We start from the raw sequence: 115,319 nt of genomic DNA, 5'->3' as shown, positions 1-115,319 counted from the left end.
TCCGCTTCTGGCACAAAGCGGACTGACGCACAGGCCAATGTCCGCTAAGAGCGGGGAGCGGCCGTTTACTGAACTGCCTTAATCAAAGTTGAGTAAGGAATTGATGGATATCTTTGCGACTAGCTAGCTTTATTTTGTTCCCGGGACTGACTTTTGAAAAGACAGAAAGATGGCCCTCATAACTACTCGACCCGGTTCGGATTTCATATAATGAGGCCCATTCCAGCAAGGCCTCATAATCTTCAACAGTTCCATTGTTCCTTACTCCTCTAACTTTAATGTTTTCAACACATTCACCTGGCTTAGGCGTCAGCCATATAACATGAGAGGCGTATAAAGAGACTTGATCAGCAATCCAGCCATAAACGCCCTCAATAACCCAGCGTTGTTTATTTGCTATTGCAAGAACATCTTTAAGCACTTCAGCCTTTTCCCTGGCTCTGCCGTAACCATCTTGTTCCCAGTAAAGAGTATCTAAATCTGTAACAGGTAACTTTTTGAATTCAGAGATACGTGCAGCAAGCCAGCTTTTGCCTGAACCGCTGTTTCCCATGATTAGCATACGCTCTAACTCATTGCACATGTTTAAATTCCTGTCATGAATCATTTCTGAAAACGTATGATATATAGAACTAAAGGCAGTAAAACCCGTTTCTGCAGGGTTGGCATTCTATGTATGCAGATGTTGAATACGCAACAAATGGCTGGCCCAGGCGCATTTTCTGCTGCATTGGCTGCAATTCTTTGTAGTATTTCTTCACGGAGAAGCCGGGTAGCCACAGATGCATTTCCGCAAAATTCAGACAACAACCCTGATATCAAAAAACCTCATCCGGCAGCGTGCTGTGTGTAAGTCGATGACCTTAAAACCCGCCATCTCCGCATCCTCTTTTTCTTTGCCAGGATCTCTGGACATTCTCTCTTTGTGAAGTGGTCCTAAAATATACTCGATAAATGCAGATGCAGGCTCAGCCTGCTGTGTCAGATAGCTCCCTCCGGTTTAAGAACCCGATATATTTCTGGCCAATCCGGTGCTACCGGATGCCAGGGGCACCGCAGACTTAATCACATTTGATACAGTTCCATATTAACGGGCAGGTTTTCATTTATACGCCAGGCAGTCGGTTAACTTACAAAAATCGTTATATACTCACTGATATAGCGGTAAGTAATGATGCCTGCCCTATCGACAGCTCTCCGAAAATTTCATGTTGGTTAAACGGTGGATCCTGGTGAAGACAACGTTCACCTGCGCAATGTTATTGCGCTGCTATGCCGGTATATGCCGTAAATGAACAACCTGCGATGGGCGTTAATGCTTTGCCAGACGCACCTTTTGCAACCGACAGGAAAGCGACGTTATTTCCAGGCAACTCAGCTTCTGACAGGGATATTTACTAATGAAAAGCCTGCAATGGGCACTACCGCTTCTGGTCGTAAGCGCTCTGGCGTCGGCTCAGACAGTCACTGACGACAGCGGGAATAAGATTGAATTGAGCCAGCCGGTGCTGCACATAGCCGATGCCTGGTTTGCCCACCACTCTCTGCTTATGACGCTGGGCGCCGGCGATCGGATTGTGGCAACCGTAAACCATCCGGCGGACCGGCCGTGGATGTTTAAGGTACAGCCATCGTTAAATCAGGCGCTCCAGGCACACGGTAAAACCTTTAACAGTGAAGCGCTGGTGGCACGCAACGTTGATGCGATTTTTGTACCCGCTAACGATCCCGATGCAGAGTCTTATCGTCTGGCCGGTATTCCCGTACTGGCAATGAATTTTGATGATTTTGACTCGATGAAACGCTCACTCACTACCACGGCTCAGGTGGTCGGCACACCGGCAGCGGCCGCGCGAGCCCGGGCTTATAATCGCTATCTGGATACGCAAATCGCTGCTATTCAGACCAAAACGGCCGCGCTTGCGGAGAGTGAACGCCCGCGCGTGCTGCATATTCAGTCGCTGCATCCGCTGAAGGTAGATGGCCGGAATACCCTGATTGATACCTGGATCAGGCTTGCGGGTGGCCGGAACGTCGCCGCCTCCGTGGATGGCAATATGCGCCCTGTTTCACCGGAGGAGGTGATACGCTGGGATCCGGATGTGATTATTATCGGTGCCGGCGCGGGAACCCTGGCTGACTCTGACTACAAATCGCTGTTCGCCAGCGTAAAAGCCGTGAAGCAGCAGCAGGTGTGGCAGAATCCATCGGGTGTCTTTCCCTGGGATCGCTACGGCACTGAAGTCGCACTGCAAATCCAGTGGGCTGCCAGAAAACTGCATCCGGCGCTGTTTGCAACGCGCGATCTGGTTGACGCCACTCAGGAATTTTACCGGACATTTTACGATTACCCGCTGAGCAAACAGGATGCGCAGCGTATTCTGCAGGCACTGCCTCCAGGTTGAGGCAGGCAGGATTTTGCAATATTCGTTGATAAGCTGTGGTATCCAGACCAATTAAAGCGGCGTTATGGCTGCGCAACACTTTCCAGCAGACCGCCGAAGAGCAGAGTAAACGCCTGAATAGCTTTTGGTAATGCCTGTTGTGGATTACCGCTGGCAGCGACCCATAGCGCGGCATTCAGTGCCGCGCCATTTAACAGCCACGCAGCCGCATCCGCATCGACTGATTTGATTACGCGACGTTCAATCAGATCGGTAATACTCTCACGCGTAGCACTGAGGCAGTTATTCTGACTCGGCCATTTTGCAGGATCGCCAAGAAAAGCGGGACCATCAAGCAGCACAATGCGCCGGACCTCTTCATCCAGCGCCATCCTGATATAGGCTATCCCTTCAGCCAGGAGCGTTTGCTGGTCGTTATCGGAGTGAACCGCTTCACGTTTAGCGCGTTGCGCCATTTCAGAATCGATCTGCGTCACTACCGCGGCGAGCAAGCCTTTTTTATCCCCAAAGTTATGGTAAAGCGCCCCGCGCGTCAGACCGACACTGGCAGTCAAATCGTCCATTGATGCAGCTGCAAATCCCTTTTCAGCGAACGCTTTGCGCGCAGCTGCAATCAACTTTTTCCGGTTTTCTTCCATCGTTTCTGTGCGGCGTCTGGTAACCATATACTTCTCCTGCTGCTAACGCCGCGCATGCCATTTGACATACGCAGCGTATGTGTGATTAATTTTACATACGCCGCGTATATTAATTGTTTTATTTATGCTGCGCATCCCCTGTTGTTCTCCCACAAAGGAGTCCCTGTGACCCAGCCAACACCCGTTTTTCCTGCTCATCGCCATGCTCTTTATGAACAGCATGGTTATTCTGCAGCAATCCGCTCTGGCGATTTATTATTTGTTTCCGGGCAGGTGGGTAGCCGCGACGACGGCACCCCGGAGCCGGACTTTGCAACCCAGGTACAGCTTGCCTTTGAGAATCTCAGAGCCACGCTCGCTGTGGCAGGATGTACGTTCAAAGATATGATTGATGTGACTACTTTTCATACCGACCCGGAAAACCAGTTTTCAACCATCATGCAGGTGAAACAGACTCTTTTCCCGGCGCCGCCCTACCCCAACTGGACCGCCGTGGGCGTTAACTGGCTGGCAGGGTTTGATTTTGAGATAAAGGTTATCGCCCGCATTCCTGAGTCTCAGGCATAAAAACGTTGCAGAGCAATATCAGGGAGAGCCAGCTTACGGCTCTCCCTTTTTGATCCGCTCAGTCAGCATTGCATAGCTGTCTGTCGCCCCGGTGATAGCCTCCTGCTAAAAAAACGTTGACGAGGTAGAACGATCGTTCTACCTTAAAGCCATGAACAAAACATCAGGCAGTACCCGGGAAAAAATTCTCAAGAGCGCTGAGCAGCTGATTTATCAGAACGGTATCCACGCCATGGGAATGGATCTTCTGGTCAAAACCTCAGGCGTCGCCAGAAAAAGTATTTATCATCACTTCGCCAGTAAAGAGGAGGTGGCATCAGCCGCGCTGAGCGTGCGCGATGAGCAGTGGATGGCGTGGTTCAGAAGCGCGTCCGATCAAGGCAATACGCCGCAGGATCGCATTCTGAATATGTTTACCGCGCTGAAAAGCTGGTTTGAGTCAGAGGGTTTCCGCGGCTGCGCATTTATCAACACCGCCGGTGAGACAGGCAACCCTGACGATACCGTTCGCCAGATAGCGAAAACCCACAAGCAGAAGTTACTGGATTACGCCCTGGAGCTCAGCAAAGAGATGAATGTTGCACATCCCGAGGCGCTGGCCAGACAGCTGCTGATTCTGATAGAGGGCGCCATTACCGCGTCCTATGTTATGGGGAGCGGGAGCGCGGCCGACGACGCACGGGATATTGCGAAAATGCTGCTGGAGCAGGTTTCCTGAAGCCTGCGTACTCATCAAATTTGAATTAACAGGAGTTTTACCATGTCTGATTCATACCAACGCCCGCCGCTTCCTCCTTTCACCCGCGAAACGGCCATCGAAAAGGTGCGCCTGGCTGAAGATGGCTGGAACAGCCGCGATGCGGCTAAAGTCGCACTGGCTTACTCAGCGGACACACAATGGCGCAACCGCACCGAGTTTGCTCATAACCGTGAAGAAGCCGAAGCGTTTCTGGCCCGTAAATGGAAAAAAGAGCTTGAGTATCGTCTTATCAAGGAGCTCTGGGCGTTTGATGGCAACCGCATTGCTGTCCGCTACGCCTATGAATGGCGCGATGATTCAGGTAACTGGTTCCGCTCTTACGGCAATGAAAACTGGGAGTTTGAAGGCGATGGCCTGATGAAGCGCCGTTTTGCCTGTATCAACGATATGCCTATTAAAGAGAGCGAACGCAAATTTTTCTGGCCGCTGGGACGTCGTCCGGACGATCATCCGGGGCTGACTGCGCTGGGGTTGTAACGGCGGCAGGGCAGCTCGCGTGACTGCCCTGCTGCATGGGTTTATCAGCAGCTGGCTTTAGCGAGGTAGCGCTGCATTTCATCAGCAGGAACCATGCCGCCACCTGTCGCCCAGACAAGCTGCGTGGCCTGCTGCAGCTGCTGCGGAGTGATACCCTGCTGTGCCAGATAAGCGGGGCTTGCCGCGATGCGCTGCGGCCCCTGCATGCCCGCCAGCGCGGAAGGTTCCAGCTGAATACCTTCCGTTTCATCCAGCATGGCAAGCAGCGTAAACAGGGTGCGATCGCTGAGCGTATAGCAGCCGTCGATCAGCTGCGCCATCGCCCGGCCGACAAAGCCGGAGGCGCGGCCCACCGCCAGTCCATCCGCAGCGGTTTTATTGTCGATACCGATATCCTGCACCGCAATACCATCGTGCAGGCCGGTGCTCATTCCCAGCAGCATACAGGGTGAATGGGTTGGCTCCGCAAAAAAGCAGTGAACGTTATCGCCAAAAGCCAGCTTCAGGCCAAAGGCGACGCCTCCCGGGCCGCCACCCACGCCACAGGGCAGATACACAAAAAGCGGATGGGAGGCATCCACAGTAATGCCTTTCTCCTTCAGCTGCTCTGGCAGGCGCAGGCCGGCAACGGCATAGCCCAGAAACAGCGTGCGTGAATTTTCATCATCAATAAAGAAGCAGTCGGGATCGGACTCCGCCGCTTTGCGGCCCTGCTCCACGGCGACGCCGTAATCCTGCTCATACTCAATCACGTGCGCTCCACGCCTGCGCAGCAGCGCTTTCTTCCACTGACGCGCATCTGCCGACATATGAACGGTAACGTGAAACCCGAGGCGGGCACTCATTATGCCGATCGAAAGGCCCAGGTTGCCCGTTGAACCTACTGCTATTTTATGCTGGCTGAAAAACTGACGGTGCGCCGGAGAAAGCAGCTGGCTGTAGTCATCGGCTGGCGTGATAAGCCCCGCCTCCAGCGCCAGCTTCTCTGCGTGCGCGAGAACTTCGTAAATGCCGCCGCGCGCTTTGATGGAACCTGAAACGGGCAGATGGCTATCTTTTTTCAGCCAGAGTCTGCCTGGCAGCGGCGCACGCTGCGCCAGCCGCGCCTGCATCGCGGGTAGAGGTACCATATCTGACTCAATAATACCGCCGCTTTCAGCCGTTTCCGGAAAGGCGGCGGCGATCAGCGGAGCGAAACGGCGCAGGCGGGCTTCGGCATCTTCAGCCTCTTCACGCGTCAGTCCCGTATGCAGGAGCCCCCTCTCTGCCGTCGTCACCTGATCGTTAAACCAGATGGTTTCACGTAGCGCCCTCAGATCGCTTACCGCCGGTACAGACCGGAGTTTTTCAGTTAAATCAGTCATGGTTACTCTCATTCAGCCCGACGCATCAAAAGAAAACAGAGCGTTATTTATATGCACGCGGCTGCGCGGTGACAAACGATGGTTTTTCAACTTAACATGAGCTCAGCTAACTCAACAGGCGAGCACGCATTGTGCATTTTTATCTGCAACGTCCACGCCGGTTAAATAACTAATCGCTAAATCAGCAGCTTAAACAGTAAAGGTGAAAAATGTGTTCTCTGAGATGCGTGAAATAGAGGGTGGCCAGCTGGGACGTCTTTTCACCTTTGAAGCCGCTGCCCGCCACGGCTCGTTTGCCGGAGCGGCGGCGGCGCTGGCACTGACGCCCAGCGCTGTCAGCCACCGTATCAGCCAGCTGGAAAGAGAGCTCGGTATCTCGCTGTTCACCCGTTTACACCGCAGGGTGCTGCTGACCGAAGAGGGTGAGCGGATCTTCAATGCCATGAGTACCTCACTCGACTACCTCAACCGGGAAATTCAGGGCATCAGAAATCAGGGATCCAGCGGAAGGCTTACGGTTTACAGTCGCCCGTCGTTTGCGCACGCCTGGCTTGCACCGGCGGTGGCCTCTTTTCTGGAGCAAAACCCCGCTATCGATCTCGTTATTAATACCGGAAACGAACCGGTCGACCTGCATAAAATGGGTGCCGATCTGGCCATCTGTTTTGATGCTGACGTGCCGGACAGATTTCACCTGGACCCGCTGATGGATGAACATATTATTCCGGTTTGCAGCCCGCGCTACGCTGCACAATTCAGGCTGACGGACTGCCCGGAGAATCTCCGGAGCTGTCGCCTGCTGCACGATCGTCAGGCGTGGAGTATCGATTCCGGAGAAAATGAGTGGCGGTTGTGGGCAGCGCATTTTGACGTGGATATTACGGCAGCGCGCCGTGCCGAATTCGATCAGGCAGAGCTTGCGGTTGCTGCAGCGATAAACCATGCCGGCATCGCGATGGGACGTAAGGCGCTGGTGAAACAGCGTATCGCCTCTGGCGAACTGATAACGCCTTTCCCGCGCCTGGCGCTGCTGTGCAGCGAACGGTATTACATCGCTACCCGCGCCGACAGACGCTGGCCAAAAACAGAAACCTTTATCCGCTGGCTGCAGGAAACCGCGGCGAAAGAGAAATAATTACGCTCATAGTATCGTCACGCTGGCAGAGCAGGATCACGGCGTAAACCGCGCTATTTTTAAGCAGATCGGGTATAATAGCCGGACACTTGCCCACCCTTTTTATCCTCAGCGAAACAGGCATATGGCATTTCAGAATCCGGCTCAAAACTTTATCGAAGCGCGCCTGAACCTGGGTGATATCGTCTCGCTGTCGCCCTGGTCCACCTACCTGATGCGCAGTGATACAGCCAGCCCGGAGGCGGGTATCGTCAAAGGCTCAGTGCTGGCAGTTGATCGGGCACTGACGCCGCGGCACGGTCAGATTATTGTGGCGGAATTTGAGGGTGAACTGGTGCTGCGCAGGTTACTGCTGAAACCCGTTCCGGCGCTGCAGTCGCTGGAGAGGTCCGATGCTATCGTTCTGCTCGACGAGAACCAGCCGCTGCCGGTGTGGGGCGTGGTGGCTTATGCGCTCAATGATATCGCGGGCCAGGGTTTCACCGGGCCTGCAGGAGAATAGGTATGTTTGCGCTTGCTGATGCCAACAATTTTTACGCCTCCTGTGAAACCATTTTCAGGCCCGATCTGCGCGGCAAACCCGTTTGCGTGGTATCAAATAATGATGGCTGCGTGATTGCCCGTTCAGCTGAAGCAAAGCGCATGGGTATAAAGATGGCCGCCCCCTGGTTTAAGCATGAACGCTATTTTCGTGACAATGGCGTACACGTTTTCAGTTCTAACTATGAGCTTTATGGCGATATGTCGGCGCGGATGATGGCAATACTCGATGAGATGGCTGCCGGGCAGGAAGTCTACTCTATCGATGAAAGCTTTCTTGATGTCACGGGCATCAGCAGTTATATGCCGCTGGAGCGCTTTGGTCAGCAGATGCGCGAACGCGTTCGCCAGGAAACCGGCCTGACCATAGGCGTGGGCTTTGGCCCGACCAAAACGCTGGCCAAGCTGGCGAATCAGGCGGCCAAGCAGTGGACGAAAACAAACGGCGTGGTCGATCTCTCCGATCCCCTGCGCCAGCAAAAATTGCTGCAGCTGACGCGCATTGGCGATATCTGGGGTATTGGCTGGCGAATCGCCCAGCGTCTGGAAGAGATGGGGATCACCACCGGGCTGCATCTGGCAGAAAGTAATACCAGTACGATCCGCAAAAAATTTGATGTGATTGTTGAGCGCATTGCACGCGAGCTGCGCGGCGAATCCTGTCTGGCACTGGAGGATGCGCCGCCGCCAAAACAGCAGATCGTTAATTCACGCTCTTTCGGGCAGCGCATCACGACGCTGGATGATATGCAGCAGGCGGTTATGGCCTATGCGACCCGGGCTGCTGAAAAGCTGCGCCAGCAGGGCTCCCGCTGCCGTCATCTCACCGTCTCTGTGACGACCGGCCGCTATGGCGACGATCCCAGGTACTCTGCTACCGCGCCCGTCAGCTGGCAATATCCAACGGCGGACACGCGTGACATCGTCGCCTTTGCTTTGCAGGGGCTGAACGCTATCTGGCGCGACGGCTTTCGCTATGCCAAAGCGGGCGTAATGCTGAGCGACTTCTGGCAGTCAGGCAGCACGCAGTTTGATATGTTCAGCCAGCAGCAGCCGCGTGCCAATGCGGATGCGCTGATGACCGCTCTCGACGCCATAAACCGTTCAGGGAAAGGCAAAATCGGTTTCGCCAGCCAGACGACAGGAAACCAGGCGTGGCAGATGAAACGCAACATGCTCTCACCCCGCTATACCACTCGCCTGGCTGATATCCCTGTGATCCGATAGCAGGCTGTCGCGCCACCCGCTCCCGCTGCTGAGTGCTAAAAAGGTACTCACCGGATTTAAGCAGCAGAAAACCAGCTAAAGCCGGAGCGCCTCTGACAGTTGTCAGAGGCGCTTTATCTGGCGCAGAACGTTATGCGGAATACAGACCTTACCGACGGGCTGAGCGAGATAACAGAAAGCGTCAGCCCTGCTGCACTGCACGCTGTTCGCTCTCATTCATCGCGCGATGCAGGGTTGCAAGCAGCGGTTCAATGTCGAGCGGCTTGGTAAAAATATCAAACGCTCCCTCCTGAAACGTGCTGCGGCAGACGTCAAGCGTACCATACGCGGTCATAAGAATAACCGGCAGCAGCGGATGACGGGCGCGCTGTTCGGTCAGCCAGTTAAGCCCATCCATGCCGGGCAGCCGCACATCCACCAGCAGACAGCCGCGCAGCGGCAGCGCTTCTGCACTGGCAACGGCGTCGAACGTCGCCAGATCGCCGAAGTCAGCCACCTCGTAATCTACGGTTTTCAGCAGAAATCCCAGCGACTCCCTTACTGACAAATCATCATCCACTAACCACACTTTCGCGCTCATTCCATTACTCCGCCACCGGGAAAATTAACGTTATCTCTGCACCATATCTGGCGCGATTTATCAGCACCCGCTGACCGTTCAGGTACAGCGCCGGGCGCATTTGCAGAAAAACCTGGTACTGACTGGCGAAGACAGATTGCGGCTGCCAGCCTCTATTTCAGAAAAGTTCGTAGCCTGCCTCAGGGTTGTTCTTCCGTTATCGTGCAGCAGAAGCGACATGTTGCCGTAAGGCTGCAGTGCAATAAGAGAGGTCAGCCTGAACGATAAAAAGTGCCTGCAGCATGGCTGACAACAGCCTGCAGCACGGCTGCCGGAAACCTGTCGCGCGCAGCGCAATGCGCTGTTCCTGAGGCGGCAGCGGTGCTTCACTTAAAGATGCGCGATCTTTTCATATCCCTTCCCGGAACGCCATCGGCACAAGTCTGGATAACGCAGCCGCCAATACCACGATTAACTGGGGGATTCGCTTTAAAACATTCAGGCTTCTTTCTGTGGCAGGGGGTGATGCTCAGTCAGCCGTTACCCGCGTGCAGGGTGCTAAAACAGGTCGTATGGTTCGGCTGGCAGCAGCGTAAATGCCCGTTTCATTATGCGCGCCTCCTCTGCCGGACTGCGGCCAAACAGGCGTTTAAATTCGCGGCTGAACTGTGAGTCACTTTCGTAGCCTGTACGCGCAGCTGCCCCGGCTGCGGTCAGGTTCTGCTGGATCAGCATCAGTCGTGCACGATGTAAGCGCAGTGATTTAAGATACTGAATGGGTGAAGTTTGTGTAACGGTTTTAAAGTGCAGATGAAAACGCGGCACGCTCATGCCCGCCTCACGGGCAAGTTGCGTAACGTTTATAGGCTGCTGCCAGTTATCATGGATTTGCTGTAGCGCCCGGGCAATGCGGCCAAAATGGCCCTGATACGCCAGCGCGGCGCGTACAGCGGCACCCTGCTGCCCCATCAGAATGCGAAAGCAGATCTCTTCCACACGGGCCGGCCCCAGTATCCGCGCCTCAAGCGGATCCCGTAATGCCTGAAGCAGTGCCAGCGTACTCTGTAGCAGTGTGCTATCCAGCGGCGTGGAGATAATAGCGGCCGTCGCCCTCTCTTCACCCGCAGGCTTTGCCGGCACCTGCGCGATGAGTTTCGCCAGTACGTTAACGTCAAAACGGATCGCCAGGCCCAGCAGCGGCTCAGCGGACGTCGCTTCAGTCTCCGCTGAGAATGGCAGAGGCACAGATAATACCAGATAGTGTTGCGCGTCATAGCGGTAGACATTATCCGCCAGAAAGGCACGCTTAGCGCCCTGGCAGATAATGATGATGCCCGGCTCATAAAGTACCGGCGTGCGCGCCCACTGCTGATTAGCCCGCATAAATAACACGCTATCCAGCAGGGATTTTGTATATCCCTCCTGCGGTGCCAGCTGGTTAAGCAAAGTGCAAATCTGCTGTTGCACGTCATTCATCACACGTTCTCCCGGATAGTTGAATTCCTGCTTAGTCACAAGGCGCAGCGCGCGACTCGCTCTGCGAGAGGATCAGGCAAAGATGCGCAGTGAATAGGTCTGTTGACGTTTGCGGCATTTTTCAACAATAGCAGGGTACTTCACACGAGGAAAAAAAGATGACTGATGCAAAAGCGAAAGTAATTATTCTGACCGGCGCCAGCAGCGGTATCGGTGAAGCCATCGCCCGCTATCTGGCCAGGCAGGGTCACAGGCTGATCCTTGGTGCACGCCGGGCCACACGTCTGGCATCGTTGTGTGATGAGCTGCAGCAGCAGGGTGCCCGGATAGATTATCTGACGACAGATGTGACGCAGCGCGCTGATACACAGGCATTAGCCCGTCTGGCTATTGAAAAATATGGACGGATTGATGTGATGATTAACAATGCGGGCGTGATGCCGCTCTCTCCGATGGCTTCACTGAAAGTTGAAGAGTGGGACCAGATGCTGGATGTTAATGTGCGCGGCGTGCTTTACGGCATCGCTGCAGTACTGCCCGCAATGCAGCAGCAGCAGGCGGGGCACATTATCAATATCGCGTCAATCGGGGCGCTTACGGTCTCACCCACCGCGGCGGTTTACTGCGCCACTAAATTTGCCGTCCGCGCTATTTCTGAGGGATTACGGCAGGAGTCGTCCGCTCTGCGCGTTACCGTTATCAATCCAGGCGTAGTGGAATCTGAGCTGGCTGACAGCATCACTGACGATGTGGCCCAGGAGGCGATGCGCAGCTTTCGGGCTATCGCCCTTAAACCGGAATCGATAGCGCAGGCGGTCAGCTGGGCTATCGATCAGCCTGGCGAGGTTGACGTCAGTGAAATCACGCTGCGCCCTACTGCCAGCCCGTTTTAAGCCATAAAAATTCTGGCGATTTCAGGCTGAAATTTCAGGCATCGACGCGCGGGCGTCGTTATAACCAGCCCGCGCGCTTCAGCCGCCACCACATAATGCAGCAGATAAGCAGCGTTGATCCCAGCGCCACCGGATAACCAAAATGGCTGTGCAGCTCCGGCATGTCGGAAAAGTTCATGCCATACATACTGAATACAATTGTTGGCACAATCAAAATGGCGCCCCAGCCCGCCAGCTTCTTATTCACTTCACTTTGCTGTACAGAGACCAGTGCGAGGTTGACCTGCATAGCACTGGCCAGCGTTTCACGCATATCCTCTGCATCGATCATGACGTGATGCGCGTGATCCTGCACATCGCGCAGATAGGCGCGCAGATTTTTTGGGATAATATCTTCATGGAAACGAACCAGCTGCGGGCAGATTTCAGTGACCGGCATCGCGGCGTTGCGCAGCGCCAGCAGCTGGCGTCGCAGATGGTAGACCTGCTCCAGCGCGTGGTTATCAAAGCGCGTGGAAAACATCCCATCTTCGAGATTACCGATACGCTCGCTGAGCGTTTGTGTGATTTTACTGTAGTTGTCTACGATAAAATCGAGGATACAGTAGAGTGCATAGCCTGGCCCCTGGCACAGCATGGCGTGATTCTTTTCCGCTTTTTCCCGGATTGCGGCATAGCCTTCCCGCGATCCATGGCGTACCGTAATCAGGAAATTTTTGCCCAGAAAGAAGTGCGTTTCACCAAACGTGATGTGCTGCTGCGCCTGCATATACGCCGTTTTGACCACGATAAATACCGATTCGCCATACTGTTCAATCTTAGGACGCTGATGCGCCAGCAGAGCATCTTCGATCGCCAGCTCGTGCAGCCCGAATTCCTCCTGCAGCTTTTGCATAAAAGCGGGTTCGGGCTGGTATAACCCAAGCCAGACGAACGATTTATCTTCTTTCAGGATATCGCTGATCTCTGCAACATCGACATGCTCTTGCCGCTCGCCATGACGATAGACCACGCAGTTGACGATCTCATCTGCATGATTGTCGGTTCGTTCCTGCTTTTCCATTTTTGCCTCAATCCTGCTCTGGCTTACTCTGTCGCTCTCTGAAGGGATCCGGAAGCGACGCCTTATACTGTTAGGGTAGCAAAAGCCGTGGCAGGCGGATATTGCCAGCCTGAAAAGTCGTTACGGCACGCCCAGATAACGCAGTAATCCCGTCATCGCTGCGGCTCCTGCGATAACCAGAATCAACGGCGTCCGTCGCCATGCCAGAAAAACAGCAAACAGAACGCCTGCTACCCGTGCGATGCCGGCAAAGTGCGTTCCTTCAAACAGTGCGGTTGTGACCGCCACCGCCAGCAACAGGACCGTGGCAGCATCTGACAGCATATTGCGCGTTTTTTCTGACATCGGCAGCCGGCTGCCGAGACGGTATCCGGCAAAACGGATAGCGTACGTTCCGACGGCCAGCAGCGCGATACCGGCAATGACCAGACTATTGTCCATCTTTACGCTCCCGCCAGCTCAGCAACCCCAGCAGGGAAAAGAGCACCGGCATTCCTGCCGGTACAAAAGGCGTGACCGCGACAGAGAGTGCGGTCCCGGCCAGCGCCGGAATGCGTGTCCGCCGTTTGCGCAGCGCCGGAAAAATCAGCGCAATCAGGATCGCCGGGAAAACCGCATCCAGCCCGATGGCGGAAACGTCAGGAATAAAGCGGCCAATCATGGCGCCGCCGATAACGGTGAGTGGCCAGACCGCAAAAATACCGAGTCCGCACAGCCAGTAGGCAACCCGGCGCTGCTGCAGCCCCGGTTGCGAGATACCAAATACCACGCTCTCATCGTTCATGATATGGCAGCCAAGGAGGCTGCGGCCTCCCTGCCCCACCAGATCTTTTACCGCAATGCCAAACGGCAGATGGCGCGCATTGACCAGCAACCCGGCGGCGGCGGCAGTGAGCGGGCTTCCGCCACCAGCAACAATGCCGATAAACAGAAATTCCGAAGCGCCTGCCAGCACCAGCGTAGAGAGCGCTATCGGCACCCAGAGCGGAAAACCCTGTGCAGCGGCCAGCGAGCCATAGGAGAGGCCCACAATACCGTCTGCCAGACAAACCAGAACAATCGCTTTTATCACGCCGCGATCAAGCACGTTAATCCCTGCACGCATCACATATTGATCTCATACCGAACAGTAAAGACAGTATAATGAACGTTCAGAAATTGTTTTACAAGATGAACAAACGTTCGATAAAACGAACAGGAGCTACTGTGACACCACCGATTGATACTATTGCCGCCGGGCTGATCCGCGAGCGGCAGCGTGCCGGACTTTCACTGACTGAAGTGGCTCGCCGTGCGGGTGTGGCAAAATCAACGCTCTCACAACTGGAAGCGGGCAACGGCAATCCCAGTATCGAAACCCTCTGGGCGCTCTGTGTCGCGTTAAATATTCCTTTCGCCCGCCTGCTGGAACCAGAGGTAAAACGTCTGCAGGTTATTCGCAAAGGTGAAGGGATGATTGTGTCGGCTGAACTGGCTGATTATCAGGCGGCTCTGCTCGCCAGCTGCCCGCCAGGCGGGCGACGCGACCTCTATCTGGTGACCAGTCAGCCAGGCGCGCCGCGCGCTTCAAAGCCGCATCCGCCCGGTTCGGTTGAGCACGTTATCATTGCCCGCGGGCGGGCCAGGGTAGGACCCAGCGATGCGCCGGTGGAGCTGAATCCTGGCGATTACATCTGCTATCCCGCTGATGAACCCCACGTGTTTGAAGCACTGGAAGCCGATACCATGGCGGTGCAACTCTCTGAGCAGAACTGATATCGCCTGAGCCTGAATAAACGCGTCCTGCCTGACGTGTACGCAACGTTCACTGTAATCAGTAAAGCGCGCCCGTAACAGGCGCGCTTTATGGCGATCAGCGATTGACCAGTTTTGCCGGCAGTGCCAGCACCAGCAGGCAGCTGAGCAATAAACAGGCAGCAAACAGCCACAGCGCCCCGTCGCTGCTGCCGGTCATATCCAGCGCGATTCCCATAACAGAATTACTGACCAGGCCTGCAATATTGGCAATTGAGCAGGCGAGCGCAAAACCTGCGGCGGCGGCAGTACCGGTCAGAAAGGTTGCGGGCAGGCTGAAGAAAACCGGCACGGCACCAATAATCATCGCCTGCGCAATGGAAAATAGCAGCACGGTTACAGCCACATTACTGCTCCAGAAGGGCGCGCAGGCCATTGCGGCTGCACCGATGATAAAAGGAACAATAATATGCCAGCGGCGTTCGCGCAGCCTGTCTGAGCTGGCTCCAATCAGCAGCATGCCAGCCAGCGCGGCCAGACTTGGGACCGCCGTAAGATAACCAATCGTGGTGAGATCGGTGGAGCCTGCTTTTTTCAGCAGCGTCGGTAACCAGAAGCCCATTGCGTAAGCGCTAAGCAGTATGGAGAAATCGATTCCGCCCAGCATCACTACCCGCAAATTAAGCAGGCCATCCCGCAGCCGGTGTTTCGCCTCAGCAGCTTCGCCCGCATCGCTGCGGAGTTCATCAGCAATGACCTGTTTTTCCTGAACGCTCAGCCAGGATGCCTCTGCCGGGCCATCCGGCAGCATTCGCAGCGTCATCAGCCCCAGCAGAATACTCGGCAAGCCCTCCAGCAGAAACAGCCACTGCCAGCCATGCAGCCCGTGCAGTTTGTCGAAGTGCGTCATGATCCAGCCTGATAGAGGGCCGCCGATGATACTGGAAAGTGGCAAACCCAGCATAAACAGCGCAATAATGCGGCCGCGTCGCCATGAGGGAAACCAGCGGGTCAGATAAAACAGCACGCCCGGCAGAAACCCTGCTTCTGCCACGCCCAGTAAAAAGCGGATCGTATAGAACTGACCGGGAGTTTTTACCAGCAGGGTAAACGCCGAGAGCACTCCCCAGCTGATCATGATCCGCGCGATCCAGATCCGTGCGCCGGTGCGTTGCAGAAACAGGTTGCTTGGCACTTCAAACAGAATGTAACCCACAAAAAACAGACCCGCACCCAGACCAAACGCCGTTTCGCTTAGCGCTAAGTCGCTTGCCATCTGCAGCTTGGCAAAACCAATATTAATGCGATCCAGGTAGGCTGCCAGATAACACAGGCAGAGAAACGGGATCAGTTTTAACGTTATTTTTCGATAGATGGCGGCACTTTCCCGCCGCGACTGGATTACTGAAGGATCGGCTACTGCGCTCATCACTCTCTCCGCGTACCATGACTCTGAACAGGGACGGTCAACCGGGTAGTGTGTCACCCGTTCGCATAAATATGACCGCGCGAGAGTAGCGGTAATTATCACCCTGCGCCACTACTTCCTGCGGCGGGCGAGCGGCGTGGCGGTAACGGGGAGATCGGCGTCGCGGATCACGCCAGCGTGTCCCTGCAAACGCAGCAGGCGCGCGGTATCAAGCAGCGAGCGGGCGCCGCTGTCCCCTTTTAACTCACTAAGTGCCGGGCCATATTCTGCCGCAAAGCCTACCGGGTGGCCGGGTTTGTTCTGCCAGCAAAAACGGGCCTGGGAGGCCCCTTCGGAGAGTGCGCCGGCGATACGCTGATGATCTTCTGCAGTAACCCATGCCATATCGCCGGGCTGAATCAGCCAGCCAGACCAGTGCGGCACAGCGCGAACGGCAGCGGCAATCGTCTCGCCGCTGCCTGCACTGCTGACACACAGCACCGGTATCGCCTGCGCGGCAGCCAGCGCCCGTATCGCGGTATATTCAGGTCGCGTTACCAGCAGAAGCGGCAGCCCGCTGTGTTGTGCTGCATGCAGCGTCATACCGAGCACAGGATGGGGTGTTCCGGTGCTGTCAGGCAAGAGGGCAAGCAGCTTATTGCCTTTTCCGCCCGCCTGCTGAAAACGTGTTCCCTGCCCTGCTGCAAGGATGATAATGCCCGGACTTTTCATGTTGCTGGCTACCTGAAAATCGTGAGGCGCACAGTATTGCGCGCCTCAGGGCAGTTAGCGACGGTTTTTCCATACTGTCTGGATATTGCAGAACTCGTGTACGCCAAAACTGGAGAGCTCACGGCCATAGCCGCTCTTTTTAACGCCGCCAATCGCGACGCGCGGATCGGATGCGCCGTTGCCGTTGATAAATACCGCTCCTGTTTCCAGCCGCTCTGCCAGCCAGCTGGTCACCGACTCATCGCGGCTCCAGACGGTGGCACTCAGACCGAAATCGCTGTTGTTAGCCAGCGCAAGGGCGTGTTCTGCATTACGCGCCGTAGTGATTGCCGCGACCGGGCCAAATATTTCCTGCTGAAATGCTGTCATCTCCGGCGTCACATCAGCCAGAATGGTAGGGGCATAGTAATTTCCTTCCCCCTCAATTTTATGACCGCCCAGCACCAGACGTGCGCCCTCTTTGAGCGTTTGCTGCACCTGCCCATCCAGTTCATCACGCAGATCGTAGCGTGCCATCGGACCGATAAAGGTCTGCTCATCAAGCGGATCGCCAATTTTTAGTGCGGTTACGGCCTGGCTGAAACGCGCTTCAAACTCGGCGGCGATACTCTCTTCGATGATAAAGCGCTTCGCTGCCATGCAAACCTGTCCGGTATTCTGATAGCGCCCCACAACGGCTGAAGCGACAGCAGCGTCAAGATCTGCGTCGGCCAGTACGATGAAAGGATCGGCACCGCCCAGCTCCAGTACTGTTTTCTTCAGTACCGCACCGGCCTGTGTTGCGATAGCGGCGCCTGCGCGTACGCTCCCGGTGACTGCAACGGCTGCAACGCGTGAATCGCTGATTGCTGCTGAAACGCCGTCGTTATCCGTATTGATAACGGTAAAAGCACCGTGCGGCAGTTCTGTTGCCTCAAACAGTTCAGCCATCAGATAAGCCGATCCCATTACGCTGGGTGCATGTTTTAACAGATAGGTATTGCCGGCAAGCAGCATGCTGACAGCGCCACGCAGCACCTGCCAGTAAGGAAAATTCCACGGCATCACAGCCAGTATGACGCCCAGTGGTCTGAATGACTGCCACGCCTGCTGACCCTCTACCGGAGCTGGTTTATCAGCAATCATGGCCGGGCCATGTTCGGCATACCAGTCACATAAGCTGGCACATTTCAGGACTTCTGCACGTGCCTGGGCAACAGGTTTACCCATTTCCCGTGTTGCCATAGTGGCCAGTTCATCCTGACGCTGACGCAGCTGTTCACCCAGCTGACGCAGTACCTTCACACGCTTTTCAATCGTTGTATTACGCCACAGCTCAGCGGCTTCAGCGCTCTGTGCAAGGGAGCGATCAAGTTCCTCAGCGGTCTGGAGTGGATACGTTGCGAGAATGGCACCCGTTGCAGGATTACGTGAAATTACATGGTCAGTCATCAGAATTCCTCAGTACATGGCTGTTGATCATGCCTGTTACGATACGCCTGATTACTATTGATATAAAATGAATAATATTGATCAAGTTGTTCTCTTATTGAAAGCAATTAAGAGAGAGTGTCTGCCGTGGGATCCTGAGTTATCCACTTATACATAAACCAGATCCTAATAAGAGATCATAAAGAGATCAAAGATAGATCCTAAGAGATCCCCGATCGTCGCAGGCCGCACCACACAAGGCCTCAAAGGGTGATCATGTTCACTATAATCAGTAAAGCATTCACTGTAATCAGTGCTATATTCACTGTACTCTGTGGAATGTTCACTATAATCAGTGCTAATGTTCACTGTAATCAGAAAACGATCCCTTTCATCCACAAAATGAAGATCTCATGCCATGGCAGACAAAGAGAGTAAAAACAAGGCGTTACTGGAACCTTTTCTGTCGGTGACAAAAAACAGTGGCGAAGTTATCCAGCTCCATCCTAACAAGAATAATACTGTCCAGCCTGTGGCACTGATGCGTCTGGGATTGTTTGTTCCCACCCTTAAATCCACTGCTCGCGGCAAATCCGGGGCTATGGCCTCCACTGATGCGACCAAAGAGCTGAAAAACCTCTCGCTGGTAAAAGCGGAAGGGTATGAGAAGATCACCATAACCGGTGCCAGACTGGATATGGATAACGATTTCAAAACCTGGGCAGGGATTATTCAATCCTTCTCCCGTTATCCGACCAAAGGCGACACGGTTACGCTGCCTTTTATCGATTTCGTTAAGATGTGTGGTATTCCGTCAGCGAACTCTTCTGCGGCCCTGCGCAGGCGTCTGGATGCCTCATTACGGCGCATTGCAACCAATACGCTCTCCTTTGAAGGTAACGGCAAGGCTTATCATACTCACCTTGTACAATCTGCCTATTACGATCGGGAAAAAGATCTGGTGCGCATTCAGGCCGATCCGAAGCTGTTTGAGTTATATAACTTTGATCACAAGGTTCTGCTTCAGTTGCGGGCCATTTCGCGCCTGAAACGTAAAGAGTCTGCTCAGGCGCTCTATACCTATCTGGAAAGCCTTCCTGTTAATCCGGCCCCTATCTCGCTGGCGCGACTGCGTATGCGTCTTAACCTGGGATCGAAAACCACCACGCAGAACCATGTGGTGCGGCGTGCTATGGAGCAGCTGAAAGAGATAGGCTATCTCGACTATTCCGAGATTAAGCGTGGACGTTCCGTGTTTTTCATCATCCATAGCAGGACGCCCAAGCTGGATGGTATCGGAAATCTGGAGAGCATCGACGTGCTGGATGAGATCGAGTTTGACGACGAGTCGTGATGTTCACTGTAATCAGCAAAACATCTTTTCCCGCCGCTGTGCCGTATCAGCCGTGCAGCCCTACTCTGCTCCTTAATGTTCCCCATGCAGGCTGGCTGTTCACTGTAATCAGTAACGTTCACTGTAAACAGCAGGCTTCTTTAGCCAGGCTGGGAACAATCAGGCACGGTATGCACCAGACGTGGCATAAATTGATAGTAAGCACTAACATATCTTTTCAGGCAGCTTAATCCCGCTCTGTTTACTGATTACAGTGAACGCCTGCTAACCCTCTGCCCTGCCCCGCTGTGACCACTGTATAGAGTACACAGCTGCTGTTCACTGTAATCAGCAGAGGGCCAGATAGCGTTACGACAGCTGAAAGCAATACCTTTTACGGCCCGCTCTATTGCCCAGGCCGCCTGCGGACCTGTCTGCTGATTATAGTGAACGCTGCCAGCGATAAGACGGGCCGTTACTGACTACAGTGAATGTGGCCAGGCTTTACTGCAGTGAGAGCGGGCATCCGCTACTGATTACAGTGAACGTGCTGCGTATAGACGATCCAGGCGCCAGTGATACTAAACGACCGCGTTCTGTGGCTCTCCTGATTACAGTGAACGTTACAGCCAGAGAGAGGCTAATTTGCCGGAGAATGCTGACTACAGTGAATGCTGCCGAAGAGGGTCTCCTCTGTTTTTAACAGCTGACTATTGACTACAGTGAACGTGCAGAGAGATACCGGCCAGAGCCTGCTTCACACAGCGTGTTTGCAGCAGCCTGCAGTGAATCTTTTACTGATTACAGTGAACGCTGCGCCCTCATTTACTGATTACAGTGAATCTTTGGACTTCCGACTTATATCTGAACGCCTGCAACTTTACGTTTGCTGATTACAGTGAACGTTTAGCGGCTACTGATTACAGTGAATGCTGCGGGCAATACATTCTGCAGGCATAATTAAGCATTCCGGTTTACAGGATAAGTAATTGCCTTATGTGCAGGATTTAAGTATAAAGTCATAAATCCTACATGTGTGGAGCAGGTATGGCTAATGATGAGAAGCAGATTCTGAAGGTTGCTCAACGTTCAGAAAGAATGCTGATGAGTCTCACCGAGCAGATTCAGGCGCAAAAAGAAGAACTCAAAGAAAATACGTTTTATCAGGTCTATGCGAAAGCCGCGCTGGCTAAACTGCCAAAACTGACGCGCGCCAGCGTTGATTATGCGGTCAATGAGATGGAAGAAAATGGCTACGTGTTTGATAAACGCGCTGCCGGCAGCTCCACCAAATATGCGATGTCGATTGAAAACATTGTCGATATCTACCATCACCGGGGCGTACCTAAATATCGCGATCGCCACGCGGAAGCCTATACCCTCTTCGTTGGCAATCTGAAAGGTGGCGTCTCCAAAACGGTCTCAACCGTCTCGCTGGCACATGCGCTGCGGGCGCATCCGCATCTGCTGTTTGAAGATTTACGTATTCTGGTCATCGATCTGGATCCGCAATCTTCGGCCACCATGTTTCTGAATCATGAACGTTCAGTGGGTCTGGTAGAAGCCACTGCCGCCCAGGCGATGCTGCAGAATGTCAGCGGCGAAGAGCTGAAAAGCGACTTTATTGTGCCCTCAATCATCCCGGGCGTGGATGTACTGCCCGCTTCAATTGATGATGCGTTTATCGCTTCACGCTGGGAGGAGCTTTGTCATGAACACCTGCCAGGGCAGAACGTGCACGCTGTGCTGTATGAAAACGTTGTGGCAAAGCTCAAAAAAGATTACGACTTCATTTTTATTGATAGCGGCCCGCATCTGGATGCGTTTCTCAAAAATGCGATTGCTGCTTCTGATTTGCTGATGACGCCCGTTCCGCCTGCGCAGGTCGATTTTCATTCGACGCTCAAATACCTTACCCGACTGCCTGAGCTGGTAGAGATTATTGAAGCCTCAGGGGCTGAATGCCGGCTGCAGGGCAATATCGGCTTTATGTCGAAACTCTCCAACAAAGCCGATCATAAGATGTGCCATAGCCTGGCTAAAGAGATTTTCGGTGGCGATATGCTGGACGCGGCGCTGCCGCGGCTTGACGGATTTGAGCGCTGCGGTGAGTCGTTTGATACGGTGATTTCAGCTAACCCTTCTACCTATGTGGGCAGCAGTGAGGCACTGAAAAACGCGCGATCGGCTGCAGAGGATTTTGCCAAAGCCGTATTTGACCGTATTGAATTTATTCGTTTGAACTGAGGTTAAGATGAGCGCAAAACGCATTACTATTGGCCGTACTTTCAGCCAGTCACCTCTGCAAAATGAACACACTGCTGCAGAACATACGCAAACGTTTGTGCTGAATACCGGCAAACGCGCGCTGTTCTCACTTCAGCACGTCTCTGCCCGCGATGTGGAAGCAAAGACTTTTGTCGTGCAGGAGACCAACGGTCGCGATCAGTCTGGCCTGACGCCAGAATCGCTGCGTGACATCATTCGTACGATTAAACTGCAGCAGTTTTTTCCCGCCATCGGGGTAAAGCGCGGTGAGCGCATCGAAGTACTTGATGGCTCCCGCCGTCGCGCTGCCGCGCTGCTCTGCAAAACGGGTCTGAGCATACTGGTGACTGATGAGGATATCTCTGCCGAAGAAGCACGTCGCCTGGCTCAGGATATTCAGACTGCGCGTGAGCATAATTTGCGTGAAGTAGGTCTGCGCCTGCTGGCTCTAAAGCAGAGTGGCCTGTCGCAAAAAGAGATTGCTGAGCAACAGGGACTGTCACAGGCTAAAGTGACACGCGCCTTACAGGCCGCGAGTGTGCCGGCTGAACTGATCATGCTGTTTCCTAACCATGCTGAACTCGCTTATCCGGACTATAAGCTGCTGCTGCAGGCATGTGAAAGGCTTCAGGAGAAGCAACAGAGCATAACCACGCTGGTAGAGACTATCAGCGCGGATATTGATGAGATTGCCTCTGAAGATGGCCTGGCTGAAGATGAAGTGAAGAATGCCATTTTGCGTCTGGTGCGCAATGGCAGTAACGCACTGCTTGAGGCTCCGGGAAAAGAGAAAGTCGTGACGACGTCGCTCTGGGACTTTGCTGACAAAGATCGCTTTGCCCGGAAAAAATCCAAAGGGCGCACCTTTAGTTATGAATTTAATCGCCAGCCTAAAGAGCTACAGGATGAGCTGGATAAGGTCATCAGCAGCACGCTTGCTAAATATCTGGAGCAGTAAACATACCGCCTGCGGGCGGTTTATTTGCTTTCGCCACCCCTTTTTCACGCCTAAGTGATTGTCAGTTATAGATTTGAGCTAAAAATTTCAGCCTGAAATCGCCACTGTTTCAGGCTGTTTTACGTAACAAAAGAGAGCCTTTATCCGGCAGGATGACGCATTCCGTTACAACCGCACCCGCACGGACCCTGCTCCGGCTTTACCAGTTATGATAAATTAGATGATAATAATTACTATTCAGTAACGAACGGAGTTCAAATGAAAGTTATTTGCGGCGTGGCGCTGAGCCTGGGTGTGGCTTTATCAGCGTCAGCCACCACCTATCCACTGACCATCACCGATCTGGATGGACAGCAACATACGTTTTCTAAAGAGCCTCGCCATATTATTTTACAGGATGGGCGTGATGTACTGACGCTGGCTCTGCTCGATCGTGATAATCCTTTTGAACGCATTGTAGCCTGGAATAACCTGCCTAAAAAACAGGATACGCAAACCTGGGAAATGCTGAAAGCACGCTGGCCGCAGGCGGAAAAAATTGTTGATATGGGATTCAACGATCAGGGTCAGGTCAACCTTGAAAGCGTGCTGGCGCAGCAGCCGGATGTGATGATTGCACAGTTACGTGCAAAACCGGCGTTGATCCAGTCTGGTGTGGTCAGGACGCTTGAAAATCTGCACATCCCGGTTGTGTTTGTAGACTATGAACTGCACCCGGCGCAGAACACAGCTAAAAGTGTTTCTCTGCTTGGGCAGATCCTTAACCGCGAAGAGCAGGCCCGGGACTATACAACTTTCTATCAGCAAAAAATGTCCGCTATTACGAATAAAGTCAGCGGCATTGAAAAGAAACCCACAGTGTTTATCGAGCCTATTGCCGGCAACAGCGATAACTGCTGTTTTACGCACAGTCATAACGGCTGGGGCGGACTGGTCGAAGCGGTAGGAGGCAAAAATATCGGTTCTGCACTTTTACCGGGCAACTCAGGTTTTGTTTCGCTGGAAAAAATCATCGCGATGAAGCCTGATGTCTATATCATGACCGGTTCTAAACGGCCTAACAGCAACGTGTTACCGTTTGGCTATGGGGTTAAGCCTCAGGAGGTCACTGCAACCTTCCAGACCCTGACGCGCCGTACCGGCGTGGCACAGATTGAGCCGGTGAAGCAGAACCGGGCTTATGGTATCTATCACCATTTCTACAACCATCCGTGGAATATCATCGGCATGGAAATCCTGGCGAAAGATCTCTATCCGCAGCAGTTTGCCGCACTGAATCCGGTTGCCGATTATCACCAGCTGGTTAAAACCTTCACGCATCTGCCAGATGACGCTATTACCCTGAGCTATCCTGACAATAACTGATTGAGCCGGGCGGCCTTAATGCGCCGCCGGCAACCTTCTTTGCCTGGCATCTTCCGCTGTGCAACTCATCTTATTCACTGTAATCAGTAAACCATACAGATGCTCCGCGTCTGCCAGCGAGAAATCTCTGAAAGCAGTGAACATCGTCACTATTAACATTCTCATTAATCCACGTCGCGAGTAAGCTTATACTCTATAACAGGCCGGACGGGCTGACGGCAGATTCTATATGGGAGAGAGTAATGGCAGTTAAGATGATTGCAGTAGATATGGATGGCACCTTCCTTGATGATAACAAGCACTATAATCAGCAGCGTTTTGCCCGCCAGTACGCACTGCTCAAAGAGAAAGGGATCCGCTTTGTTGTTGCCAGCGGCAATCAGTATTATCAGCTGCAACACTATTTTCCTGATATCAAGGATGAGATCGCGTTTGTTGCTGAAAACGGCGCCTGGGTCTCAGACTGCAATGAGGAACTGTTTTGCGGAGAGCTGGCGCCTGAGCGGGTAGAGCAGATCCTGACTATCCTGGCGAAAGAGCCTGATATCAGCGTCGTGGTCTGCGGCCGCAACAGCGCCTATGTGCACAACTCTATGCCTGAACATGTGGTGAATAAACTCAGCAATCACTATCGCCGGCTGGAAAAGCGCGACGATCTGAGCAGCATCGACGACACCATTTTTAAATTCTCATTAAATCTTGAGCATGAAGGCGTTGAGGCGCTGATGGCGCGGCTGCATCATGAGCTGAGCGCAATTGAGAACATTATGCATCCGGTCTCCAGCGGATTCGGCTTTATTGACCTGATTATTCCTGGCTGTCATAAAGCGCACGGCATTGCCATGCTGCAGCAAAAATGGGGCATTGATGATTGTGAGGTGCTGGCGATTGGCGACAGCGCAAATGATATCGAGATGTTGCGACAGGCTTGCTACAGCTTTGCCATGGATAACGCTGCCCCGTCGGTTGCGGCAGTCGCCCGCTATCGTACGCAGAACAATAACGAAGAGGGCGCACTCAACGTCATTGCGCGCCTGCTGGCCCGGGAAACGCCGTTTAACTAAGTCTGACCTGACAGAGCCGCCCGCGGCGGCTCTGTTACTCCTCTGACTCAGCTTTAAGCCGGGCAGCGTGCAGATTAGCCTCCATACTATCCAGCGCGGCCTGGTTCTTAAGCCCCCACGTATACATCTCCTCCACCGGTCGGGCAAATGTCATTCCCAGCGGGGTGAGCCGGTAGTCGACTTTAGCAGGCGTAACGTCATATTCCCGCCGTTCAACCAGGCCGCGCTGTTCCAGCGCTTTTAGCGTCTGAAACAGCATTTTTTTTGATATGCCCTGCAGGCTGCGCTGCAGCTCGCCGGTTCTGGCACAGTGATCTGGCCAGTGATAAAGCGCATGCAGCACCATCGTGCTCCATTTGACAGAGAACAGCTCCAGCAGTCTGCGCGGAGGTGAATCCGCATAAAAGACCAGTTTACCCTCTTCCCAGGCTGGCATGCCTGACTCCTTATAAGGTCACCGTTTGGTGCCTACTGTTAATTCTTTTTCGCATTCACTATAGTCTGCCGCCTCTCAGCTTATTAAGCCATCTTTGCCGGAGGCACAATGAAAATCAATGCACTGGTTGCACATAATGCAACCGCACCCCTGACGTCCGATAGCGTCGCGCTGCGCCCGCTGCAAAAACAGGATGTCAAAATTGAGATCCTCTATTGCGGCGTCTGCCATTCTGATCTGCACATGGCGCGTAATGAATGGGGCGTCAGCCGCTATCCGCTGGTACCGGGACATGAGATTGTTGGCCGGGTAACGGAGGCGGGCAGTGAAGTCAGCAAATTCAGGCCAGGCGATCTGGTTGGCGTTGGCGTAATGGTGGATTCCTGCCGGACCTGCCATTTCTGTCAGCAGCATGAAGAGCAATATTGTGAAGCGGGTTTTACCGCGACCTATAACGGGACCGACAAGTACACCGGCGGCACCACCTGGGGAGGATACGCTGAGAGCGTAATTGTCGATGAGCACTTCGTGGTCGCCGTTCCGCAAAATCTGCCACCAGCCGGGGTAGCACCGCTTCTCTGTGCCGGGGTTACGGTCTGGTCGCCATTACGCCATTTCAATGTTAAAGCAGGCGACCGTGTGGGCGTGGTTGGACTGGGCGGACTTGGACACATGGCGGTTAAGCTGGCCAGCGCAATGGGGGCAGACGTCACTCTGTTTACCACTTCTGCCGCCAAGCGCGACGATGCACTGCGCCTGGGGGCCAGTCGGGTAGTGGTATCTCACAATGAGGAGGAGATGGCAGCCTGCCAGACTTCGCTGGATATCATCATCAATTGCGTGGCAGCTCCGCACGACCTTAATCCCTATCTTGCCACGCTGAAAACCAATGGACGTATGGTGCTGGTAGGTATTCCGGATCGGCCACATATTTCGCCGGATATCACCCCAATGGTTTTCCGCAGGCTGAGCATCACTGGCTCTTCAATCGGCAGCGTACAGGAAACGCAGGAGATGCTCGATTTCTGCGGCCAGCATAATATTGTGGCGGATATCGAGACTATTACCGGGGATGAGATAGAACAGGCATTTGAGCGTATGCTACGCGGCGATGTGCACTATCGCTTTGTCATCGATATGCAAGCGACTCAATGGTAAGTCTATGATTAACAGCGATTTCAGCCTGAAATCGCCAACAGAGGCTCTTCAGGTGACATGTTAAACGATGTAATCTGAAAAAATAATCTCTTAAGCCGGGCTTTACTGGCAGTCTGAATAGTGCAGCATTTATTTCAGGCTGTCAGATTTATCCAGCTTATCTGTTTGATAAGTATGATTATTTTATTAATGAAAGGATGATGGTAAAAACAGCCGTTGTGCGCCAGCGTAATTACATAAGCACGGTAACTTCAATCGATAAGGGGGAAGCGTCAAAATAATTCGCTGTTTGCGCCTTTTTCCCGATAAACTGCGGTTCCTGTTGATCAGATTTATCTTAGAATGAACTATTACACCCCTGATGATGATCATCTGAAAAAACGATCGAGACGTTTCGTCCGGCGCATGTTTTTTATGCGTCAGCTCGGTACTGTACTCTGTTTCTTTCCTATTCTTTCTGTGCTGCTCGATACGCAGCGCGAGCTGTTCTACAGCGCTTTACTGTTCATTAATGCCTTTGCCTGGCCGTGGCTTGCCTGCCAGCGTGCACTGCGCGCTGAAGATCCGACCAGCGCTGAACGTAACAACCTTACGCTCGATGCCGCTTTTGGCGGGATATGGGTGGCGCTGATGTCGCTCACTCCGGTGCCCTCGGTGATTATCATGGCCGTACTGGCCTCAGATCGCTATGCGGCGGGAGGCAGTACGCTTCTCATCTCCGCTATTAAAGCGTTTATAGTGGCTTTCCTGTCGGTGTGGATACTCGATGGTGCACGGATAGAGAGTGCCTTTACGACGCAGACGGTGTGGCTGACGCTGCCGCTCGCCAGCTGTTACATGCTGGCGCTGAGTATCGCTTCTTATAATCTGACCTGGCAGCTGCGCAAGCGTAATCGCGAACTGGAGCGCGTAGCTCTGATGGATCCGGGCCTGCAGATCCCTAACCGACGGCTATTTGAACGACGGCTGGAGAGTGAGTTTTTAAGTACGCGGCGTGGCGACAGTAACGGCTATCTGCTGCTGCTGGATCTGGACCATTTCAAGGCCGTCAATGACACCTGGGGGCATGAAGCCGGAGACTTTCTGCTGGCAGAAATTTCCGCTCTGCTGCGCAACTATGTCGGTATTCAGGATATACCCGCGCGTCTGGGAGGTGATGAGCTAAGCGTTATTGTTCACCATGCCAGTGATGAAACCGTGGTTGCTCTCGCCAGGCGACTGCGTGAAAAAATAGCGCAGGTTGCTTTGCCTGCCGCTCCTGATTTTCACTGCACGGTTAGCATCGGTATCGCTCCTGCGAGCAGCGCTGATTCTCTGCGCGACTGGCTGCGCCATGCGGATGAGGCCCTCTATCAGGTAAAGCGGGCAGGGCGTAACGACGTTCTGCTCTGGAGCTGAGTAACACAAGTCTGCGCCAGGCTAACGCAGCTGGCTGTCTTTACTGCCCCGGCGATTATAACCGCTACTGCTGGCTTCTTTCTTATCCAGTTCAGACTGACACTGGATACAGTAGCGTACGCCGGGCAGTGCCGCGCGACGTGCTTCGGGTATCGGTTCTCCACACTCATCACAGAAGCGTGCACTGTCACCCTGCTTAAGATGACTTCGCGCCCGGGCGATAGCATCATCAACCGTCGCATCAATCTGTTTCTGGACTGCGCCATCTTCCGACCAGCCACCTGCCATAAAGCCCCCTTATCGTTGCTGAATATTAACTATAGTCAGCGGTGATGCACGCGTCGCACTTTGCGTGCGGTTGCAGTCATCCCTCATTGCTGCCTCCTCAAACGAAATACCCGGCATTTGCGCAGGCAACGATAAGATGCATCATTAATGCAATTTTTCTTTATTAAATATAGAGTTAGGTCGTTTATTATTTAAAATGCGTTGTAGTATGGGTTTATATTTTTAATAAAAGTGTACAAAGGGTTGTGCGTTGTACAAATATATCCATTCATGTTGCTGGTTAATAAAAATGCCATTTGTAAGTCAGTCAGAAAATATAGAACGTTTTTTTGTTAATAAAGCGAAGCGGTAAAAAAGGGTATCGATCAAGTTTTAATCGAAAATTCTTCTCCGAATGAAAAAATAACTCTCCTGACAGGTCAATTCTTTCGCGTAAGCGAAGCGTAAACGATGTCAGGAGAGTGTCATTTTCAGAATTAAATGAAGTGCAGAGATATCGGGCTCTGTATAAGTTTACTTACGACGGCTGATCTTCCCTCCTTTTCTGCCCGCTTCAATAGCCCGTTCAGGATCGTTTCTGAAGTTGCCACCGCTGACCTGGCCGCCCTTGCGGCCTGCCTCGGCAGCACGTTCTTTGTTAGCAGCAAAGTTACCTGCACCACCGCGGCGTGGTTTGGTTTTTTCAGCTTCTTCCGGGTTATTGCTGGAATCCTGCATTTTTTCCTCTCTGTTCATGCTGACTTGTGGCAAAAATAAATGTAGCGCTGTTTTTACCATGTTCAAGACAGAATTTATCCTGACTTTTTAATTTACGACGGGTCGTTTGTTTAAGTAAGAATCGATCTTAAGCGATTCTGTTATCTTAATCTTACGCAGGTGAATAGTTAGCATTTTACTTTGATAAAGGAAAGCGTTCTTTGCGTCCTGAAAAGGTTTAATGAAAAGTTGTGACAATTAGCCGGGCACAGCATTACGTCATGCAATAAAAGGGTGCAGGTATTCATTTGCGCTTCGTTTATTTTTTTCGTGACAGAGTATTGAGGACCGGAACATAAGCCGGGACTAAAAATAGACAGAAAATGATAGATGATAACAGGCGTGTTTATCGGGGCAGGGGAGGCCAGGCTGCTGGCCGGGTCAGCAGCCAGCTGTTCAGAGATCGATTGTCAGGCTGACGGTATGGCTGCGGGAGCAGCAGAGTGCAATACACTGGGAGGGCGCCGCTTTTTCTTTGTCAGACTGAACCGTATCGCGATGGTCCGGCTGGCCTTCAGTAACAGGTGTCAGACAGGCTCCGCACATACCCATTTCACATGACAGCGCAACCTCCACACCCTGTTCAGTCAGCACTGCTGCAATGGAACGGTCCGGCGGAACCAGCCAGCTTCTGCCCGATCGCGCCAGGGTTATAGTGAACGCTGCGCCTTGCTCAGTTACCTGCTGCGGTGCAGCTGCTTTAAATGCCTCTGTATGAATCGCCTCAGGAGGCCAGCCGCAGGTTTCAGCCTGAAGCTGCAGATGGGACATAAAAGGCAGCGGACCACAGAGATAGATATGTGCGCCGGGCTGATAGCGAGCGATACTCTCAGGCTGATGAGTGCGGGCGCTGACACCCTCACTGCTGTACCAGATGTGACAAATGCCGTGCGCAAAATTCTGGTTCAGGAGTGCTGCAAACGCCTCATCGCCCCGCTCTCTGAGATAATAGTGCAGTTCAAACGCCTGGCCTGCTGCCTCCAGCGCCTGTGCCATCACAGAAAGCGGAGTAATGCCGATGCCTGCGGCCAGCAGGATAACCTTCCTGGCAGCGACCAGCGGAAAAAGATTACGTGGCGGAGAAATAGCAAGCTGCATGCCCGGGCGCAGCGTTTCATGTATGTAGCGCGACCCACCGCGCGACTCAGCCTCAAGCGCCACGCAAATTTCATAGCAGTCACGTCTGTTTTCCGCTCCGGTCAATGAATATTGCCGGATCATTCCCGGCTGCAGATGCACATCAATGTGCGCACCTGCCTGCCATGCGGGCAGCAATTGCCCGTCTGCCGTCATCAGCCTGACGCTCAGGTTACGGCGGCCCTGACGCCAGATGCCGTCTGTCACCACATTAATCAGTTCGTTCATTGCCGCCCCTCACACCAGAAAAAATTCACCAAATCCCATACGTTTTAGCCCACGCCGGTAGGCCACTGAACTGCGATCGGCCGGAATATGCGCCTCCAGCGTAAGATCCAGCGGCAGACGTTCAGGGCGCTGGGTCTCCACCATCAGCCGATCCTCCTCAAAAACGCGCAGGTTAAAGGCGTGCACCTCTTCCGGAGGAATGTGCAGATCAAAGTTGCGTGCGATAGGCGCAAACATGCGCGTCTGGCGGGCTGAAACCGGAGAGGCAGCATTCATGATTGTCAGGCGGGCGTCGCCAGGGAAGAAAATGGTCAGCGTGGCCGTAAAGGGCAGATGCATCTCAAAACGTCGCAGCCACTCAAAGCCGTCGGGCGCCTGCTGCGGGCTGCCGGCAGCAAAATTACTGACGGTACTCCAGTAGTCCACGCTAAAGCCGTAGTCGGTTTCAACCGGGTTATATGCCGGCACCAGCTGGTTAGCCGCATCGGCAAAGGTGTCCGTATGCACCCAGGCAAAATGCGCGACGTCCAGAAAGCCCTCTACCTGGCGGCCGGCAAAGCCTGCGACATCAAATCCAGGGCAGTTGATTTGCTGAAACCCGCTGTCATCCCAGTGCGGCATCGTCGGCAGTTTTGCCGGCTGTTCACTGTCGGGCGCCAGACAAACCCAGATCAGTCCAAAACGTTCCGTCACGGCATAAGAGGTAAGATGCAGTTTGGCAGGCACCGGCTGGTCCGGACTCGATGGAATACGGTTACACCGGCCATTTTCCCCAAAACGCAGGCCGTGATAGGGACAGATAATGCCCTCATCATCATGGAAACCCAGCGTCAGCGGTACGCCACGATGTGGACAGATATCACGTGCGGCCACAACGTCCCCCTTAATCCGATACAGCACCAGCTGTTCATCCAGCAGAGTCGCCTTCACCGGCGCGCTGCTGATATCGCCGCTGCGCGCAACAGGATGCCAGTGACGCGCAAGGCGCAGCCAGTCTTCGGGATCAAAAGTGCAGTGGGCGGGCGGTGTCGGACCGGACATAGTTATCTCCTGATAATCAGTTCACACAGCGTGATAAACATAATGTTTGTCAGGACATTGTTATTACGCTTCTGTGTTACGATCCATCGCTAAGATTACAGTCTGCTGTTGCAAAAAAGTGTACAGGTGCACGATGAGCCCATTCTCCCGCTTCGCTCTCTATTTTACCGAAGTCGCCCGCAGCGGCAGCCTGCGCAAAGCGGCAGAAAAGCTGCACGTGTCGGCCTCTGCGATCAACCGGCAAATTTTGCAGGCAGAGGCCGCCTTTAACACGCCGCTGTTTGAGCGTCTGCCTGAGGGTCTGCGTATGACCACTGCCGGAGAGTTGCTCTACAGCGATCTCACGCGCTGGCAGCGCGAATTTCGCGTTACGCGTCAGCGGTTCGATGAGATACAGGGGCTAAAACGTGGCAATGTCACTCTGGGAATGGTGCAGTCTCTGACCCGGGGCCGGATAGCTGAACGGATAGCGGCAATGGCGCAGACGCACCTCTGGCTGAATCTGACGCTTACCGTTGATAACAGCCAGCGCATCAGCCAGCTTATCCGGCAATCTGAAATCGATTTTGGTCTGATCCTCGACCCGGATGGGCAGAGCGGCCTTAATGTACTGGCTTTTGCCGAACTGGAAATGGGCGTGGTGATGAACAACCGGCATCCGCTCAGCACCCGTGACGCTGTCTCGCTCAGTGAACTGAGTCACGAGCGGCATATTCTGCCGGGCGACTCACTGGTTGTTCATGAGCGCGTCGCTGCGCTCTATCACCGGCAGGGATTCCAGCCTGAAAATGTAATCGGCTGTAATGATATACGGCTTATCCATACGCTGGTGGCGCAGAACAGCGGTATCTGTGTGCTGAGCCTGCTGGATGTCATGACTGAGGTTGAACAGGGTGAGTTAAGCTTCGTACCGCTCAGGCACAGCGTTATGCGCCCCCTGACGCTGGCCTTATGCACCGCACCGTCGCGACAGCTTTCGCGCGCGGCGCAGATGCTGATTCAGCAGATGACAGAGGTGATTGACGCGATGAGTGTCACTCAGCGCTAAACCGGAGAGTAGCTGCCGGTGCCATCCGGCCAGGGTGTAAGAAGATCAAAGCCGTTATCCGTAACCGCAACGGTATGCTCCCACTGCGCGGAGAGGGAACGATCTTTGGTCACTACCGTCCAGCCATCACTCAATACGCTGGTTGCCGCTTTGCCGGCGTTGATCATGGGCTCAATAGTAAAGATCATGCCGGGTTCCAGCGCCAGGCCTTTACCGGCCGTACCATAATGAAGCACCTGTGGTTCATCATGATAGATCCGTCCGGTGCCATGACCGCAATACTCGCGCACAACCGAGAACCCTGCGCCTTCAGCTACCCGCTGGATGGCTGCACCGATATCGCCCAGCGTGGCGCCGGGTTTAACCACGTGGATACCCGCTACCATGGCATCGTATGTGATATCCACCAGTCGTCTGGCACGAACTGAAGGCTGGCCCACAAAGTACATACGACTGGTATCGCCATACCAGCCCTCTTTGATGACCGCGACATCAATATTAATGATATCGCCCTCTTTCAGTCGTTTCGGGCCGGGGATACCGTGGCAGACTACATGATTAACTGACGTGCAGACCGTGCGGGTATAGCCGTGATAGCCGATATTTGCCGGCGTGATGTTTAAAACATCAACGATATAATCGTGACAGAGACGATCCAGTTCGTCGGTGCTGATACCCGGCTTCACATGAGGACCAATCATCGCCAGTACGGCAGCAGCGGCCTGGCCCGCGGCGCGCGCCTGTTCAATTTCAGCGGCATTATGGAGCGTAATATTCACGATGCTTTCTCCTGAGTCAGAAAGAGAGGATGGTTTAAGAGTGCGGCCAGGTCGCTGCCCCCGTCGCGCTCTATGCGCATGAGCAGCCGGACCAGCGCCTGATGATCTTTGTCAGGATAGAGTTCCGCCAGCATGCCCATTTTCATCCAGTGTTCCGCCTGTGCGTTGACTGAACGGCTCAATGCGCCGCTGGCGATACGCAGATTTTCGTGCATCAAATCGGAAATTTTCACAATGCCCATCGCTGTGCCTTATATGTTTTATATATGAAGCATATACTACCCGCAATAAAGAAAGAAACAAGGTGCCTGCAGCGAATACAACAAAGCCGCAGCCGTTAAGGCAGTGGTAAAACGCACATCAGGCCTGTTAATTGTTTACTCTTTATCCTGAAGCGAGCCTCTCAGACATGCAGTAAAAAATTTCAAGTATCGGTTTAACCTTTTATTATTCATGTGGTTAGAGAGAAGGGAAGGCTCTGGTCCGATGTTAGTGACGGATTGTTTCTGAATGGAAATAAATTTTGTAGTATCTTTTTAGCGGTATGAAAAGCCCTTTCTCCAGATGTAAACTGACCCGGCGACCGCAAATATGAACAAAGCAGATGATAGTGAATGGGTAGACATAGTAATAGGCGAGGCGGTAATGGCTCTGTTCAGTGAGGAGTTACCCGTCTCTTATGATGCTTTGCTCAGCAAATTGCAGGAGATGCTGGCAGCAGAGAAGAGCGCCGCAAAAACCCGTTCACTGTTTTTTGCCATCCGGGAAATTCAGGGAGCAGAGCACCCGGCGATCAACGTGGCATCAAATGAACAGACTTTGCACTAAACGTTGAGGCGTACCGCTCCGTCATGACTTATTGCTTTCTGGCTGTCAGGGCGCGCGCCGCGCTCGCGTAGATCTCTTTCATCCCATCCAGCGCCTCTTTTTCCTGCTGGCGCAGACGCGTCAGAATGTTATCCGTACTCAAAGGCTGCCCTGATTTACGTAAAAACGAAACGGCGCGCCCGATGACGGCATGAATAGCACTGTTGTTATCCAAAACGCTGAGTTTCACGCTTTATCCCTCTGCCTGGTTTTCTGATATTCATGGCTGCCACTACATACTCTGCACAGATCAATTCCTGAGCAGAGTGCTTCTTATTTGCGCTCAGGGCAGTGCCCGATGCAGCTTCTCCCGCAGGGCTGCCACTCTTACGGTAAGATCGTGCAACTCTTCATAGGGGGTATCCATTACCGATATCATATCGGCGGGCACGCCGGCGGCTTTGCTTTTAAGCTGCAGCCCTTCATGCGTCAGAAAAATGCGTACCCGGCGTTCGTCTCCTCCCGCATCACGTTTGCGCAAAATAAAACCGGCCGCTTCAAGTCTCTTCAGCAGCTGGCTGAGCGTGCCGGAGTCCAGCCGCACACGTGCGCCAACCTCCGATACTGTCACCTCATCTTTTTCCCACAGCGCCAGTAAAACCAGATACTGGGGATAGGTAAGCCCAAGCGGTTTTAGTCTGGACTGATAAAGCTTGGTCATCGCCAGCGATGCAGAGTAGAGCGCAAAACAGAGAAACTGGTCGACGGTGACCGGTGCATCAGAAAGCGCACCATCATGCTCACCGCTTTGATCATTTATATCAGTACACATTCACAATCCATTTTAGTGAGCTGGCCGGCAGGGAAAACGCACGCTGCGTCCGGGCAGCCACAAGTATTGAATCAAATTAAATTGATGTCAATGTAACCTGGCACAAACGCTGTCGCCGTCGCGGGTCTGGCAAACTGGCCTATGCTTACAGCCGGAGGCCGATATGTGTGGACGATTCGCGCAGTACAGCAGCAGAGATGACTATTTTATGGCGCTGGGTATTGCGCCGGACGAAATCCAGTACGATCCGTTGCCCATCGGGCGCTACAACGTTGCGCCTGGTACCCGGGTATTACTGCTCAGCGAACGCGAAGAGGCGCTGCAGCTGGATCCGGTCTACTGGGGATATGGACCAGAGTGGTGGCATAAGCAGCCTTTGATTAATGCCCGCAGCGAAACCGCGGCCAGCGGCCGGATGTTTAAGCCTCTCTGGGAACAGGGCCGGGCGATAGTGCCGGCTGATGGCTGGTTTGAGTGGAAAAAAGAGAAGGGGAGAAAGCAGCCGTTCTTTATTTATCACCAGCGTAAAACGCCGCTGTTTTTTGCTGCCATCGGTAAGGCGCCGTTTAATCACGTTCAGGGGCATGAAGGCTTTGTCATCGTGACCGCCGCCAGCAATAAAGGCATGGTCGATATCCACGATCGCCGCCCGCTGGTTCTGACCGCAGAAGGCGTTCATGAATGGCTGAGCAGCAGCACCTCTGCGCGTCGCGCGCAGGAGATTGCTCATGAAGCTGCTGAGCCGGAAGAGGCATTCTGCTGGCATGCGGTGACCACGCGGGTAGGCAGCGTACGTCAGCAGGATGCTGAGCTGATTGAAGAGATCGTGCCGGAAAAGTAGTGGCTGATACATTTTATCTATTGAAATGAAAACCGGTGTCCGGTTGCAGCCAGCGGTATGCCATTCAATAATCGAAGCATGACAACTTATCGCGTTAGAGTCGGGTATCATAACCCGTCAGCCCTGACTTTCAGGCAACTTGATGAACTGCTGGAGCCGCAGCGTTTCTGGCGTACTGCTACTCACACCAGTCGCTTCCGGTACTATATGGAGTATGAGTATGAATCTGACGTACGTGACCTGTGCGCAGTCTGCGCGCTGGCTTACTCTCAGGCCTGCCGCGTGCGGCGGTGTCCGCTGGTATTAGTTGAGGAAATGTCTGCCGCTGTGACGCAATAAGTTGTGCGTACCGATGTTCTCTACGGCGCAACAGGCGCAGCGGCATTCAGAATTGGCTCAATGAGCCAGGCCGTTTTTTCACCTACGCTTCTTTCTGTATTTATTCACAGAGGAAGCATAAATGACGAACGAACTCAGCAGGAAACCCGTTGCCGATCGTGCCGAGGCAGACGCATTTTTCCCCTCCGACTACTCGCGCGATCGGTTTACCTCTCCTCTATCCGATCTGGAGGGCGCAGACTATCCGGCGCCCGGCGACGGAAGCAAAAAAATTCTGGTCCTGTGTGCTGATGAACGCTATCTGCCGCTGGATAACGATACGCTGTTCTCAACCGGCAATCATCCGGTGGAAACGCTGCTGCCGATGTATCACCTGCATCAGGCGGGCTTCGGTATCGACATTGCAACGCTCTCTGGTCAGATGGCAAAGTTTGAACACTGGGCCATGCCCGGAGAGGATGAAGCGGTATTACAGTTCTATCAGCGCTACCAGTCAGCCTTCCGCTCTCCGCTCAGGCTGGCAGATGTGTTAGCGTCCCTCTCTCCTCATAGCGACTACGCGGCAGTGTTTATCCCGGGCGGGCATGGCGCGCTGATCGGCTTACCGGAGAGTAAAGAGGTGGCGACATTGCTTCGCTGGACGCTGGAAAACGACCGCTATCTGATCTCACTCTGTCACGGCCCGGCGGCGTTTCTTTCACTCGCCGGATCCGATAATCCGCTGGCTGGCTATGAAATCTGTGCTTTCCCTGATGCGATTGATAAGCAGACGCCGGACATAGGCTATATGCCAGGCCATCTTACCTGGTACTTCGGTGAGAAGCTGCGCGCAATGGGTCTTCATATTATCAATGAAGATATCAAAGGTACGGTACATCGCGATCGCAATGTTATAACGGGCGACAGCCCTTATGCTGCAAATGCGTTAGGCAAACTTGCTGCAGAAACGTTGCTGAAAGCTTACGGTTAAGGCGTCTGATTTCCCAGGCCCTGACAGGCATCTTTGTCAGGGCTGATATTTCTTCCTGATTAAAATTCAAATCGTAAACGTATTTATCTGTTTTATTTTTTATAAAAAATAAGCTATTTATCGGCGAGGTTAGCTAAAACTTTAGCACTTTATTATAATATAAGCTTTTCCGATATATAACGAGCCAGGGTGTTTTTGACATACCTGCTTTAATTTTTATCTTGTTGTTATTAAATGATTTATGTTTATTTGGCTTTGGCAGTTACGCAAGAATATATCGTCAATACACTTCCTGTAAAATAACCCTGAGCAATCTATAATTTTTCACTTCATCAGTGCCTGCAATAACCGGCAGGCCCGGATGCAGAGTGGCTATCTCATGGATGAGCAGATTGCACCGTTTAATAACAATAATTTTTATTCAGAATTGCTCACTTAAGGCTCACCCAGGAATATTGCATGAAAAAGATACTTAACACGATTAATTTGCCAGCGAAGTTTATTTTGCTGGGACTGTTTGCTCTCGGGCTGTTTATATTTCCAACCTGTCTATTTATTCAAAGCGGGAACCAGGCCATTGATGCAAAAAAGCTTGAGCTTACCGGCATACCGGTTGAAAAGAAGATGCTATCACTGATTAACCTGGTCCAGCGCCATCGGGCAGAAAGCGCTATTGCTATTGCGAGTGACGATCCAGCCCGAGCGTCACGCGTGGCGCTGGCAGAGGAGGCCGATGCGCTCTACAGCGGTGTAGTGACTGTACTGGGCGATAACGCGGAGGCTGCGCAACCGCTGGCGCGTTTGAATAAAGCTGACGGCGAGTGGAAAAAACTGCAGGCAGAGTTGGGCAATAAGCAGCTTTCGCTGGAAGCGAGCCTCAGCCAGCACGCCAGTCTGATTCAGACATTGTTAATAGCCAATCAGGACATCCTGGATTTTTACGGCTTGTCACTGGACAGCGACTTAAATACTTATCAGCTTATTGTCAGCATTTTCAACCGGTTGCCGCTATTAACAGAAACCCTCGGGCAGATCAGAGCAAGCGGCACATCGCTGATTGCGTCTGGCATGGGCGCATCAGAGGCAACGCTCAGCCAGATGGACTTCCGGCTGCAAAACGGCAACGTAGCGCTGGAGCAGTTCAGCAACAATATGGATAAAGTTTTTACTATTGAACCGGCGCTAAAAGCGCTGTTTGCCAGCGGAGAGACCACCGCCGTGCAGCAGGCGCAGGATGCACTGGCGCTGGCCAATACTGTTTTTGTATCCAAAACCAAAACCGTCACGCCGGCAGAATATGTCCGGGTATTCACTGAGGCGATCAATCAATTTGCCACACTGGGAACACAGAGCGCCGATCGGCTTTCGGTTATGCTTAGCCAGCAGATCGATGCGCGCCGTCATGCGCAATATAGCCTGCTGGGCGTACTGTTCGCGGTGGCGTTACTGGCTGTCTGGGTTGCCGTTATGATATCCCGCTCGATTACGCGCCCGGTGGAAGAAGCCGTTAATGCTGCCCGTCGCGTGGCAGAGGGCGACCTGACGTGTCCGGTTAACATTACCGGCAGCAATGAAATGGGGCAGCTGCTGCAATCATTGCAGTATATGCAGCAGCATCTTGCCGGGCTGGTCTCAGATATCAAGGAGAGCGCGCTGACGATCGCTTCATCCTCTGAAGAGATCGCAAACGGCAATGGAAATCTCTCAGCCCGGACTGAAGAGCAGGCCGCATCGCTGGCAGAGACCGCCGCCAGCATGGAGCAGATGGCATCCATTATCAGTCAGAATGCTGAAAATACCCATCACGCCACGACCATGGCAGAAGCGGCAACGCAGGCTTCATCGCTCAGCGGAGAGGCAATGTCGTCAGTGATGGACACCATGGGGCGTATCCGGGGCAGCTCGGCCAAAATTGAAGAGATCACCAGCGTTATCGACAGTATCGCTTTCCAGACAAACATTCTGGCCCTCAATGCGGCAGTAGAGGCAGCCAGAGCAGGGGAATCGGGTAAAGGCTTTGCCGTCGTCGCAGCAGAAGTGCGCTCGCTGGCGCAGCGTTCCGCTTCTGCTGCCAAAGAGATTAAAGAGCTGATTGCGCACTCGGTCAGCCACGCCGAAGAGGGAATGGTGATGGCCAGAAATGCCGGTGACAAAGTGAAACAGAGCGTAGATGCTATTGGACAGACGGCGCAGCTTATCCGCGATATATCTGCCTCCTCTCAGGAGCAGAGCAGCGGGATTTCGCAAATTAATATCGCAGTAAACCAGATGGATCAGGTGACACAGCAAAACGCAGCGCTGGTTGAAGAGTCTGCCTCTTCAGCAGGCGATCTCGCAGAACGCGCCTCGCGTCTGCGTCAGCTGGTGGCTGTTTTCCACACGGCGTAATCTTTGCGACGATGCGGGCGCGTCCCGCATCTGCTCGCGCAGTAAAAAAGCAGAGAATCGTTGCGAACCAACACGATTTGTCAAAAAACTTGTCTGCAGCGGATTACAATCCCACCCCGTTTCGCTTATTTACTGCGCTTCTGTATGATTCTGAAAAAATGCGATTTTGTGCACTTTTACTGGTTTTTACTGGAAACGTAGCTTTAATATTGACAGTAATTCAGCCAGATTATTTCAGACAGGATTATACGTAGCTGCCGCCGGCTGATAAAGTAGACAGGTACACTCACGTAAACTGGAGTATTTAATGCTAACCACAATCATTTACCGTAGCCACATCTCTGCGGATGTGCCTGTGAAAATTTTGCCGGGTATGGTTGAGAAGGCGAGTCTCCTGAATGAGTCACACCAGGTTACCGGTATTCTGCTCTTTAACGGTACACATTTCTTTCAGATCCTTGAGGGACCTGAAGAGGGTGTTATGACGATCTACAATCGCATCTGTGCTGACCGTCGTCATCACAATGTGGTTGAACTTATGCGTGACTACTCCCCTTATCGCCGTTTCGGTAATTCCGGGATGGAGCTGTTTGACCTGCGCGAACATGACCAGTCAACCGTACTTCAGGCGGTACTGGATCGCGGTACTTCACGCTTCCGGCTGACCTATGACGATCGGGGCCTGCAGTTCCTGCGCACGTTTGTTGAATCGCGGGAAAAAGAAAACTATTTCGAAGTGCTGCCTGCCGATCTGTGGGATTTTATTCCCGACATGACGGGATCGCTTCAGGAAGAGCACGGCATTCATTTCCGCCCGGTTGTGGATCCACTTGGCCGCGAGATCACCGCACTGGAGGCTATTTCTGATAGTCCGGAGAGCGCAGGTGAAGATGAAGATAAGTATATTGCTAATCTGAACGCCGTACGCATGGCGCTGATGAAGGCGGGCAAAGCCTGTCCGGATGGCATGACGCTCTATCTGACTATTCTGCCTATGACGCTGGTTGCGGTGCCTAACGCGGTTGACACTATCACGGACGCCATTAAAAACGCCGGACTGGTGCCGGAACAGATTATTCTGGGCGTCAGTGAAACGGAAGTTATCCCGGGCCTGAATGATTTTACCGAAGCGGTTAAGCAGCTGAAACAGGCAGGCATCAGCCTGTCGATTGATAACTTTGGTGACGGCTCTGCCGGGCTTTCACTGCTGACTCATGTGCAGCCCGATCGCGTGCGTATTGCTTCCGGAATTATTCGCGATGTTCATCGCAGTGGTCCAAAGCAGGCTGTCGTTCAGGCTATTATCAAATGCTGTTCAGCGCTCGAAATCAACGTCATCGCTTCTGGTATTGAACAGCCGGAAGAGTGGATGTGGCTTGAGGCTGCAGGTGTTATCGACTTCCAGGGCTCGCTCTTTACCCCGCAGGGCACATCCGTGTCATGGCCGGAATATCGCGCGGCGATGTAACGCTTACTCTTTCACTATCAGTATCAGTCTGACCGACCGGCACATCAAAAGCCGGTCGGTTGTTTTTTGTCATACCCTTTCCGGCTCTGCTCTTTTTTCAACCAGAAAAGATCTTTTCTGACAGCACTGCTGCGATAAATATGTGAAATTTATAAGAAACGCTCAGGCTCGCTGCGGTTCAGGGTTACACACTAAAATTCTGTGGTAAACTTTGCGCCCCCGAACCTGCAGGCGGACACATCATGAAAAAAGAATTTGAAGAAAAGATGACGGAAATTTTGATCGGTGAGGCGGTTACTGACTTACTTGATGCTAATGCAGCCATTTCATGGACCGCTTTACTTGATCGTCTGCGCGCTGGTCTTGATAAAGAGACCGATGAGCATCGCATCCGTGCCGGATTGCGTGCTATCGACGAAGTCAGACGTGAAATGCAGGTTAGGGCGTCTGAAAAAGCGATCGGGACTGAATCTGATATACGGCCTGCACGCGGAAAAATGCATTAAAATTGATTTAAATCAAAGACTCTCTAAGGTCTGACGCTAAATTGTTTCCCGGGAACAATTTCTGTTAGACTGTATGCTTATCCACCTACGGACGGAGGTCATGTGAAAAATGACGCAGCCGCCGAAGATATCTACGCCGTTATTGGAACGGTTGTGGCGCGCCTTCTTAAGCCGGACCAGCATCTGACTCTGCATGAGATTACTACTGCACTGCATCACATGGGTGAGACAGCGACAGGGCAGGATGTTCGTGAGGCCTGCCGTAAAGCTGTCATTTTGCTTGCTCGTCAGATGCACTAACTAAAGCTCACGCAGTATTAACGATCAAACAACAGTCCAATCAGTGCCTGATAATGCTGCTCTTCTTCGGCGCTGGTTGCTGCTTCAAGACGACCAAGCAGTTTTGTGCATAACGCCTTACGGTTAAGGTTTTTGCCTGAGGTCAGAATTTCAACTACCAACTGTCCCAGCGTTTCCTGCTGGCTCAGAGTAGAAGCTTTGTTGAAATAGTTAGCGATGTCACTAGCGGATGATGGATGCTGTACCATATTCTGACGCATAGTTAGCCTCGTTGTAATAAGTAAGTTGTACTGACAGAGGTAAAGTTATACAACTAACTTTTACTTGTACAGCTTTTTCTGCCACTAATTTATCGCCTGCGATCTTTTCATTCTTATTTTTCTTTTATATCAAATAGTTAAATGAAATTTTTTGAGTGAAAATTTTACTTCTTCTTTGTACAGCTTCTGCATTGAGACGTGTACAACGTGGTTGCGCTGATATTCTGCTAACTCTCTTCATCGTCACCTGAGGTAAAACGTATCGGTTTAGCCGATAACGCTGCCTGTTCATGACGTAGTGCCTGGGCCTGCCACTCTGTCTGAGTTTGGTGAATTCGCTCAGGCTGTACAAAATTTTTCAGCCAGCTTCTGGCATCGGCAATTTGTGCCAGACGCTCATCGTTCTCTTCTCTCTCTGCCATGCGACCCAGCTCTGCGATCAGGGCCTGAACGCTGATATCCCGATCGCCCAGTGCCAGATTGAGTGTCGCTTCGCCAATAATGACGTGACCTACTACCTTTTCATGAAATAACACTTCCGCTCTCCTCATCATAGTTTTGTAATGATTTTAAAGTGTAATGAGCAGCAATACTTCTACAATACGCTGTAAACGATCAGCTGAGTCCCGATGCAAAACGTATTTGATGATTCTGAGATACAGGTTTGTAACGTACTGATAGCGTGCAGCATCATCTATTCATGCAGTGTAAACCGGCTAAAGGCAGAATAATCTTAAAAAATTTGAACGTTATTCATCGCTGTCTGTTTCAGCTCTGGCGCTTTTTCAGACGTTGCATGCCACTTTTTATAGCCCGCTGATTGCTGATGATTACAGCCTGGTCATGGGAGACAAACCTGAACCCGGTTAACAAAAGCCACGCTTTAGGACAATTGCCCGCTCTATACTCAGGCCTGGGTCTGCATTTATTCTGATAACTGCAACCCTGGCTGGCGTGCTCTGCTTTTACTCTATACGTGTGTTAAGCATGGCACGCGCTTACCTTATTAGCTTTATATCAGCAGAGTAAATTTTGCGCATGCAGGAGGGTGAGAGGTTAATGCTCCGGATTATCAGGAGTGAGGGGAAGGGTACTGATGATCACTCTGCGCAGCAGATGGCTGTCAGGCTGGCTGCCCCAGCAAAAGGTGATCCAGTGTTCACAAAATGCGTGCCAGTCAGAAACCGGCACCAGCGGTTTGTCGCGACGTGTCCCGTCCCACACATAGACATAGTGATCGCGATCGCGCAGTGCCCAGGCAATCATACTCTCCCACATCACCTTTGCCGCATTGGTCTGAGCGCTATCGGTAACAATAATTGAACGCGTATGCAGGAAATAACAAAAAAAACGACGTGCCAGGCCATGCACCGCCTGTTCATGCTGCGGCTGACGCGTGCGCCAGACCATAATCTGAATGCAGGCGCGTAACGGCGAGGTAAAATCCTCTGTTTCTTCCAGCCTTACTGCATAGACCGTTTCAGGTTTCGGTTCCTGGGTAACCAGCCGGTATTGTTTATCCTCCGGACAGACATAGAGCGCATAGCCAAAGGGAATAATAAAGCCTGGCAGCTTAAATACGCGCGTCTTACCTGTAAGAAAAGCACAGGTATCGTCCCGGTTTGGCACTTCACGGCTCAGAATCTGATTAAAGTGCGTATCAGGTAAGGTGATGGGCATGTGGTTATCCGCTGTCGTACGTTCCAAAAGACCTCCCTGAAAACCGGAGTGGATTTGATCATCAGTTTGAATGAGTAATAAGCTGGTACAGCAGGAAAAAGTGTAGCCGGAGATAAGGTTATAAGCGTCTGCTCAGATACGCCGTAGCAGGGCGGAGGTGTCGTCCATGACAGTTTCTCCGGCCGGTAAACGCTTGCGCGTAACCGATAAGGTTATCTTTATCGTCGTCTTCCAGCCGGAGCCGGATTACGTCCATAGGCGTCAGTTCTTTTCGTCGTTCAGGCTTGTCAGTGTCTGCAAATAGGGCACGTGCGGAACAACGTGCTCGGGTTTATCGAAACTTTTCAGCCAGCTTCTGGCCTCTGAGATCTCAATAAGACGGGCATCGCTGCCACCCGCATTTGCCATTGATTCGAGCTCATTAATCAGTGAACGAACGCTGATCTTTTTTTCGCTCAGTGCAAGGCTGAGTGCCGCTTCGCCGATAATGACATGACCTATCTCGTCGTGTTGAATAGACAAACAAACCTCCTTTACGATTGCATGATAACCTCACCACTTACTGTAGGCGTAACGGCAGAATTTGCCGGATATATTTTGAAATTTCCCAAATCAGCTAGCAGAATTTTTTGATCGAACGCTTTTTAGCCAATGAAAATTCTGCGGGCTTTCGCCAGCGACCCTTCTGAAATTCTGCAAAAAAAAAGCCCGCGCAGGGCGGGCTAACAAAATGTTGAAGAGGATTTCTCTCGCTGAAAACGCATCCTGTGTGTTGTTTGCCAGAATAGGCTGGCTCATACACTATAGATGACAAATCATTTTAAATTGGGTTTTAGCTGTAAACCCGACGAAAATCTGCGTTGCTCATCGGACCAGCATAAAATAGGGCAATAAGCTAATCAGGCAGGCTATAAGCAGTTTACAGAAATGGATAACCGGGCCAGAGGTAAGTAGATAACAACAACCCGTGAAATTAACAAAAAAATGCCTCCGCGAGGAGGCAAGGTAGGAGTTACTCAGCTCAGTGCTTAGTTGGATTTCTCACTGAACACTTTAAGAATAGAGAAATTTGTCAGTTTTTCCGACTCGCTTAGGAAAAAATTATACATACAAAACTTATAGTTAGCATGATTACTGATTAACTATATGAATAATATGGCTTTAGTTTGTGATGAAATCGTTTTCTAAGAATTTACTTATATTTTCATTAACCTGCTCATATCACCCTTTCTAATCTTATTCTTCAGGTAGCGACTTTTCTGTGGATGGATTTTTAACCAGGCTCAGTACCGCACACCTTTTGATTTCATATCTGAAGTGCGCCACCGACTGCAAACCAATACAAATATGCGCCTTAAAAGAGGCGTGATTGTCACTTTTGACAAAAAGCACAGGGTGACGCGTGCTCCATTGAGAGTCATCCTAAAACTTACGTTTCGCTTGATGACTGGCGAGAGCTTGCCAGGCTTAGGAGTGTCATTTCCATCAGATAAGGAGAAATCATGTCACGGTTTGCAGATAAAGTTGTCGTTATTACTGGTGCAGGCTCAGGTATTGGCGCTGCATCAGCACAACGTTTTGCTGCTGAAGGGGCATCAGTGGTGCTGGTGGGAAGAACTGAAGAGAAGCTGCAGAAAGTCAAAGAGGCTTTACCTGCCGGAAAACATCTTGTTGTTCCCTGTGATGTTTCAGATGCCGGGCAGGTCAGGCAGCTTAGTGAAAAGGTGAACCAGCACTACGGGCGCGCGGATGTACTGGTCAACAATGCGGGCAGTATCGTTCAGGGCAAGATCCATGAAGTCTCTCCTGATGACTGGAAAAAGCTGATGGGCACCGATCTGGATGGCGTCTATTACTGCACGCACTACTTTATGCCAGCCCTGCTGAAAACCAAAGGTAACGTTGTCAACATCTCTTCCGTATCCGGACTTGGTGGCGACTGGGGAATGAGCGTATATAACGCGGCCAAAGGCGCTGTGACCAACTTCACGCGCGCACTGGCGATGGACTATGGCTCAGACGGCGTCAGAGTCAATGCTATCTGTCCGGGATTTACGTTTACTGATTTAACGGAAAACGCAAAACAGGATGAGGAGCTGCTGGCACGCTTTTACGACCGCATTCCGCTACGCCGTGCGGGAGAGGCTGATGACATTGCGGGCGCAATTGTCTTTATTGCCAGCGATGATGCGCGCTATATCACGGGCGCTAACCTGCCGGTTGATGGCGGTTTAACGGCATCGAACGGTCAGCCAAAACAGGCCTGATAGCAGCAAAAAAGCCCGCGCAACTGCGCGGGCTTATCTTTGACGTCACACAAACTATGAGCGTGGGATCTCAGACACTTCTTTGACATCAGCTTTATTAATCTGCTGTTTAACGCCGTTGGCATCAACATAACCCAGCAGTCCTGATTCCGCTTCTTTTGGCTTACCATCGCTGACAATAGTACGACCATCATTAGTATGAATCGCATAGGTGGTGCGGGTGCAGCCGGTAAGGGCGGACAGGGCAATAATCGCTGCTACTGGAAGTAAAATAACTTTCTTCATTGTACTCTCCTTGATAGATGGATCAGTTATTCAGTTCACTCATGTTCGTGATTTGATCACGATTGATCTGCTCAGTTTTGCCGGTTTGCGCGTTTTCATACGATACCAGCCCGGTATCGCTATCTACCTGTGGTTTACCACTGGTAATAATGGTGCGGCCATCAGTCGTTTTAATCGCCTGGTTAGACGAGCAGCCGGTTACGGCTAAAAGAGATGTCAGGACTGCGGCAGCAACAACCATTTTTTTCATCATATTTCCCTATTTTCTGGACACGTTATAAGAGGAGCATAGTCCATAATTTCCGGGGGTGGTCTGACCTTGATGATTTTTTTGTGCAATAGATGCGGTGAACAGCAGGGGAGTACGGCCGTAGCGGAGCATATATTTTGCTATCCTTCCGGTGATGCCTGAGAAACAGATAAAGGCAGGCGAACCATCAGAAAAGAGACAGGCTTGTTAAGAAAATTTTGGCTAAAGAGAGGGCACGCCACGGAGGCGCACTTTATAGCCCGCAGGAAAACGAGTATGCAGCGAGCTGACGCAGATAAAGTAAATAAATATTATCAGGCCGCTTCTGCACGCCCTAAAAGCAGATTGAAAAGATTCTCATAATGCATCTTCTCACTGGCATCTGTACATTTATCCAGCCGGGAAAGTAAAGCGATACAGAGCGCTTTGCGATTAAGAATTTTATCAGAACATAAAATATCTTTAACCATTTCACCCAGCAATTCAAATTCTGTGGACTGACGTATTCTGGCCTGCTCTTCAGCGCTGACTTTATCCATTACGGGAAGATAATGATTCTGGCACATAGTTCTCTCTTATTAATTTAACCGGCTGATGGATGGGCACTGAAGCACTATTAATTCATTTTCCTGGCCAGCAACCGAATAACTTTTTCGCACGCCTGCTGCATTTCAGGGCTGTCCGCTCGTAAGCCTGTTCGGTATAACGCGCCGATGATCTCCTGCAAAGAAAGCGTTTCACCCGGTTTTAAAATCTGTGTAATTACGTCACCCAGTAAAGCGTACATCGCTTCCGCATCTTCTGAATCGTCTTGCTGCACATAACCCCCGTCCATTTTTAAAATTGCTTGATGTTTGTAATATGTCAGGGACGCCTGTTACTGAAAATCGCGACGACAGCACAGTAGCTTAATTAGGAAATGCGTATTTCCTAATAGCGCAGCAGCGTTAATCCAGCAGGCGCAGCGCCATCTTAATAGTTTCTTCGCCATTAGTCACATCCTGAATTTTGCCCACTACGCGCATACCAAACGCAATACAGAGCAGTAAACCGGCAGTCGTATCGGCATCCAGATGACTTGCTATAGAACCATCAGCCTGGCCCTGCTGAATCAGCGACATCAGGAAAGCGCGGTTGCGCAGCACTGCCTGGCGTACCAGATGAGATAACTCTTCATCAAGCGTCTGCAGCTCCACGGTGCTGCCCACCACCAGACAGCCGCGCCGTCCCTCTATCTCGCTGGCGGAATCGAGATAGAACTGGAGTAGCTCAGCGACGCGTTCACGACCCGTAGAGAATGCGTTCAGACGTTCGCGCAGATCGGTATTGCGAATGGCAATGTAGCGCTCGAACACGCGCAGAAAAAGCGAGCGCTTGTCCTGAAAAGCTTTGTAGATACTCCCCGCAGTAAGCTGCATAGCATCACCAAGATCGGCAATAGAGGCAGCGTGAAACCCTTTCTGGCGGAAAATGATCATCGCATTATCAAGCGCAACATCAATATCAAAATTGCGCGGCCTGCCGCGTTCGCGGGGAGCTGTGGCAGAGGATTTTACTGGTGGCATTTTCAGCCCTTATGAAGCGATTATTTCCAAATTATCCCGGTTGCGTCCGGGCCGGTCAACGCCGGAGATTTGCGCTAGAGTTAAGTGGTTAAATTACATCGTATTGCGATAAATATTTCAGCCTTTGTGACAGGGAGATTAGCATGAAAGATGTCTTTATTGTGGGTGGTGCAGGAAAGATTGGTCGTGAGCTGGGTCAGCAGCTGACCCGTGCCGGCGTGACGGCACGGGCGTTGTGTCGTACCGCTGAGCAGGAAGCCAGCCTGCAGCAGCAGGGTATCCAGGCTGTCAGAGGAGACCTGGTTGCCCTCGATGAACAGCAACTCACCGAACTGATGCAGGGATGTGGAGTCGTGGTCTTCACCGCTGGTGCCGGCGGAAAAGGCGGAGAGGCGATGACAAATGCCGTTGATGGCGACGGGCTGGCTAAGTCAGTTGCAGCCGCACAGCGGGCCGGTATTAAACGCTTTATTCTGGTCTCCGCCTTTCCGGAAGCGGGGCGTGGCAGGCAGCTTTCTGACACTTTTGAAAACTATATGCGCGTAAAAAAACAGACCGACGTGGTTCTCGCCGCCAGCGCGCTTGAATGGGTTATTCTGCGTCCCGGCACGTTAACAGATGAGCCGGCAACCGGCAAAATCAGCGCCGGACCGGCAATTGCCTATGGCACGATTGCCCGTGCCGATGTTGCAGCCACCCTGGCGGCGCTGGTCCATCAGCCTGCCGTATCCCGCGTCATTATTGAGCTGACGGCGGGAGAGACACCCGTTGCAGAGGCGATAGACGCGCTGGTTTCACGCTAACCGGTTCAGCCGCGAGGAGACGTTATGGCACATTTACCGGATGCGCATCTGCAGGCAATCTGGCAAAAGCTGACTCATGCGGTCAGCGCGCGCTCACCCTTTACCCTGATGCAGCTGGCCAGCGTGGCAGAGAATGCACAGCCTAAGATCAGAACCATAGTGCTGCGCGATTTCAGCCTCGCGCCAGCTTCCTTACTGTTTACCACTGACGTGCGCAGCGCCAAAGTGCAGGAGATGAGAGATAATCCGCAAGTTTCGCTGCTGGGCTGGGATGCGGAGAACAGCTTTCAGCTGCGTCTTGAGGGTAAGGCAGGCTGCGTGGATGAAGGCGAACTGCGCCGTACCGTCTGGCAGAAGCTGCGGCCCGCTGCGCAGCAGTTATTTTACTCGCCTGATTCACCCGGTGAGATCCTTGATGATCCGGATGCGCTGCGTAGCGGACACGCCTCCGCTTCGTTAGCTGACCCCCCGGAAAATTTTACGCTGATACGCATCATGATAGAGCGTGTTGAGTCGCTTGATGTTAGTAGCGAACCTCATCAGCGCTGTGAGTTCTTACTGCAGGCGAACGGATGGACAGGACGGTGGCTGGTGCCTTAGCTCGCCTGACTCAAATATTTTCAGCTAAGTGAAAATGTGGATGTTGAGATTTATTCATCCTGATTAAACGGGGTGCAGATTAATCGCGCCTTAAAAAACATAAGGTTATGCGCCTTTCGGTTCACGCCTGCCTTCATTTCAATTTAGTTATGGGCTTAATGAAGCCGCTGCCCATCTGAACATGAAAAAGCTTCAGGTTCGGTGAAATTTAATCACTTTTTTTCAGCAGGGGAGTAAGGCATAAAAGAGTCAGCCCATTGAGGAAATGGTTATATCAAATCAGCATTCAGCGTCGGTTGTACAGGCAGACAGAGAAGCAGGTTTACATCAGAAATTGAGGTGAGAAATTACGATGAACAAAGAATTTACCTTTTCAATTAAAAGCCTTCGTTTTGACGAAAACTATAATCCTTCTGCAAACACGCGTATCACGACTAACTTCGCCAATCTGGCAAGGGGTGAAATGCGTGAGGAAAACCTGCGCAACGCACTGAAGATGATTGATAACCGCTTTAACTCGCTGGCGCACTGGGACAACCCGAAAGCTGACCGCTATGCCGTTGAGCTGGATATCATCTCTGTTGAGCTGAATATCGATCCGGCGGGAAATGAAAAGCCGTTTCCGGTCATCGAAGTCCTGAAGACAACCGTAGTTGATAAAACAAGCGGGCAGCGCTTTGAAGGCGTCGTCGGGAACAATTTCTCTTCCTGGGTGCGCGATTACGATTTCAGCGTTGTGTTATCTGAGCACAACAAAAACCAGGCCGGTTTCAGTACGCCGAAAAACTTCGGTGATCTGCACGGCAATATCTTCAAAGGCTTCGTCAGCTCAGATATCTATAAAGCCAGCTTCAGCAAGCGTCCGATTATCTGCCTGAGCGTCTCCAGTAAAAATACCTATTACCGTACCGGTAATCATCATCCGGTTCTGGGGATTGAATATCGGCAGGACGCGGATTCGCTGACCGATCACTACTTTGCCAAAATGGGCCTGCAGGCGCGCTATTTCATGCCGCAGGGCAGCGTTGCGCCGCTGGCTTTCTATTTTGCCGGCGATCTGCTGCGCGATTACAGCGATCTGGAGCTTATCAGCACCATCAGCACGATGGAGACGTTTCAGAAAATCTATCGTCCGGAGATCTACAACGCGAACTCAGCGGCCGGACAGGAGTATCAGCCGAGCCTGTCACACAAGGATTATTCACTGACACGCATCGTTTATGACCGTGAAGAGCGTACGCATCTGGCGGTTGAGCAGGGTAAATTCACCGAACAGCATTTTATCAAACCTTACCAGACTCGTCTGGAGCAATGGTCTGCTGAGTTTGCGCACTGATTAATGGAAAAAAGGTTATCTATAGTGAAAAAGTTATTACCGACATCGACGTCTGGCAGTTTACCGAAACCTTCATGGCTGGCGCAGCCGGAAACATTATGGTCCCCGTGGAAACCGGCGGGTGACGATCTGGCAGATGCCAAGCGCGATGCGCTACGTCTCTGCCTCGACGACCAGCTGCGGGCCGGTATTGATATCGTCAGCGATGGTGAGCAGACGCGTCAGCATTTTGTGACGACGTTTATTGAGCATCTCAACGGCGTGGATTTTGAAAAGCGCGAAACGGTGCGGATCCGCAACCGCTACGATGCGAGCGTACCGTCGGTGGTAGGTGAAGTTTCACGCACTAAACCTGTATTTGTTGATGATGCAAAATTCCTGCGTCAGCTGACCACTCAGCCGATCAAATGGGCGCTGCCTGGCCCGATGACCATGATCGACACGCTGTATGACGGTCACTATAAAAGTCGCGAAAAACTCGCCTGGGAGTTTGCCAAAATCCTCAATCAGGAAGCCAAAGAGCTGGAAGCCGCAGGCGTGGATATCATCCAGTTTGATGAGCCTGCCTTCAACGTCTTCTTTGATGAGGTTAATGACTGGGGTATTGCGGCGCTGGAGCGTGCCATTGAGGGATTACAGTGCGAAACCGCTGTACATATCTGCTATGGCTACGGCATTAAAGCCAATACTGACTGGAAGAAAACGCTGGGTTCTGAGTGGCGCCAGTATGAAGAAATTTTCCCGCGCCTGCAGCGCTCAAATATCGATATCGTCTCACTGGAGTGCCAGAACTCCCGCGTGCCGATGGAGCTGATTGAACTGATCCGCGGGAAAAAAGTGATGGTCGGTGCCATCGATGTGGCAACCAATACTGTCGAAACGCCGGAGCAGGTAGCGGAAACGCTGCGTAAAGCGCTGCAGTTTGTCGATGCGGATAAGCTCTATCCCTGCACCAACTGCGGTATGACGCCGCTGTCGCGTCAGGTTGCTCGCGGCAAGCTGGATGCGCTGAGCGCCGGTGCTGATATCGTGCGCCGCGAACTGCTGGGCCAGTAATACGCCTGAGGGTGTATCAGGGCTGACGTCTGACGTCGGCCCTTTTTTTTATCATTCTTAACCGCGCCGTACGCTTTTGCGGCTATCCCGGCCAGGCGGCTCGCCAAACAATCGGGTATATTCGCGCGTAAACTGCGTCAGGCTCTGGTAGCCCACCTCCAGGGCAACAGCAGCAATATTTCCCTGCCGGATAAGTAACTGCTTACGTGCGGCACACAACCGCAGACGCTTTTGATATTGCAGCGGTGAAAGCCCGGTGCTGGTTTTAAAGCGGCGGTGAAATGCGGAAACGCTCATGCCAGCCAGGGAAGCGAGCAGCGTGGCGCTGAAAGGGTCGCTGTAACAGGCCTGAAGATGGGTAATCGCCTTACGCACATTGGCAAAGTGCCCGCTGTGGTCCGCTATCTGTCGCAATACTCCTCCCTGCGTGCCGCTTAGCAGGCGATAAAGTACCTCCCGCTCCAGCAGCGGCACCATGATCGCTCTGTCGTCCGGTTTTGCTCCGGCACGCAGCAGACGCAGCCAGGCGTCAGTCAGCGCCTCTTCTGCCTCACCCACCGCAAAACCGCGCTGCGCAGCTGGCATAGCCGTCGCCGGCAGCTGGCACATCAGCTCGCTTACGGCTGCAATATCAATAGTCAGCCGGATAGCCAGATAGGGAGCGGTTTCGCTGGCAACGGTGACTTTGCCGGCTGCGGGCCTGTATCTGCGCGCTGTAACACTTCGAACGCCAGCGCACTCAGCGTCTTACTCATCATGGTATCGCGTTTACTCCTGCAGCGGTCATCCTGCATAAAAGCAGAATCGGGCAAAAATCGGGCAGATATGCTGGCGCGAGCACGCTCCGGACATATTACTCTCAGGATCGAACGGTCTGCGCAGCCTGCAGCATGGTGATGTTATGACAGAGAGAGGATAAGAATGGAACTGAATAACCGGGTAGTCATCATAACAGGAGCGTCGTCCGGCATCGGCGAGGCGACCGCGCGTGCAGCACTACAGGCGGGCGCGCGCGCGCGTCGCTATGCTGGCACGCAGGCGCGAACGCCTTGAAGCGCTGGCTGTTCCGGCCACACGGGCGCTGGCAATCGCCAGTGACCTTACCCAATCAGAAGCATGCGCGCGGGCCGTTCAGCAGGTTATCGCCAGCTGGGGCCGGGTCGATGTCGTGATAAATAATGCCGGGCAGGGGCTGTACGCGCCGGTGGAAGCGATCGACGTCAGCGACTTCAGAGAGGTGCTGGCGCTCAATCTTATTGCCCCGCTACAGATGATGCAGGCGGTGGTGCCCGTTATGCGTCAGCAGGGAGGCGGAAGTATAGTCAACGTCAGCTCGGGTGCCACACTCGGAACATACAGCGGCTCTGCTGCCTATACCAGTGCCAAAGCGGCGCTGAATATGCTTTCGGCGGTTGCGCGTCTGGAGCTGGCTTCAGCAGGTATCAGCGTGTCACTGCTTTATCCTTTCGTAACGGCAACGGCGTTTTATCATTCGGTAAAAGCGGGACAGGCCGGGGCCTGCGCTCAGGCGGCAGAAAGTGCTGCGCTTTTGCACGCGCCTGCGCTGGTGGCAGAGGCTATTCTGGATTTGGTACGCAGCGGTGCAGCAGAAGCCGATCTGGTTCCTGTCGCCTTTGGCGGCAGCTGGCAGCCTGAGAACGAGTGCAGATGAAAATAAGTGTGCGGCGGCGCAGCAATATGCCATTCGCGCGTTGCTTCCGGCGTAATGCATCCCTTACGTTAGCGGCAGGCCCGTTAAACACAGGATTCCGGCAATGGCGGATGGAAGCAATACGATTACCGATTTAAGAGCGCTTGCAGCGTGCTACGGCGCGGTGGCGAAACCGTCGCTGACCAAAGTCACCGATCATATTCACCCGGCGTATCGTCCCTTTATCGCCGCCTCACCCTTTGTCGCGCTGGCCACCAGCGGACCGGATGGGCTGGACGTTTCACCCAGAGGCGATCCGGCAGGTTTTGTGCATATTGAGGATGAGCGCACGCTCTTGCTGCCGGACAGACGCGGCAATAACCGTATCGATAGCCTGCGCAACATTTTGCATGATAATCGGGTAGCGCTGCTGTTTCTGATCCCGGGTATCGGGGAGACATTGCGCGTAAACGGAACCGCCACCATAAGCGTCGATCCCGCCTTACTTACCCGCTTCGCGATGAATAATCAGCTGCCAAAAACGGTGTTAACCATCACCGTTGAGAGCGTCTTTTTCCAGTGCAGCCGGGCCATCATTCGCTCCCGGCTCTGGGATCCGGCGACGCAAATTACGCGGGAGGCGCTGCCAAGCACCGGTTCCATACTGAACAGCATTTCGCAGGATATTGACGCCGGCGCCTACGATGCGGCACTCCCTGGTCGCCTGAAAGAGACACTCTATTAATCCGGCCTTATGCCGCACAGCAACCTGCACTCTACAGCCTGCCAGCAGGCTGTTTTCAGTTCCGCAGACTACCGGGTTCTCAGACGGTAAATATCAGCAAAGTAAAGATGGCCTTTACGGGCATACTGCGCCTGCAGGGTAGCTTTTTCGCTTTCGGTGAGTACATCTCCATTGAGCAGGTCATGAATAAAGGCTTCGCGAACGTAAACTTCCATGTACCAGTCGCCGGTATAGCAGTTCTTCCATGCGCCTTTATCGATATCTTTTACCCGGTAAGACGGGTTCACGTGAAAAAAGAAAAAGAAGTTACAGACGGCAAAAATGGCACAGCAGACGACATACTCAATTGTGCCGAAGGAGTCGGAGTAGAGTAAAAGTGCCATGGTCAGCACAAACAGGAAACACATCAGGCCATACAGGCCCGGGTACTGACGGATAAACGATACGTCGAAATAGGGTCGATCGTTGCGTTTTTCCGCGCGGTTGATGCTGTCCAGCTCCTGCTGCAGAAGCGCATTAAGTTGATTGCTCATGTTTTAAACCTTATCTGCCCATAATGATGGAGTTAACGTTTTACTGGCTGTTGTTAGCGTCACGCTGCTAAATCGCCATACCGGAAAAGTGGATGGGATCGGCCAGCATGGCGGCCAGAATTTTCAGGCCCTCTTCACACTGCTGCCGCGACTGAGAACCGCCCAGACAGATGCGCAGCGCGTCAGCAGGAAGATTACCAGTGCAAAACGCGGCACCGGAGACGGCGCTGATCCCTTTTTCACGCAGCTTTGCCGCGATGTCGGAGGCGTTGGCGTTGACCAGACCGGGCAGCGGCAGCCAGAGGTGATAGCCTGCGCTGTCAGCCTCAAACGGGTATCCGGTCAGGCAGGCCGCTGCAATCTGCTGGCGGATGCCCGCCTCCTGTCTGATAGCGATCAGCATGCGATCTGCCGTCCCGTCATTGATCCACTGCCGCGCCAGCGCATTAGTGAGCGGGCTGGACATCACCGTCAGCGCCCGCAGCACGCCGGAAAGCAGCTGCATCATCTGTCTGTCAGGGCCCTTCACAAACGCGATCCGCAATCCGGGGCCAAAGCACTTCGACAGGCCGGTAAGATACCAGGTCAGTTCCGGTATTAATCCGGCAAACGTTGGCACCGGCGCATCGCTGAGCGCCGCATAAGCGTCATCTTCAATGACCGTAATGTTATAGCGCTGACAGCACTCAGCCAGCGCCCGCCGGCGCGCTTCCGGGATCGTCATCGTGGTCGGATTTTGCAGCGTCGGGTTGATATAGAATGCGCCGATCTCGCCGCTGCGACACAGCGCCTCAAACGCCAGCGGATCGGGCCCCTGCGCGTCACAGAGCACCGGCTGCAGCCGCACGCCCAGATGACTGGCAATCGCCTTCATGCCAGGGTAAATCAGGCTGCTGACACAGACCGCACCTTTCCTGCGCTTCAGCAGCGTCATGATGCCCATCAGAGCGCTGTGAATGCCCGGACAAACCAGCACGTCGGCCTCGCTCTCTACGTGAAGTTTGCGCCCGATCCAGCGCATCGCTGCTGCTTTATCCTCTGCCGTCCCGCCAAAATCCTGATAGCGCAGCAGACTCAGCATGTCGGTCTGGTTAAAAAGGTTGATGGCTCCTGCGCGCAGCGCTTCCTCAACGGCGGCACCGGCAGGCTCTGTCGGCGCATTCATGGTCATTTCATAAGTGCTGGCAGGCAGAGCTGAAGAGGCTGATGCCCGTGCACGAATAAAGCTGCCGAGTCCGGGGCGTGAGTCAATTAATCCTCTGCGCCGCGCTTCCGCATAACCGCGCGTTACCGTGGTGTAATTCAGACCCAGCGTTTCAGCCAGTTCACGCAGCGGCGGCAGACGGTAGCGTGAAGGCAATTCGCCTGTACTGATGCCCTCTGCAATGAAATCCGCGATGCGCAGATAGGCCGGACGTTGCGTCTGCTGCTGAAGCAGGGCTGCCCAGCGCGTAAAAAGCGGCGTAATCATATTAAATCCTGTCTCAGGACGTTACGCAGACAGGTATATCACAGCCATAATCAAGGCGTAACTTGATTGCATGGTTGATTGCATCAGTTTTTCCATTTGACTCACTTTGCGTGTTATCTGTACAGCGACAGGACGGGGCAGATTGCCGTAAAAGGAGGCTCTCGCTGCCCGCCGCGGGGAATAACGCTTTACCGATTAAAGATTGCAGGCGGGTCAGCCGATAACGCTTCTGTGCTGCGTCAGTTTTTGTATCGGGTCAGAGAAACAGCGACGTTTTGCCAAATCAGGCAGGCGTAAAATGATTCTCTGACTATCATCGTTCTTTTACGCGCGTGCAGGATAGCAAGCCGGGCGATCGGGATATCTGCCACAATACGTTTTATGCTCTTTGAGTATCGTCAGAATAAACCAGGTCCAGCTATCATGAGCACAACGATCAAACCTATCTTATCCGCCGTTTGGTCCACCAACGCCCTGGGGATCTGCGTCACCAGCCAGGAGTGCCCTGCCGGCCTGATGCCTGCGCTCAAAGGCGTCACGCTACGGGAGTGGCTGAGCATCGCCCAGGCTGATGAGGATGCAAAAATTGCGCTGCTGCTGACTGCGGCCCTGGAGCGCGTACAGCCTTTTCATATTGAAGTGCCGATCAACTGCCTGGATGGCACCCTGCGCCATGTCATCGTGTCAGGATTGCCGGGCGAGCGGGCGGAAGCGCCACACCTGCGGTACAGCGGTTTCGTACTGGATGTCACCGGACAGCGTAAGGCGCTGGAGGAGGCGCTGCGCACGGCCGCTGAATATCGCCTGCTGATTGAAAACAGCACGGATCTTATCGCTCACTGCGATGCCGAAGGGCGGTATGTCTCAATTTCTCCCTCCTACAGCGAAATGATTGGCTGGTCAGCCGAAGAGATGCTGGGCCAGCGGGTGACGGACTTTCTGCACCCTGACGATCGCGCACCTGCAGCCGCGGTGCTGAGTGCTATTTTCGCCAGGGGGGAGCAGCCGGATGTGGTGGAGGTGCACAAACGTCATCGCAATGGCCACTATATTACGCTTGGCACAAAAGCCTGCGGCGTGACCGATCCCTCCACGGGAAAGAACATCGGTGCGGTACTGGTATCGCGCGATATCACCCGCGACAAAGAGAAAATGCTGCAGCTGGAGCAGCAGGCGATGCGTGACGCGCTGACCGGCCTGCCAAACCGCTCCTGGTTTTATAAGCAGGTTGACGCCCTGCTCGCACAGCAGCAGGAGCAGCGCCTTGTCACGGTGCTGTTTCTCGATCTGAACGGATTTAAAGCCGTTAACGATTCAATGGGCCATGCGGCAGGTGACACGCTGCTGTTACAGATAAGCGAGCGGCTGCAGAGCTGCCTGGCGCCGGATGAGTCGGTTGCCCGACTCGGCGGCGATGAGTTTGTGGTAGCAGCCCGATGCCGCGATCGCCGGGAGGCCTCTGCGCTTGCTGAACGTCTGATTGCCAGCTTCAATGCCCCTTTCAGCATCAACAGCAGGACGATAAGCATCGGGGCCGCCATCGGCATAAGCCAGGCGCGACCTGCGACATTATCCGCTAAATTACTGATTCAGCAGGCTGACACCGCCATGTACCAGGCAAAAGCCCGCCGTGACGTCGCATACCAGTTTTTCTGCTTGCCCTCGCATCTGTGACGGGCATCAGGCTGGCTATCAGGATTAAATCGCCATTCCCTCCTCTCTGACCGGGTGGCTGAAACAGGTTATGCGCACGATAAAGCAGCTCGCAGCTTTCGCTGGTTTATGCATTTGGCTAATCGGTGTGGCTGTGATTTTTCTGAGTGTCGGGTTAATAGTGTATGTTAATAAACGGTACTTTTATTCTTTTCATTATTTTTAATAACTAATTGGTTAATGAATTTTTTAGCTCCGCCGAAATAAATCTATGTGAAAGGCTTTTATCTTAATTTATGATTTATGCGCTAACGAAGCGTAAGCCAGGCTGGACAATGCATTAGTAACGTGATGTTATTGTCTGCGCATTGATTACTTTTATCTGACATTTCCAAAATAAATACGCTCTGCCGATGCCTGAAAGCCGTGTTCTGTTTTCAGGCTTTGCTTTTTTCTCAGCTGAGGAAAATATCGTGTTTAAATTAAATCCTGTACTTCTGGCCCTTATTGCAGCACAAGGTATGATGTTTCCGGTTTTAAATGCATCGGCGGAGATATTAAAGCCCTATACGCCTGAAAATAATGATTATAAAGCGGGTGCATTGTATTTGCGTGATGGTTCAGTGCGGACGCTGACCGGGCTGCCGCAGTTCACGCCGGGGGTGAGTGGCGTAACCCGCACAACGCTGGGTGAGCTGCAGCGTGAGGGCCGGATCGTTACCGATACGCTCACGGGGCAACCCCGTATTAACGTCGGGCAGCAAAATCTGAATATCGTTATTCCCGATCCCGAAAACAACAGCTATAAATCCTTTCATGTTTATGACAGCTTAGCCTTTACAGATTTACCAGAAATTAATACAGAGACACAGGCAGAGGACTTTTATGCTGTAAACGATCGTCAATATATAGATGCCCGCATCGCCTCAGTTACGCGCGGCACGCTTAATATTAATATCGGGCGACCTGAAAAAATCGCAGGTTCGGACACAAACCGCTGGTCAATGGCGGCCAGGCAAAGCCAGCTTTTTACCACGGCACAGCGCGGCCATCTGAACTGGAACAGTAATAATCGTGTTACTTTCACCGCCGTTGAGGCACCTCCCGCAAATAATCAACTGACGCTGAGCAGAGATAGCGTGGTGAGATATACCGGGACTTTTAGCGTAAATACGCGGGATGGCGAAGTCACCACGTTCACGGTAGCCTCCCTTGCGGAATTAAGAAATTATAATGACTGGTTAATCAATCAGCTGCTGAATGACAATATTACGCAGGAGGAGTATGGCAACGCGTTTAATAAAGCGTTTTCGCTTAATGAAGGCCGCGTGGTTTATCGCACCGGTGCCGGCAACCGCCGCGATGAAGTCAGGCTGCCGGCGGGCGACCGGATAGTGCTAAGTGCGAATGGTCGTGACGCCAGCGTGAAAATTTCTGCAGGGCGTACGCTTGAGGTCATCAACGCCAGCACGGCGATGCAGGCCAGCAACGGCGCGACCGCAATCATTGATGGCAAGCTCGCCGTGACCGCCACCGGGATTGCTGAGAGCAGGGCGCTGGCACTTCTCTCGGGCAGCACCGGAATCAACAATGGCACGCTGAACGCCGGCTTCCTGAATAACGCCAGCGGCACGGGTGTCGACAGAAGCACGCTGGGCTATATCGGTAAGGCCGTTGCGGTAAAAAACGGCAGCCGTTTTACCAATAATGGCGTGATTAATCTTGCCCCCGGCGATGCGCCTGAAGGCCAGGAAAGCAGCGCCATCTGGATTAATCAGGGCAGTGCGATTAACCGCGGCAGCATCAACGTCGGCGTCACGGATGTGGTTAATAACAGTTCAGCGGCAGGGGTTACGTTAGGCGCTGCAGGGCACTTTATTAACACGGCACAAGGCACCATCGCCATCGGGCGCTCGCCGCAAAACCGCAAAACGGACAGAACGCAGGATGTCGCGGTTACGCTGAGCGGCGGCGTCAGTGCTATTGAGCAACGCCACAACAGCAGCGCGATCAATAATGGCCGTATTGTCATCGGCTCCCGCGTGCAGAACGCCGTGGGTATGCGCGTGGAAAATGCACCCTCTGCGCTGACGCTGAATAACGGCGTTATCGATATCAACGGACGGGCACAGCCTCAGCCGCTGGAAAACATCGGCATGCTGGTGCTGAATGCCGGGCAGTACGGGCGGGTGGGCAACGCAGGAACAATCAATCTTAACGGTGATAACAGTACCGGCCTGCGCATCCTTGCCATGCAGAACCATCGCGCCAGCGCCTGGTCTACCGGCACCATCAATGTCAGGGGTCATGCTGACCTCCCTGGCGGCACGCAGAATACCGCCGTCTGGGTAACCGGCGAACAGGGCGCTCAGGCGCACGCCGCGCTGGGCGGACGGATCAATTTACAGGGCGATGCGGCTATCGGTGTGCGTGCAGATGGAAACGCCCGGGTGGAGGTGGCCGCCAGCGCGGTGCCGCGCGCCGGAGAGGGCCGTAATCAGATCAGTTTCTTTATCAGTGGTCCGGACGCACGTCTCCGGCTGCCCGCCAGCGGCCGCTACGCCACCTCCAGCCCCGACGGTACGCTATTTCGCTTCGCGGATGGCGCAGACTTCAGCGCCAGCGGTACTACGCTCTCGCTCAACGCACCGGGCGCCACCGGTATCGTGGGCAGCGGCAGGGGCAGCGATATTGTGACGCGTGATGCAACATTCAATGTAGGTGCTGGCGCCAGCGTCATGCGGATAGAAGGCGGTGCGCAGGGTACACTCAGTGCTGCCACCCGGCTGCGCCTGACGGGCAAAGGCGCCAGTGCCGCAACGGTTGACGGGTATAAATATGATCTGAGCGGCCGCAATATCAGCGCTGATTACCTGCCGGATAGCCGCACGCTGCTGACCAGCCATGCCGCTATCAGCGGGCTGGCGGATGCGCAGGTGGGACTGGCGGCAGTAAACCAGGCGCAGCTGGTGAATACCGGTCGCATCACTTCAGGAGGAGAAGGATCGGTGGGGATCCTCGCGCGCCTGGGGGCGAAAGTCATCAATCAGGGCGATATCAGCGTGACGCGCGGGGGAACCGGCTTATACGCCGGGGGATTCGCCACCCCCGGGGAGAACCTCCCGACCACAGAAATAACCACCCGCGGCGTGTTAAATGTGTATGGCGGATCGGGCAGCCAGCAGACAACGCTGGGCGCGATCGCCAGCGGCGAGCAGGCGGTGCTGAACCAGAACGGCATTATCAATCTGTACGGGGCCAATGTGATTGGTGCCCGCGCCGAAAAGAACGCCATTATCAACAGCGGGGCAACAAGTCGCGTGGTGTTTCATCATGCTAACCAGGTCGGCTATCAGGTGACGGACACGGACAGTATTATTTTCAGCAGCGGAGGCAGCACAGACGTCAGTACAGCCGGCTCAACGCTTTACCAGGCCAGCAACGGAGGCGATGTCTATGCGCGTGAGCCCGGTACGGTAACGCTGAGCGGGGCTGATACGACCGGCGTGTCGGTCTCCGGCAGTACGTCTTACGCCTACCGCACTGACAGGTATAACGTGAACGGCAGAGGGGCTGCGGCGCTGCGCGTCTATGAACGGGGTGAGGGGATTGTCACCAGTCCCATTGCACTTAACGGCAACAATACCAGCGGCGTAATAGCGTCGGGCGATCGGGCAACCGTCTATGCCGCTTCTGACATTACCGGTCGCGGCCGGCAGATCACCGCTTTCGACGCGGGTTATTATTCAGCGATCTTCAATCAGTATCAGGGCGTGGTGAATTTAACCGGCCCTGAAAGTACGGGCGCGCGCGTGCACGACAACGCGTCATTTCTTAACTTTGGCAGCGTGCGTATCGCCTCGGGCACCGGCATCGATGCCAGCAGTGGTTATGGTTACTACTATCCGCGCGAGAGCAGTCGTCTGCAGGTAGATGACGGGATCGCCGCGCTGCGGGTCGGCAACAGTGGCGGTCTGGCGGTTCAGGGTGATGGTCAGGGCTACAGTACCATTACCGCCAGCGGACGCGCCGATGGCGTGCTGCTGGATAACGGGGCGCAGTTTTTCCAGGCCAGCGATATCACGCTGGGCGCTTATGGTCGTGGCAGCGTCATCAATAACCGTGCCGGAATTACCGCTATTTCACTGCAAAATGTGCGGCTGGAAACCGGGCGCGGAGCCGGTATCCGTTCAGCCGTCTCTTTTGACGGCGAAGGGAGTGCGCAGATTGTCACAGGCGAAGGCGGAACCGGCTATCTGTTTGCGAATGAAGATGGTTCAGCAACGCGTAACGATCTGTTTATCGGGCAGGGCTATTCCATCACGGTGCCCGGTAAGGGCACCGCCATACGTGCCAATACAACCGGAGATGTTGTCACCGCAGGAACGATTGCCATTGAGTCCGCTAACGGCGGATCCGCCGTAGTGACGCGCACCGCCAGGCGGGTGATTAACCAGGGCAGTATCACGTCACAAAGCCTGGTGGCACCCATCATCGATTTGCGCGGCGGTGCGTCGGTCTTTATCAATGAAGGCACCGTGACGGCACCCAATCCGCAGACTGTGGTGGTGGCGGGTGGAGCGGCCCGGGATGTTGTTGCCCTGCTGGACGGCAGGGTAACCGGCGATGTGCATACCGGTAACGGAGAGGATACGCTGATTGTCACCGGCGGCACGCTGAAGGGCAGTCTGACAATGGGCAGCGGCGTAAATAACCGCGCCACCGTACAGAACATCAGCCTGGAAAATACCCGGCACATCACCACGGCTGGTGGCGCAGGCAGTACTCTCAATCTCCATGACATTACGGCGCGCGGCGGATCTTTTGCCAGTGACGATCCGGTAAAAGGCACCAATATTGGCGCCGGCTGGAGCACGCTGAATTTTTCCGGCACCCGCTGGACGCTGACGGATAACCTTCGGCTGGCGCACAGTACCATCAATATTGACGCGGATTCGACCCTGCTGGCAGGGGATGGTATTCAGCCGCTGCTGCAGGGCGGAAGCGCCACCTCGCTGCAGGTGAATAACGCCGGTACGCTGGATTTGACCAATGGCAGCAGCCAGGCCAGTAACTCGCTGACGCTTAACGGCGATCTGGCTTCGGCAAACGGCACGCTGCGGCTTAACTCTGCGGCCACCCGCAGCGATATATTGCGCGTTAACGGTAACGTCAGCGGCACGACGCTGATTGATGATGTTCTGCGCGGCGCGCCGCAGCTGGATCGCAACGGTGACGGAATCATCGGGCCGGCGGAGGGGGTTTCGCTTGCGCAGGTGTCGGGCAGAGCCGCTCCGCAGAGTTTTGTTCTGAAGCAGGGGTATGTTGCTTCAGGCCCGTGGCAATACAGCCTGTATAGTTTTGCCCCAGGCAGCAGCGCCGCCAGTGAACGTCAGCTTAGCGGCAGCGGTAATGATTTCCGCGACTACCGTCTGGCTAACACGTTTGTCTGCGCAGACGGCGAGCTTTGTCAGCCGCGGCCAGGCAATGGCAAAACCGGCCTGCGCAGGGCGGTAACGCCGCAGCTCCCGTCATATATCTCAGCGCCGGTTGGCCTGGCACTCTATACGCTGGCGATCACGGACGATCTGCACAAGCGGCTGGGCGAGCTGCGCCAGCAGCACGATCCCGATGCAGCGGGCGGTGAGATGTTTGTTCGCTACCTGGGAGCCAACCTGCACTATCAGAGCAACCGTGGTCTGAGTCACTACGGCTATGACGCTGATCTTGACTACAGCGCGGTACAGCTCGGCGGTAACGTCATCCGACTGGATGGCGCAGACGGTAGCCTGCGCGGCGGTATCGCCTGGACGCGCGGCAACACGCGTATTCGTCCGCACGCGGTGGATGGCTACAGCTCAACCGCTTTCGACAGCGACAGCGTGGCGCTGTATGGCACCTGGCAGCATAGCAGCGGCCTCTATGTTGACAGCTCGCTGTCATGGAACCGCTATCGTGGCGAAACTGACATCATGCGGCAAAAAGCGGTGGCTTCGCCAGAAGGCAGCGGCTGGGCGGCTTCACTGGAGTCAGGCTACGCCATTGAGCTGACGCAGGGATGGCGTATCGAACCCCAGGCGCAGCTGACCTGGCAGCGTCTCGATATGGACAGCCTGACCGATCGGGATCAGACGCGGGTTTCCTGGGATCGTTATGAGCAGACCGTTGGCCGGCTCGGGGCGCGGCTGGACCGCACGTGGCAGGATGAGAGCCTGCGGCAGTACACGCCTTATCTGCGCGCAAACTACTATCGCGGCTGGGGCGGAACGGCGAAAACCCGGGCCGGCTCTGCTGACGGCACGGAGAGTCAGCGTTTTGACAGCGGTAAGTTTGGTCAGATGTGGGATGTCGGCCTTGGCGGCACCGCGACGCTCACCCGGGATGTATCACTCTATGCCGAAACCGATTATCGCAAAGAGGTTAACGGGAACGGCGCGCACGGCTGGCACTACAATGCCGGTGTTCGCTGGTCGTTTTAAGCGGCGGCCATTGCCGGCCTGAGCAGCGTTTCAGGCCGGCTGCGGCAGGTTTACCGCAGCCGCGCTGTTCAGCGACGGCTCAGGGCCAGACGGGCAGCAAAGGCCAGAAAAATGGCGCCGGTGGTACGATCCATCCAGCGAATGACCTTCTCTTTTCGCAGTATCGTTGCCAGCGGGCGCGTGGCGCTTATCAGTGCCATCGACCAGCTCGTCCCGATCACAATATGGATACCGACCAGAATAAAGGTCCAGAGTACCGGTGAGTGACCCTGCGGAATAAACTGCGGTAAAAAGGAGACATAGAAAATGCCAATCTTAGGGTTGAGTGCATTGCCGAGCACGCCTTTCAAAAACCAGTTTGAGCCTTTTTTAGCGGTATTATCCGCCAGCGTCAGCTGCTTTCTCGGACGCAGCAGCATGTTAATGCCCAGCCAGCTCAGGTAGAGCGCGCCACAATACTTCAGGATGTCGTAAGCCAGTTCCGACACTGCGATGAGCGCCCCCAGCCCGAACGCCACGGCGGCTCCCCAGACCAGACAGCCGGTGCTGATACCCAGCGCCGCGTGAACCGCCTGTTTTCGTCCCTCAACCGTTGCCGTTCTCAATACCAGCGCGGTATCCAGGCCCGGCGTCAGAGTCAGTAACAGCGCGGCAAAGCTGAATGCCAGCAGCGCATCCATTATGGTCATCATATCTCTCCTTCAGGCAACAGGTTGTTCTGGTCGCAGGCATCCATCTGAGGCAAACCTTTACTCAGGCTAATCCGGGCTGCTGAGCAACGGACGAGTGCAGCAGCAGCTTTTCGGCCGACGGGCGAACGGCTTATACAGCATATAGCGTTTACGATAAACGCTCAATTATCGCCAAAGAGCAACACGCACCTGCTGCGTTACCCGACCCGGAAAAATAAATATCATCCTGGCAACGGCCGTCATACAGAAATAAATATCAGATGCAGCGATCTGCTGTGAAAAAGTAGAAATGCTGCCTGTGATAATAAAACCGGCGGGTGGTTTGAAGGCAGTATATATATATTTACGCGCGGCGACGCCTGCCGCTGGCTATAACGTGCGGCCGCTTCGCAGGAAGCGCTCGCGCTACCGTGAATCGCCCGGCAGGCCGTTGTATTCAGGAAGAAAGTGGCCGTTTCGACATCACGCACGTATCACCGGACCGGACAGCCGGCTGCGGGTAAAAGCTGTCTGCCCGCATAATTAAAAAATCTCCTGAAAGAACGTTGCTTTATTTTTATTCTGAACTATCTGTTTATAGGGATATCCGGTTATTTTTTATTTCACGAGGACTAATGTATGAAACGTAAAATAATGGTCGCTGCTGCTCTGTTTCTGGGAACACTTGCCTCTGGCTCTGTTTTAGCCGCGCAGGAGATCACTAAAGAACAGGCCAGCCAGTATCAGGAAGTGGGCAAGATAAGCTCGATGAAAGAGCAGACTGCGCCTTCAGATGCCAAAGCCGATCTCTCCAAAAAAGCAGATGAACTGGGCGGTAAATACTACGTCATCACCTCTGCAAAAGAGGGTTCAAAGATGTCAGCTACCGCTACCGTCTATAAATAACAGCGGGTCTGTTGTATGCAAACGGCAGGCTATGGATGGCCTGCCTGAATGGCACCGCGATCTCTCCCGTAATCATCGCTGATCACCTCCTGCACTCTGCCTTTCTCTGAATCGGTATAACCTAAACCACCGCTATTTCCGGGTTTTAACTCCCTATATCACTGAATATTATGATGTTTACATGAAGTTACATTTGCAATGGAATCTTTTAGAGAATTGCTAAAGCAAATGATTATCATTGTCTTTCTCATATGTTGCGGGCCTCTGCCTGCCTGCGCTGAACGGATAAATATAAAAACAGCGCATCACTGCTTAACCTAATACCAATGTTTAAGAGAGAGTTTATGGCTTTTTGTAGCAGGGAATCAGGGTTCAATAACCTCTTCAGCATCTCATTACTGGCACTGACCGTGCATTCCCTTCTCACTCCCGCCCGGGCGGCAGAGGAGGATGCGCAGGAGATGATCGTCAGCACTGATTCGGCCGATAACAGTGCGCTCAGTAACCAGAACTATGCGGTGCAGACCACCCGTGCGGGCACTAAGCTGATGCTGACACCGCGCGATGTACCGCAGTCTCTTAGCGTCGTGACACAGCAGCGCATGCAGGATCAGGATTTGCAGTCGGTTAATGATGTATTAACCAACGTTACCGGCATATCCACTAATCTTGTCGACAGTGAACGCTCTGAGTACTATTCGCGCGGCTTCAAAGTCAGCAATTTTACGTTTGATGGTATTCCGGCTTTAGTCAACGACGCATGGAATTATGGCGATGCGGCTTCCGACTCCGCTATTTATGACCGCCTTGAGATCGTGCGCGGTGCAACCGGCCTGATGACCGGCGCAGGCAGCCCGGCGGCTTCAATCAACATGGTGCGCAAACATGCCGACAGCAAAATCGCCACCGGAACGCTGAGTGCCAGCTATGGCAGCTGGAATAAGCAGCGTTATGTGGCCGATCTCTCTTCTCCGCTGAACGGGGATGGCAGCCTGCGTGGCCGCATTGTAAGTGGCTACACTGACCAGCAGAGCTGGCTGGATCGCTATCAGAAGACCAAAAAGTTTATCTACGGCGTCATTGATGCCGATCTCTCTGAAAGCACCACCGTGTCACTGGGATATGACTACGAAGATAACAACACCGGCAACCCAACCTGGGGCGGTTTGCCGATGTTTTACAGTAACAATGCCACCACCCATTACGATCGCAGCCTGAATTCAGCAGCCAACTGGGCGCGGTATAATACCAACTCCCGTAAAGTCTTTGCCGATATTGAACATAACTTTGATAACGGCTGGAATGTTCATGTTAACGGCACGCACGCTGAAAACACATTCAGCGATAAGCTGCTCTATGTGATGGGCAATCCCTATCGGGAGAGCGGTGAGGGTACGACCGGCTACGGCAGTATGGATCGCGGCAAACGTAAACTGGACTCTGTCGATGGCTTCGCCAGCGGCCCGTTTGAGCTGGCTGGTCGTCAGCATCTGTTAATGGCGGGTGCCAGTTACAGCCGGCAGCACAATGCAACGTATAGCCAGGATGGTTTCAGCGATGCAGAAGCGCGTGAGATCACGGCAGCCGATATGGGTATTTTTGATAACCACTGGAGCGGTAATGTAGCGGAGCCGGCGTGGCAGGGCTGGTATCGCAACGCTAATGACACGGTGCGGCAGAAATCCGTTTACAGCGCAGCACGTCTGTCGCTGGCCGATCCGCTGTCACTGATTGTTGGCGCGCGCTATACCCAGTGGAGCACCACCGGCAGCAGCGGAGAGGCGACTAAAAATAACACCACGCCTTATGCAGGGCTGGTGTATGACATCAACGATACCTGGTCCGCCTATGGCAGTTACACTGCTATTTTCCTGCCGCAGACTTATCGCGATACCCGAGGCGGCTACCTGTCACCCGTAACCGGAAAAAGCTACGAAACCGGGCTGAAATCTGCCTGGAACGATGGCCTGCTCACCGCCACCGTGGCGATATTCCGTATCGAAGAGGATGATGTCGGTCAGGCACTTGATGGTGTCTACCTGAATGGCAGCGAGCAGGCTTATGTCGCCGCTAAAGGTGCCGTGAGTAAAGGCGCCGAGTTTGAACTGAATGGTGCACTGACTGATAATCTGCAACTGACATTTGGTGCCACCCGCTATGTTGCGCGTGACAAAAGTGGCCGCTTTAACAGTTACCAGCCGCAGACCTCCTTTAAGCTATTCACCCGCTATCAGCTGGCCGCTATTCCTGACCTGACTATTGGCGGCGGCGTTAACTGGCAGAATCGGGTATTTAAGGATGTGACCAACGCCAGCGGTGAGAGCGTACGGGTATATCAGGGCAGCTATCCGCTGGCATCGCTGTTTGCGCGCTATCAGGTGAATAAACAGGTTGCGGTACAGGCCAACCTCGATAATCTCTTTGATCGCCACTACTACAGCTATATGAACAGTTACGTCTATGGTGAGCCACGAAATATGAACGTCAGCGTTTCCTGGCAGTTCTGACAGATCGAATAGTCGATATTCACATTCAGGCATGCAACACGCTGACATGCCTGAATGCTTCCACTATTACCCGCCCGCTTCTCTTCTTTCTGCACGCTCAAACCGCTCATCTATACTGATTATTCCAGCAGGCATGCTGCTGGCAGTATAGATCCCAACACTCAGATAATGTGACCATGTAAATGTGCTTGTTAAATAGCGCGTTCCTGCCTTATATCCCGGCGGAGCGTAAGAGCAAATAGATCTCTCACTATCCGGAAAACCAATAATGAAAATAACGCGTTTTGTTTATTCTGCCCTGATTGGCGTGGTCGCCAGTTGCCGTTCAATGACGCCGATGGCGGCTCTTGCTGCGGCACGTCTTGCGAAGCGCAATACGTCAGGCGCTCTGCTGCTGCTGGATCGGCCGCTCTTTAAATATGGGGCGTTAGCGATGGGAGCAGGGGAGCTGTATGGCGACAAAATGAAATCAGCACCGGACCGCACTGTGTTTCTTGGCCTCTCGGCGCGCGTGGCCAGTGCCGGGATTGCCGGTGCCGCGCTGGCACCTCGTGGCGAAGAGAAGACCGGGGCCGCGGTGGCTATTTCTGCCGCGGTGCCACTGGCTTATGCCACGCTTGCAGCCCGCAAAAAGGCGATAACAAAAATCGGACAGACCCGAAGCGGCCTGATTGAAGATACGCTGGTTGTCGCTCTTGGAGCCGCCGTGGTCTTCTTTGCCACGCGTTCTGACCGTCACTAAACGCCTTCCCCAGCCTGACAGAACAGGAAGTTTGTGATGGGGGTGGGGCAGGTTATTTATCTTTTGCCCGTTCTGATTGGTGTTGCCTGAGTTAACAACCGGGTGTCATCCCTGACAGTTTCTCCGGCCGGTACGCGTCGGACGCGCCCGTTATGAGGCTGGCTTATCTTCGTCGTCTTCCGGCCGGGGCCGGGCAACGGTTAGTGATGTTTTCCGTCGTCGTCCGGGTCTGCTTTCATCTTTAAGTGCAGCCCAGCCTTGTCGCGCATATCAGTTTGAGAGAAACCATTGAGCCAGTGTCTGGCTTTTCTGATTTTCTCCGCCCTGACCGCGTTAGTAGCGTTACCAGCCATCAAATCCAGCTCCGCCGTCAGGGTTCGCTGGTTAATGTCCTGTCCCGCCATTGCAAGGTTGAGTGCTGCCTCTCCGATGACAGGTTTCTCCTGATCGTCGTCGTGATCAAACACTGAATACACCTCCTGATACGAGTCAATGACAACCTCACCGGTAACTGTAGTCCCAAAATGAATACGATGCCTGCCCGAACACGCGACCGCTTAAGGCCGCAGGCTTCACGTCGCTTAAAAGCCGCACTGCTTAAGCGTTGTTTACTCTGCGGTAGTTTTGAACACTAAGAGAGGCGTATGACGTCCGCTATGAGCGAAAAGCGGGCCTTTAATTATGAAGCCTTATAAGCACCCTTGCCGATTGATGGATTCCGCCTGTTCTGTAAATAAAACTAGATCGATGAATTAAAGTAATCGTAGCTTTTAGCCAGGCTCATCGCTAATTTTCTGTTGTCATCAAAACTTAGGGTTGATTTGCACCTCAACCATAAGGACGAAGTATGTCAGATAAGAAACGTATAGCCATTACCGGTGCGTCAGGGAAAATTGGCAGGGTCACAGTAGAGTGGCTTGAAAAAGCAGGGTATGACTTGTTCCTCATTGATAAGAAAGAACCGTCAACCAGCAAACATCCGGCGATGATTGCGGATTTAGAGGATTTTGGTGCAACACTTGACGCCCTTTCCTCCGTCGGGGAAGACATCTATTCACGACCCGAACCTGCAGCTTTTGATGCTCTGGTTCACCTCGCCAGTATCCCCCATCCCCGGATGATCCCCGACTCTGACGAGTTCAGAAACAATATGCTGGCCACTTTCAACGTATTTGAAGCATCCAGGCGTCTGGGGATTAAAAATATCATCTGGTCATCGAGCGAGGTTCCTACCGGCGTGCCTTACGATCGGTGGGCGCCCCCATATGTGCCGATTGATGAACACTACCCGGCACGGGGGATTAGCATTTACGCGCTGACGAAAGTGCTGGGTGAGGAAATGGCCCGTCAGTTCTGCCTTAATAACGCTGATATGCGCATTACCTGTCTCCGGCTTTCTAATGTTATGGGGCCGGATGAATACGCCCGGTTTGAAAGCTGGCAGGACGATCCGGCCGTCAGGTTATGGAATATGTGGACCTACGTTGACGTTCGTGACGTTGCCCAGGCGATTGAAAAAGCTCTCGAATATGACGTCAGGGGCAAAGATGAGTTCTTTATTACCAGTGATGTCACCTGCATGCGAATCCCCACAAAGGAACTTCTCGACCATTACTACCCTGAAGTTGAGCAGCGTAAACAATTTGCAGGCAATGAATCGGTGCTGAGCAGCGAAAAGGCAATGCGCATCCTGGGTTATCATCCGGCTTACCGCTGGACCGACAGTATCTGATGATCCCTTTGTTACCGGCCTGTACAGGGCCGGGTAAACCGTCTCAACAGGAGAATGATATGAGTGAGAAAAAACTGGCTCTCATAACCGGCGCAAGTAACGGTATTGGCCTGGCGCTTGCGGAAGAATTTGCGGCTAACGGATACGATCTTGCCATCGTGGCCCGGGATGATAAAAAGCTATCAGCTACACGCGAACATCTGCAAAAACACTTTTCAGTTAGCGTACACTCATTCAGTGCTGACCTTAGTGAGTATGATCAGATAATCGGCCTGCAGACCAGAATAGATGCGGCCGGTTTAAACCCCAGCGCGCTGGTTATCAACGCCGGCCAAGGCCTCGGCGGCGCCTTTATTGATGGTACCGATCTTGAAAAAGAGCTCAGGTTAATCCGGCTTAACGTTGATGCTGTGGTTCATCTTTCTAAAATATTTATCCCGCGGCTCGTTGAAAAAGGCAACGGGCACGTTCTTATCACCTCCTCGCTCTCCGGCTCGGCACCGATACCTTTTGAAGCTGTTTACGGGGCGTCGAAGGCTTTCGTCAACTCCTTCTTTTACGCCATACGTAACGAGCTGATGGGAAGCGGTTTGTCGATGACGCTTCTGATGCCCGGGGCAACGGAGACAAACTTCTTCAAAAATGCAGGGCAGGCAAGTACGACGGTAGGATCCATGAAAAAGGACGATCCGAAAGAAGTAGCCAGACGCGCCTGGTATGCCCTGATGACAGGGCATGAATTTGTCTACGGCAGCGAGTATGCCGAGTACGAGGGCGAGGTGATGAACAGAATGATGAGTGAATCACACAAAGCTCAGCGTCATCGCATTATTTCTGAACCCAATTCTGCCACGAAAAAGTAAATTCACACGGCGCCGGGCACAAGCCTGGCGCCTCTTTCAACAGGGATAAGCGTCCAGAGATGAGTTACGCGAAGATCCCCCGCGAAATGATGACTTTTCGTCTGCCGTGGCGTCGGGTTGCAACGTTTTGTTGAATCACTCTACACTCAACATCCTTCTGGCGCGATTCCGTGCAATGTCCTTTGATATAGCATTGAATTTTAATCAACGGTTTAACTTCATGCCTACCAGACTTTCCACCAGGCTCACCCGAAGCGATCTGGCTGAGCTCAACGCGTTTCTTATTACTGAGAAAATGCGCAGTTTTACCAAAGCCGCCATAGAACTCGGGATCACGACATCTGCGCTGAGCCATACCATACGTAATCTCGAGACGCGCCTGGGCGTCAGGTTGTTAAACAGAACAAGCCGCACGGTCTCTCCAACCGAAGCAGGCGCAAGCCTGGCATTACGTCTTGAAACAGGGTTTAAAGAAATTGGCGACGCGCTTGAGGAAATTAACCGCATGCGCGATCGGCCTGTGGGAAGACTCAGGCTTAACGTGCTGAGTGACGGCGCCCGCCTCATCATGGCACGCCATCTTCCGCGCTTTATCAGCAAGTATCCGGAAGTGGAGATCGAAATCAGCGTTGATGACAGGATGGTCGATATCGTGCAGGAGGGATTTGATGCCGGAATTCGCTTTGGCGGCACCGTCCCTGAAGATCTGGTTGCAGTTCGGCTGGGCGAAAAGCTCAGGTGGGTGGCGGTAGCATCGCCACGCTATCTTTATCAACATACTCTTCCTGCCATACCTGAAGATCTTCGCTTCCACGACTGTATTCAGTTACGCACCGGGCAGGGCGTTATCTACAAATGGGAATTCCGGAAGGATGAAGACTATCGCGTAGTCGATGTCCGGGGACAGCTTTGCGTGAGCGAAACGGCGCTGGCAATTGAGCTGGCCCTGTCAGGCGCCGGCATTGCCTACTGCCTTGAAGACAGGGTTCGTGACCACATTCGTGACGGCAGCCTGAGGATTGTGCTCCCGGAATGGGCACCCGTTGAAGAGCCTATGTATCTTTACTATCCCGGTCACCGGCGGGTTCCACAAGGGCTGAAGGAGCTGATTGCGGTGCTGAGAGAAGAGATAAAAAATGAAAAGAGAGTAGCTGATAAATAATCTGATTTATTGCTATGGGTAAGTCCGCTCCTGGTACGAAGCGGTCATTAGTATCAAAAAACTGATGGCCCCCTCCGGCTCTTCGGCGTTGCCGGATCTTCAGCCTCACCCCCGCTAACCGGCTCTGCCCGATCCCTCCGGAGTTAGGGCCTGCGCCTGACTTTTTTGAGGGCTTTATTGGTTATCTGGCATCGAAAGCGCCGCGTTTACTGACTCACTGGATGCGTTCTCACTCTAAAGACTGGACGGGGGGATACCGGGAGTATTTTTCCATCAGCAACGGCGCCTGTTTTGTCGTGCCGGGATTTGAGGGCAAAAAACACTTTCAGATCCTGTCCAGGGGCTTTAGCGCGGAAAAGTCGGCCGGGGCTGCAGGGTCAGCACCATGTTGTTCGTACCGAAATGTCTGGACGTGGCCTGAATCATTGCGACGCGGGCAGCAAGTTGCCCGCTATATCCGCAGTCAAATGTGCATGTTGTTAATTATAAAGCGGCTTCATATGGTTATACCGGGATAACGCAAGAATACAGATATCAACATAAAGATGAGTTTTACTGACCAAAATTCTTTTCTGTCACCGTTGCTGTGGCGCAATTTGATTGTGGACTTAATGAGGCTAACATCCGCTTCTGCCACAAACCAGACATACAGACGGCGTGAGCGAATCTCAGATCGGGTCTTCAGCACCAGAGATCATAGCTGGCAGTTCGCTCACCAGTTTATCTACCGCCAGCCTGACCTTAAGAGGAAGATAAGGCATTTGCGGCCATACGGCATAGACCGGCTGTCTTTCAGAAGAGCAGTTTTTTAACACCTGTACCAGCTTGCCATTGATAAGCTGTTCCCGCACAAGCCAGTCAGGCAGCCAGGCGATCCCTCCTCCTGCAACGGCACTATCTCTTATACCCTGCATGTCATCCATTATCAGCCGGGCGGATGGCGTCATTTCATACATCCCTTTATCACCATTTTTTATACGCCATTTAAGAATGCGTCCTGCACTGAGGTAGGCAATCACGGCATGCTGCTGCAGATCCTCCGGTAAGACAGGTTCTCCCGCTTCACGCAAATATGCCGGTGATGCACATAAAACCATGGCGTGAGAGGTTAGCTGGCGGGCTATCAGGCTACTGCTGTCATCCAGCATGCCAATCCTGACAGCCATATCAAAACCCTCTGCTGGCAGGTCAACCTGGCGATCGCTGAAAGAAATTTCCAGTGCCAGCCCGGGATGCTCTTTTGCCAGCGCGGCTAATAGCGGTGCCACACAAAAATGTCCGAACAAAACCGGCACAGAGACTCTTAGTTTACCGCTTGCCTGCAGCTTGCCGCCTTCCAGCATCTCCTCTGCCATTCTGATTTCATCCAGCGCCCGACGGCAGAATTCATAATAGAGCGCGCCTTCATCCGTCAGGGTCTGACGACGGGTGGTGCGGCTGAAAAGCGTAACGCCCAGCCTGCCTTCCAGCCGGCCGATGGTTTTTGCTACGGCCGAACGCGTGAGGTGCAAGTTTTCGGCGGCCTGAGAAAAACTTGCTGACTCAGCAGCAGCCACAAAAACCGGAATGCCGCTCATTTCACTTTTCATATTGTCGCCTGACAGGAATCAATAGAGGGAAATATTATCGCCACTGTCAATGCACAGGCAATGTAATAATGAAGCTCTATCGTTCTAACCCAAAAGGAGTCGCAATGAAACGCTTAATGAAATGCTGGAGCCTGGACAAAACAGGGCGTCAGAACCTGAAGCTCACGCACACAGATATCCCTCAGCCAGGCCCGTATGAAGTGCTGGTGCGTGTAGAGGCCCTCTCTTTGAACTTCCGCGATAACGCCATTATCGAAGGAAAAATGGGTAATGAGATGACGATGCCGCTCACACCAGGGTCTGATATGGCGGGTGTAGTTGAAGCCGTGGGGACGGGGGCTACCCGTTTCAGCGCAGGCGATCGAGTTATTTCATCTTTCAATGCAGAGTGGATCGAGGGTCGCCCAGTCAATAATGCTAAAAACCCTGAATACAACTCGCTCGGCTATGCTCTTCAGGGCGTAATGGCTGAGTATGTGGTCATGAATGAGGAGTGGCTTGTTCGCGCGCCCCGGACGCTTACTGATGCTGAAGCCAGCACATTGGTTTGTGCAGGCCTGACGGCCTGGGTTGCCCTGGTTGAACGTGGCGGCCTGCGCGCCGGTGAAAGCGTGCTGGTTCAGGGGACGGGTGGCGTGTCGCTATTTGCACTGCAGATTGCAAAAGCCATGGGGGCGCAGGTGTTTGTCACCTCATCCAGCGATGAGAAGCTTGCAGCCGCAAAAATGCTGGGCGCAGATCGCGGGATTAACCGGAAGAAAGAGGACTGGGTGGAGGCCGTATACCGCCTGACCAGTGAAAGGGGAATAGATCACGTTATCGATACGGTCGGAGGGCGCAATGTTGCCGATTCAGTTCGCGCAGTGGCTTCGCACGGTCGTATCTCGCTGATTGGCATGATGGACACGCACGATGTTTCTGCATCCGGCGCTCTGCTTCTGCTGAAATCTCCGACGCTGCAGGGCATTGGGGTAGGGCATCGTCGGGCCCTTGAAAATTTTGTCAGGGCCGTTGATGAGATTAACTTAAAGCCGGTTATCGATAAGAGTTATTCATTCGACCAGCTGCCGGAGGCGCTGGAACACCTGGAACAGGGTGCATTCGGGAAAGTTGTGATTAACGTGATTTAAAAACCGGGCTTCAGTTAAAAATGTATTCAGGGCCTGCAATGCATCCTGCAGGCCTGTCGGGAACGAAACTTCTCTCGTCCGCTGCGCTCAGTGAGGACGTTTTCTGAGTGCGCGATAATCAACCTGCCACGCATTAAGCTTGTTATAAAGCGCTGTCCGGGAGATCCCCAGCTGTTGTGCAGACTGACGCAGGTTTCCCTTCTGTTCTTCTAACACCTGAATAATGTGCGCGCGTTCCAGATTCTGCAGCGAGGAAAGCGCCTCCCCACTCACATAAGCGGCGGTCATCTCCTGCAGCGAGTCGGGTAGATCTGCACAGGTAATCTCTAAGCCTTCACATAAGTTGACCAGGCGTTCGACGACATTTTCCAGCTCACGCACATTGCCTGGCCACTCCCGGGACTGCAGGTCCGTCATCGCGTCAGACATGACCACAGGAGGCGTGCGTTTCAGACGCGCGCACAGTGCCCGAATGAATGCGTTAACGAGCTCCGGAATGTCTTCGCGGCGCTCACGCAGCGGTGGAATATTTAATGAGATCACATTCAGGCGATAATAAAGATCGCGCCGGAAAGCGCCTTTCTCTGCGGCTTCGAGCAGATTGCAATGTGTTGCCGCAATAATCCGCACGTTGACTTTTACTGGCTGCGCCGCCCCGATACGCTGAACTTCGTTCTCCTGCAGCACGCGCAGCAGACTGGTTTGTGCCTCAAGCGGCATCTCGCCGATCTCATCCAGAAACAGAGTGCCACCGTCCGCCAGTTCAAACTTGCCTGCGGAACCACCACGACGTGAACCTGTGAAGGCGCCATCTGCGTAACCAAACAGTTCACTCTGTACCAGATCGCGCGGCAGGGCGCCGCAGTTGATAGCAATAAATGCCTCCTGCCGCCGCGGGCTGGCGTTATGAATGGCCTGAGCAAACAGCTCTTTGCCGGTCCCGCTTTCACCGCTGAGCAGCACCGTACTGTCAGTGCGGCTGCTGGTACGCGCTTTCTGAATTGCCTGCTGCAGGCAAGGGGCGTGCCCGCGGATCATCTCAAAGGTGTAACTGGCACTTACGCCCATCATCCGGCGGGTGATAGCACGGATGCGCTGATTTTCACGCAGAGATAACACGCGTCCGCCATCCGGTGCCGGCATCAGGGAAATCAGGCAGGAGAAGGCGGGAACGCCTTCCGGCATAAACTGCAGTTCACGGTCATTACAGAAAGGCATGGTCAGCAGCGATCCACCCTGCGGCTTTAGCAGAGCATCAATTGGTGTATCCTGCGGGTCAGGATCGCTGAAAATCTGGCGTGCATAACGGTTGAGTGTCTTAATACGGCCCTGTTTATCGCAGACAATCACCCCCTCATTCAGCGTTTCCAGGATGGACTGCTGTTCTGCCAGCAGACGGCGCAGCGTCAGCTGTTGCCCGACAGCGTCCGCTGCCGCCTGCACCGTGCCAAGCGTATGCGCGTTGAAGTTATCTGGCGTGGCGGTGAGAGTAAGCACACCGATCAGTTGCCCGCCGGCATCGCGGACGGGTGCTGCCGCACATTGTCGGCTGCGTCTGCGCAGATCGAGTTTCCAGTTCTCTCCGCTCAGCACGTAGACCAGTCGTTGTTCGATCAGGCATCGCGCAGTGCAGTTAGTCCCCAATACCTCTTCGCGCAGAATACTGCCGACCGGGGTCAGATCGGCGCCGCAATAATGCAGCGTGACGCCATGCGCATCAGTGAGGTTGATATGGCCGTCCGGATTATAAGCCAGCAGATTTTCCATAATACTGCGCGCGACCAGAATCAGTTCGGCATTATGTTCAAGAATGGCGTTCAGCTCACTCGCTGGCGGAGCAGTATAGATAAAGCTGCAGGGATCGATAGCCCGCTGTTGCGAACGCTGCCATGACTGCAGAATGCTACGCCGTACCGCTGGCGGTTGTTCACCCTGAATAAAACGCTGCCAGCTCTGCCATAACAATGCGTCCCAACTGTCAGCGTCTGCTCTGTCTGGCAGGCTGAAAATCGCATCGCTCTCATCTCTTAATAACCGCTGCTGTTTCACGAACATTCCCCCCGCTCTATGAAATGTCCATTTTATTGACATGTTAAGTTGACATGTAAATTTTGTTTCCACTTTGTGAGCTATAGCTGTGCGGATCCTCACAAAATCAGGCGGGTTTTTGTTGGCATTGGCTTTGCAACAGGAGATTCAACTTCATGATCCCGACTGCAGAAGGAAATTAAGCCGCTATGCGCAAACATAATTTACGCCTGATTTTGTATATCTGTTCCATTGCCTCGCTCAGCGGTGTGATTCTGGGTTATGACGCTTCGGTAATCTCCGGCGTGATCGATCCGCTGACCGAGCATCTGGCATTAACGCCGTGGGAAAGCGGCTGGGCGGTGTCAAATGTCATTATCGGGTGTATCGCTGGTGCGTGGGGTGTGGGTTTTATGTCCGATCGTATCGGGCGCAAACGCACGCTGATCGTGACCGCCATCCTCTTTGTGCTCTCAGCAATAGGTTCAGCGCTGGCCAGTTCTCTGACCGGGTTTGTTGTCTGGCGGCTGCTGGGCGGTCTGGCGGTAGGAATGGCGTCGGCCATTACGCCCTTATACATTGCAGAGGTATCACCCAAAGATTTACGCGGGCGCATGCTCGGCCTGCAGCAGATGCTGATGGTCGGCGGACAGGTAGCGGTCTATATCGTTAACTACCTGATTGCGCGCGGTATGCCGCATCAGTGGATTGTCAGTGAAGGCTGGCGCTGGATGCTGGCCTCTGGCGTGATACCCTGCGCCCTGTTCCTGCTGCTGGTGCCCTTTATGCCGGAGTCGCCGCGCTGGCTGGCGCTTAATGGCAAAACAGAGCACGCCCGTGAGGTGCTGACCCGCCTGTCAAATGCGCAGCATGCTGAACGACTGCTGCAGGAGATCCTGGCGGCCAGCCAGCACGACAATGCCTCCCCCGGCCAGCGCAGCATCCTGCGTGATGCACGCGTCCGCTACATTCTGCTGATTGGCTGCGCCATTGCCGTGTTGCAACAGATATCCGGTATCAACATCCTTCTCTATTACGCACCGTCGCTGCTGCAAAATATTACTGCCAGTACGCAGGCCTCCCTGTTTCAGAGTATTTTCCTTGGCCTGGCGCTTCTGGCAGGCGTGGCGATTTGCCTGAGCACCATTGACCGCACAGGACGGACGCCGCTGCTGCGCTGGGGAGCGCTCGGATGTGCATTCTGTCTGATGTTTACAGCCTGGGCATTTATCACTGAGGCGGGCGGGCTCCTGCCGATAGCGGGTCTTGTCGCTTTCATCCTTATTTTTGGCATGTCATGGAGCCTCGGCGCCTGGCTGCTTATCTCTGAAATCTTTCCAAACCGTATCCGTGCAGTGGCGATGGGCTTTGCGTTTGCCTCCATGTACCTCGCAAATTTTATCGTTACCCAGAGCTTCCCCATGATGAACCGCAGCCGGGTGCTGATGGATAACTTCCACGGCGCTTTCCCGCTGATGTTGTGCGCGGTGGGATGCCTGGTGGCGTTCTGGTTTGTTCGCCGGTTTTTACCGGAAACCCGGGGCGTTTCTCTTGAGCATATCGAGCCGCTGATGCTTTCCAAATCCCGTCGTTTCGCCGGACAGGCGCAGCGACACGATCAAAAACCCTCTTCGCCCGCGTGGGCAAAAGCGAAATAACAAGGAGTCTTTATGAACCAGCAAACAGTCCGTGTAGGGTTAATTGGCGCAGGGCGCATGGGCAGCTTCCATGCTGAAAACCTGGCGTATCGTGTACCCGGCGCCACTCTTGCGGCCGTTGCCGATCCCTTTCCGGGCGCCGCAGAAAAACTGGCAAGTCGTCTGGGCGTCAGCAAAGCGTACAGCGATTTGCATGCGCTTCTGCAGGATACAGAGATTGATGCCATCGCTATCGCCGCGCCGGCACGCACTCATGCCGAATGGGTGATTGCTGCGGCGAATGCCGGTAAGCATGTTTTTTGTGAAAAACCCATGGCCGTTACGCTGGAAGAGGCAGACCGCGCGATTGCCGCGGTGAAGCAGGCAGGCGTGGTGTTACAGGTGGGCTTCAACCGTCGCTTTGACTCCGGATTTGCGGCGGCAATTGCAGCCGTAAAAAACGGTGAGAACGGCACCACTCAACTCAGCCGCTCGGTCACACGTGACCCTGGTCTGAACGATCCGGCACCGATCCCGCAATGGACCATTTTCCTTGAAACGCTTATTCACGACTTCGACACGCTGCTGCATTTCAATCACGGCGCGAAGCCGGTTGAAGTGTACGCGCTGGCTGATGCGCTGGTGCGTCCGGATTTCAAAGATAAGGGGCTGCTGGATACCTCGGTGGTGACGATTCGCTTCGATAATGGCGCTATTGCCATCGCTGAGGCTAACTTTCAGGCGGTGTATGGCTATGACGTACGCGGTGAGGTGTTTGGCAGCAAAGGCATGCTGCAGGCGGGTCATATTAATGCCAATCACTGCGTACGCTACACCGCCAGCGGCATTGAAGTTGATACATCGCGTCTGGACTCAGACCTGCTGCGGGAAGCATACGTTGCGGAAATGAGCGAGTTTGCCCGCTGCATCCGCAGCGGTGAGACGCCCCGCGCCACCGGTGAAGATGCACGCAATGCGCTGGAGATCGCGCTGGCCTGTATTGAGTCAGTTCAGCGTAATCAGCCCGTCAGGCTGGGAGATTGCTGATGGCCGGTTATCAGCTTTCCGTCTGCGCTGAAATGGTATTTCCTGAGCTGCCATTTATTGAGCGCGTAAAACGTATTCACGAGCTCGGTTTTGGTGTCGAAATCTGGGGATGGGCGAATAAGGACATTGAGGCGCTGGCAGCGACCGGCGCGCGCTTTACCTCAATGACCGGCTATCTGAGCGGTAATTTAACTGATGAGGCAGAGATCCAGCAGCTGCTTCAGAGCGCTGAACTCTCGCTGGCAGTGGCTGAACGGCTCAACTGCCCGGTACTCAATCTGCACGGTACCGGCCTTGATGAGCGAGGTCTGCCGGTTAAACCTGTAACCACAGTGACCGGCGCAATGTGGCTGCAGGCCGCAGATACGCTGCGGCGCGTGGCGCAGCTCGGCGAGCGCGCCGGACGGGTATTCACACTCGAAAATCTCAATTTACCGGTTGACCATCCGGGCACGCCGTTTGCCCTTGCGGCCGATACGCTGGCGCTGGTGGAGGCGGTCAGCAGCCCGGCGCTGAAAATGAATCTGGATCTCTACCATGCACAAATCGGTGAAGGCAATCTGATCGCGCTGCTGCGGCGCTGTGGTCCGGCAATCGGCGAGATTCAGGTGGCTGATGTACCGGGTCGTCAGCAGCCCGGTACAGGTGAAATCAACTATCGCGCCATCGCTCGCACGCTGCAGGAGATGAACTATCACGGAACCGTTGCGCTGGAGGGCTGGGCAAGCGGTGACAGCACAACGGCGCTTCAGCAGTTCCGGGACCACTTTATGTTGTAAGCGTTGTCCGTCGGGTATTTGCCTGTTACCCGACGGTAACTATTTCCAAAAAAACGACCTTAACCCCTACAGGAATAGATTATGAATATCAGAAACTTTCTGCTTTGCCTGTTTTCGCTGGCGCTCAGCGTGGGCGTGAACGCCAAAACTTTCACCGTGGGTGTGGCGCTGGCTAACTTTGACCTTAATTTTGTCTCTATCCTGCGTACCCGGATGCAGCAGGAGCTTAAAGCAAACCAGCTCAACGGACAGTTTGTTGATGCAAAAGGGGATGTGGCGCTGCAGGTTCAGCAGGTGGATGATTTTATCAATCAGGGTGTGGACGCTATCATCCTGAATCCGGTCGATACCCAGGGTGTATTGCCGATGATAAACGCGGCAAAAAGCGCCGGTATTCCGCTGGTCTTCGTTAACCGCAAGCCTGAAGTGAAACTGCCTGCCGGTATGGCCTATGTTGGTTCAGATTCGGCGCTGGGCGGCGAAATGCAGATGGAGGCCCTGGCTAAAAAAATGAATTACAAAGGTAACGTAGCTATTCTGATGGGGGCGCTGTCAAATGAAGAAGCGCGCGAACGGACCCGTGCCGCAGAAGCAGTCATAGCCAAATATAAGGATATGAAAGTCATTGAAAAGCAGACGGCAAAATGGCAGCGCAATGAAGCCGTAGACGTTGTTTCAGGCTGGCTGCTGAACCAGCGTCCGATTGACGCTATCGCCGCCAATAATGATGAAATGGCCATAGGCGCCATCATGGCTCTGAGTCAGGCAAAGAACGAAAAAATTCTTGTTGCCGGCATTGACGGAACACCTGATGGTCAGCAGTTCATCAAAAACGGCAAAATGGCGCTGACTATATTTCAGGATGCCAGAGGGCAGGCCACCGGCTCAGTTCAGGTGGTAAAAGCATTGCTGAATAAGCAGAAAGCAGAGACGCTTAACTGGGTGCCTTACCAGCTTATTACACCTGAAAATTACCCCGCATTTTCTGCTGCTAACTGAAATTCTGATTTGTCAGGTACGTGCACAACACGGCCTGGCAAAATCCTTCACGCCTGTTAAGACAGCAGCTGCAACCACCTGAAACGATCTTTTCCGGCATTTTTTCATATCCTCTGCTCAGGCCGGGTAATAGCGGTCAGACTGGCAAAGTCAGATTTATCTTCAGCACGGCAGGCTCAGTAATATACTGTTCTGCAAGCGGGATAACCGGTGCTAAACACCCGTGCAGTGAAATGTGAGAGGGCTGTTGCTATTCCCTGAAGCACTCCTAATTCGTGACTTTATTACAAATTGGTCACTCGTTGTCAATCAGTGATGGTTAAGTTAAGCTAAAAAAATGAATAAACAAATGATCAATCACCCCGGCAGGGGACCTTCAGAGCATGCTATCCGCGATCAGGTGGTCGCAGCCGCGACAGAGCACTTCGGCCATTATGGTTATGAGAAAACAACCGTATCCGATCTGGCCAAAGCGATAGGATTTTCTAAAGCCTATATCTACAAATTTTTCGATTCTAAACAGGCTATTGGCGAGCAGATCTGCTCCAATCGCCTGAGTATGATCATGGATATCGTTAATGCAGCCATTGCCGATGCCGCAACGGCATCTGAAAAAATGAGGCAGATGCTCAAAGCGCTGACCCGGTCCGGCAGCGATCTGTTCTTTCACGATCGAAAGCTGTATGACATCGCCGCTGTGGCCGCCCGCGACAGATGGCCATCGGCGGCGCTGCATGAAGAACGCCTCCGGCAACTCATAGAAAATATCATTCTTGAAGGGCGTGCTGCCGGAGAGTTTGAACGGAAAACCCCTCTGGACGAAGCTACGCTGGCGGTGTTTATGGTGATGAGGCCCTATATCAGCCCGGTTCAGCTGCAGTACAACCTTGATACCGCGGAGTCTGCTGCGGTGCTGCTCTCATCGCTTATCCTGAGAAGCCTTTCACCCTGATTAGTGACCGTTGACATTTACGGTCACAAGAATAAGAATGCGGTTACTTTCTTTTCAATGTAACCAGGTAACGCATGTTCAGGATCACACCCGCTGGTCTTGCTGTCTGCCTGTTACCGCTGGCCTTGGCGGCTTGCGGTGACAACGCTGGCACAAACGATCCACGTACGCAGCCGCCTCTTGTAAGGGCTGTAAACGTGGCTGATGCTGATAATACTCTCCGTTCATTCACCGGCGTGGTTGTTGCGCGCACTCAGAGCGACTCTGGCTTTCGGGTACAGGGAAAAATCCTTGAGCGTCTGGTGGATACGGGCCAGACGGTGAAACGCGGGCAGCCGCTGATGCGCCTTGATCCTGCCGATCTCGGCCTCCTGGCACAGGCTCAGCAGCAGGCCGTTAACGCTGCCCGCGCCCGCGCCAGACAAACTTCTCTGGATGAAGCGCGTTACCGGGGGCTGGTGGCGACGGGTGCTGTTTCAGCGTCAGCTTACGATCAGATCAAGGCCGCGGCGGACTCCGCTAAAGCCGACCTCAGCGCGGCAAAGGCACAGGCTGACGTGGCGCAAAATGCTAAAAGCTATGCTGTTCTGCTGGCAGATTCGGATGGCGTCGTTGTGGAAACGCTCGCTGAGCCGGGTCAGGTTGTCAGCGCAGGTCAGCCGGTGGTCAGGCTTGCCCGGGCGGGACAACGTGAAGCGCTTGTTCATTTGCCCGAAACGCTCAGGCCAGCATCCGGAAGTCAGGCTGAAGCGACCTTGTACGGTGATGGAAATCAGTCTGTCAGCGCCCGGCTTCGCGTACTTTCCGATGCCGCCGATCCATTAAGCCGTACTTTTGAAGCGCGATATGTGCTGGAAGGGGCGCTGGCTGACGCACCGCTGGGCGCCACGGTCACGCTGCGTATTGCCGATGCAAAAGCTTCAGGTAAGGTCATGCAGGTACCCATAACTGCACTGTTTGATCAGGGTAAAGGCGCGAGCGTTTGGGTAATTGAAGAGCGATCTGCACGTGTAACCCGGCGGGCTGTGCAGGTAGAAGGTATCAGCGACGATAACGCCAGAGTGACCAGTGGGCTCAGTGCTGGCGAAGAAGTGGTTGCGCTTGGCGCTCACCTGCTGCATGACGGTGAAACCGTCCGCGTGGCACGTCAGGGTGATGGCAGCATTGCCGGAGGCCAGCCGCATGAGTAATTCCCGTTTCAATCTCTCTGCGCTTGCCGTCCGTGAACGCTCAATTACGCTGTTTCTGATCATTCTGATTACGGTCACAGGCATCCTCTCTTTTTTTGCGCTGGGGCGGGCAGAAGATCCGCCTTTTACCGTCAAACAGATGACGATTATTACCGCATGGCCGGGTGCGACGGCACAGGAAATGCAGGATCAGGTTGCTGAACCGCTGGAAAAGCGATTGCAGGAGCTAAAGTGGTACGACCGTACTGAAACGTATACCCGTCCGGGAATGGCATTCACCCTGCTATCGCTGCAGGACAGCACGCCACCCTCACAGGTGCAGGAAGCGTTCTATCAGGCCCGTAAAAAGCTGGGTGATGAGGCAAAAAATCTGCCTGCAGGCGTCATCGGACCGATGATCAATGACGAGTTTTCGGACGTCACTTTTTCCCTCTTCGCTTTAAAAGCGAAAGGAGAGCCTCAGCGTTTACTGGTACGCGATGCAGAATCACTGCGCCAGCGGCTTCTTCATGTGCCGGGTGTGAAAAAGGTCAATATCATTGGTGAGCAGACCGAACGCATCTTTGTTTCCTTCTCTCATGACCGGCTGGCCACGCTGGGCGTTTCTCCCCAGGAGATATTCGCAGCGCTCAATAACCAGAATGCCCTGACGCCGGCAGGCTCCATTGACACCCAGGGCCCACAGGTATTTATTCGCCTTGACGGGGCGTTCAGCAAACTTGAGCAGATTCGTAAAACGCCGATTGTGATCGGTGGCAGAACGCTGCTGCTGTCGGACATTGCCACCGTTGAACGAGGCTATGAGGATCCCGCTACGTTTCTCATCCGTAATCAGGGTGAACCCGCTCTGCTGCTGGGAATTATCATGCGTGAGGGATGGAACGGCCTTGAGCTGGGGAAATCGCTGGATGCGGAAGCGGCCAGTATCAACGCATCCATGCCGCTGGGTATGACGCTGACGAAAGTCACCGACCAGTCGGTTAACATCAGCTCAGCCGTCGATGAATTTATGCTTAAGTTCTTCGTTGCGCTGCTTGTGGTCATGGTGGTCTGCTTTATCAGCATGGGCTGGCGGGTGGGCGTGGTGGTGGCTGCTGCGGTGCCGCTGACGCTGGCGGTGGTTTTCATGGTCATGGAGGCATCAGGTAAAAACTTTGACCGTATCACTCTGGGGTCACTGATCCTGGCTCTGGGGCTTCTGGTGGATGATGCCATCATTGCGATTGAGATGATGGTGGTAAAAATGGAGGAGGGCTACGATCGCATCAAAGCTTCCGCCTATGCATGGAGTCATACTGCCGCCCCGATGCTGGCTGGAACACTGGTGACGGTGGTGGGGTTTATGCCTAACGGCTTTGCACAGTCTACCGCCGGTGAGTATACCAGTAACATGTTCTGGATTGTCGGTATCGCCCTGATAGCGTCGTGGGTAGTAGCCGTAGTGTTCACGCCCTATCTTGGCGTAAAAATTCTGCCAGAAATCAAAACCGTATCAGGTGGCCACACCACAATTTACGATACCCCGCGCTACAATCGTTTTCGCCGGTTAATTGCGCACGTTATTGCACGAAAATGGTTAGTCGCCGCGACGGTCATCATCATCTTCACCGTGGCTATTCTCGGCATGGGGCTGGTAAAGAAACAGTTCTTTCCGACATCAGATCGTCCGGAGGTTTTGATTGAGGTTCAGATGCCTTACGGCACCTCAATTGAGCAGACCAGCAAAACCACGGCGAAAATCGAGGAGTGGCTGAAAAAGCAGAAAGAGGCAAAAATCGTCACCTCTTACATTGGACAGGGCTCACCCCGTTTCTATCTGGCAATGGCGCCTGAGCTTCCCGATCCCTCTTTTGCAAAGATTGTTGTTCTGACAGAGAGTCAGGATGCCCGGGATGTTCTCAAGCACCGGCTGCGTGAGGCTGCAGCCAGCGGACTCGCTCCTGAAGCACGCGTCCGCGTAACACAGCTGGTTTTTGGCCCCTATTCACCTTATCCGGTTGCCTGGCGGGTCATGGGACCTGATCCGGATAAACTGCGTGAAATAGCGGGCGAAGTAGAGGCGGTTATGCTGGCCAGTCCTGATATGAGGACCGTCAATACCGACTGGGGGCAACGCGTGCCGACGCTGCACTTCTCGCTGAATCAGGATCGTCTCCAGGCTGTAGGACTGACGTCTAATGTCGTTGCGCAGCAGCTCCGGTTTCTGCTCTCTGGCGTACCTGTGACATCCGTTCGCGAAGATATCCGTTCTGTAGAGGTGATGGGGCGTGCAGCCGGCGATATCAGGCTCGATCCTGCAAGGATAGCTGGATTTACCCTGGTGGGATCATCAGGCCAGCGCATTCCGCTGTCTCAGACAGGCGACGTTGAGATAAGAATGGAAGATCCCGTACTGCGGCGTCGCGATCGAACCCCGACGATTACCGTACGGGGCGATATTTCAGACAGCATGCAGCCACCCGATGTTTCCACGACAATCCTGAAAAAATTACAGCCTGTTATCGCTAAGCTTCCGGCCGGATACCGCATTGAGCAGGGGGGGCCAATTGAGGAGTCGGGTAAAGCGACTAAGGCGATGGCGCCGCTGTTCCCGATCATGATTGCCATTACGCTTCTGATTATCATTCTGCAGGTGCGGTCAATGTCAGCGATGGTGATGGTGTTTCTGACGGCGCCGCTGGGGCTGATTGGTGTGGTACCGACGCTGCTGCTGTTCAATCAGCCGTTCGGGATAAATGCGCTGGTCGGGCTGATCGCCCTGTCGGGGATTCTGATGCGCAACACATTAATCCTGATAGGGCAGATCCATCACAATGAGCATGAAGGGCTGACGCCTTTTGAGTCCGTTGTCGAAGCCACTATTCAGCGTGCCCGTCCCGTTGTACTAACGGCGATGGCCGCCATCCTGGCCTTTATACCGCTCACGCACTCGGTTTTCTGGGGAACGCTCGCCTGCACGCTGATTGGCGGAACCTTTGCCGGAACCATTATTACGCTGGTTTTCCTGCCTGCTATGTATGCCATCTGGTTCAGGATACATCCGGAAAATAAAAAATACGCGGAAGTAAAAGCCGCAGAATAACGGTTATCCGCAGGGGGACCCCCGCGCATTGGCTCAAGTCTGACATTACAGGTGCTAAAAAGACGGTGCCCGGGGGAACGGGCCCGTTGCAGCAAGGTCCCGGCGCTGAATCGGTCGGGACTTCTGCCAGCACAGGAGGCGGTCAGGCCCGCTTCTGATCGGTTTCTTTTCCTCAACGGTTTGGTGTAACTTCGTCGCTGGGATACTCGATAAAACCGCATGAAAATAGCAGGATGATAATGATTAAGCTGACGGGTCGTTTGGTGTGTAAAAGTGCAGAAGAAGCGGATCTTGTTCGCCAGTACCTTCCTGAACACAAGCAACTAACCAGGAAAGAAACCGGATGCGTATCATTTGAGGTTACTGAAACAGCAGACCCCCTGGTCTGGACCGTCGAAGAGCTTTTTACAAACCAGGCTACTTTTGACGCCCATCAGAAAAGAACCAGGGCTTCGGTCTGGGGAAGAGAAACCAGCGCGATCGCCAGAGAGTATGAAATCTCAGAGAGTGAGTAACTTTACCGAAACCGAATCACGATACGTTTATAAAAGGCCGCTACCCAGCGGCTTTCTTACATCTGCAGATAGAGCCGCATCAAACATAACATCGCTGTTGCGAATCAAAGAGCTCTCAAAGTATAACAACGCATCAGGTTTAGAATTCTTACGCGGTCAACAGGTAAAAACCAATGATTTCTAAGGCTAATGCTGAGCATTATGTATGGGGTGATAAGTGCGATGGCTGGTATCTGGTAAACCGGCAAGACATGCTGATTATTCACGAAAAGATGCCGCCGGAAACATGTGAAAAGCGACACTACCATTCGGTATCCAGACAGTTTTTTTTCGTTCTGGATGGTGTGTTGACCATGGAGCTGGAAGGAAAAGCGCATCGAATTGTCGCTCAGCAGGGCATCGAGATCCCCCCTGGGTCAAAGCATCAGGCCAGAAATGACACGGATTCCGCAATCGAATTTATCGTCATTTCACATCCAACACCGCGCGGAGATCGAACAGACCTTACCTGACTGTGTCTTAAAAAACGTTTCTGGTTGCGCTACTCAAAACGCCCCGGAGCCTTTTAAAGGCGTAAAGGGCATTTCCGGCACCTTTGCCATCCGATGAAAAACAGCCTGAAGATTCCGATGGAGTACATGGCTATGCACTGTCAACGGCTCGCCATTGATGAGTGCATTCAGGTTTAGTCATCTCCGCTTTGAGTGAGAAGCGGACATTAGGACAATAAATAAGAAGTTCTGTATGGAAATTATTTTAATGCGTCATGGAAAGCCCGCTTTTACAGCTTCTGCGAAAGTAACGAGCCGTGAAATGTGCAACTGGATTGCAGAATATGACCGTTCTGATACAGGAGAAGATACACCGCCCGATTCCAGCAAATCATTAGCGGTCAGCGCATCGCGAATCATAAGTAGCCCTCTTCCCAGAGCACTTTCTTCCCTGAAAGCATTAGGGCTTGAACCGGAGGTTATTGATGAGGTGTTCAGGGAAGCAGATTTGCCGGTATTTCACCTGCCCGGTTTCAGGTTATCTCCAGCCGTGTGGGCTGCTTTTTTTCGCGTTATGTGGCTAAGCGGCCTGTCCCGTAATGTGGAGCGTGTGGGAAAAGCTAAGCAACGTGCTGCTCAGGCTGCGAATAGCCTCGTCGGGTTGGCAAAAGCATCCGACGGGCCTGTGCTTCTTATGGGACATGGGGTGATGAATCGGCTAATTGCAGGGGAACTGAGGTCTTTGGGTTTTAAAGAATATTGTAGTCAGGGTAATGGTTACTGGAACGCGAGCATCTACAGACTTCAGTAATTAAAGATATCGGGTTGGGGGCACGTCCGGAGTCTCCAGACATTGAAAATTAGTAGTTTCGCTTTCGGCACAAAGCGGACAGCCAAAGCCTTAACCTAAATAGAATTTCATATTATCAATGATCTGTTTTGCCAGGATAGCGTGGTCCATTTCCCAGCGTGCCGGGCTGAATAATTCTGCTGACCACACGCCATCAAAACCGGTGGCTTTAACTGCATTGCTCCATGCCTGAATATCAATATCTCCTTCGCCGGGCATATAAGCGCGCAGCACCGTTTCGTTCCATTCTTCACCAGGGCGGGGCTTACGGCCATCACAAAAGTGCACGCCGTAGATAAGGGCAGGATCGAGCTGTTGAATATCTTCCGGCGTAGTATGCCCGGTCGCAAAGAGGTGCCAGAAGTCGATGACTAAACCGATATTAGGTGCATTTATACGCTGAATCACCTTCAGTGCCTGATTGAGCGTGTTGAATCGCGTATGCGCGATAACCTCAATCTGATAGCGCACCCCATATTGCTGGCCAATAGTGGCAATCTCAGCAATATTTTCGGTAATAATATCGAGAATTTGCCTCTCTGGCAGATGATCAATGCCGTGCTGCGCCAGAATCTGAATGGTTGGGCAGGCCAAATCCGCCGCAATCTGCGTCAGTCGCCTGGCTTCAGCCAGCATTTGCTGCTTTTCTGCGCCCTGATAGCGTTCAATATTTATCAGGGCATTAAGACACAAGGTCTGTAATCCATGACCCCGCACCAGCGTGTTAAGTTGTGCAGTACTGCCGCCGTGATCGAGATAACGCAGCAATTTATCATGCAAAAACTCCAGACCATCATAGCCCGCTTCCGCAGCTATACGTGCTTCAGTAACCACATTGCAGTAATGGGTTGTAATACCGTGAAGAGCTTTGAGCATAATTTCCTCTGAATCAGAATTTAATATAGCGGGAATCAACAGGAGATAGAAAGCCTGCATACGGTCACGCAATATTACCGGATGCGTCTTAAACTGTATGAGAAAAAGAAAACCGGAAGCATCTCAGAACAGATCAGGGGCAGGGTGATCGTGCCGCACACAAAGTATCCATGTAACTTATCTTTTTATCTGCCCGGTTATCCAGAATTTTTTATAACGGGCAGGCGGAATGCCGACAAGATTATGAAAGATTCGGTGGAAATTGTTTACGTTATCGTAGCCTACAGCACTTGCTACATCTATGACTCCCAGGTCAGTGCTTAATAATAAGTTTTGTGCCTCGCCGATACGGCGGCGGGTCTGATACTGTTTTGGGGAATAACCCGAATAGGCTTTGAAGACATGTGCCAGATAGAACTGATTCATATTCATCGCTGCAGTAATCGAACTCAGGGAGATATCTTCTTTATAATGGTTGTCGATATAGTCCTTCACGCGCTGCCCTAATAATACGCTGGTGCTTTCCTGTTGCGGTTTGCTTTCTATCCAGATATTCCGGCACAATAATAACAGCACGCTGAGTAAGCTATCGCCAATTTCTGTGCTGTACAGACGCTTATTACTGACATGCGACCACATCTGTTCAAACGACTGGCAAATTTCATGATAATAATTGCCGGCTGGCATGACCGCGGTTTGCGAGCGAGGCGTAAGGACGTTCAGTGGCAAACCATCGACCTTCAGTTGCTCAACGCCACAGCTGAATATCAGCAGGTCATCTGAGGCTTCCGGGCATTCATCATGAAGCACGCTGGCATTGAACAGTAATATATCGCCAGATTTAACGACATAGCTACGGCCGTCGATATTATAAATACCCTTGCCTGAGCGGATAAACATCAATTCAAAGCGTTCATCATGTTTGTGCATTACGCGAGGAATCGCTTCCTCTTTGCCTTCAGCTTTGCAGATGAAGCTCAGGCGCGGTCGCAGGCCACTGTCGAAGCCGCGTGCGGAAGGATGCTCGTTAAGACTGAAGGTGATCATAATGTCTCCTGTCGTGATGGCGCTATTCTGACACGACTTTACGCGCTGGTAATCATCAACTTTGCTTTTTCTTCCTGACTAACCCACTGATATATAATGCCAGAATGAAATTCCTTTATCCTTAACTCTCTTTAATTGTTATGACCGCTCTGGTCACGCAAGGAGACATGATTGTCATCACGTTCTTTAAAAAGCAGCCGGATGCACTCATTCAGATAAAGACAGTAACAAGCTAACTCTGTTAAGAGGGGTATTTTCATTAAACGGTCAATAATCATCAAAATTGCTATTTTATTTCTTACAAGTAAGCCACCACAGTGGTGGTAAAAATTGACTTTTCAAACTCTCTTCAATCTTGCTATGTCAATGTTCATATTTGACGGCGTGATGATTATCACTGCTTTTCACGAATGTAATTAAAAATATTTGATCGCCAGCACGCTGGTAAATAGTACGGAGAGACGTGTCTGGCTTTTGATTTTCACTTTGATATAACGTTGTCGTAACGTTTGAGGGTCACAGCAGCCTCTTCACGCTGAAATTAAAATCATACTTACACAGCCAGTAAGTTAACTGCTCTTTTTAACGTTTTAAAACAACATAGCTTTATTCTGACTATAAACGGCTTGCAACGGTATTACCTTACAACCAGATGGAAAAACTATGTATAACAAAACTCACCTGCAAAATCCTAAGCGCATGCGTTTGATTACGCTTGTATCAACCATTGGCGGCTTATGTTTCGGTTATGACACCGGCGTTATCTCCGGCGCATTAATATTCATGAAATATGATATGAATCTGACACCGGCTCAGGAAGGATTTATCACTTCATTTCTGCTGTTTGGTGCCGCGCTGGGCTCGCTATTTGGTGGATATTTATCAGATAAGCAAGGACGTCGTAAAAATTTGCTTTGGGTGGCAGCTGTTTTTATGTTCGGCGCGTTAGGCACGGCGTTTGCGTGGGATGTGCCATCAATGATTGTTGCGCGTTTTATCCTGGGCTTAGCGGTGGGCTGCGCTTCTGTAACCGTACCCATTTATATTTCCGAACTGGCACGAGCCGATCAGCGCGAGCGGTTAGTCACCGTCAATGAGCTAATGATTGTTACCGGCCAGTTCCTCGCGTATTCCGTTAATGCAACGCTTGTGAATGTCTATCCCGAGTTGCAGCACAACTGGCGCATTATGCTGGCTATTCCGGCACTGCCTGGCGCGCTATTGTGGATCGGTATGCTTATGATGCCGGAATCACCGCGTTTCTTTATTCGTCGCGGTGAAACTGAAAAGGCCATAAGCGTATTGAAAACGCTTCGCCTGCCGGAAGAAGTTGACCGCGAAGTGAAAGATATCCAGCAAATCGTCAAAGCCGATCAGATGAAATTAAACCTGTTTGACGAACTGAAAAAACGCTGGGTGATTCAACTGGTGTTAACGGGCTTAATGATCGTACTCGCAACTCGCGTTACCGGGGTCAATACCATCATGTACTACGCGCCAACGGTATTGAAAGCCACGGGCCTGGGCGATGCGGCAGCTGTCACTGGCGCAGTAGCCAATGGCATTATCTCTGTACTGGCTACCCTCCTTGGCATGGCGTTAATTGGCAAACACTCACGCCGGAAAATGTTTTTTACCGGACAGGCCGGCGTCACGCTGAGCCTGCTACTGATTGGTTTAGCGTTTAAGTTCCTGTTTCACACTGAAGTTGTGGATGGTGCAGAAATTCTGCATGCGAATTTTGCCAGCGCACCCTATGTGATCCTTGGCTTGATGCTGGTTTTTCTGGTGTTCATGCAGGGCTGGATAGCACCGGTGTTCTGGCTGATGCTGGCAGAAATCTATCCTCTCAGAATGCGCGGTATCGGTATGGGCTTTGCGGTATTCGGTTTGTGGATATTCGATTTCATAATCCAGTCTATTTTCCCTTTCCTGCTGAACCATTACGGAGGCGGCCTGACCTTTGGCTTCTTCGGGGCAACTAACATCATTATGTTGATTCTGCTGGTGAAATATCTGCCGGAAACACGCGGTCTGACATTAGAACAAATCGAAAAGAAATTTCGTTTCTAACGCTTTAGTAACTGAGGGTAAATAAATGACTGTCAAAATTGGCCTGATTGGTCTGGGCATGATTGGCCAGGATCACCTGAAACGTTTTCAAAATACAATTACTGGCGCGCAGGTTACTGCTGTTTGCGATATAAACCATACGGCAGCCGATGCGGCGGCCAGAGAATTTAACGCTACGGCATTTTATGATGCTGAAGAGATGATTAATTCGGAGCTGGTCGATGCAGTGTTTATTTGCTCAATAGGCCCGGTTCATAAAACGCAAATCCTTGCGGCATTTAATGCCGGCAAACCGGTATTTTGCGAAAAGCCGTTAACGCCCACTGCTGATGAATCAGCAGAAATTATTGATGCTGAAGTCAGAACCGGTAAGCGTCTGCTTCAGCTTGGCTTTATGCGCCGTTTTGACCCGGGTTATCAGGCGCTGAAAAAGACAATTGATGACGGCAAACCGGGCGATATCCTGCTGATCCATTGCGCGCACAGAAATCCCTCTGTGCCGGAAAGCTATACGCTGGAAATGGCGGTGAATGATTCCGCCACGCACGAAATCGACATTATTCGCTATTTGCTTAATGAGAACATTATTTCGGTGCGCGTGGATAAACCGCGTAAGAAAACCCGGCGTGCGCTGCCGCATTTACAGGATCCTTTAATCATAATTTTCGAAACCGAATCGGGTGTGCGCATCGATGATGAGCTGTTTGTGAACTGCCATTACGGCTATGACATTCGCTGTGAAGTGATTGGCGAAAACGCGATTGTCGCGCTGACTGAACAGCAGCTGATTAGCACGCGTTCGCTGAATGGTAACGCACAGCATATTGCACAATCCTGTATGGAACGTTTCGCCACGGCATACGATCGGGAGGTGCAGCATTTTGTTGATAACGTGCGTAACGGGCGCGAGATGAGCGGCCCCTCCTCATGGGATGGTTACGTAGTGGCGCTGGTTTGTGATGCCGGTTTAGCCTCGCTAAAAGATGGCGAAAAACACGATGTCATTATTCCACCGCAGCCCGCCCTTTATCGTTGATTAATGCACTCTTGCGCCACCAGTGAGGAATAAGTGATGTTGAATTTAACGGAAGACGCGCTGCATTTGCAGTGCCGGGCAACGCATAAAAATGAGGCAATACACATTGCCGCCAGCGCCCTGGAAAAAGCGGGTTATGTCAAACCCGGCTTTGAACAGGCAATGCTCTTACGGGAAAAGAGTGTTTCAACCTATATTGGAGCAGGTATTGCGCTTCCCCATTGCGCAAAGGAAAACCTCGATCTGGTTATTCAATCTGGCTTTTAGGTGTTTCAGTTTCCCGATGGCGTAAGCTGGGGTAAAGGGAAAATTGTTTTCATTGTTGTCGCTGTAGCTGCAACGAAAAATGAGCATATTCAGATTCTGGCGGATATTGCAGATTTGCTGGGTGATGAAGTTAAGACCACCTTATTAGCGAATGCCAGAACTAAATCCGGGTTTATCGATCAATTCGAAAGAGCGTAACGCACGCAAAATATTGGGGATAATAGAATGGAACTTGCATTGTGTACTGATGTTCTGGCGGATTTACCTTTTCCGGCAATGCTGGACAAAGTTAAAAGTTATGGGATCAGTGGTGTTGAAATGACCGCAGGCGGCTGGTCACCCTGTCCACATGTTAAAACTGAAGCGTTATTAAATTCGCCTGAAAAGCTTGAGCAATTCAAACAGGAACTGGCTGAGCGGGAGATGCGTATTGTCGCGCTGAACTGTTCTGGCAACCCGTTAGCGCCTGGTGAACTGGGCGAAACCCATACTAAAAGCAGCTACAGGACAGTAGAGTTAGCAGGCAAGCTGGGTGTTAAAAAAATTGTGATGATGAGCGGTTTGCCAGGCGGCGGGCCAGAAGATCGCGTGCCGAACTGGATAACATCAACGGTTTCATGGCCGGATTACATGCCGGGTGTAATTGACTATCAATGGAACGATGTCGCCATTCCATGGTGGAAAAAGTTTGTGCAGCACGCAAAGCACCATGGCGTAGAGCAAATTGCTATCGAAGAGTTCCCCAGTCAGCTGGTTTATAACCCATCCACCTTACTGCGTCTGCGTCACGCCGTAGATGACATGATTGGCATCAACCTGGATCCCTCTCATCTGATCGCTATGGGTGCCGACCCCATCGCAGCAGCGCGTAAGCTGGAAGGTGCGGTTTTTCATGTTCATGGTAAAGATGCGCGAATCGAGCGCGGTCTGGCCGACATTGATGGACTGATGGAGTACCAGCCCGTTACCGATACCAGAACCCGTACCTGGAACTATGTTGCTGTAGGTTGCGGGCAGGATCTGAAATGGTGGAAAGAGTTTTTTTCAGTATTGCGTATGACTGGTTATAACGGTGATGTGTCACTTGAAATGGAAGATCTGACGATGAGTGTTGAAGCTGGTCTGCAGACGTCCATTGATGCCTTACTCGCCACCCTGAGTCGCTAGAAGCGCAGTGCCTGTCAGTAAAGGCAGGCACGTCACCGGACGCCGCAAAGTGATTCTGTTCAGAAGGAATAGCCTCCTGTAAGGTTTCGCTCAGCGCAGGCAGACTCATGGAAGTTCAAAAATTAACCAGGGTGGCAACCTCACAGGGGGCGCGTCAGGCGCGTCAGCGCGCATTCGACAAAACCGGTGGCGTTTAACTCTTCATTAGAATGTTCAGCCGCACAGGAAGCGCTCGCTCAATCTGTTTACGATGATAAGGAGAAAGCTTGCGCCATTCTTTTGCCTCTTTTAGCGTGCGGCCACATCCTTTACACCAGCCTTTCGACTGATCAAAGATGCAAACGTCGGTGCAGGGAGATTTAATGGCCATACCGGTTCCTCAAAAGTTTCTTGCCTGTCTTCAGTACACTTTCATAAGTAAGCAGTGGAAAGAGAGCCAGGTCGTTTATAAATAGAGTGGTTAAACATATTGTATGTTTATGGCACCGTTTCCCCGTCGGTTAACCAGTGCGTGAACTTTCCATGTGGAATGAATAAGCGCTGGCGTCAGAACGCTCTCCGGAGAGCCTGTTGCAATAACTTTGCCCTGCTGCAGAACGACCAGATGCTGACAATACCTGGCGGCCAGATTCAGATCGTGCAGCGCAATAACCACCGTTACAGGCAACGCAGTAATAAGCCGCATTAATTCGAGCTGAAACTGAATATCCAGATGATTTACCGGCTCATCAAGCAGGAGGATATTGGGCTTTTGCGCCAGCGCGCGTGCAATCTGACAGCGCTGTCGTTCACCGCCTGATAAGCGCTGCCACGGCCGGCTGACCAGACTGTTTAACTGCATCTGTGTAAGCGCTTCCTGCACCGCATGATTATCCGCATCCCGCCATCGACTGAATGCGCTGCGATGTGGCGTGCGCCCCAGACGCACAATATCAATGACGCTCAGTTCGTTATCAGCTTCTGCATGCTGTGGCACAAAGGCCAGCTTCCGTGCAAGGTGGCGGCGTGGAAACTGGCAGAGCGACGTACCGGCGATTTGAATACGATTGCCGGAAGCGGGAAACAAACCCGCCAGCGACCTGATCAGCGTTGATTTACCGGAGCCGTTCGGCCCAAGCAGCCCAACAGTCTGCGCAGGTCCGGCGCTAAAACAGATGTCTGACAGGATAGTGTTGTTTTGCAATTCAACATCAAGATGAGTGACCACAATACTCATATCGACTTCCCCCGGTTGCTGTAGAGAATAACGGCAAAAACAGGTGCACCGACCAGAGCAGTCACCACGCCGACAGGTAAGACCTGATGCGTTATCAACGTTCTGGATAGGAGATCGGCGAGGATCATAAAATGACTGCCAGCAATAAACGTTACGGGAATGCTAACCAGATGCCGGTGGCCCACCAGCATCCGCGTTATATGAGGAATGACCAGGCCGATAAATCCGACAGCGCCAATCGAACTGACGATAACGGCCGTGACCAGAGCGGTAACCAGCAGTAGCATTATGCGGACAAAAAGCACACGCGTGCCCAGTGTGGCCGATATCTCAACGCCAAAAGTAAATGTATCCAGCGATCGTGCATGGCCAATAACCAGCATTAAACCGGCAAGTGAAACAAGAGAACAGAGTATGGCATCAGGCCAGCGCACGCCGCTGAGGCTACCCAGTAGCCAGAACATCACACCGCGCGACTGCTCGGCATTCGCGGCGGTACTGACAATATAAGAGGTCAGTGCATTAAACAGCTGAGTGCCCGCCACGCCAGCGAGGATGATTCTTCCGGTGTGATTCTGTATGCCGCCAGATAACAGCAAAATCAGCCCAAACGCCAGGCATGCACCGGTAAACGCGCCGGCGCCGACAGTGACAATCCCACCGCCAACGCCTAACAGCATAATACAGACGGCACCGGTTGAAGCACCGGCTGAAATCCCCAGCAGATAAGGTTCAGCAAGCGGATTACGCAAAACGGACTGTAGCACCAGCCCGCACAGCGCCAGTCCGCCACCGCTGCTGGCCGCCATTAACGCTCTGCTCATTCGATACTGCCAGACGATGCCCGCCTCAACCGGCGGGAGGTCATAATGTGACAGGCCCAGCCCGTTGGCGATCGCCTGAGCGGTAACGGTAAAAGAAACGGGCATGTCGCCTGTTGAAGCGGCTAACACCATCGTCACAGGCAGGCTGAGTAAGCCTGCCAGAATGACTATCGCTGTCTGCGCTGGCGAAGAGATCTTATTTGCCATGTTCGTTTCTGTATGCGGACAGTTGTTTGCCAATTAGCTCTACTGCATCCACGTTGCGCAGTGAGGGATTGAGCGACATTGCCGGTACGACGATGATGTGGCCTTGCCTGACCGCATTGATTTCGCGCGTGACAGGGTCATTCTGGAGAAAGGCCTTTTTTACCGAGGCGTCATCAGCGGGATAAAGCCGTCTGTCCATACTGGCGATAACGATCACGTCGGGCTGAGAGTGAGCAATATGCTCCCACGTCACCGCAGGCCACTCCTCTGAAGAGTGAATGATATTCTGCAGGCCAAGGGTCTTGCTTATCCAGCCCGGCGCGCCGTCATTACCCGCCACCCACGGATCGCCTTTCAGCCGGCTGCTGGAAAACCAGAAAACGACGTTAAGCGGAGGTCCTGTCTGCGCGTCTGCCTGCTGCTGCGCGTGAGCGATCCGATCCGCCAGATTCTTTTTGAGCGCCTCTCCGCGATCGGCGACATCGAAAATTTGTGACAGTTGAGTGATCTCATTCATGACGGAGTTCAGCGTATAAGGCGTAGTACGCGCGCCGTCGCCGTTCGACATCTCTGTGACGGTTTTGCCCGTGCAGTCAGCAGGGGATATCCATGTTCTGATGCCCAGTTGCTCAAATTGTTCACGCGTGGCCACTTCACCCTGTGGACCGACATGCCAGCTGTACTGCGCCAGTACCAGCTCTGGCTTTTGCGCCACAACCGTTTCAAACCCGGGCGAATTATCAGCAAGGCGCTTCAGGCCTGCGGCCCTGCTTTCAAGCTCGGGCGGAAGCTTGCCGAACCAGACCGAGGTGCCGGCAATCGTTTTTTCCAGCCCCAGCGCCAGCAGAAGTTCAGTTTCGTGCTGTCCAATCGTAACGACGCGAGCGGGCGGCTGCCTGAATGTTTCAGAAACGCCGCAGTTCTCAACGGTCAGTGGCCAGGTGCTGGCGAATGCGGTTGTGCACGAGAAAGCCATGAACGCCGGAGCGAGCATTTTAAAAGGAAATTTCATCATCATCTGCCAATGTAACGTTATAACATAACATTATCAGATTTTTATCTGGCTTTTGTCAATCACCGGCGAGCTTTGTAGCCTGCTGCAGTATCTGTTTTCCCGGCAGGTAGCGCGTGTAAAAAACGCTCTGAAATACCTGGCGTTAACTCAATACGCATTTGAGTCAATGACAAGCGCGAAGGTTATGTTATAACATAACAATAAATAAATCTGTCGTCCGGCTTGTTTGTCAGCTCGCTGGCGACCACGAACTCAGCAGTTCATTTCAGGAGAGCATGTCATGTCTGATTGCACGCCACACGCTGGCCAGTTTAAAAAGTTACCTGTTACCGTTCTGTCCGGATTTCTGGGCGCAGGGAAAACGACGTTACTGAATCACATTCTGAATAATCGCGAAGGCCGTCGCGTGGCCGTTATCGTCAATGACATGTCAGAGGTCAATATTGACGCAGCGCTGCTCAGAGAGGGCGGCGCAGAACTGTCGCGCACAGATGAAAAGCTGGTAGAGATGAGTAACGGCTGTATCTGCTGCACGCTGCGCGAAGATCTGCTGCTGGAAGTTAACCGGCTGGCGCAGGAAGGGCGCTTCGATAATCTGGTGATTGAATCCACCGGTATTTCTGAACCGCTGCCGGTGGCGGAAACCTTCACATTCGCCGATGACAGCGGCCAGAGCCTCTCCGAAGTTGCCTTGCTTGACACCATGGTAACGGTTGTTGATGGCTACAATTTCCTTCGCGACTATGAGTCTGATGAAAGCATCCAGGCTCGCGGCGAGTCGCTGGGTGAGGAAGATGAGCGCACGGTCGTGGATCTGCTTGTCGACCAGATCGAATTTTGCGATGTGTTGATCCTGAACAAGATAGATTTGATCAGCGAAGCAGATAAAACGCGTCTGATGGCGATTCTGCACTCTCTTAATCCCCGAGCCAAAATCGTTAACGCCGAATTTGGCAGGGTCGCACTGGATAACGTACTAAATACCGGATTATTTGATTTTGACGCGGCGGCTCAGGCGCCGGGCTGGCTCAGGGAGCTACGGGGCGAACACACGCCTGAAACAGAAGAGTATGGCATTCATAACTTCGTCTTTCGCGCCCGTCGTCCGTTTCATCCGGACCGTTTCCTGAACGTGATTGAAAACGATATGAAAGGCATTGTGCGATCGAAAGGCTTTTTCTGGCTTGCCAGCCGGCCCGGATATGCCGGCTCCTGGTCTCAGGCGGGAGGCGTGAGTCGTCAGGGGCTGGCAGGCATGTGGTGGGCCAACGTGCCGCAACAGCACTGGCCGGAAGATAGAGAGTCACGTGATTACATCATACAAAACTGGGCTGAGGATACCGGTGATGCGCGACAGGAGCTGGTCTTCATTGGCATCGGTATGGATGAACCTCAGCTTCGGCTGAAACTGAACAGCGCGCTGTTAACCGACGAAGAGATGCAGGCCGGGTCTGACAGCTGGGCAACGCTTCACGATCCTTTCCAGCCCTGGTTCAACTGATTACAGAAAGCTGGCTCAGGGCCAGCTCTTCTGATTTGCTGCTGCCCTAAGGGGATATGGTTTTTGGTCTGTAATTTGATCGCGATTGAGTGCTACTGGTTTGATCCAGTGCGAAGGATGGTCAGGAAAATTTGCGCCTGTCAGACAAGTTTTGACTATTTTGAATAACAACGTGTTTGCCTCAGGCGCTGCGTCAGAAACTCAGCATCTTAACGAATCGGGTCAGAAAGTAATTAAATGTAATGTGTGATCAGGTAGACGGAAACTCCATTTGTAATCGATTACTTTATGCATATTCAAAAATGTAATCGATTACTTTAAATTGTGAGGAGAGTATGACTACTACAGCAACAGGCAGGGAGGAGGCAATGGCACAACAGCGTTTACTGATCCCTCGCCTCTCATTGATGATGTTCATGCAGTTTTTTATCTGGGGAAGCTGGTCCGTTACGCTCGGGCTGGTGATGGCGCAGCATAATATGTCGTTGTTGATTGGTGATGCTTTTTCAGCAGGGCCGATAGCCTCGATCCTGTCTCCTTTTGTGCTGGGCATGCTCGTAGACCGGTTCTTTCCTTCGCAAAAAGTCATGGCGGTAATGAATCTTGCCGGCGCGGTGATCCTGTGGTTTATTCCGTCTGCGTTGGTGGCCGGGAACGGTGCGCTGCTCATCGCCCTGTTATTTGGTTATACGCTGTGCTTTATGCCCACCCTGGCGCTTGCCAATAACATTGCCTTTCACAGCCTGGCCCGCAGCGACAAAAGTTTTCCGGTGGTGCGCGTGTTCGGGACGATTGGCTGGATTGTGGCCGGCATCTTTATTGGGTTTGCCGGCATTTCTGCCAGCACGTCGATCTTCACCGTTGCATCGGTCTGCTCTGTGGCACTCGCGATCTATAGCCTGACGCTACCCCATACCCCGGCACCCGCCAAAGGGTTACCGCTAAAGGTCCGCGATCTGTTCTGCGCGGATGCGTTTGCACTGCTTAAAATCCGGCACTTTTTTGTGTTCGCGCTGTGCGCCACCCTGATCTCTATTCCACTGGGCACCTACTATGCCTATACCGCCTCATGGCTGGCAGACGCCGGCGTGTCAAATGTCAGCACCGCGATGTCCTTCGGTCAGATGTCTGAAATTTTCTTCATGCTGGTGATCCCATTACTGTTCCGCCGCCTCGGCGTGAAATACATGCTGCTGGTCGGGATGCTGGCATGGTTCGTGCGCTATGCGCTGTTTGCGATGGGTATGAACGATGAGGGCCGCGCGCTGATCTACCTGGGCATTCTGCTGCATGGTGTCTGCTACGACTTCTTTTTCGTGGTGGGGTTCATCTACACCGACAGGATCGCTGGCGAAAAGGTCAAGGGGCAGGCGCAGAGCATGGTAGTGATGTTCACCTACGGCATTGGCATGCTGCTGGGCTCACAGATTTCTGGCGCACTTTACAACAACCTGGTTGCCGGCCAGGGCACGGCAGAAAACTGGGCAACGTTCTGGTGGGTCCCGGCTATTGCAGCAGCGGCGATCGCCATTCTTTTCCTCTTCTCCTTTAAATACCGGGATGAAGCGGTTTGATTAACCGGAGGTGTACGTGAAAACGTTAAAAGGACCTGGCATTTTTCTTTCGCAGTTTATCGGACAACAGGCCCCGTTTAATTCGCTGGAGGGGCTGGCGAAATGGGCTGCAGACCTGGGATATCGGGCATTGCAGATCCCCTGTAATCATCCGGCCATTTTTGACCTTGAGCGTGCTGCAGCCAGCCAGTCCTATTGCGATGAGGTCACGACATTACTGGCAGGATACGGTCTGGAAATCAGCGAGCTTTCAACGCATCTGGAAGGACAGCTGATTGCGGTTCATCCTGCGCATGATGCGGCATTTGATGGCTTTGCGCCGGAACACGTACGCGGAGATAACGCAAAGCGCACGGCCTGGGCTATTGAGACGGTAAAAAAGGCTGCGGCGGCTTCGGCAAAGCTGGGGCTGCGCGCGCATGCAACCTTTTCCGGTTCGCTGGCGTGGCCCTATGTCTATCCCTGGCCGCCGCATAATCCGGCTCTGCTGGAAGAGGCGTTCGCCGAACTGGCGCGCCGCTGGCTGCCGGTTCTGGAAGAGTTTGATCGTCACGGCGTTGATCTCTGTTACGAGCTTCATCCGGGTGAAGACCTGCACGATGGCGTGACGTTTGACCGTTTTCTGGCGGCGGTGAATTATCATCCACGCTGCAACATCCTGTTCGATCCCAGCCATCTGTTGCTGCAGCATATCGACTATCTGCAGTTCATTGATATTTACCATCAGCGCATCAAAGCGTTTCACGTGAAAGACGCCGAGTATCTGCCTAACGGTCGCAGCGGCGTGTACGGCGGCTATCAGCGCTGGATCGATCGTGCCGGGCGTTTCCGCTCACCGGGCGACGGTCAGGTTGATTTCAAAGGGATCTTCAGCAAGCTGGCGCAGTACGACTACGACGGCTGGGCGGTGCTCGAGTGGGAGTGCTGCCTGAAAGAGAGCGACACCGGCGCACTTGAGGGAGCCGAATTTATTCAGCGCCACATTATTCCGGTTGCCGATCGCGCATTTGACGACTTCGCCGCACGACAACAGGATACCGCCGGGGTACGCGCCCAGCTGGGTCTGAAATAAGAGGGGATTTAAGTGATTAACACAGGGATTATCGGCACCGGTTTTATCGGACCGGCGCATATTGAGGCGTTACGCCGTCTCGGCAACATTAACGTGGTGGCCATCTGTGATACCAGCCAGAGCGCGGCCGAGGCGCGTGCAGCAGAGCTGAACGTGCCGCACGCCTACAGCGACGTCGCGGCGTTTTTACAGCATGAAGGGCTGCACGCTGTGCATAACTGTACGCCAAATCATCTCCATGCAGCAATAAACCGGCAAATCATCAGCGCCGGCAAACATGTTTTCTCTGAAAAGCCTCTGTGCATGACCATGGATGAAGCGCGTGAGCTGGTTGAGCTGGCTGAAAAGGCGGGCGTGGTAAACGGGGTCAGCTTTGTCTATCGCCAGTTTGCCATGGTACAGCAGGCAGCCAGTATGGTGCGCTACCAGCAGCTGGGGCGTTTGTTTTCGGCTCAGGGTAGCTACCTGCAGGACTGGATGCTGGAAGAGACCGACTATAACTGGCGCGTGGATGCAGAAAAGGGCGGCGCCTCGCGGGCCGTAGCGGATATCGGTTCGCACTGGTGCGATACCATTCAGTTTGTCACCGGACGTAAAATCGTGGAGGTGATGGCCGATTTATCGATAGTCTGGCCCACGCGCAAAGCCAGCCTGGCTGCCGCCGGCACTTTTGGCACGCAGAACGAGGAGGCACAATATGAGTTCCGCGAGGTCACCACAGAAGACATGGGCTTTGTGCTGTTCCGCTTTGATGACGGCAGTAAAGGGAGCTTTAGCGTCTCGCAGGTTTCAGCCGGTCGCAAAAATCGCCTCAGCCTGGAAGTGAATGGCAGCCAGGCGTCGCTGGCCTGGGATCAGGAAACGCCCCAGCAGCTGTGGCTGGGATACCGGCATAAGGCTAACCAGCTTTTGTCAGACGATCCTGCCCTGATGAATCCTGACGTGGCCCGCCGCGCACGTTTTCCCGGGGGACACATCGAAGGCTGGCCGGATGCGTTCCGCGCCATGATGCAGCAGTTTTATCAGGCAGTGGAGCAGGGAAGAGCGCCTGCTCCGCAGGATACCACCTATGCCACCTTTCGCGATGGTGCTCAGGTGATGGCGATCGTTGAAGCCATCGTGCAGAGTCACAGGGAACAACGCTGGGTCAGCGTTAATTGCTGATACACAACCCGGTCCGTCCTGCACAGACCGGGTTAACTTATTGTTCGCGCGGTTTTATGGTAGCCTGTGTGCTATATGTTTCGGTCCGGATCCTTCCATGTCCATTCAAAAAATCGCCCGTCTGGCGGGTGTTTCCGTTGCAACGGTGTCACGCGTATTAAACAACAGCGATACGGTTAAAGACGCCAACCGCGAAAAAGTGCTTCAGGCCATCAAAGCGAGTAATTATCAGCCTAACCTGCTGGCACGCCAGTTGCGCACCGCGCGCAGCTCAATGATTCTGGTTATGGTGTCCGACATTTCGAATCCGTTTTGTGCCGAGGTGGTCAAAGGCATCGAAGAAGAGGCAGAGAAGAACGGTTACCGCATTCTTCTGTGCAATTCCGGTTCGGACATTGAGCGCTCCCGTTCCAGCCTGCAGCTGCTGTCGGGGAAAATGGTTGACGGTATCATTACCATGGACGCTTTTAGCAAGCTGCCGGAGCTGAGCCATCTGATTGCTGATACGCCCTGGGTTCAGTGCGCAGAGTATGCTGATGCCGGTGACATATCCTGCGTCGGCATTAACGACAGCGAGGCATCACAGCAGGTGGTGGGTTATCTGGCGGATCAGGGTCGCAGACGTATAGCCCTGATAAATCACGATCTCAGCTATAAATATGCGCGCCTGCGCCAGCAGGGATATCTGTCTCAACTGGACGAGCACAATCTGGACTGGCAGGGCATCAGCTATGCCAGTGAACTGAGTTTCAGTGCAGGCAGGCAGGCAATGATGACTCTGCTTGCCGCTGATGAGATCCCTGATGCGGTATTTGCGGTATCAGACACGCTGGCAGCGGGTGCAATGGCGGCAATACAGGCCTCTGGTTATAGCGTGCCCGGTGACATAGCGGTAGCCGGGTTTGACGGCACTGAGCTGGCGGAGATGATCTCGCCGCCGCTGACCACGCTGGCACAGCCCTCGAGGGATATTGGCCGTGAAGCTTTCAGGCTGATTCAGCAGAAGATAGACCAGCCTGACTCCGCGGCGCAACGCGTCATTCTGCAGGGCCACCTGATTAAGCGAGCCAGCGCATAAACAATCTTAATGCGGCTGTTTTTGCAGTGCGGCCCGGAGGTTACGCAGTGACGTGCTGATAATGCTCCACGCGTCTTTTGGTTTGTCATGCTCAATGATAAACCACTTTACGCCGCTGTTTTTGGCTGCAGGCAGAATGGCTGACCAGTCCAGTAATCCCTCACCCAAGGGCGCAAAGTTCATTTCATCGTCCCGGATGCCGATTGAGGCATTGTCTTTAGCGTGAATGGCATAAACCCGTCCCGGATAGGCTTTGAGAAAACGAAGCGGATCCTGACCACCGCGCGATACCCAGGCTGCGTCCATCTCAAGTTTGAGATTATCCGGTGAAGAGTGATTCAGGATAATTTCCAGTGCCGTTACACCCCCATATTTTTTCATTTCAAAGTTATGATTGTGGTAAGCAAGTTGCAGGCGATCATGGCGCAGTTTTGCTCCCATCGCATCCAGACGTCTGGCAAAGTCGATCCAGCCCTGAGAACTGTCAGGACGATCCTGCGGCTCAATCCATGGGACAACGATAGTGCTATTGCCAACTGATTTATTAAAGGCGACCGTTTCGGCGTAATTTGTTTCCAGTGCTGAAAGCTGCACGTGCGCTGAGGTAACGGTAAGATCGTTCTTTTTCAGCAGGGAGCTTAACTGTTTAGCGCTGAGGTCGTGCGTTCCGACTATTTCTACGTGCTTAAACCCGGCATCATGCGCCATGGCAAATTGTTTTTCTGCCGGACCGGCATTGCGCAGGGTATACATCTGCAGAGCGATACTGTCATCCACATTCACTGCCAAAGCAGCAGTGGAAGTCATTGCTGTTGAAGCCAGAAGGCAGGTGCTAAAGACTAAGTGACGAAGCATAATTTTTCCCGTTTCCAAAAAGTAATCGATTACAAAAGTAACGCAAAAAGTAATCGATTACTTTTGGAGTGCGCAACGGATACAAAAATTTGTGACTGAACTCATATCTTAAAGCAGGGTGGTTCTGGAAATTTGCGGCAGCGTGATTTTCCGGTATTTAAAATTGCGCGTCATCACATCATTCTTATCCAGATTTTTCGGAGAATGGCAGGCCTTCCATCCATGTTCCTGAATCCACAGAATCTGAACAGGCCTTTCGGGGCCTGGTTATCTGGCAGAGCATTGCGTCTGCCTGCTCAGAAATAGTTCGATAGTGTGCCGCTGTACACCTGTATAACAGGCTCTATTTTACCTTCAGGCACTCTTTCGCCGCTAATCCTGTTAGCTTCAGGATGATAACCCGCTCAGTGAAACTTTTAATGCTTCAAGAAAAAGAGTTACGCGGCAGGGAAGATAGCGTTTAGTTGGCAATAGTGCCCAAATTGCCAGCATGTGTGGCTCTGCATCTTTCAGCGGTATTTCGATAAGCTCGCCTTTCGCCAGCTCCTGCTCAACATCAACTTTTGTCAGCTGAGCAATTCCGGCCCCTGCTTTACACATTGATCGTACACCCTCAACGCTATTACAGGTGAATCGTGGGTCAAAAACATAATTTATGGTTGCGGTATTCTGTATAAACGTCCATTGCGCCACCATTGCCGTTTTGAGACACCAGTGATCAGAAAGGTCTGCCAGAATTACAGGCTGGCCATATTACGAAATATATTCTGGTGATGCACAAAGGATACGCGGGTTATTACTGAGTTTATGTGCAATCAGATTGGAATCTTTGAGTGGTGCCACTCTTATCGCTACGTCATAACCTTGCCCTACAATATCAACCACGTCATCGCTAAGGTTGAGATCGATTTTCAATTTTGGATTTTTTTTCATCAATTCCGGAAGCAGGGGCAGAATGTTGCGCCGGCCAATACCTGACGGAGCCGACATCTTTAGCAAGCCTGATGCCCCGGCAATTTCATTATTGAACATGACCCGGGCGCTTTGTTCCGCCTCGGTGATAGTTCTGGCGTAGGGAAGAAACTCTTCACCTTCACTGGTTAGCGACACAGCACGGGTTGTGCGCTGAAACAGCCGTACGCCCAGATCCTTTTCAAGCTGAGCAAGGTGCCGGGAAACGGTCATTGCGCTCATGCCCAGTCTTCGCGCAGCCCGGCTCAGGTTACAGGTTTCAGCAAGAACGATGAATAATTCAATATGCTTTACATTCATTATATCTGATTCCGTTATACAGTGATGCTTTAAGTCGCGTTTATATTCTCCTTCAGTCTCTATTATAATGGCATTCATTATAATTAACTGAGAGTATTTTCCATGCCACATACTTCACTGTTCGATACTGCTTCTATTGGAAATGTCATATTTAAAAACCGGATTATGGTCGCTCCCATGACGCGTATTTCCGCTTCGGAAAGCGGTGTGCCGGGAGAAAAGATGCTGAATTACTACACCCGGTTTGCGCGCGGTGGATTTGGCGCCCTGATTACTGAGGGTATCTATATCGATACGGCATGGTCGCAGACCTATGCGTTTCAGCCGGGCATAGTTAATGATGAGCAGATATCAGGCTGGAAACAGATTGTCAGGCATTCTCATAACGCCGGTGCGCGCATTATTGCTCAGCTGATCCATGCTGGCGCGCTGTCTCAGCACAATATTTATCGCCCTGGTACCGCGGCGCCTTCAGCCATAAAACCTAAAGGTCAGCAGCTGGAGTTCTATCATGGTTCTGGTGAGTACGGCATACCTGAGGCACTGGGTGAACAGCAGATTCAGGCAATTATCACCAGTTTTGCTGATAGCGCCGGGCGGGCCGTGAGCAAGGCCGGATTCGATGGAGTGGAGATTCATGCGGCTAATGGTTATCTGCTTGACCAGTTCCTGACAGATTATACCAATGCGCGCAGCGATGAATGGGGTGGGACACTCGAAAATCGTCTGGCTATTACGCTAAGCGTTATCCGCGCGGTGCGCAAAGAAATCGGTACGGATAGCGTGCTGGGCGTCAGAATTTCGCAGGGAAAAGTAAATGATTTTCATCATAAATGGAAAGAGGGTGAGAGCGGAGCCAGAACAATTTTTACTCTGCTTGCCGCAGCCGGCGTCGATTACATTCATATAACTGAATACAAATCGTGGTTGCCTGCGTTTGAAGATGGTCAGAGAAGTCTTGTTGAAATTGCGCGGGAAGCGGCTCCGGATACTGTGATTATCGCTAATGGCGGCCTTGATGATGGTAAGCTGGCAGAACAACTGCTCGGTATGGGCGCTGATTTTGTTGCTATCGGTAAGGCTGCGCTGGCTAATCCTGACTGGCCTCACAAAGTTGAGAGCAATTTACCGCTTGAGAGTCTGCCTGAGGATATTCTTTCGCCAGTTGCGGACATAAAGGTAAAAGAACAGATCTGATATTCAATCTGCGCAGGTGATATCAGAAGATAAATAGTGGATGACGGAACAAAGAAAACTATCGGTTTTTTTGAGATGCATGGCATCTTTACGCGTCCGTGAGCAGGTTGCCCCTGCTGAATGAGTAAACGTTCTGTCTGAAAAGTCCGGGTCTTATTACCAGGGAGGCCCGGACTGATATAAAACCTGCCTGTTCAGTTGATTAATATAAAATATCTTCATTGTATTTTTTAACACGAGCTGGTTTTTTTGCGGCTCGCTTTAAATGATCTTATCGTGACCTGTCTCCAATAGATTGCGCGGAATTTAGCGCGGTAAAATCCCCTCTCTTTATCACTGTCTATACTGATTAATGCACTTCTGATTTCCCTGCATGGCTGCGTGCGGTTAATAGCCAGACGTCAGCTACCTCATCGATATTCCGGAGAACAATATGCATAAGAATAAAACGTTGAAAACAGTACTGGTTCTGTCAGCAGTTGTCGCCATGTTCAGCACAGCTGGCGTATATGCTCAGACGCCAGCCAGCACCGTGCAGGATGGTGCTGCAGGCCAGAGCGCAGCGGGCGGCAAACTGAGCGCCAGCGATGAAAAAGCGCTGAAGGATATGGCGCAGGCCAATATCAATGAAGTCGCTGCCGGCAAAATTGCGCTGACGAAAGCGGAAAGCAGCGAAGTGAAGGCCTATGCACAAAAAATGGTAGACGATCACAGCGCTGCGCTGACCAAAGTTCAGACGGTCGCCGGGCAAAAAGGCGTAACGCTGCCGACTGAACCGGATGCGAAGCACAAAACGATGGCCGCTCAGCTGGAAAAACAGAGCGGTGCCGCATTTGACAAGATGTATATGACTAACGCCGGCACGAAAGATCACAAGATGGTGCTGTCGACCCTGCAGAGTGACGCCAAAATGATTAAGGATCCCGATGTCAAAGCACTGGCTGACGCACACACGCCGGTTGTTGAAGAGCATCTGAAGTCTGCCGAACAGATGTCACAAGCCGGTAAATAACTATCTTGCGCGCTCCCGCAACCTGCGTTGATGGCGTTGCGGAAAAAAGCGCTGATGAGTGTCAGTTATGAAGAGCAGGCGCGGCGCTTATTCGTTAAGTCGCCGCCTGATATCCGCCTGGCTGCAGTCCCATGCTGACACTCACCTGCAGGCTATTGTGTTCACCATCTTTATTGGCCTGATTCTCTCATCGGCTTTCTCTGCGCTGGTGGTTTACGCTCAGGAAATTGAACCGGGTCGTGCAGGGAGGGTCACCGGGCTCATGTTTGGCGTCAACGGGCTCGCCGCCGCCGGTCCTGGCAAGATGGCAGATATATACGGCATTGAGTGGGTTTATGGCCTGTGTGCTTTCCTGCCGCTGCTGGGCTGTTTATGCCGGATAAAAAGCGCAGCCGATAATACCCTATAAGCGAGATTGCTGAAAAAGGGACAAACCGGGCTATTACCCGGTTTTATCGTTGGTATAACCGCTCGCACGCGGCATATCTACTGGCGGGTATGGCTGACGGACCAGATGAGATAAAACAATTAACGTCCTGTTCACACATCCTGTTCGCGCAACGTTTTACCAACATTGCCACCCGGATGAACGTTCAGCAGCCGCTTCTGATCGAAGCCGTTACGCAGCATAATGTTGCCGCACAGCGCATCAAACACCGCCAGCACCAGCACAATAGAGGTAGTGGCTAACATATTAAGCGGGTCGATTTCACGCTGGATATGTGTTTTAACCACCAGCGTGGCGGCGCGGGCAATGGCTGAGTCCGGGTTCTCCGTCACGCTAATAATCGTCACGCCTTTGGTTTTAAGCGTCGGTAGCAGGCGCGTCAGTTCTTCAGAGTTGCCGCCTCGCGATATCAGGATCATCAGGTCGTTGCTGCGCATGAAGCCCAGATCGCCATGGGCCGCATCGGTAGCGCTGAGATACACTGCCGGCTGCTCGACGCATGCCAGCATGTGGGCGATTTTTCGGGCGGCGATGCCCGAGGTGCCAACGCCCGTCACGGCAATTTTTCCCTTGCAGCCGGTGATCAGCATCAGCAGCTGCTGCCAGGTCGCGGCATTGAGATGAAGCTGCAGCGCCAGTAACTCCTGACTGTAGGTCTGCCAGCCCTGACACGCCAGGGCAAATTCTTCATCCGCATTCATTGCGTTTCCCCCTGCATCAGATGCCGGTATTTCATACTGTCATGATACATCTCATGGAAGACGCGATACTTACGATCGTAATACTCTTTGATTTTGTTTGTCTGTGGCGTGATGGTCTTACCAATGCGGCTCATGGCAGCCATCGCTTCTGGCAACGATTCATAAGCGCCCGCCGCGACGGTGCCCATCATTGCGCTGCCAAGCAGCATCGCTTCACTCTCTTCCGGCAACAGCATCGCGCAGCCCGTCGCATTGGAATGCTCCTGCACAAAGATTGGGTTTTTGATGCCGCCACCACACGCCATCATAGTATCAATGCAGTAACCATTCTGGTTCATGGTTTCAATAATGTGGCGAGTGCCGAGCGCCAGCGCCTGAATGGTGGCGAGGTAATGCAGCGCCATGTCTTCCGGCGTACGTGATAATTTCAGGCCCGTCAGCGTGCCAGTCAGCGTCGGGTTGGCGCGCGGTGAGCGATTGCCGTGAAAATAGGGCAGCATATGAATGTCTTTAGTCAGAAACGCAATATTCTCTGATTCGCCCGCCATGCTGCGCAGAATGCCGTTGAGAACCTCATAGATGTTTTTACCGCTGTCTTTACCCTGTTTAAGCAGATCCTGATAGCAGGGATGCGACTGAATCACATGATCAATCAACGCGCCGGTAGTGGATTGTCCGCCTTCATTCAACCAGTAATCCGGCAGAATTGCCGAATAATACGGCCCCCAGATGCCGCCGATATAGCGCGCGCTACGCGACATCGCCATATGCGCCGTAGATGTGCCGCCAATGAGTGCGATGCGGTTGTCAAAATCCGCTGATTCGCCGGATACACCAATGGCGCCAAGAATGCCAAGACTGCCTGCGTGAGCATCAATAATCGAGACGCTGACTGCGGTACCCGCTATCAGTCCCATCTCTGCGGCAGCGCGCTGTGTCAGCCCATGCCCCAGCGGCTCACCCATAGCTTTCACTTCGCTGCCGATTTTTGATGCGTTGTTTTCCAGCAAATCGTCCAGACCGATCTGACGAAAATAGCCGGGATCCCAGCGGTCTTCGTGACCGATATATGTCCATTTGCAGACGGTGGAACATAACGAGCGCGTGGGGTCCTGCGTGGCGCGCCAGGTAAGAAAATCAGGCAGGTCGAACAGATGTCCGACGTTGCTCCAGGTGGTCGGCATGTGCTGTTTTAGCCAGAGCAGTTTGGGTGTCTGCATCTCCGGAGAGATAATCCCGCCGACAAACTCCAGTACGCGATGGCCGGTGGCATTGATGCGTTCTGCCTGAGTGATGGCGCGATGATCCATCCATACAATAATATTTTGTTCACTGCGTCCTGATGGGCTGACAGTCAGGGGATTGCCCTCTTTATCCAGCACCACCAGCGAGCAGGTCGCGTCAAAACCGATGCCTTTCACCTGAATCGGGTTAATATCCGCCTGACTGACTACGTCTCTTACCGCGTTACAAACGGCCTGCCAGATCTCGTCGGAAGATTGCTCAACAAAATCGGCTTTCGGGCGGTATAATGTGATCTCACGGCTGGCCTGACCGAGCATACGACCACTCATATCGAAAACCCCTGCGCGGGCGCTGCCGGTTCCTACGTCTACGCCGATAAAATAACTCGCCATGTTCTTTCCTTTTTTTAGAAAGCTTTCGCTTATGATTTTCTGTTTTGCAGAGCGATAAACAGGATCAGAACGCATCCCCACAGCGCCATGGTCAGGTAACTGCTGACGCCCATCAGATTCAGGCCGCTCTCCAGCATTTGCAGAACGATTAGCGCCAGCATCAGCCCGAGGACCCGGCCAAAACCGCCGTCAGGGTTAATTCCGCCGAGCACAGAGGCCAGAATGGTCACCAGTAAATAGGCATCGCCGTAACCCGCTTTCGCCGAGTTAAATTTGGACATCATCAGCAGTGCTGCACCCCATCCGAGCAGCGCCGAAAGCACGTACACTGCGATGGTGACTTTGTGCGTATTAACACCGCTAAAGCGCGTAGCCTGTTCATTGGAGCCCATCAGATACAGGCTGCGACCCAGCGTGGTATGTTCCAGCAGGACCCACAGCAGCAGTGCTACCAGCAGGAATAACAGCAGCGCAACCGGAATGCCCATCAGGCTACCGTTACTGAGATACTGAATGGCCGCTGGAAAACCGGAAAGCACTGTGCCGTTGGTCAGCAGAATATTCAGCCCGGCGATAAGTGTCATAGTACCGAGCGTCGCCAGAATTGGCGAAACGCCGATATATGCGATCAGCGCACCATTGAGCACGCCAATGACTACCGCTACGGCCAGTCCGGCGAGCATCGCCAGTGCGAAATAGTGCGGCTGGTCAGGGTGGGCCACCAGAATGGCCGCCATCACCAGCGAACAGGCATTGGCACCGGCAATGATCGAAAGGTTGATACCGCCGGTAAGCATGGTAATGCCCATCCCCAGCGCCAGCATGCCCAGAATCGGTAACTGTGAAGCGATTGACTGGAAATTGCCGACGCTGTAGAAGCTGCCGCCCAGCGTAAACGAAAACAGTACGGCAACGGCTACGATAATCAGTAACTGCAAACGAATGATGCGGTCGCCGGGGAAGAGTCGGTTTATGGTTGTCATGTCACATTCCCTTTGCCAGTTTGCGTTTTTCATTCCAGGCGGTGCTGCTGATGCTGACCAGAATGATTACGCCGCTGAATACCTGATGCCAGTAAGCTGAAATGCTGAGTAAGGTCAAACCATTCTGCAGGAAGGCCAGCAGCATCACGCCCAGAATGGTGCCGGTCAGCGAACCACGCCCGCCGGTCATGCTGGTACCGCCTAAAACTACAGCGGCAAGGACCGTCAGCTCATAACCGAGCAGGGAGTTAGGCGCGACTGACTGAGTGATTTGCGCCTGCACCACGGCAGCAATTCCCGCCAGCAAACCCATAAAACCGTAGACGTAGAAATGCAGCCGCAAAATATTCAGACCAAGACGCGAAGCAGCATCACGATTGCTGCCCATAGCGTAAATCTGGCGACCCACGCGGGTCCGGTTCATCAGTACCCCGGTGGCGATGATCACCCCCAGCAGGCTGAGAAGCGGCAGAGTGAGGCCATAGTCGTAGCCGTCGGCGGCGGTAAAGGAGAACCAGTTAATGCCGTTCATAAACCAGTCGGGGAAACCGTACAGCCAGGTGCCGTTAGTGAGATACACCAGCAAACCGTAGAACAGGTTCAGTGTGGCGATGGTGATGATGATGGCCGGCACGCGCAGCCAGTAAACCAGAAAACCGTTGACCAGCCCAAGTAGCAAACCGGTACCCATCGACAGAGCAAATGCCAGTGGGAAGCTGCCACCGTGATGGATGATGTAACTCGCCATAACGTATTGGCCGATGGAGGTTACGGCCGGGAAGGAGATGTCGATACCTCCGGCGATCAGCACCACAAACAGACCGCAGGCCAGAATGCCGAGAATGGCGTAGCTGGTGGCAACGTCCGTCAGGTTCCCCAGCGTCATAAATTCGCTGGTGCGGACGCTCAGACCAATCACCAACAGCAGAACCAGTAATCCCAGCCAGAATTCGTGCTGTGAAAACAGTTTCGAGAGCGATTTATTACCCATTAATCACCTCCGCAATCTGCGCTTCGCTGCTCTGATACGGCGCAAATTCCGCTACCAGTTTACCTTTGCGCATTACCAGCACGCGATGGCTGTTGTAATACGCTTCCGGGATCTCATCGCAAATCATCAGCACCGCCATGCCGGACTCCGCCAGATCGCGTGCGATGCGGTAAATTCCCTCTTTATTGGCAATATCCACACCGACCGTCGGCGAATCGAGGATCAGGATACGTGGCCGCGTCGCCACCCATTTGGCGATGGCGATACGCTGTGCATTACCGCCGGAAAGCGTCTTCACGGGCAAACTGCTGTCCGAAACTTTAATGTTCAGATCGCGGATCAGCTCTTTTACTACCAGGGCGGCTTTGTGATGATCCATCAATCCTGCGCGGGTATGCAGCTTGTCGAAAATGGATACCAGCGTGTTATCGTAAATGGATTGCTCCATTATCAGCCCCTGCGTCAAACGGTCTTCTGACACATAGGCAATACCGTGCCGGATAG

At 53.0% G+C, this 115,319-nt stretch carries 108 protein-coding genes and 4 pseudogenes (1 of these 112 only partly in view); 63 read left to right on the top strand and 49 right to left on the bottom strand.

The genetic code is table 11. The features are described from left to right. Window positions 1-82: 82 nt before the first annotated feature. Window positions 83-583, bottom strand: a complete 501-nt coding sequence (locus B4M48_RS05255) for a hypothetical protein (RefSeq protein ID WP_288656170.1) — start codon at window positions 581-583, stop codon at window positions 83-85. Between the two features lie 817 nt (window positions 584-1,400). Between B4M48_RS05255 and B4M48_RS05250 the strand changes: the two genes are divergently transcribed. Next, window positions 1,401-2,405 (top strand): ABC transporter substrate-binding protein, encoded by a 1,005-nt coding sequence (locus B4M48_RS05250; RefSeq protein ID WP_250341393.1) that lies wholly within the window; start codon window positions 1,401-1,403, stop codon window positions 2,403-2,405. Between the two features lie 62 nt (window positions 2,406-2,467). Here B4M48_RS05250 and B4M48_RS05245 read toward each other — a convergent pair whose 3' ends face one another. Continuing rightward, window positions 2,468-3,070, bottom strand: coding sequence for a TetR/AcrR family transcriptional regulator (locus B4M48_RS05245; protein ID WP_040113711.1), 603 nt, complete (start codon window positions 3,068-3,070; stop codon window positions 2,468-2,470). A gap of 138 nt (window positions 3,071-3,208) precedes the next feature. Between B4M48_RS05245 and B4M48_RS05240 the strand changes: the two genes are divergently transcribed. From B4M48_RS05240 to B4M48_RS05230, 3 genes are all read left to right on the top strand, one after another. Next, window positions 3,209-3,610, top strand: coding sequence for a RidA family protein (locus tag B4M48_RS05240; protein ID WP_071668105.1), 402 nt, complete (start codon window positions 3,209-3,211; stop codon window positions 3,608-3,610). Window positions 3,611-3,761: 151 nt separating this feature from the next. Beyond that, on the top strand, window positions 3,762-4,328 hold the full coding sequence (locus tag B4M48_RS05235) for a TetR/AcrR family transcriptional regulator (protein ID WP_040113714.1): 567 nt from the start codon (window positions 3,762-3,764) through the stop codon (window positions 4,326-4,328). Between the two features lie 42 nt (window positions 4,329-4,370). Then, the gene (locus B4M48_RS05230) at window positions 4,371-4,847 is read left to right on the top strand and encodes a DUF1348 family protein (protein ID WP_040113716.1); all 477 of its coding nucleotides are present in this window, start codon (window positions 4,371-4,373) and stop codon (window positions 4,845-4,847) included. 44 nt (window positions 4,848-4,891) lie between these two features. On the opposite strand, the gene B4M48_RS05225 is transcribed toward B4M48_RS05230, so the two are convergent. After that, a complete protein-coding gene (locus B4M48_RS05225; RefSeq protein ID WP_071668107.1) occupies window positions 4,892-6,211 on the bottom strand; it encodes a D-serine ammonia-lyase in 1,320 nt (439 codons plus the stop codon). A gap of 211 nt (window positions 6,212-6,422) precedes the next feature. On the opposite strand from B4M48_RS05225, the gene dsdC reads away from it, so the two are divergent. From dsdC to umuC, 3 genes are all read left to right on the top strand, one after another. Next, on the top strand, window positions 6,423-7,346 hold the full coding sequence (gene dsdC, locus B4M48_RS05220) for a DNA-binding transcriptional regulator DsdC (RefSeq protein WP_224144879.1): 924 nt from the start codon (window positions 6,423-6,425) through the stop codon (window positions 7,344-7,346). Between the two features lie 124 nt (window positions 7,347-7,470). Next, window positions 7,471-7,848 (top strand): S24 family peptidase, encoded by a 378-nt coding sequence (locus B4M48_RS05215; RefSeq protein ID WP_150034856.1) that lies wholly within the window; start codon window positions 7,471-7,473, stop codon window positions 7,846-7,848. Window positions 7,849-7,850: 2 nt separating this feature from the next. Then, window positions 7,851-9,113, top strand: coding sequence for a translesion error-prone DNA polymerase V subunit UmuC (gene umuC, locus B4M48_RS05210; RefSeq protein WP_094110791.1), 1,263 nt, complete (start codon window positions 7,851-7,853; stop codon window positions 9,111-9,113). Between the two features lie 181 nt (window positions 9,114-9,294). On the opposite strand, the gene B4M48_RS05205 is transcribed toward umuC, so the two are convergent. Further along, window positions 9,295-9,693 (bottom strand): response regulator transcription factor, encoded by a 399-nt coding sequence (locus B4M48_RS05205; protein ID WP_052246555.1) that lies wholly within the window; start codon window positions 9,691-9,693, stop codon window positions 9,295-9,297. 537 nt (window positions 9,694-10,230) lie between these two features. After that, on the bottom strand, window positions 10,231-11,148 hold the full coding sequence (locus B4M48_RS05200; protein WP_040113733.1) for an AraC family transcriptional regulator: 918 nt from the start codon (window positions 11,146-11,148) through the stop codon (window positions 10,231-10,233). A gap of 158 nt (window positions 11,149-11,306) precedes the next feature. Here B4M48_RS05200 and B4M48_RS05195 point away from each other — a divergent pair, with 158 nt between their 5' ends. Next, window positions 11,307-12,041 (top strand): SDR family oxidoreductase, encoded by a 735-nt coding sequence (locus tag B4M48_RS05195; RefSeq protein WP_040113735.1) that lies wholly within the window; start codon window positions 11,307-11,309, stop codon window positions 12,039-12,041. 58 nt (window positions 12,042-12,099) lie between these two features. Here the strand turns inward: B4M48_RS05195 and corA are convergent, their stop codons facing one another. The 3 genes from corA to B4M48_RS05180 form a co-directional block, all read right to left on the bottom strand. Then, window positions 12,100-13,104, bottom strand: a complete 1,005-nt coding sequence (gene corA, locus B4M48_RS05190; RefSeq protein WP_094110794.1) for a magnesium/cobalt transporter CorA — start codon at window positions 13,102-13,104, stop codon at window positions 12,100-12,102. 120 nt (window positions 13,105-13,224) lie between these two features. Beyond that, window positions 13,225-13,545, bottom strand: a complete 321-nt coding sequence (locus tag B4M48_RS05185; RefSeq protein ID WP_040113737.1) for an AzlD domain-containing protein — start codon at window positions 13,543-13,545, stop codon at window positions 13,225-13,227. Next, on the bottom strand, window positions 13,535-14,209 hold the full coding sequence (locus tag B4M48_RS05180; RefSeq protein ID WP_040113744.1) for an AzlC family ABC transporter permease: 675 nt from the start codon (window positions 14,207-14,209) through the stop codon (window positions 13,535-13,537). Before B4M48_RS05180 ends, B4M48_RS05185 begins: the two co-directional genes overlap by 11 nt. A gap of 101 nt (window positions 14,210-14,310) precedes the next feature. Between B4M48_RS05180 and B4M48_RS05175 the strand changes: the two genes are divergently transcribed. Beyond that, window positions 14,311-14,859 (top strand): helix-turn-helix domain-containing protein, encoded by a 549-nt coding sequence (locus B4M48_RS05175; RefSeq protein ID WP_040113746.1) that lies wholly within the window; start codon window positions 14,311-14,313, stop codon window positions 14,857-14,859. Between the two features lie 97 nt (window positions 14,860-14,956). On the opposite strand, the gene B4M48_RS05170 is transcribed toward B4M48_RS05175, so the two are convergent. From B4M48_RS05170 to B4M48_RS05160, 3 genes are all read right to left on the bottom strand, one after another. Beyond that, complete coding sequence (locus tag B4M48_RS05170; RefSeq protein ID WP_040113748.1) at window positions 14,957-16,267, bottom strand: MFS transporter; 1,311 nt, start codon at window positions 16,265-16,267, stop codon at window positions 14,957-14,959. Window positions 16,268-16,378: 111 nt separating this feature from the next. Then, entirely contained in the window at window positions 16,379-16,978 is a 600-nt protein-coding gene (locus B4M48_RS05165) for a nucleotidyltransferase family protein (protein ID WP_250341390.1), read from the bottom strand. Between the two features lie 54 nt (window positions 16,979-17,032). Continuing rightward, a complete protein-coding gene (locus B4M48_RS05160) occupies window positions 17,033-18,409 on the bottom strand; it encodes an aldehyde dehydrogenase family protein (RefSeq protein ID WP_288656163.1) in 1,377 nt (458 codons plus the stop codon). 397 nt (window positions 18,410-18,806) lie between these two features. Between B4M48_RS05160 and B4M48_RS05155 the strand changes: the two genes are divergently transcribed. The 5 genes from B4M48_RS05155 to B4M48_RS05135 all read left to right on the top strand — a co-directional run bounded on the left by B4M48_RS05155 (window position 18,807) and on the right by B4M48_RS05135 (window position 25,376). After that, on the top strand, window positions 18,807-19,742 hold the full coding sequence (locus B4M48_RS05155; protein ID WP_040113754.1) for a RepB family plasmid replication initiator protein: 936 nt from the start codon (window positions 18,807-18,809) through the stop codon (window positions 19,740-19,742). Between the two features lie 1,026 nt (window positions 19,743-20,768). Beyond that, window positions 20,769-21,968, top strand: coding sequence for an AAA family ATPase (locus B4M48_RS05150; protein WP_071668117.1), 1,200 nt, complete (start codon window positions 20,769-20,771; stop codon window positions 21,966-21,968). 7 nt (window positions 21,969-21,975) lie between these two features. Beyond that, window positions 21,976-22,947, top strand: coding sequence for a ParB family protein (locus tag B4M48_RS05145; RefSeq protein ID WP_040113758.1), 972 nt, complete (start codon window positions 21,976-21,978; stop codon window positions 22,945-22,947). Between the two features lie 258 nt (window positions 22,948-23,205). Further along, the gene (locus B4M48_RS05140) at window positions 23,206-24,312 is read left to right on the top strand and encodes an ABC transporter substrate-binding protein (protein WP_040113760.1); all 1,107 of its coding nucleotides are present in this window, start codon (window positions 23,206-23,208) and stop codon (window positions 24,310-24,312) included. 242 nt (window positions 24,313-24,554) lie between these two features. Then, complete coding sequence (locus tag B4M48_RS05135) at window positions 24,555-25,376, top strand: Cof-type HAD-IIB family hydrolase (RefSeq protein WP_040113762.1); 822 nt, start codon at window positions 24,555-24,557, stop codon at window positions 25,374-25,376. 34 nt (window positions 25,377-25,410) lie between these two features. On the opposite strand, the gene B4M48_RS05130 is transcribed toward B4M48_RS05135, so the two are convergent. Then, window positions 25,411-25,812 carry a winged helix-turn-helix transcriptional regulator gene (locus B4M48_RS05130; protein ID WP_040113764.1) on the bottom strand — a complete coding sequence of 134 codons (402 nt, stop codon included), beginning with the start codon at window positions 25,810-25,812 and terminating at the stop codon, window positions 25,411-25,413. Window positions 25,813-25,920: 108 nt separating this feature from the next. Between B4M48_RS05130 and B4M48_RS05125 the strand changes: the two genes are divergently transcribed. Both B4M48_RS05125 and B4M48_RS05120 read left to right on the top strand, forming a co-directional pair. Next, window positions 25,921-26,970: an NAD(P)-dependent alcohol dehydrogenase gene (locus tag B4M48_RS05125; protein WP_250341389.1), complete on the top strand. Its 1,050-nt coding sequence runs from the start codon at window positions 25,921-25,923 to the stop codon at window positions 26,968-26,970. A 342-nt stretch (window positions 26,971-27,312) separates the two neighbouring features. Next, window positions 27,313-28,368, top strand: coding sequence for a diguanylate cyclase (locus B4M48_RS05120; RefSeq protein ID WP_071668122.1), 1,056 nt, complete (start codon window positions 27,313-27,315; stop codon window positions 28,366-28,368). A 21-nt stretch (window positions 28,369-28,389) separates the two neighbouring features. Here the strand turns inward: B4M48_RS05120 and B4M48_RS05115 are convergent, their stop codons facing one another. The 4 genes from B4M48_RS05115 to hpxD all read right to left on the bottom strand — a co-directional run bounded on the left by B4M48_RS05115 (window position 28,390) and on the right by hpxD (window position 31,818). Next, window positions 28,390-28,656 (bottom strand): DksA/TraR family C4-type zinc finger protein, encoded by a 267-nt coding sequence (locus B4M48_RS05115; RefSeq protein WP_040113772.1) that lies wholly within the window; start codon window positions 28,654-28,656, stop codon window positions 28,390-28,392. A gap of 513 nt (window positions 28,657-29,169) precedes the next feature. Continuing rightward, on the bottom strand, window positions 29,170-29,373 hold the full coding sequence (locus tag B4M48_RS05110) for a general stress protein (protein WP_040113773.1): 204 nt from the start codon (window positions 29,371-29,373) through the stop codon (window positions 29,170-29,172). Between the two features lie 435 nt (window positions 29,374-29,808). Beyond that, entirely contained in the window at window positions 29,809-30,777 is a 969-nt protein-coding gene (locus B4M48_RS05105; RefSeq protein WP_288656158.1) for a PDR/VanB family oxidoreductase, read from the bottom strand. A gap of 9 nt (window positions 30,778-30,786) precedes the next feature. Then, window positions 30,787-31,818 (bottom strand): molybdenum cofactor-independent xanthine hydroxylase subunit HpxD, encoded by a 1,032-nt coding sequence (gene hpxD, locus B4M48_RS05100; protein WP_071668124.1) that lies wholly within the window; start codon window positions 31,816-31,818, stop codon window positions 30,787-30,789. 133 nt (window positions 31,819-31,951) lie between these two features. On the opposite strand from hpxD, the gene B4M48_RS05095 reads away from it, so the two are divergent. After that, the gene (locus B4M48_RS05095; RefSeq protein WP_040113783.1) at window positions 31,952-32,866 is read left to right on the top strand and encodes a LysR family transcriptional regulator; all 915 of its coding nucleotides are present in this window, start codon (window positions 31,952-31,954) and stop codon (window positions 32,864-32,866) included. Here B4M48_RS05095 and map read toward each other — a convergent pair. Together map and B4M48_RS05085 are read right to left on the bottom strand one after the other, a co-directional pair. Continuing rightward, window positions 32,863-33,645, bottom strand: coding sequence for a type I methionyl aminopeptidase (gene map / locus B4M48_RS05090; protein ID WP_394661925.1), 783 nt, complete (start codon window positions 33,643-33,645; stop codon window positions 32,863-32,865). The genes B4M48_RS05095 and map overlap by 4 nt on opposite strands. After that, window positions 33,642-33,887, bottom strand: a complete 246-nt coding sequence (locus B4M48_RS05085) for a ParD-like family protein (protein ID WP_040113787.1) — start codon at window positions 33,885-33,887, stop codon at window positions 33,642-33,644. The genes map and B4M48_RS05085 overlap by 4 nt, the downstream gene beginning before the upstream one ends. 349 nt (window positions 33,888-34,236) lie before the next feature. Here B4M48_RS05085 and B4M48_RS05080 point away from each other — a divergent pair, with 349 nt between their 5' ends. Beyond that, a complete protein-coding gene (locus tag B4M48_RS05080; protein ID WP_040113789.1) occupies window positions 34,237-34,473 on the top strand; it encodes a hypothetical protein in 237 nt (78 codons plus the stop codon). Between the two features lie 322 nt (window positions 34,474-34,795). On the opposite strand, the gene B4M48_RS05075 is transcribed toward B4M48_RS05080, so the two are convergent. Then, window positions 34,796-35,284, bottom strand: a complete 489-nt coding sequence (locus B4M48_RS05075; protein ID WP_040113792.1) for a MarR family winged helix-turn-helix transcriptional regulator — start codon at window positions 35,282-35,284, stop codon at window positions 34,796-34,798. 163 nt (window positions 35,285-35,447) lie between these two features. On the opposite strand from B4M48_RS05075, the gene B4M48_RS05070 reads away from it, so the two are divergent. The 7 genes from B4M48_RS05070 (at window position 35,448) to B4M48_RS05040 (ending at window position 42,096) form a co-directional block, all read left to right on the top strand. Next, the gene (locus B4M48_RS05070) at window positions 35,448-36,125 is read left to right on the top strand and encodes an SOS response-associated peptidase family protein (protein ID WP_104085746.1); all 678 of its coding nucleotides are present in this window, start codon (window positions 35,448-35,450) and stop codon (window positions 36,123-36,125) included. Window positions 36,126-36,203: 78 nt separating this feature from the next. Beyond that, window positions 36,204-36,464, top strand: a complete 261-nt coding sequence (locus B4M48_RS05065) for a hypothetical protein (protein ID WP_071668189.1) — start codon at window positions 36,204-36,206, stop codon at window positions 36,462-36,464. A 121-nt stretch (window positions 36,465-36,585) separates the two neighbouring features. Next, window positions 36,586-37,434 carry a glyoxalase III HchA gene (hchA, locus tag B4M48_RS05060; RefSeq protein ID WP_040113796.1) on the top strand — a complete coding sequence of 283 codons (849 nt, stop codon included), beginning with the start codon at window positions 36,586-36,588 and terminating at the stop codon, window positions 37,432-37,434. 459 nt (window positions 37,435-37,893) lie between these two features. Beyond that, window positions 37,894-39,822, top strand: coding sequence for a methyl-accepting chemotaxis protein (locus tag B4M48_RS05055; protein WP_040113798.1), 1,929 nt, complete (start codon window positions 37,894-37,896; stop codon window positions 39,820-39,822). Between the two features lie 307 nt (window positions 39,823-40,129). Next, complete coding sequence (locus tag B4M48_RS05050) at window positions 40,130-41,290, top strand: diguanylate phosphodiesterase (RefSeq protein ID WP_040113800.1); 1,161 nt, start codon at window positions 40,130-40,132, stop codon at window positions 41,288-41,290. 242 nt (window positions 41,291-41,532) lie between these two features. Next, window positions 41,533-41,796 (top strand): hypothetical protein, encoded by a 264-nt coding sequence (locus tag B4M48_RS05045; protein WP_040113802.1) that lies wholly within the window; start codon window positions 41,533-41,535, stop codon window positions 41,794-41,796. A gap of 102 nt (window positions 41,797-41,898) precedes the next feature. Then, on the top strand, window positions 41,899-42,096 hold the full coding sequence (locus B4M48_RS05040; protein WP_040113804.1) for a hypothetical protein: 198 nt from the start codon (window positions 41,899-41,901) through the stop codon (window positions 42,094-42,096). Window positions 42,097-42,113: 17 nt separating this feature from the next. On the opposite strand, the gene ycgZ is transcribed toward B4M48_RS05040, so the two are convergent. From ycgZ to B4M48_RS05020, 4 genes are all read right to left on the bottom strand, one after another. Beyond that, window positions 42,114-42,356, bottom strand: coding sequence for a regulatory protein YcgZ (ycgZ, locus tag B4M48_RS05035; RefSeq protein ID WP_040113806.1), 243 nt, complete (start codon window positions 42,354-42,356; stop codon window positions 42,114-42,116). 227 nt (window positions 42,357-42,583) lie between these two features. Further along, window positions 42,584-42,892: a hypothetical protein gene (locus B4M48_RS05030; protein WP_040113808.1), complete on the bottom strand. Its 309-nt coding sequence runs from the start codon at window positions 42,890-42,892 to the stop codon at window positions 42,584-42,586. Between the two features lie 520 nt (window positions 42,893-43,412). Then, window positions 43,413-44,063, bottom strand: coding sequence for a hypothetical protein (locus tag B4M48_RS05025; protein ID WP_286876551.1), 651 nt, complete (start codon window positions 44,061-44,063; stop codon window positions 43,413-43,415). 234 nt (window positions 44,064-44,297) lie between these two features. Further along, complete coding sequence (locus B4M48_RS05020; RefSeq protein WP_071668134.1) at window positions 44,298-44,558, bottom strand: hypothetical protein; 261 nt, start codon at window positions 44,556-44,558, stop codon at window positions 44,298-44,300. Between the two features lie 980 nt (window positions 44,559-45,538). On the opposite strand from B4M48_RS05020, the gene B4M48_RS05015 reads away from it, so the two are divergent. Continuing rightward, complete coding sequence (locus tag B4M48_RS05015; RefSeq protein ID WP_071668135.1) at window positions 45,539-46,303, top strand: SDR family NAD(P)-dependent oxidoreductase; 765 nt, start codon at window positions 45,539-45,541, stop codon at window positions 46,301-46,303. Between the two features lie 54 nt (window positions 46,304-46,357). On the opposite strand, the gene B4M48_RS05010 is transcribed toward B4M48_RS05015, so the two are convergent. The 5 genes from B4M48_RS05010 to B4M48_RS04990 form a co-directional block, all read right to left on the bottom strand. Further along, complete coding sequence (locus B4M48_RS05010; protein ID WP_040113814.1) at window positions 46,358-46,588, bottom strand: YgdI/YgdR family lipoprotein; 231 nt, start codon at window positions 46,586-46,588, stop codon at window positions 46,358-46,360. Window positions 46,589-46,610: 22 nt separating this feature from the next. Further along, complete coding sequence (locus tag B4M48_RS05005) at window positions 46,611-46,838, bottom strand: YgdI/YgdR family lipoprotein (RefSeq protein ID WP_175540442.1); 228 nt, start codon at window positions 46,836-46,838, stop codon at window positions 46,611-46,613. 314 nt (window positions 46,839-47,152) lie between these two features. Further along, window positions 47,153-47,404, bottom strand: a complete 252-nt coding sequence (locus tag B4M48_RS05000; protein ID WP_071668136.1) for a hypothetical protein — start codon at window positions 47,402-47,404, stop codon at window positions 47,153-47,155. Between the two features lie 50 nt (window positions 47,405-47,454). Next, entirely contained in the window at window positions 47,455-47,658 is a 204-nt protein-coding gene (locus B4M48_RS04995; RefSeq protein WP_040113920.1) for a hypothetical protein, read from the bottom strand. Between the two features lie 127 nt (window positions 47,659-47,785). Continuing rightward, window positions 47,786-48,403 carry a TetR/AcrR family transcriptional regulator gene (locus B4M48_RS04990; protein ID WP_040113820.1) on the bottom strand — a complete coding sequence of 206 codons (618 nt, stop codon included), beginning with the start codon at window positions 48,401-48,403 and terminating at the stop codon, window positions 47,786-47,788. A 143-nt stretch (window positions 48,404-48,546) separates the two neighbouring features. Here B4M48_RS04990 and B4M48_RS04985 point away from each other — a divergent pair, with 143 nt between their 5' ends. The 4 genes from B4M48_RS04985 (at window position 48,547) to B4M48_RS04970 (ending at window position 52,198) form a co-directional block, all read left to right on the top strand. Beyond that, window positions 48,547-49,206 (top strand): NAD(P)-binding oxidoreductase, encoded by a 660-nt coding sequence (locus tag B4M48_RS04985; protein WP_250341382.1) that lies wholly within the window; start codon window positions 48,547-48,549, stop codon window positions 49,204-49,206. Window positions 49,207-49,230: 24 nt separating this feature from the next. Continuing rightward, window positions 49,231-49,806, top strand: coding sequence for a pyridoxamine 5'-phosphate oxidase family protein (locus B4M48_RS04980; RefSeq protein WP_288656154.1), 576 nt, complete (start codon window positions 49,231-49,233; stop codon window positions 49,804-49,806). A 352-nt stretch (window positions 49,807-50,158) separates the two neighbouring features. Then, window positions 50,159-51,142, top strand: a complete 984-nt coding sequence (locus B4M48_RS04975) for a DUF1852 domain-containing protein (RefSeq protein WP_040113825.1) — start codon at window positions 50,159-50,161, stop codon at window positions 51,140-51,142. Between the two features lie 24 nt (window positions 51,143-51,166). Beyond that, on the top strand, window positions 51,167-52,198 hold the full coding sequence (locus tag B4M48_RS04970) for a methionine synthase (protein ID WP_071668139.1): 1,032 nt from the start codon (window positions 51,167-51,169) through the stop codon (window positions 52,196-52,198). Window positions 52,199-52,255: 57 nt separating this feature from the next. On the opposite strand, the gene B4M48_RS04965 is transcribed toward B4M48_RS04970, so the two are convergent. Both B4M48_RS04965 and B4M48_RS04960 read right to left on the bottom strand, forming a co-directional pair. Continuing rightward, window positions 52,256-52,573: a helix-turn-helix domain-containing protein gene (locus B4M48_RS04965; protein ID WP_286876625.1), complete on the bottom strand. Its 318-nt coding sequence runs from the start codon at window positions 52,571-52,573 to the stop codon at window positions 52,256-52,258. A gap of 54 nt (window positions 52,574-52,627) precedes the next feature. After that, a pseudogene (locus B4M48_RS04960) lies at window positions 52,628-52,885 on the bottom strand (AraC family transcriptional regulator); the annotation flags it as partial. 301 nt (window positions 52,886-53,186) lie between these two features. Here B4M48_RS04960 and B4M48_RS04955 point away from each other — a divergent pair. Both B4M48_RS04955 and B4M48_RS04950 read left to right on the top strand, forming a co-directional pair. Next, a complete protein-coding gene (locus B4M48_RS04955; RefSeq protein ID WP_288656151.1) occupies window positions 53,187-53,870 on the top strand; it encodes an SDR family oxidoreductase in 684 nt (227 codons plus the stop codon). A 103-nt stretch (window positions 53,871-53,973) separates the two neighbouring features. Further along, a complete protein-coding gene (locus B4M48_RS04950) occupies window positions 53,974-54,594 on the top strand; it encodes a pyridoxamine 5'-phosphate oxidase family protein (RefSeq protein WP_040113830.1) in 621 nt (206 codons plus the stop codon). A 68-nt stretch (window positions 54,595-54,662) separates the two neighbouring features. Here the strand turns inward: B4M48_RS04950 and B4M48_RS04945 are convergent, their stop codons facing one another. Beyond that, entirely contained in the window at window positions 54,663-55,127 is a 465-nt protein-coding gene (locus tag B4M48_RS04945) for a YlaC family protein (protein WP_040113832.1), read from the bottom strand. A 67-nt stretch (window positions 55,128-55,194) separates the two neighbouring features. Then, window positions 55,195-56,598: a PLP-dependent aminotransferase family protein gene (locus B4M48_RS04940; protein ID WP_040113834.1), complete on the bottom strand. Its 1,404-nt coding sequence runs from the start codon at window positions 56,596-56,598 to the stop codon at window positions 55,195-55,197. Window positions 56,599-57,021: 423 nt separating this feature from the next. Here B4M48_RS04940 and B4M48_RS04935 point away from each other — a divergent pair, with 423 nt between their 5' ends. After that, window positions 57,022-58,272 (top strand): sensor domain-containing diguanylate cyclase, encoded by a 1,251-nt coding sequence (locus tag B4M48_RS04935; protein ID WP_288656148.1) that lies wholly within the window; start codon window positions 57,022-57,024, stop codon window positions 58,270-58,272. A 587-nt stretch (window positions 58,273-58,859) separates the two neighbouring features. Then, window positions 58,860-64,730 (top strand): autotransporter outer membrane beta-barrel domain-containing protein, encoded by a 5,871-nt coding sequence (locus tag B4M48_RS04930; protein ID WP_288656146.1) that lies wholly within the window; start codon window positions 58,860-58,862, stop codon window positions 64,728-64,730. 68 nt (window positions 64,731-64,798) lie between these two features. Here the strand turns inward: B4M48_RS04930 and B4M48_RS04925 are convergent, their stop codons facing one another. After that, entirely contained in the window at window positions 64,799-65,419 is a 621-nt protein-coding gene (locus B4M48_RS04925; RefSeq protein WP_071668141.1) for a LysE family translocator, read from the bottom strand. A 621-nt stretch (window positions 65,420-66,040) separates the two neighbouring features. Between B4M48_RS04925 and B4M48_RS04920 the strand changes: the two genes are divergently transcribed. The 3 genes from B4M48_RS04920 to B4M48_RS04910 all read left to right on the top strand — a co-directional run bounded on the left by B4M48_RS04920 (window position 66,041) and on the right by B4M48_RS04910 (window position 69,556). Continuing rightward, window positions 66,041-66,307, top strand: coding sequence for a YdgH/BhsA/McbA-like domain containing protein (locus B4M48_RS04920; protein WP_071668142.1), 267 nt, complete (start codon window positions 66,041-66,043; stop codon window positions 66,305-66,307). Window positions 66,308-66,651: 344 nt separating this feature from the next. Next, on the top strand, window positions 66,652-68,814 hold the full coding sequence (gene fhuE, locus B4M48_RS04915) for a ferric-rhodotorulic acid/ferric-coprogen receptor FhuE (protein ID WP_414692658.1): 2,163 nt from the start codon (window positions 66,652-66,654) through the stop codon (window positions 68,812-68,814). A 268-nt stretch (window positions 68,815-69,082) separates the two neighbouring features. Next, window positions 69,083-69,556: a hypothetical protein gene (locus B4M48_RS04910; protein ID WP_192415517.1), complete on the top strand. Its 474-nt coding sequence runs from the start codon at window positions 69,083-69,085 to the stop codon at window positions 69,554-69,556. A 200-nt stretch (window positions 69,557-69,756) separates the two neighbouring features. On the opposite strand, the gene B4M48_RS04905 is transcribed toward B4M48_RS04910, so the two are convergent. Next, window positions 69,757-70,023 carry a hypothetical protein gene (locus B4M48_RS04905; RefSeq protein WP_071668145.1) on the bottom strand — a complete coding sequence of 89 codons (267 nt, stop codon included), beginning with the start codon at window positions 70,021-70,023 and terminating at the stop codon, window positions 69,757-69,759. 380 nt (window positions 70,024-70,403) lie between these two features. On the opposite strand from B4M48_RS04905, the gene B4M48_RS04900 reads away from it, so the two are divergent. The 3 genes from B4M48_RS04900 to B4M48_RS04890 all read left to right on the top strand — a co-directional run bounded on the left by B4M48_RS04900 (window position 70,404) and on the right by B4M48_RS04890 (window position 73,313). After that, a complete protein-coding gene (locus tag B4M48_RS04900; RefSeq protein ID WP_071668146.1) occupies window positions 70,404-71,288 on the top strand; it encodes an NAD-dependent epimerase/dehydratase family protein in 885 nt (294 codons plus the stop codon). 59 nt (window positions 71,289-71,347) lie between these two features. Beyond that, window positions 71,348-72,151: an SDR family NAD(P)-dependent oxidoreductase gene (locus B4M48_RS04895; protein WP_071668147.1), complete on the top strand. Its 804-nt coding sequence runs from the start codon at window positions 71,348-71,350 to the stop codon at window positions 72,149-72,151. 127 nt (window positions 72,152-72,278) lie between these two features. Beyond that, complete coding sequence (locus tag B4M48_RS04890; protein ID WP_250341378.1) at window positions 72,279-73,313, top strand: LysR family transcriptional regulator; 1,035 nt, start codon at window positions 72,279-72,281, stop codon at window positions 73,311-73,313. A gap of 668 nt (window positions 73,314-73,981) precedes the next feature. Here the strand turns inward: B4M48_RS04890 and B4M48_RS04885 are convergent. Beyond that, a complete protein-coding gene (locus B4M48_RS04885) occupies window positions 73,982-74,902 on the bottom strand; it encodes a LysR substrate-binding domain-containing protein (RefSeq protein WP_288656139.1) in 921 nt (306 codons plus the stop codon). Between the two features lie 104 nt (window positions 74,903-75,006). Between B4M48_RS04885 and B4M48_RS04880 the strand changes: the two genes are divergently transcribed. Continuing rightward, window positions 75,007-76,032 (top strand): zinc-dependent alcohol dehydrogenase family protein, encoded by a 1,026-nt coding sequence (locus B4M48_RS04880; RefSeq protein ID WP_071668149.1) that lies wholly within the window; start codon window positions 75,007-75,009, stop codon window positions 76,030-76,032. 87 nt (window positions 76,033-76,119) lie between these two features. Here B4M48_RS04880 and B4M48_RS04875 read toward each other — a convergent pair whose 3' ends face one another. Then, a complete protein-coding gene (locus B4M48_RS04875; protein WP_250341376.1) occupies window positions 76,120-78,087 on the bottom strand; it encodes a sigma-54-dependent Fis family transcriptional regulator in 1,968 nt (655 codons plus the stop codon). 182 nt (window positions 78,088-78,269) lie between these two features. On the opposite strand from B4M48_RS04875, the gene B4M48_RS04870 reads away from it, so the two are divergent. The 10 genes from B4M48_RS04870 (at window position 78,270) to B4M48_RS04825 (ending at window position 89,563) form a co-directional block, all read left to right on the top strand. Next, complete coding sequence (locus tag B4M48_RS04870) at window positions 78,270-79,718, top strand: sugar porter family MFS transporter (RefSeq protein WP_071668151.1); 1,449 nt, start codon at window positions 78,270-78,272, stop codon at window positions 79,716-79,718. A gap of 12 nt (window positions 79,719-79,730) precedes the next feature. Next, window positions 79,731-80,744, top strand: coding sequence for a Gfo/Idh/MocA family oxidoreductase (locus B4M48_RS04865; protein ID WP_288656135.1), 1,014 nt, complete (start codon window positions 79,731-79,733; stop codon window positions 80,742-80,744). Further along, entirely contained in the window at window positions 80,744-81,523 is a 780-nt protein-coding gene (locus tag B4M48_RS04860; RefSeq protein ID WP_071668193.1) for a TIM barrel protein, read from the top strand. The genes B4M48_RS04865 and B4M48_RS04860 overlap by 1 nt, the downstream gene beginning before the upstream one ends. Window positions 81,524-81,604: 81 nt before the next feature. Beyond that, window positions 81,605-82,522 carry a substrate-binding domain-containing protein gene (locus B4M48_RS04855; RefSeq protein WP_286876562.1) on the top strand — a complete coding sequence of 306 codons (918 nt, stop codon included), beginning with the start codon at window positions 81,605-81,607 and terminating at the stop codon, window positions 82,520-82,522. Window positions 82,523-82,871: 349 nt separating this feature from the next. Continuing rightward, window positions 82,872-83,474 (top strand): TetR/AcrR family transcriptional regulator, encoded by a 603-nt coding sequence (locus tag B4M48_RS04850; protein WP_371328700.1) that lies wholly within the window; start codon window positions 82,872-82,874, stop codon window positions 83,472-83,474. Between the two features lie 74 nt (window positions 83,475-83,548). Beyond that, a complete protein-coding gene (locus tag B4M48_RS04845; RefSeq protein ID WP_071668155.1) occupies window positions 83,549-84,664 on the top strand; it encodes an efflux RND transporter periplasmic adaptor subunit in 1,116 nt (371 codons plus the stop codon). Next, window positions 84,657-87,746 carry an efflux RND transporter permease subunit gene (locus tag B4M48_RS04840; protein WP_250341371.1) on the top strand — a complete coding sequence of 1,030 codons (3,090 nt, stop codon included), beginning with the start codon at window positions 84,657-84,659 and terminating at the stop codon, window positions 87,744-87,746. The genes B4M48_RS04845 and B4M48_RS04840 overlap by 8 nt, the downstream gene beginning before the upstream one ends. A 239-nt stretch (window positions 87,747-87,985) precedes the next feature. Beyond that, on the top strand, window positions 87,986-88,261 hold the full coding sequence (locus tag B4M48_RS04835; protein WP_071668157.1) for a putative quinol monooxygenase: 276 nt from the start codon (window positions 87,986-87,988) through the stop codon (window positions 88,259-88,261). Between the two features lie 173 nt (window positions 88,262-88,434). Continuing rightward, a complete protein-coding gene (locus B4M48_RS04830) occupies window positions 88,435-88,773 on the top strand; it encodes a cupin domain-containing protein (RefSeq protein WP_071668158.1) in 339 nt (112 codons plus the stop codon). A gap of 232 nt (window positions 88,774-89,005) precedes the next feature. Then, window positions 89,006-89,563: a histidine phosphatase family protein gene (locus B4M48_RS04825; protein ID WP_233207438.1), complete on the top strand. Its 558-nt coding sequence runs from the start codon at window positions 89,006-89,008 to the stop codon at window positions 89,561-89,563. Between the two features lie 90 nt (window positions 89,564-89,653). Here B4M48_RS04825 and B4M48_RS04820 read toward each other — a convergent pair whose 3' ends face one another. Next, on the bottom strand, window positions 89,654-90,538 hold the full coding sequence (locus tag B4M48_RS04820) for a sugar phosphate isomerase/epimerase family protein (RefSeq protein WP_288656130.1): 885 nt from the start codon (window positions 90,536-90,538) through the stop codon (window positions 89,654-89,656). A gap of 117 nt (window positions 90,539-90,655) precedes the next feature. Continuing rightward, on the bottom strand, window positions 90,656-91,525 hold the full coding sequence (locus tag B4M48_RS04815; RefSeq protein ID WP_250341368.1) for an AraC family transcriptional regulator: 870 nt from the start codon (window positions 91,523-91,525) through the stop codon (window positions 90,656-90,658). A gap of 663 nt (window positions 91,526-92,188) precedes the next feature. On the opposite strand from B4M48_RS04815, the gene B4M48_RS04810 reads away from it, so the two are divergent. From B4M48_RS04810 to B4M48_RS04795, 4 genes and pseudogenes are all read left to right on the top strand, one after another. Continuing rightward, window positions 92,189-93,598 carry a sugar porter family MFS transporter gene (locus B4M48_RS04810; RefSeq protein WP_094110822.1) on the top strand — a complete coding sequence of 470 codons (1,410 nt, stop codon included), beginning with the start codon at window positions 92,189-92,191 and terminating at the stop codon, window positions 93,596-93,598. Between the two features lie 25 nt (window positions 93,599-93,623). Next, window positions 93,624-94,634 carry a Gfo/Idh/MocA family protein gene (locus tag B4M48_RS04805; RefSeq protein ID WP_250341366.1) on the top strand — a complete coding sequence of 337 codons (1,011 nt, stop codon included), beginning with the start codon at window positions 93,624-93,626 and terminating at the stop codon, window positions 94,632-94,634. Window positions 94,635-94,670: 36 nt separating this feature from the next. After that, window positions 94,671-95,099, top strand: a pseudogene (locus tag B4M48_RS04800) (PTS sugar transporter subunit IIA). A 27-nt stretch (window positions 95,100-95,126) separates the two neighbouring features. Continuing rightward, window positions 95,127-96,068: a sugar phosphate isomerase/epimerase family protein gene (locus B4M48_RS04795; RefSeq protein WP_288656125.1), complete on the top strand. Its 942-nt coding sequence runs from the start codon at window positions 95,127-95,129 to the stop codon at window positions 96,066-96,068. Between the two features lie 193 nt (window positions 96,069-96,261). On the opposite strand, the gene B4M48_RS04790 is transcribed toward B4M48_RS04795, so the two are convergent. The 4 genes from B4M48_RS04790 to B4M48_RS04775 form a co-directional block, all read right to left on the bottom strand. Then, complete coding sequence (locus B4M48_RS04790; protein ID WP_071668166.1) at window positions 96,262-96,438, bottom strand: DUF1289 domain-containing protein; 177 nt, start codon at window positions 96,436-96,438, stop codon at window positions 96,262-96,264. Window positions 96,439-96,528: 90 nt separating this feature from the next. Further along, window positions 96,529-97,284: an ABC transporter ATP-binding protein gene (locus B4M48_RS04785; protein WP_071668167.1), complete on the bottom strand. Its 756-nt coding sequence runs from the start codon at window positions 97,282-97,284 to the stop codon at window positions 96,529-96,531. Continuing rightward, on the bottom strand, window positions 97,281-98,315 hold the full coding sequence (locus B4M48_RS04780; RefSeq protein WP_083429487.1) for a FecCD family ABC transporter permease: 1,035 nt from the start codon (window positions 98,313-98,315) through the stop codon (window positions 97,281-97,283). Before B4M48_RS04780 ends, B4M48_RS04785 begins: the two co-directional genes overlap by 4 nt. After that, window positions 98,305-99,291 carry an ABC transporter substrate-binding protein gene (locus B4M48_RS04775; protein ID WP_254794533.1) on the bottom strand — a complete coding sequence of 329 codons (987 nt, stop codon included), beginning with the start codon at window positions 99,289-99,291 and terminating at the stop codon, window positions 98,305-98,307. Before B4M48_RS04775 ends, B4M48_RS04780 begins: the two co-directional genes overlap by 11 nt. 319 nt (window positions 99,292-99,610) lie before the next feature. Between B4M48_RS04775 and zigA the strand changes: the two genes are divergently transcribed. The 5 genes from zigA (at window position 99,611) to B4M48_RS04750 (ending at window position 105,719) form a co-directional block, all read left to right on the top strand. Further along, entirely contained in the window at window positions 99,611-100,831 is a 1,221-nt protein-coding gene (gene zigA / locus B4M48_RS04770; protein WP_071668169.1) for a zinc metallochaperone GTPase ZigA, read from the top strand. Window positions 100,832-101,166: 335 nt separating this feature from the next. Next, window positions 101,167-102,405, top strand: coding sequence for an MFS transporter (locus B4M48_RS04765; protein ID WP_104085728.1), 1,239 nt, complete (start codon window positions 101,167-101,169; stop codon window positions 102,403-102,405). A 16-nt stretch (window positions 102,406-102,421) separates the two neighbouring features. Then, complete coding sequence (locus tag B4M48_RS04760; protein WP_071668171.1) at window positions 102,422-103,477, top strand: sugar phosphate isomerase/epimerase family protein; 1,056 nt, start codon at window positions 102,422-102,424, stop codon at window positions 103,475-103,477. A 12-nt stretch (window positions 103,478-103,489) separates the two neighbouring features. Then, on the top strand, window positions 103,490-104,641 hold the full coding sequence (locus B4M48_RS04755) for a Gfo/Idh/MocA family protein (protein ID WP_145339737.1): 1,152 nt from the start codon (window positions 103,490-103,492) through the stop codon (window positions 104,639-104,641). Window positions 104,642-104,738: 97 nt separating this feature from the next. Next, complete coding sequence (locus tag B4M48_RS04750) at window positions 104,739-105,719, top strand: LacI family DNA-binding transcriptional regulator (protein ID WP_071668173.1); 981 nt, start codon at window positions 104,739-104,741, stop codon at window positions 105,717-105,719. Between the two features lie 6 nt (window positions 105,720-105,725). Here the strand turns inward: B4M48_RS04750 and B4M48_RS04745 are convergent, their stop codons facing one another. Then, window positions 105,726-106,526 carry a sugar phosphate isomerase/epimerase family protein gene (locus tag B4M48_RS04745; RefSeq protein ID WP_233496277.1) on the bottom strand — a complete coding sequence of 267 codons (801 nt, stop codon included), beginning with the start codon at window positions 106,524-106,526 and terminating at the stop codon, window positions 105,726-105,728. Window positions 106,527-106,961: 435 nt separating this feature from the next. Then, window positions 106,962-107,846 (bottom strand): annotated as a pseudogene (locus tag B4M48_RS04740) (LysR family transcriptional regulator). Window positions 107,847-107,948: 102 nt separating this feature from the next. Here B4M48_RS04740 and B4M48_RS04735 point away from each other — a divergent pair. The 3 genes and pseudogenes from B4M48_RS04735 to B4M48_RS04725 all read left to right on the top strand — a co-directional run. Next, window positions 107,949-109,043, top strand: coding sequence for an NADH:flavin oxidoreductase (locus tag B4M48_RS04735; RefSeq protein WP_288656119.1), 1,095 nt, complete (start codon window positions 107,949-107,951; stop codon window positions 109,041-109,043). Between the two features lie 433 nt (window positions 109,044-109,476). Further along, window positions 109,477-110,055 (top strand): DUF4142 domain-containing protein, encoded by a 579-nt coding sequence (locus B4M48_RS04730; RefSeq protein ID WP_071668176.1) that lies wholly within the window; start codon window positions 109,477-109,479, stop codon window positions 110,053-110,055. 157 nt (window positions 110,056-110,212) lie between these two features. Beyond that, window positions 110,213-110,464 (top strand): annotated as a pseudogene (locus B4M48_RS04725) (hypothetical protein); the annotation flags it as partial. 131 nt (window positions 110,465-110,595) lie between these two features. Here the strand turns inward: B4M48_RS04725 and B4M48_RS04720 are convergent. The 5 genes in view from B4M48_RS04720 to B4M48_RS04700 are tightly spaced (at most 29 nt apart) and all read right to left on the bottom strand, a layout consistent with a single transcriptional unit that may run on beyond the window. Next, complete coding sequence (locus B4M48_RS04720; RefSeq protein ID WP_071668178.1) at window positions 110,596-111,204, bottom strand: KpsF/GutQ family sugar-phosphate isomerase; 609 nt, start codon at window positions 111,202-111,204, stop codon at window positions 110,596-110,598. Beyond that, window positions 111,201-112,841, bottom strand: coding sequence for an FGGY-family carbohydrate kinase (locus tag B4M48_RS04715; protein WP_288656116.1), 1,641 nt, complete (start codon window positions 112,839-112,841; stop codon window positions 111,201-111,203). Before B4M48_RS04715 ends, B4M48_RS04720 begins: the two co-directional genes overlap by 4 nt. A gap of 29 nt (window positions 112,842-112,870) precedes the next feature. Next, window positions 112,871-113,824 carry an ABC transporter permease gene (locus B4M48_RS04710; RefSeq protein ID WP_288656113.1) on the bottom strand — a complete coding sequence of 318 codons (954 nt, stop codon included), beginning with the start codon at window positions 113,822-113,824 and terminating at the stop codon, window positions 112,871-112,873. A gap of 1 nt (window position 113,825) precedes the next feature. Further along, on the bottom strand, window positions 113,826-114,815 hold the full coding sequence (locus B4M48_RS04705; RefSeq protein ID WP_071668181.1) for an ABC transporter permease: 990 nt from the start codon (window positions 114,813-114,815) through the stop codon (window positions 113,826-113,828). After that, a protein-coding gene (locus B4M48_RS04700; RefSeq protein ID WP_071668182.1) for a sugar ABC transporter ATP-binding protein crosses the window boundary here: on the bottom strand, window positions 114,808-115,319 show its end. The gene runs 1,009 nt beyond the window's last position; the window shows 512 of its 1,521 coding nt (coding positions 1,010-1,521); its start codon lies beyond the right edge, outside the window — the gene reads right to left on this strand; it ends in the stop codon at window positions 114,808-114,810. The genes B4M48_RS04705 and B4M48_RS04700 overlap by 8 nt, the downstream gene beginning before the upstream one ends.

Origin of the sequence: Pantoea sp. UBA6567, assembly GCF_002434165.1 — a bacterium.
Taxonomy (GTDB): domain Bacteria; phylum Pseudomonadota; class Gammaproteobacteria; order Enterobacterales; family Enterobacteriaceae; genus Pantoea; species Pantoea eucrina.
This window is presented reverse-complemented; position numbering and strand designations above follow the sequence as displayed.

Coding starts and splice junctions, on each gene's coding strand:
- B4M48_RS05255 (WP_288656170.1), bottom strand. CDS start 583: ATGTGCAATGAGTTAGAGCGTATGCTAATCATGGGAAACAGCGGTTCA.
- B4M48_RS05250 (WP_250341393.1), top strand. CDS start 1,401: ATGAAAAGCCTGCAATGGGCACTACCGCTTCTGGTCGTAAGCGCTCTG.
- B4M48_RS05245 (WP_040113711.1), bottom strand. CDS start 3,070: ATGGTTACCAGACGCCGCACAGAAACGATGGAAGAAAACCGGAAAAAG.
- B4M48_RS05235 (WP_040113714.1), top strand. CDS start 3,762: ATGAACAAAACATCAGGCAGTACCCGGGAAAAAATTCTCAAGAGCGCT.
- B4M48_RS05230 (WP_040113716.1), top strand. CDS start 4,371: ATGTCTGATTCATACCAACGCCCGCCGCTTCCTCCTTTCACCCGCGAA.
- B4M48_RS05225 (WP_071668107.1), bottom strand. CDS start 6,211: ATGACTGATTTAACTGAAAAACTCCGGTCTGTACCGGCGGTAAGCGAT.
- B4M48_RS05215 (WP_150034856.1), top strand. CDS start 7,471: ATGGCATTTCAGAATCCGGCTCAAAACTTTATCGAAGCGCGCCTGAAC.
- umuC (WP_094110791.1), top strand. CDS start 7,851: ATGTTTGCGCTTGCTGATGCCAACAATTTTTACGCCTCCTGTGAAACC.
- B4M48_RS05205 (WP_052246555.1), bottom strand. CDS start 9,693: ATGAGCGCGAAAGTGTGGTTAGTGGATGATGATTTGTCAGTAAGGGAG.
- B4M48_RS05200 (WP_040113733.1), bottom strand. CDS start 11,148: ATGAATGACGTGCAACAGCAGATTTGCACTTTGCTTAACCAGCTGGCA.
- B4M48_RS05195 (WP_040113735.1), top strand. CDS start 11,307: ATGACTGATGCAAAAGCGAAAGTAATTATTCTGACCGGCGCCAGCAGC.
- corA (WP_094110794.1), bottom strand. CDS start 13,104: ATGGAAAAGCAGGAACGAACCGACAATCATGCAGATGAGATCGTCAAC.
- B4M48_RS05185 (WP_040113737.1), bottom strand. CDS start 13,545: ATGGACAATAGTCTGGTCATTGCCGGTATCGCGCTGCTGGCCGTCGGA.
- B4M48_RS05180 (WP_040113744.1), bottom strand. CDS start 14,209: ATGCGTGCAGGGATTAACGTGCTTGATCGCGGCGTGATAAAAGCGATT.
- B4M48_RS05170 (WP_040113748.1), bottom strand. CDS start 16,267: ATGAGCGCAGTAGCCGATCCTTCAGTAATCCAGTCGCGGCGGGAAAGT.
- B4M48_RS05165 (WP_250341390.1), bottom strand. CDS start 16,978: ATGAAAAGTCCGGGCATTATCATCCTTGCAGCAGGGCAGGGAACACGT.
- B4M48_RS05160 (WP_288656163.1), bottom strand. CDS start 18,409: ATGACTGACCATGTAATTTCACGTAATCCTGCAACGGGTGCCATTCTC.
- B4M48_RS05155 (WP_040113754.1), top strand. CDS start 18,807: ATGGCAGACAAAGAGAGTAAAAACAAGGCGTTACTGGAACCTTTTCTG.
- B4M48_RS05150 (WP_071668117.1), top strand. CDS start 20,769: ATGGCTAATGATGAGAAGCAGATTCTGAAGGTTGCTCAACGTTCAGAA.
- B4M48_RS05145 (WP_040113758.1), top strand. CDS start 21,976: ATGAGCGCAAAACGCATTACTATTGGCCGTACTTTCAGCCAGTCACCT.
- B4M48_RS05140 (WP_040113760.1), top strand. CDS start 23,206: ATGAAAGTTATTTGCGGCGTGGCGCTGAGCCTGGGTGTGGCTTTATCA.
- B4M48_RS05135 (WP_040113762.1), top strand. CDS start 24,555: ATGGCAGTTAAGATGATTGCAGTAGATATGGATGGCACCTTCCTTGAT.
- B4M48_RS05130 (WP_040113764.1), bottom strand. CDS start 25,812: ATGCCAGCCTGGGAAGAGGGTAAACTGGTCTTTTATGCGGATTCACCT.
- B4M48_RS05125 (WP_250341389.1), top strand. CDS start 25,921: ATGAAAATCAATGCACTGGTTGCACATAATGCAACCGCACCCCTGACG.
- B4M48_RS05120 (WP_071668122.1), top strand. CDS start 27,313: ATGAACTATTACACCCCTGATGATGATCATCTGAAAAAACGATCGAGA.
- B4M48_RS05115 (WP_040113772.1), bottom strand. CDS start 28,656: ATGGCAGGTGGCTGGTCGGAAGATGGCGCAGTCCAGAAACAGATTGAT.
- B4M48_RS05110 (WP_040113773.1), bottom strand. CDS start 29,373: ATGCAGGATTCCAGCAATAACCCGGAAGAAGCTGAAAAAACCAAACCA.
- B4M48_RS05105 (WP_288656158.1), bottom strand. CDS start 30,777: ATGAACGAACTGATTAATGTGGTGACAGACGGCATCTGGCGTCAGGGC.
- hpxD (WP_071668124.1), bottom strand. CDS start 31,818: ATGTCCGGTCCGACACCGCCCGCCCACTGCACTTTTGATCCCGAAGAC.
- B4M48_RS05095 (WP_040113783.1), top strand. CDS start 31,952: ATGAGCCCATTCTCCCGCTTCGCTCTCTATTTTACCGAAGTCGCCCGC.
- B4M48_RS05085 (WP_040113787.1), bottom strand. CDS start 33,887: ATGGGCATTGTGAAAATTTCCGATTTGATGCACGAAAATCTGCGTATC.
- B4M48_RS05080 (WP_040113789.1), top strand. CDS start 34,237: ATGAACAAAGCAGATGATAGTGAATGGGTAGACATAGTAATAGGCGAG.
- B4M48_RS05075 (WP_040113792.1), bottom strand. CDS start 35,284: ATGTGTACTGATATAAATGATCAAAGCGGTGAGCATGATGGTGCGCTT.
- B4M48_RS05070 (WP_104085746.1), top strand. CDS start 35,448: ATGTGTGGACGATTCGCGCAGTACAGCAGCAGAGATGACTATTTTATG.
- B4M48_RS05065 (WP_071668189.1), top strand. CDS start 36,204: ATGACAACTTATCGCGTTAGAGTCGGGTATCATAACCCGTCAGCCCTG.
- hchA (WP_040113796.1), top strand. CDS start 36,586: ATGACGAACGAACTCAGCAGGAAACCCGTTGCCGATCGTGCCGAGGCA.
- B4M48_RS05055 (WP_040113798.1), top strand. CDS start 37,894: ATGAAAAAGATACTTAACACGATTAATTTGCCAGCGAAGTTTATTTTG.
- B4M48_RS05050 (WP_040113800.1), top strand. CDS start 40,130: ATGCTAACCACAATCATTTACCGTAGCCACATCTCTGCGGATGTGCCT.
- B4M48_RS05045 (WP_040113802.1), top strand. CDS start 41,533: ATGAAAAAAGAATTTGAAGAAAAGATGACGGAAATTTTGATCGGTGAG.
- ycgZ (WP_040113806.1), bottom strand. CDS start 42,356: ATGCGTCAGAATATGGTACAGCATCCATCATCCGCTAGTGACATCGCT.
- B4M48_RS05015 (WP_071668135.1), top strand. CDS start 45,539: ATGTCACGGTTTGCAGATAAAGTTGTCGTTATTACTGGTGCAGGCTCA.
- B4M48_RS05010 (WP_040113814.1), bottom strand. CDS start 46,588: ATGAAGAAAGTTATTTTACTTCCAGTAGCAGCGATTATTGCCCTGTCC.
- B4M48_RS05005 (WP_175540442.1), bottom strand. CDS start 46,838: ATGAAAAAAATGGTTGTTGCTGCCGCAGTCCTGACATCTCTTTTAGCC.
- B4M48_RS05000 (WP_071668136.1), bottom strand. CDS start 47,404: ATGTGCCAGAATCATTATCTTCCCGTAATGGATAAAGTCAGCGCTGAA.
- B4M48_RS04990 (WP_040113820.1), bottom strand. CDS start 48,403: ATGCCACCAGTAAAATCCTCTGCCACAGCTCCCCGCGAACGCGGCAGG.
- B4M48_RS04985 (WP_250341382.1), top strand. CDS start 48,547: ATGAAAGATGTCTTTATTGTGGGTGGTGCAGGAAAGATTGGTCGTGAG.
- B4M48_RS04980 (WP_288656154.1), top strand. CDS start 49,231: ATGGCACATTTACCGGATGCGCATCTGCAGGCAATCTGGCAAAAGCTG.
- B4M48_RS04975 (WP_040113825.1), top strand. CDS start 50,159: ATGAACAAAGAATTTACCTTTTCAATTAAAAGCCTTCGTTTTGACGAA.
- B4M48_RS04950 (WP_040113830.1), top strand. CDS start 53,974: ATGGCGGATGGAAGCAATACGATTACCGATTTAAGAGCGCTTGCAGCG.
- B4M48_RS04945 (WP_040113832.1), bottom strand. CDS start 55,127: ATGAGCAATCAACTTAATGCGCTTCTGCAGCAGGAGCTGGACAGCATC.
- B4M48_RS04940 (WP_040113834.1), bottom strand. CDS start 56,598: ATGATTACGCCGCTTTTTACGCGCTGGGCAGCCCTGCTTCAGCAGCAG.
- B4M48_RS04935 (WP_288656148.1), top strand. CDS start 57,022: ATGAGCACAACGATCAAACCTATCTTATCCGCCGTTTGGTCCACCAAC.
- B4M48_RS04925 (WP_071668141.1), bottom strand. CDS start 65,419: ATGACCATAATGGATGCGCTGCTGGCATTCAGCTTTGCCGCGCTGTTA.
- B4M48_RS04920 (WP_071668142.1), top strand. CDS start 66,041: ATGAAACGTAAAATAATGGTCGCTGCTGCTCTGTTTCTGGGAACACTT.
- fhuE (WP_414692658.1), top strand. CDS start 66,652: ATGGCTTTTTGTAGCAGGGAATCAGGGTTCAATAACCTCTTCAGCATC.
- B4M48_RS04910 (WP_192415517.1), top strand. CDS start 69,083: ATGAAAATAACGCGTTTTGTTTATTCTGCCCTGATTGGCGTGGTCGCC.
- B4M48_RS04900 (WP_071668146.1), top strand. CDS start 70,404: ATGTCAGATAAGAAACGTATAGCCATTACCGGTGCGTCAGGGAAAATT.
- B4M48_RS04895 (WP_071668147.1), top strand. CDS start 71,348: ATGAGTGAGAAAAAACTGGCTCTCATAACCGGCGCAAGTAACGGTATT.
- B4M48_RS04885 (WP_288656139.1), bottom strand. CDS start 74,902: ATGAAAAGTGAAATGAGCGGCATTCCGGTTTTTGTGGCTGCTGCTGAG.
- B4M48_RS04880 (WP_071668149.1), top strand. CDS start 75,007: ATGAAACGCTTAATGAAATGCTGGAGCCTGGACAAAACAGGGCGTCAG.
- B4M48_RS04875 (WP_250341376.1), bottom strand. CDS start 78,087: ATGTTCGTGAAACAGCAGCGGTTATTAAGAGATGAGAGCGATGCGATT.
- B4M48_RS04870 (WP_071668151.1), top strand. CDS start 78,270: ATGCGCAAACATAATTTACGCCTGATTTTGTATATCTGTTCCATTGCC.
- B4M48_RS04865 (WP_288656135.1), top strand. CDS start 79,731: ATGAACCAGCAAACAGTCCGTGTAGGGTTAATTGGCGCAGGGCGCATG.
- B4M48_RS04860 (WP_071668193.1), top strand. CDS start 80,744: ATGGCCGGTTATCAGCTTTCCGTCTGCGCTGAAATGGTATTTCCTGAG.
- B4M48_RS04855 (WP_286876562.1), top strand. CDS start 81,605: ATGAATATCAGAAACTTTCTGCTTTGCCTGTTTTCGCTGGCGCTCAGC.
- B4M48_RS04850 (WP_371328700.1), top strand. CDS start 82,872: ATGATCAATCACCCCGGCAGGGGACCTTCAGAGCATGCTATCCGCGAT.
- B4M48_RS04845 (WP_071668155.1), top strand. CDS start 83,549: ATGTTCAGGATCACACCCGCTGGTCTTGCTGTCTGCCTGTTACCGCTG.
- B4M48_RS04840 (WP_250341371.1), top strand. CDS start 84,657: ATGAGTAATTCCCGTTTCAATCTCTCTGCGCTTGCCGTCCGTGAACGC.
- B4M48_RS04835 (WP_071668157.1), top strand. CDS start 87,986: ATGATTAAGCTGACGGGTCGTTTGGTGTGTAAAAGTGCAGAAGAAGCG.
- B4M48_RS04830 (WP_071668158.1), top strand. CDS start 88,435: ATGATTTCTAAGGCTAATGCTGAGCATTATGTATGGGGTGATAAGTGC.
- B4M48_RS04825 (WP_233207438.1), top strand. CDS start 89,006: ATGGAAATTATTTTAATGCGTCATGGAAAGCCCGCTTTTACAGCTTCT.
- B4M48_RS04820 (WP_288656130.1), bottom strand. CDS start 90,538: ATGCAGGCTTTCTATCTCCTGTTGATTCCCGCTATATTAAATTCTGAT.
- B4M48_RS04815 (WP_250341368.1), bottom strand. CDS start 91,525: ATGATCACCTTCAGTCTTAACGAGCATCCTTCCGCACGCGGCTTCGAC.
- B4M48_RS04810 (WP_094110822.1), top strand. CDS start 92,189: ATGTATAACAAAACTCACCTGCAAAATCCTAAGCGCATGCGTTTGATT.
- B4M48_RS04805 (WP_250341366.1), top strand. CDS start 93,624: ATGACTGTCAAAATTGGCCTGATTGGTCTGGGCATGATTGGCCAGGAT.
- B4M48_RS04795 (WP_288656125.1), top strand. CDS start 95,127: ATGGAACTTGCATTGTGTACTGATGTTCTGGCGGATTTACCTTTTCCG.
- B4M48_RS04790 (WP_071668166.1), bottom strand. CDS start 96,438: ATGGCCATTAAATCTCCCTGCACCGACGTTTGCATCTTTGATCAGTCG.
- B4M48_RS04785 (WP_071668167.1), bottom strand. CDS start 97,284: ATGAGTATTGTGGTCACTCATCTTGATGTTGAATTGCAAAACAACACT.
- B4M48_RS04780 (WP_083429487.1), bottom strand. CDS start 98,315: ATGGCAAATAAGATCTCTTCGCCAGCGCAGACAGCGATAGTCATTCTG.
- B4M48_RS04775 (WP_254794533.1), bottom strand. CDS start 99,291: ATGGCTTTCTCGTGCACAACCGCATTCGCCAGCACCTGGCCACTGACC.
- zigA (WP_071668169.1), top strand. CDS start 99,611: ATGTCTGATTGCACGCCACACGCTGGCCAGTTTAAAAAGTTACCTGTT.
- B4M48_RS04765 (WP_104085728.1), top strand. CDS start 101,167: ATGACTACTACAGCAACAGGCAGGGAGGAGGCAATGGCACAACAGCGT.
- B4M48_RS04750 (WP_071668173.1), top strand. CDS start 104,739: ATGTCCATTCAAAAAATCGCCCGTCTGGCGGGTGTTTCCGTTGCAACG.
- B4M48_RS04745 (WP_233496277.1), bottom strand. CDS start 106,526: ATGACTTCCACTGCTGCTTTGGCAGTGAATGTGGATGACAGTATCGCT.
- B4M48_RS04735 (WP_288656119.1), top strand. CDS start 107,949: ATGCCACATACTTCACTGTTCGATACTGCTTCTATTGGAAATGTCATA.
- B4M48_RS04730 (WP_071668176.1), top strand. CDS start 109,477: ATGCATAAGAATAAAACGTTGAAAACAGTACTGGTTCTGTCAGCAGTT.
- B4M48_RS04720 (WP_071668178.1), bottom strand. CDS start 111,204: ATGAATGCGGATGAAGAATTTGCCCTGGCGTGTCAGGGCTGGCAGACC.
- B4M48_RS04715 (WP_288656116.1), bottom strand. CDS start 112,841: ATGGCGAGTTATTTTATCGGCGTAGACGTAGGAACCGGCAGCGCCCGC.
- B4M48_RS04710 (WP_288656113.1), bottom strand. CDS start 113,824: ATGACAACCATAAACCGACTCTTCCCCGGCGACCGCATCATTCGTTTG.
- B4M48_RS04705 (WP_071668181.1), bottom strand. CDS start 114,815: ATGGGTAATAAATCGCTCTCGAAACTGTTTTCACAGCACGAATTCTGG.